Genomic DNA, 109842 nt, shown 5'->3' on the forward strand with positions numbered 1-109842 from the left:
GAGATGGCGACCACCAGTTCAATCTCGTGGTGCAGATTGGTCGTCGCCTGGGGATAGGCCATCACGGTGCCATCAAGGATGATCGCATCCGCCGGCTTGGTGAAGAAGATCGGCGCATCCTTCTTGGGATCGCCACCCATCTCCTTCACATGCTCGGCATAATTACGGCCGATACAGAAGATGCGACGCACTGGAAACTCCCCGCCGCCCGCGACCGGAACCGTGACCTGCTTAGGAGCAGCGATGACATAAGCGCACATGGCGGACTTCCTCTCTTGTCGATCTTCTGTTTCTCGCCCACGCTACCCGGCAGGAACCGATCTTCGCAAGCGAGGCCTCGCCCATGAGCACCCTCTTGTCGCGTCTCGTCCTTTCCAGCCTGGTGTGCCTAAGCCTGTCTCTTGCCAGCCCAGCCGCCCGCGCCTTCGGTGCCGGGGGGCCGCCTGTCGACCTTCTGCTGGTATTGGCGGTCGATGCCTCCGGCTCCATCGATCAGGATGAATTTGATCTGCAGAAGGACGGCATTGCCGACGCGCTGGCGGATCAGAAAGTCCTGGATGCCATCAGATCGGGCCCCTTGCAGCGGATCGCCGTTGCCTATGTCGAATGGGGCGGGCCTGGAACGGCAACCACGGTTGTCGGCTGGCAGGCCATCGAAAACCTGGGCGATGCGCAGCGGTTCGGCACCACGCTTCGGGCAGCGCCGCGCTCCTCCCAAAGCTTCAATGCCATCGGGGATGCCCTGATGCATTCGATGGACGAGATCAAGGCCGCGCCCTTCGAAGGAATGCGCGCGGTGATTGATCTGTCGGGCGACAATGGCGACAGCCGCTCCGCCACCCCGGCACCGCGCGCCCGCGATATCGTGACCGGCGAGGGCATCGTCATCAACGCGCTCGCCATTCTGGACGGGCGCGGACCCTGGTTAGAGGAAACCTACCGCCGCAGCGTGATCGGCGGCGGCGGCAGTTTCGTCAAAACCGCCAAAGACCGCGCCGACTTCGCGCGGGCCCTGCTGGAAAAGCTGGTACTGGAGATCGCGGAGGCGCCTTAGGACTTAAAGGAACTCGTCATCCCGCACTTGATGCGGGATCTCGTTCAAGCGGTCATGGCACAGAGAGATCCCGGCTCTACGGCCGGGATGACGATTTTTAAGAAGCGCGGTTTTGAGTTAAACCGGCCGCACCGGCAGGCCCGCCGCCAGCATATGGGCTTTGGCCTGCTGCACCGTGAAGGTACCGAAGTGGAAGATCGAGGCGGCCAGCACGGCGGAGGCGCCACCGATCTTGATGCCATCGACGAGGTGATCCAGCGTCCCAACGCCGCCCGACGCGATGACCGGCACCGGCACTGCGTCCGATACCCGGCGCACGAGGTCGAGGTCGAAACCAGCCTTGGTGCCGTCGCGGTCCATGGAGGTCAGCAGCACTTCACCGGCCCCTAGGCTCGCGAGGCGCTTGGCCCATTCCACCGCGTCCAGGCCAGTATTGTTGCGGCCACCGTGGGTAAAAACTTCCCACTTCTCGTCGCCGGTCTTCTTGGCGTCGATGGCGACGACCACGCACTGGCTGCCGAACTTTTCCGCCGCTTCCTGCACGAACTCCGGACGGCTGACGGCGGCGGTGTTGATCGAGACCTTGTCGGCCCCGGCCAGCAGCAGCTTGCGCACGTCTTCGACCACCCGCACGCCGCCGCCGACCGTGACCGGCATGAAGCATTGCTGCGCGGTGCGGCGCACCACGTCGTAGATCGTCTCGCGATTATCAGAGGAGGCAGTGATATCGAGGAAGGTCAGCTCGTCGGCGCCTGCCGCGTCATAGAAACGCGCCTGCTCCACCGGGTCGCCCGCATCGACCAGATCGACGAAATTGACGCCCTTCACCACGCGACCGTCTTTCACGTCAAGGCAGGGGATCAGGCGCACTTTGAGCATTTGCTAGTCCTTCAGCGCCTTGAGAGCAGCCTGCAGATCGACCCGCCCGTCATAGAGCGCACGGCCGCAGATGGCGCCCACCACGCGGGGCTCGTTCGCGGCCTTGATCGCCAGCAGATCGTCCAGCGATCCGACACCGCCCGAGGCGATGACCGGGATCGGCACCGCACGGGCCAGGGCCACGGTCGCCTCGACATTGGTGCCGGTCAGGGTGCCGTCGCGCTCGATATCCGTATAGATGATCGCGGCGACCCCGGCATCGGCAAAGGCATTGCCTAGGTCTTCGGCCTTCATGCTGCTGGTTTCGGCCCAGCCTTCAACAGCGACATAGCCGTCCTTGGCATCGATGCCGACACAGACCCGGCCGGGGAATTTTTTGGCGGCTTCGCGCACCAGCGCCGGGTTCTTCACGGCGACAGTACCCAGGATCACGCGGTTGATGCCAGCCGCCAGCCAGCCTTCGATGGTCGCGATATCGCGGATACCGCCGCCCAGCTGCACCGGCACCGGGCAGGCCTTCAGGATCGCTTCGACCGCGCTGCGATTCTCAGGCTTGCCGGAGAAAGCGCCGTCCAGATCGACCACATGCAGCCATTCGGTCCCGGCGGCGACAAACTGCGCCGCCTGATCGCCCGGGCTGTCGTTGAAGACCGTCGCCTGGTCCATGGCGCCCTTATAGAGGCGTACGCACTGGCCACCTTTCAGATCGATGGCGGGAAACAGGATCATTGGGGATCTTCCACAAGCGTCTTCGTGTAATAGAAACCGGGCACATAGGTGCCGGACACCAGGGCGTAACGCGGATGGGTCGCCCATTTTTCGTAGCCGAGGCCTTCGTACATCTGGATCGCGGCGGCCTGGGTTGCCCGGACATCGAGGTTCAGCACCCGGATGCCCATTTCGCGCGCCACCTGCTCCAACCGGCGGGTGAGGCCACGGCCGACACCATGCCCACGTGCCCAGGGCGCAACGAAGGACCCGGCAATCTGGCCGACATGGGCCTGCGCCTCATTGTTCTTCGAGGGACGCACCAGAGTCGCGGCGCCGGCGATCACACCATCCAGACGACCGATCAGCAGCTTGCGCTCCGGCACCAGCAGGACGCCCTTCCAATACCGTTCGAACACATCACGCGAGGGGGGCTGCAGCCAGCCGAAACCGCCGCCGTCGGCAATGGCAGCCACCGCCGCCTGGCACAGTTCGTCCAGATCGCGGGACGAAAGTTCGGTCGGCTGTTCGATGGAAACGGTGGCGGTTTGCGCGGTCATGGCGTCCATTCCAGGAAGTTGCCCAGCAATTTCAGGCCGGTCGCCTGGCTCTTTTCCACATGGAACTGCGTGCCGACCAGATTATCCCGGCCGACGATAGCCACCACCGGTCGCCCATAATCGCTGGTCGCGAGGATCTGCGCCGCTGGCACATCGGTCAGGTGATAGGAGTGCACAAAATAGACGTGCTCACCGGTGGCTACATCCCGCATCACCGGATGTCCATCCTGGGTTACCGTCAGTTCGTTCCAGCCCATGTGCGGGATCTTGAACTGCGGGGGCAGATCGAACTTTTCACATTTGCCCTGGATCCAGCCGAAGCCCGGATGGGTGCCGAATTCCAGCCCCGCCTCGCACATCAACTGCATGCCGACGCAGATGCCGAAGAAAGGCCTTGCCTTGGTGATGGCCACATCCTGGACGGCATCGAACAACCCCGGCACGGCCAGCAAGCCCGCGCGGCAATCGGCAAAGGCCCCCTGGCCCGGCACCACCAGCCGGTCAGCCGAGCCTACGATCTTGGCATCGCCGGAGACGATCACGTCCGCAGCCACGCCCCGCTCCAGCGCCGCCCGCTCAACCGCTTTCGCGGCCGAGGTCAGATTGCCCGAGCCGTAATCGACGACAACAACCTTCATGGCCTAGAGACTTCCGCCCAGAACGCCCTTGGTCGAGGGAACCGCATTGCTGGCGCGCGGATCGATCTCGGTCGCCTGCCGCAGGGCGCGAGCCAGCGCCTTGAAGCAGCTTTCGACGATATGGTGGTTATTCTCGCCGTAGAGATTCTCGACATGCAGGGTCAGCCCGGCAGCCTGGGCGAAGGCCTGGAACCATTCCTTGAACAGTTCGGTATCCATATCGCCCAGCTTGTCGCGGGTGAAATTGACCTTCCAGATCAGATACGGCCGGTTCGAGCAATCGAGCGCGACACGGGTCAGCGTCTCATCCATCGGGATATGGGCCGAACCATAGCGCACGATGCCCTTGCGGTCGCCGAGCGCGATGGCAAAGGCTTCGCCCAGCGCGATGCCGGTATCTTCGGTCGTGTGGTGGAAGTCGATATGCAGGTCGCCTTCGGCGCGCACATGGATGTCGAAAAGCCCATGGCGCGACAGCTGTTCCAGCATGTGGTCGAGGAAGCCGATGCCGGTCTTGACGTCGTAGCGTCCCTGACCGTCCAGATCGACCTTGACCGCGATCTTCGTTTCTTTCGTCTCGCGACGAACTTCACCAACACGCATGTCCTGCTCCTAAGCCCCGCAGATAACGCGGGCGGGGAGACTTTTAGCAGCCCCCCCGCCTCGCGGAAAGCATCGGATTCGCTTGGCGCCCTTTCTCTTTGCGAAGGGCGCCGGAGCCCGCGCGGCGCTTGAGCGACCTATGCCGCCCGCACCCGTTCGATAACAGCGCATAAATCGCGCTCCATCGCCTGGGACTGGCGCTCAAGCTCCCCCGCCGCCGAAGATACACGGGTCGCCGCCCCATGAACCGCATCGGCCGATTGTGCCAGCACGCCGACACTTTCGACGGCCCGGCGGGTGCCGATCTGCGCCTGATCCACCTCGCGCCCGATATCGCGCGTCGCCGCCGTCTGCCCGGCAACCGCATGGGTCACTTCGGTGGTGATGGCTTCCAGACCGGCAATGGTCCGGCTGATCCCATCGATGGCCTGCACGGCCTGATCGGTTCCGGCCTGAACGGCGGCAACCTGGGTCGTGATCTCCTCGGTCGCCTGGGCCGTCTGATTGGCGAGGTTCTTCACTTCGGACGCGACAACGGCAAAACCCTTACCTGCCTCGCCAGCCCGCGCTGCCTCAATGGTCGCATTCAGCGCCAGCAGGTTCGTCTGGGCGGCGATATCGGTGATGAGCTTCACCACTTCCCCAATCCGCCCCACATTGGCCGCCAGCGCTCGGATCGCCTCCTCGGATCGGGTCGTGGCTTCAGCAGCGCCCTGGGCAGCCAAGGAAGCATCATGCATCCGCCGGTCGACGGTCGCGATGGAGGCACTCAACACATCGGCTGCCGCAACCGCTGCGGCGACAGAGGAGGCCGACTGGTTAGAGGCGCTGCCGACACCCGCCGCTTCCTGGTTGGTGCTGTCCGCCGTCCGGATCAGCGACCCCGCCTCGTCCCGCATGACGGACGATGCCGTGGCGACAGCGCTGGCAGACTGGCGCACGGTTGCTTCCAAACTATCGGCCAGGGCGGTCAGCGCCGCTTTCTTTTCCTCAGCAGCCTTTTTGCGCTGGGCCGTCGCTTCGGCATCAAGCTCGCGCATCTGGTCGATATTCACCCGGAAGACCTGCACCGCCCGCGCCATATTGCCGAACTGATCGCGGCGTTTGACGTAGGGAACCTCCTGGCGCGTGTCGCCCTTGGCAATCCGCTCCATCGCGGCGCGCAGACGTTCGACAGGCTTCAGCATCAATATCGAGATCAGCAGAGTCAGCAGGAAAACGGCAAAACCCACCGCCGCGCCCGCCAGGATCATGCCATTCTCCACCTTATTGACCGAAGTGAAGAAATCATCCGCCGGAACCCCGACATAGAGGATGCCGATCACCTCGCCCGACGCATTCTTGATCGGGTCATAGCCAGTAAAGAAATTCCGCCCGAGGATATCGAGACGGCCCCGGTAGGCTTTCTTCTGAGTGAAAATCGCCTCATAGGCCGCATTACGGGCCAGCTTGGTGCCGACTGCCCGCTTGCCGTCCGGGGTCATGACATTGGTTGTCACGCGCTCGTCCATCTTGAAGATGGTTACGGTCCCGCCGACCAGCGCCTTGATCCGGTCGACAGGGGCAAAATTGCCGTCCATCACCGTCTGATCGAGCATCAGTTTGCCGTCCTTGATCGCGAAGTTTTTGCCCATGAGGCCCAGAATTTCCCAGGCAACCCGCATATTGGCCTCCTGGCGTTCGATTGCGCGCTCCTCGGCATCCGCCTCCAGCAGACGCCCGCTGACATAGAGGCTGGCCGACAAGGTGAGAGCAATCGCCATAAGATTTGTCAGAATCAATTGGACGCGAAAATGCCCAAGACGGGCTGAAATGATTTTTAATCGGCTCAAGATCCGACCCTCTCCCTAGAAAATGACGACATCTGTATTTTGATGTCGGGTTAGATGAAAATTAATGACAAATTTCAGTCAAGTAATAGCTGTAAATACTTCGGATATAGTAATCAAAAAATCTTTCTTTACTTTACGGAAAAAATATGCACGCGCGGTGCATCACTAACTGCGGAAGCCGCCGCCGACACCCGGCCCTTGTGGTGAGACGGTGTGGATGCGAAAAGGATCGGCCCATTTTCGAGCAGAAGGAAAATCCCGATGATCAATCGCATTCAGCCCGGTAAGCGCATGAGCCAGGCCGTGACCCACAATGGCATCGCCTATCTGGCCGGTCAGGTCGCCGATACTCCCAGCGCCTCGCTGCAGGACCAGACCCGCGAAGTTCTGAAGAAGATCGATGGTCTCCTGGCTGCCGCCGGTACGAGCAAGTCCAAGCTGCTGACCATCCAGGTTCTGCTGTCGAACATCGCCGATTTCGCCGCCATGAACGAAGTCTATGATGCCTGGATCGACCCGGCCAACCCCGCCACCCGCGCCTGCTATGAAGCGCGTCTGGCCGATCCGAACCTGCGTGTCGAGATCATCGCGGTTGCGGCGATCTGATTCGACAACTGAGGTCAGGTCTTTTTAGACTCATAGAGCTAAATTTTTACCACCCTCATTCGTCCGGTGGTAAAGATAGCTGACCTGACCTCAATTATCGGTAGCATAATGAAATTATGGCTTAAGCTTGCGACTAGCTTACTTATTCTTTCAGGTTGTGCCCAAACGAAAATACCCTTCGACGAAACCGATAATACTAAAGTTGGATATATTGTCGGAACAATTGGGGAATATGATCCCTTAAAAATTGCCGGAAGCTATTGGATCACGTTTTGTGAACGAGGCACTACGCGAGAGTTTAACGCTTTTTTCGTGCCGCGCGGCTTATTCGATGATCGCAAGATCGTCATTCTACAAGATGAACGCTTCACAGGCAGTGCCTTTGCTTTAAAGGTCCCCGCTGGAACGTACGATATCTGCGACACTACGGTTGCACGCGGCACAGCTTACGTGACTGCCAAAGCAAGGTTCATACAGCCGATAACCGTGGAGCCTGGCAAGGCCAACTATGTCGGACGCTTTCTTGCCATCCCGACAGCAAGAGACGGTATGCTGGGGTCTAAACACCTCAACAGCTTTCAGTGGCAAGTCAGTAACCGCCAACGGGACGACCTGATGGAGTTGACAAAAATCAACCCGGAAGCCGCAGCCTTGCCTGTCGTATCGACTGTTCCCCCTGCCACCAGTCTAATTGCACCCTTCTTCATTCGCGAAGCTCCATAAAGCGTAAGTCATGCGCTTGCTCCCTTGATCGCGCGTCCCATCCACCCCCACATAGGGGTTCCGGCAGCGCCTATCGGAGGGTTGCCCAGGTCTAGGTCTTAGACCTTTGAATGGATGGAAGATGGATCATTCGAATCCCAACACCTGGTACGGCACCACGGTCCTGTCGGTGCGCAAAGGGAACCAGGTGGTTATCGCGGCCGATGGTCAGGTGACCCTCGGCAATACGGTTCTCAAGAATAACGCACGGAAGGTCCGCCGGCTTGCCGGTGGTGCGGTTCTGGCCGGGTTCGCCGGGGCAACCGCCGATGCCTTCACGCTGTTTGAGCGCCTGGAAGCCAAGCTTGAACAATATCCCAAGCAACTGACCCGAGCCTGCGTCGAGCTGGCCAAGGATTGGCGCACCGACCGCTACCTGCGGCGTCTGGAAGCCATGATGGCGGTCGCGGATAGCGAGGTTTCGCTGATCCTGTCCGGCAATGGCGACGTGCTGGAGCCTGAAGAGGGCGTCATCGGCATCGGCTCCGGCGGGCCCTATGCCCTGTCGGCCGCCCGCGCGCTGGTGGATATCGAAGGGCTGGACGCGGAAGCGATCGCCCGCAAGGCGATGCGGATCGCCGGTGATATCTGCATCTACACCAACCAGAATGTGACGCTGGAACGGCTATGACCAATTTTTCTCCGCGCGAGATCGTCTCCGAACTCGACCGCTATATCGTCGGCCAGAACGACGCCAAGCGCGCCGTCGCCATCGCCCTGCGCAACCGCTGGCGCCGCCAGCAGCTGCCTGAAGGTCTGAAAGAAGAGGTTCTGCCCAAGAACATCCTGATGATCGGACCGACCGGCGTCGGCAAGACCGAGATTGCCCGCCGTCTGGCGCGCCTCGCCAACGCGCCCTTCATCAAGATCGAAGCCACCAAATTCACCGAAGTCGGCTACGTCGGCCGCGATGTCGAGCAGATCGTGCGCGACCTGCTGGAAATTTCGATCGCACTGACCCGCGAGACGATGCGCAAGGAAGTAGAAACCAAGGCCGAGGCACGCGCCGAGGACCGGGTGATCGACGCCCTCGTCGGATCGACCGCGACCCCAGAAACCAAGCAGAAGTTCCGCAAGATGCTCCGCGAAGGCCAGTTGGCCGACAAGGAGATCGAGATCCAGGTCGAGGATACCGGCGGCATGCAAATGCCGAACTTCGAGATCCCCGGTATGCCCGGCGCCAATGTCGGCATGATCAACCTGCAGGATATGTTCGGCAAAGCCTTCGCCGGTCGCACCAAGGCCCGCAAGATGACGGTGGCAGAAAGCCACAAGATCCTGCTGGCCGAGGAAAGCGACAAGCTCCTGGATCAAGAAAAAGTCACCCGCGCGGCTATCGAAGCGGTCGAGCAGAATGGCATCGTCTTCCTGGACGAGATCGACAAGATCTGCGCGCGGTCCGAGCGGGGCGGGGCGGATGTCAGCCGCGAAGGCGTGCAACGCGATCTGCTGCCGCTGATCGAAGGCACGACAGTTTCGACCAAACACGGGCCGGTGAAGACGGACCATGTGCTCTTCATCGCCTCGGGCGCCTTCCATGTCGCCAAGCCGTCGGACCTGCTGCCCGAACTCCAGGGCCGCCTGCCGATCCGGGTCGAGCTGTCGGCCCTGACCCGCGAAGATCTGAAGCGCATCCTGACCGAACCGGAAGCCAGCCTGATCCGCCAGTATCGCGCCCTCATGCTGACCGAAGGCGTGACCTTGGAGGTGACCGAGGATGCCATCGACGCGATGGCCGACCTAGCGGCCGAGATCAACGCTTCGGTGGAAAACATCGGCGCCCGGCGTCTGCATACGGTACTGGAACGGCTGCTCGACGAGATCAGCTTCACCGCGCCGGACCGGGGCGGCGAAACCATCGTCGTGAATGCCGACAGCGTCCGCGAACGCGTGGCTCCGCTCGCCAAGAACGCCGATCTGTCGAAGTTCATTCTTTAAAATAGAGCCTGTCATCCCGGACCTGATCCGGGATCTTGTGTTGCAGAACCGCGTAGAAATAGCGGTTGAGTCTGTCCACTCGAGATCCCGGCTCTTCGGCCGGGATGACAGTTCTTGTTTGATGCCGCTTAAGACCTGCTGTATCCAGCAAATATGGCCCAGGTTTTTCTCGGCGTTGGTCTCTATTCGGTCAATCAAGCCGCCCAGTTGCTCAAACGCGAGCCCTCCCGTCTCCGGCGATGGCTGGTCGGTCGGCGCTATCGCGCGGCGGACGGGTCGGAAAAATGGTCGGCGCCGCTGCTGTCCAGCCAGATCGGCATTATCGACGGTCAGCTGGTCTTAAGCTTCCGCGACCTCATGGAACTGCGCGCACTTGATCGGTTCCTTGCGGCCGGGCTTTCTGTGCGGCTGCTACGCAAAGCCATGGTGATGGCGCGCGAGGCTTTTCAGGATGGCCGCCCCCTGTCGAACCGCCGCTTCGGCACCGATGGCCGTACGCTGTTCGCGGGTGGCGACGGCATGATGCTCGACCTTGTGTCCGGCCAATATGCGCCTGTCCCGCTGATCGCCCCGAGCCTTGCCAGCGATTGCGAATTCGATGCGGCCTCAATGCCCCTGCGCTGGTGGCCGCTGGGCCGGGCGAGCGGAATCGTCCTCGATCCCGGCCGCGCCTTCGGGCAACCCCTGCTGGATAGGCTGGGCGTGCCGGTTTCGGTCCTGACGGCGGCTGCAGGTGATTGCTTCGGGGCAACGCCTGACGAGCTGCACGCTGCCCGCGACTTCGAAACTTGGCTCGCCGCATGAAACTGCTGGTCGCGCCATCCCTGCCGCCGATCCTGGCCGATGCCCTCGCCTTGCTGCTCGCGCCCGAAGGCATCGAGGTCGTGCATCACTCCCGCCGCTTCCCGACCGACACCAGCGATCAGCATTGGATCCTGACCCTGTCGGCCGAGGATGCGGGCTGGGTGGTGTTGACGGCCGATCCTGCCCTGATCGCCAGCCCTGCCGGGCGTCTGTGCTGGCGGCAGAGCGGTCTGATCGGCCTCGTTCTCTCTCCCGCCTATCGGAACCTGCGACCGGCAGAGATAGCCTCGCGCCTACTCGCCCTCTGGCCGCGTCTGAAAGACTGGGCGGCCGGGGCCAAGGGAGGGCAAGCCGCTATCGTTCCTTCCGCCCGCATTGTCCGCAGCCTCAAGATCCTCTGATCGTCAGGATCCGGTGTCTATATGACGGCGGCGCAGAGTTTCCAACCGCCCGTCTATCTGCATCTTGTCCAGCAGTTCATCGATGACCTCTTTCAACCGGGCGCCTGTCGCTGTGGGCTGGATCAACATATGGAACCGGGTCGGAGGGGTTTCCGGTAGTGGGCCATTGCTGATCTCGGCATGTTGCAACCAGCTTTTTCCGATCAGCTCAAAACCAGCCATGATCTCCTGCTTTTCGACAAAGAGATCGCAATGGCCAAATGCCAGCTTCAGCATCACCTGCCGATGGTCGCGCGCCTCGTAATCGATCCGACGGGCCACATTCTGCAGATGAGCGTAGTTGAAGCCGTTGAGGCCGCAGAGACTATACTCCCGCAGCTCCTCAAGCTTGGTGAGGCGCAACCCGTTCGGAAAGCGGCTCTTGCTGAAATAATAATGGTCGTGAGCGGAGAAATAGGCTTGGCTGAACAGATAACGTTTGGCCCTATCCGCATTCCAAGTCGCATTGAGAGCCAGATGCTGGCGGCCTGCCTCTACTTCGGCCTGGCATCGCGCCCACGGCATCAGCGTGAACCTTGTTTCAATACCCAGATCGGCGGCGATTTCCTGAATAATCGCGACCGAATATCCCGTTACACGTTCTGTTGGTTGTGCAGTTCCATCTCGCATCCGATAGGTCAATGGCGGAACTTCAAGTTCATCTTCGCATACTAATATTTGTGAGGGCACGGTTTCGTCTGCTTTCGCGGAGACAATAGAAACCGCAGTCAATAATGCTAACCAGAGGCCTAGGCGCGCAACCATTTTGGTTTTCCATTTATTAATGGACGCGTAACAAATCCCAAGTAGGTATCGATGAATATAACTATAGATTTATAACATACCGTTAAAACGGTTTGAGCTATTCGCTGATCACAGACGTAGTCGCCATCCATTGGCTATACTCTTCCCGCAGATAGCTCAGCATCGCCTCGACACGGGCTGCGCGACCGGTTTCCGCATGGCTGACCAGGATGACCGGAAGGGTGGGACGTTCCCAATCAACGGCCAGCCGCACAAGATCCGGTACAACTTCGCGCGCATAGTCAGACAGCAGAGCGATCCCCAAGCCCGCACGGCATGCCGCCACCAGCGCCGCCGACGAATTGGTCTGGATCGCGACCCGTTCAGGCTTATCCGCAAGCGCCGTCCAACCGGCCCAGAGACCGTCGCGGGGGTAATAATCATGCAGCACCAACCGATGCCCATCCGCCATTTCGCCAAGCGTCTTCGGAGTGCCATAGTTAGCCAGATAGTTCGGTGACGCATAGAAGCTGAAGGGCATGGCGCCCAGAACCTCGACACGGCTGTTGGCTTCGTTTGTATGGCCCAGCCGCAGGACAATGTCGGCCTCCAGCCGGTCCAGCCGGGGATCGGTTTCCGAACAATGTAACTGGACCTGGATATCTGGGTAACTCAACCCGAAACGTGGCAACCGGGGCGTGATCCAGAACACACCGAAACCATCGGTCGAGCCGATACGGACCGGTCCCGCCAGTCTGCTGTCGCCGGCGATTACCTGTTGGCGCACCTCGAACAGGATCTGCTCCATCCGCTCGGCCTGGCGCCGCAGGGCAATGCCGTCGTCGGTCAGCAGCACGCCCTGGGCGGTCCGAACCGCCAGCAGGCTCCCTAACCGATGTTCAAGCAAGGCTACACGTCGACTAATGGTACTCTGGTGAGTATTCAAAGCATTGGCAGCCCGGGAAAAACTGCCGTTCCGCGCGACCTCCAAAAAGTAGCGCAAGTCATTCCAGTCAAGATCGTTCGTGTTCGGCTCGTTTTGCTCGGATCTAGTCATAGGGCATCATTCCGCTCATTTTCAGCCGACGCAACAAGGAAGTCTCGGTTCCTTGGGCTATGCATGTATGCATGACAGATTGTATTTTTACTTATCTTCCGAGCCGATGCGATGCACCGCTAGACTGTCCCCGTACCCGCTTATGATCGACTACCGAAGGGGCTTCCAGATGTCCGAAGGTATCCGTATTAAAGTCGCCGGGACAGCCGAAGATCGTGAAATGGCCTTCATGATACGATCTGCGGTATTCATTGGCGAACAAAAGTGTCCTTATTTCGAAGAGTTTGACGGCAACGACTATAGTGCGACGCACCTCATCGGCTTTTGTAATGATGAACCTGCAGCAACAGCCCGCCTAAGATATTTCTCTGATTGTATAAAACTTGAGCGCTTTGCGGTGCGGAGTGAATTCAGAGGAACTGAGATAACCACTTGCTTGATCGATTTCGCATTCGCTTTTTGTCAGCAGAAGGGATACACCCGAGTCTATGGGCATGCACAAAAGCGATTACTCCGTTTCTGGCGCAAGCATGGATTTAGGCTGATGAATAAGCCGCCGTTTCACTTCTCGGATGCCGAGTATGTGGCAATGGTGGCCGATATCGATCCCAAGTCCAGCGCGTTGGGAATGATGAGCGACGATACTGTGCTATTGAGGCCCGAAGGCAACTGGGATCGCCCCGGTATTCTGGAGCGGTCCATGATGCGTCCGGCACGCGACGTGCCAAGGGATCGAGGCCATGGAGCCGGTGAATTGAGCGCGTCTTAGGATGTGCTCGCCCCGGAGGTCAAGATCCCGGACGTAAACGGGAGAGGGTGATGACGACGAGGGGAACCAGCGGTCTGCTCGATCAGGCAATGGCCCGGATGGCGCAGACCACCGACCGCGCCGTGCCGCAACTGCGCAACATCGTAGTGCGGGGACGTCGGACGTCGATCCGCCTGCCCGGCGATATGTGGGATGCGCTCGAGGAAATCGCCAAGCGCGAAGACCTTACCATGGAAGAACTGGCCGATGCTGCCGAAGCTATGCGCCCGGATGGGACCACCACTTTCACCGCGGCAATGCGCCTGCTGATCCTCAACTACTGGCGTCATGCTGCCCTGAATCCCTTGCCTGAGCGTAACTTCGCGGTCGCCTGATCCGGGGTGAACAGCACAAAAGAAAAGGCCGGACAATGTCCGGCCTTTTTTCTTAGTCGCAGATTTTCAGAACTACTCTTTTGGATTCCGTCGCCCACGGTGCCAGAGGATAGCAACGCTCCAAAGCGCTTCCTCCAAGGGTCGCACGCCTTTTACTTTGGCGATTCGTGCCAACAGAGCCACCAGGGGCAAGCCCTCATTCCGGGCAATATCGGTAAGCGCCGCCCAGAGTGCGGCCGGTAGGCTGACTTCGGTGACAGCATCGCTCAACGTAAAGCGTCGAGACTGATTATTTCCCGATTCATCCTTGGACGTCGGGTCCAACGGCTCTTGCATCCCTAGTCCCTGACTAATCTTCGGGGTCGGCGGATTTGCGTACTATACAATCAAAAGTTGGTTCGTCTACCTGTCAATCATCGAGCATACGTGACAAAATAGAGGCTTAAGCTTCTGGAAGTCCCATCAAGGATCGCGCAAAAGCAGTCGCAGAGAAAGGCCGCAAATCATCAGCCTTTTCTCCCACACCAATGGCATGCACCGGCAGGCCCGTCTGGTCCGCAAGCGCTACGACAACGCCGCCTTTAGCCGTGCCATCAAGCTTAGTCATGACTAATCCTGTGACATCAACAATTTCGCGGAAAACGCTAACCTGCGAATGGGCATTTTGGCCCACCGTGGAATCGAGCACGAGAAGGCATGCGTGGGGCGCAGTGGTATCTACCTTGCGCATGACACGAACGATTTTCGCCAATTCCTGCATCAGGTCGGTCTTGTTCTGCAGGCGCCCGGCGGTATCGATCAGAAGCAGATCAGCCTTGTTCTCACGGGCTTCCAGAACCGCATCATAAGCCAGAGCCGCAGCATCGGCGCCTTCGGTGCGCGCTATCACAGGGCAGCCAGTGCGGGCGCCCCAGATCTTCAGTTGCTCGACCGCCGCCGCGCGGAAGGTATCCCCCGCCGCCAGCATCACATTCAGGCCCTGTTCGCGATGATATTGCGCCAGCTTACCGATGGTAGTGGTTTTGCCTGAGCCATTGACGCCAACCACCAGCACCACATGCGGCCGGTTCGCGGGATCGATTTCCAGGGGCTTTGCCACCGGGGTCAGGATCTCGGCGATATCCTCGGCCAGGGCCGTGCGGACTTCCTCGTCGCTGACATCCTTGCCGAAGCGGGTTTTGCGCAGATTGCCGGTCAGCTTGGCGGCCGTCTTCACCCCAAGATCCGAAGCGATCAACAGCTCTTCCAGTTCCTCGATCGCCTCATCATCAAGGCGCCGCTTGGTGAAAATCGCTGCGATCCCGCCGGTGAGCTTGTCCGAGGATTTGGCGAGCCCCTGGGTAAGCCGTTTGAACCAACCGACCTTCTGCTCGCTCACACCAATTCTCCGACCAAAAATTCACCCGTCCGGCTACGCACGGTCACATCGGCAAAGCGACCGGCAACCAGCCCCGCCGCCTTCACCGGCGCAAACTGGCTGGAACGGCCAGTGCCGTCTTCTTCGGCCAGCACCCGGAAGGTCCGGCCGATCTGGGTATCCAGGAAGCCTTGTAGCGCGGCATCGCCCTTGGCACGCAGGCGGGCAGCGCGTTCCTTGATCAGCGGCCCTGCCAGCTGCGGCATACGCGCTGCGGGCGTGCCGGGGCGGGGGGAATAGGGGAAGACGTGCAGGTAGGTCAGCCGAGCCTCATCCACGATCCGCAGGCTATCCTCGAAATGCTCGTCGGTCTCGGTCGGAAAACCAGCGATGATATCGCAGCCAAAGACCGTATCGGGCCGCAGGCTCAAAGCACGCTCGGCAACCTTGATGGCATCGCTGCGCAGATGGCGGCGCTTCATGCGCTTCAGGATCAGATCCGCACCGGCCTGGAGCGACAGATGGAGATGCGGCATCAACCGTTCTTCTTCGGCCAAGGCGCGCCACAGATCCTCGTCGATCTCCACCGGATCGAGGGAGGAGAGACGCAGGCGCGGTAACTCCGGCACCAGCTTCAGGATGCGTCGGACCAGATTACCGAGGCTCGGCTTGCCCGGCAGGTCGGCACCGTAGGAGGTGACATCCACCCCGGTCAGCACGATCTCGGAATAGCCATTCTCGACCAGCGTGCGGACCTGCTGCACCACTTCGCCTGCGGGGACCGAGCGCGAATTACCCCGGCCATAGGGGATGATGCAGAAGGTGCAGCGGTGATCGCAGCCCTGCTGGACCTGTACAAAGGCCCGCGCCCGACCGTCGAACCCCTGGATCAGATGGTTGGCGGTTTCCTTGACGGCCATGATGTCATTGACCGACACCCGGATAGCCGACATGCCGTCGCCATAGCTTTCGGCCTTCATCTTGGCGTCATTGCCGATCACCCGATCCACCTCGGGCATCTCGGCGAAGCGGCCAGGGTTCACCTGGGCAGCGCAGCCGGTAACAATGATGCGGGCATTCGGGTTTTCACGGCGCGCGCGGCGGATCGCCTGCCGGGCCTGGCGTTCAGCCTCGTTGGTGACGGCGCAGGTATTGAAGATGATCGCGTTATTCTCGCCAGCATCGGACGCCAGCGTGCGCATCACCTCGGATTCATAGGCATTGAGGCGGCAGCCGAATGTCACGACGCGCGGCTCACCGGCGGCGCCGATCACCATCGCGCCGCTGCCCTCTTCCCGTGCTTCAGTCAAGCGACCAGCTCCGGCGCCAATATGCCCGTGTAGGAGGTGGCAATCGGCCCGGTCATCAGGACGTGGCCGTCGCTTTCCCGCCATTCGATGGTCAGCGGTCCGCCATCCATCATGACCTCGGCCTTGCGGTCGACCAGCCCCCGGCGCACGGATGCTACCAGCGCCGCGCAGGCACCCGAGCCACAGGCCCGCGTGATCCCCGCGCCGCGCTCCCACACCCGGAAGCGGATGTGCTGGCGATCCTTCACCGAGACAAAACCGATATTGGCGCGATTGGGGAAAAAAGCGTGGCGTTCCAGCAGCGGACCGACATGGGCCAGATCGACGGCATCGGCATCCGGCACAAAAAAGGTCGCATGGGGATTGCCCATATTGGTGCCGACCGGATCGCTATAGCCCTCGACACTGACCGGCATATGCAGCGTGTCGCATTCGGCTGCCACAGGGATCTCCTGCCAGCCCAGGCGCGCCGCCCCCATATCCACCGTGATCAATTCACCGGCGCGATTGGCAGGCAGCAGGCCGGAGACTGTTTCGAGCACGGCCTTGTCACCGCCGCTCTCACCCATCAACAGCCAGGCGACACAGCGCGAGGCATTGCCGCAGGCCCCAGCTTCGGAGCCATCGGGATTATAAATCCGCATGAATGCTGTCGCATCCGGGGTAGCCGTTGGCTCGATCACGATCAGCTGATCGAAGCCCACGCCGGTCTTGCGATCGCCAATGGCACGAATAGACGCCTCGGTCAGAGCCAAGGGTCCCGAGCGGCCATCGATCACGACAAAATCGTTTCCGAGGCCATGCATCTTGCGAAAAGACAGCGCCATGGGTTCTAAGTAATCCGAAAGGTGCCATCCGACAAGTTGGTGCTTCGCAACCCAGCCGCCAAAAAAGCATGAACCTCGTTTATGGAAATAAGCCGCGACGGCTGTTCCTGCTGGTCGATCCCACGGATCCGGCCGTGCGGACCCATATCGGCTTGCAAGGTGCAATCGAGGTTCTGCCGACCGTTCCGGCATCAACCGGCTATCATAATGCCCTGAATGCCGACGCGTCGACCGAGGATATGATCGAGCGGTTCCGAGTTACCAATGCCGCGATCTATCCGCCGCGCAGCCGGGCGATCTTCGCCTTCGACCGGATCGATGACGCCTGGGGCTATGCCGATACACTCCCCGCCAAGACTGCCAAGCGGATCCTGAAGATCGCCGAGACCGAGGGTACCTATCTGCTGTCCCTGCACGATGCCAGCTGGGTCAATCTCCTGCGGGGTCATCGCGCGATCCCGAGCGAGCTGGTGCAGATGGCTTGCGAAAGCTATTGGCGCGGCGAGACGCTGCTCTCCAAGGCCTCCCAGCTGGGCCAGCATGGCGGACGCCGGGTGCCGGTGCTGCAGGCGCTGTTCTTCGGACGGCTGGTCTTCCCGAACCGAGTATTCGACAAAGCCGACGTCGCAAGACCGACTGGACGCAGACCACTCCCGGCCGAAGCCGAAGAGACACCGGTGGATGATTAGGTTTCTCTGATCTCAGAATAAATCTCGTCATGCCCCGGTTTATCCAGGGCATCTCCCCTGAAGGCGCTTCCATACGGGCTTGAAACAACCGGACAAGCTCCCGGAGGGGATCCCCCGAACAAGTCGGGGGATGACGAAAAATAGGGAAAAACGCCCTACCAGCTTGCGCAAAGAAAAAGGCGCGGAGCATCAACCCGCGCCTTCTTTGCATCGCTGACCGCGTCGGTCAGGTGTTCATGGCTTCGAAGAAGTCGGCGTTGTTCTTCGACTGCTTCAGCTTTTCGGTCAGGAATTCCATGCCGTCGACGGTACCCATCTGCATGAGCACACGGCGCAGAACCCACATTTTGTTCAGCTGACCGCGTTCGACCAGCAGCTCTTCCTTACGGGTACCCGACTTGGTGACGTCGATGGCCGGGAAGGTGCGCTTGTCCGACAGCTTGCGATCCATGACGATTTCGGAGTTACCGGTGCCTTTGAACTCTTCGAAGATGACTTCGTCCATGCGGCTGCCGGTATCGATCAGGGCAGTGCCGATGATGGTCAGCGAGCCGCCTTCTTCGATGTTACGCGCGGCGCCGAAGAAGCGCTTGGGGCGCTGCAGGGCGTTGGCGTCGACACCACCGGTCAGCACCTTGCCGGAGGACGGCACAACGGTGTTATAGGCACGGGCCAGACGGGTGATCGAGTCGAGCAGGATCACTACATCGCGCTTGTGTTCCACCAGACGCTTGGCCTTCTCCAGGACCATTTCGGTCACCTGGACGTGGCGCGAGGCCGGTTCGTCGAAGGTCGAGGAAACGACATCGCCCTTCACGGTGCGCGCCATGTCCGTCACTTCTTCCGGGCGCTCGTCGATCAGCAGAACGATCAGATAGCATTCCGGGTGATTCTTGGAGATCGCATGCGCGATATTCTGCAGCATCACGGTCTTGCCGGTGCGCGGCGGAGCGACGACCAGGGCGCGCTGGCCCTTGCCGAGCGGTGCCACCAGATCCAGTACGCGGGTCGTGAGGTCCTTGCGGGTGGGATCGTCGATTTCGAGGCGCAGACGCTCTTCCGGGTAAAGCGGCGTCAGATTGTCGAAGTTGATACGATGGCGGACTTTTTCCGGCGCATCGAAATTGATGGTGTTGACCTGGAGCATGGCGAAATACCGCTCGCCATCCTTGGGCGCGCGGATCTGGCCTTCCACGGTGTCGCCGGTCCGCAGGCCGAAGCGGCGGATCTGGCTGGGGCTGATGTAGATATCGTCGGGACCCGGAAGATAATTGGCTTCCGTCGAGCGCAAGAAAGCAAAGCCATCGGGCAGCAGTTCCAGGACGCCGGACCCGAAGATCGGCTGGTCGTTATCGGCCAGGGTCTTCAGAATCGCGAACATCATGTCCTGCTTGCGCAGGGTCGAGGCATTCTCGATCTGCAACTCCTCGGCAAACGCCAGGAGATCAGCCGGAGTCTTGCGCTTCAGTTCTTCAAGATGCATAGGGGCGGATTACTTCGGAAAAGTAGGTTGCTCGCTGAGATGCGCTCAAAATGGCCTTCGGGCCAACATGAAGACGCTATCGAATCGTCAAAGCAGATCCGAGGCAGCGAAGGAAGGGAGAGGCAGCTTTATCGATGGGGCCTTGGGATTGGCCCGGCTGCTGGCCTAATATCTAATGGAATGGCGGGGGTTCTGTCAAAGGACAAGTCATCGCGTTATTAATCAAGACGCGAGAATTGCCTCGACGATCAATTGCACATCCAAAGCTTCGCGCAAGGTCGCAAGCGGATGGGGCCGTCCCCCCGCCGCTTCAATCAAGGCATCCAGCTGACGCTTGACCGAGATCGGCCGCATCTTTTCGACCGGCATGCTGGGCGCCGCGATCCAGTCTTCACCCTCGACCCGATAGTCGGCATGGGACCAGTTACGCAGCCGCATCTCGCCTTTGGTTCCGATCAGGCGCCATTGATTACTGTCATCGAGATCGGTCTTGCCGACACTGCCGGTAAAGCGGACCGGCAGGCCACCGGCGCGGATATCCGCCGCGATCCCGACTTCGGACCCGTCAGCCGGATAGTCTACGCTGCTGGACAGCAGGGACAGCGGCCCCAAAAGACGACGGCTCAGAAACAGGAAGTGCGAACCGACTTCGCGGGTGAAGCCACCTTCAGCACGCCCGGTCAACCAGCCCGCCGCATCCTTCTGCCAGGACCGCGGCCAGGTGGCGAACGCCAGATCGATCTCCAGACGCTCGGGAATGCCGATCTTCCCCGCGCGCAGCCACTCGCCCAGCGCTTCCACCCCTTGCGAGGTCGCGAAGGGGAAATTGACGGCAGCCCGCAGCTTCTGGGCTTCAGAGCGGTCGACAAGCCGGGTTGCGGCCTCGGTATCCACGGCCAGCGGCTTCTCGCAGAAGACAGCAAGACCGGCGGCAAAAGCAGCCTCTATCGCCGGGATATGCGCCTTGGGCGGTGCCGCGATATAGAGGCAGTCGCTATCTTCGAGGAGCGTTTCGAAACTGCCCTTGATCGGTACCTTCGGAAACTCTGCTGACAGACGCTCGATAGCCGCCGGGCTTGGATCCCAGACCCCGCTGATGATCACGCCAGGATGGTCGACGGCACCGCGCAGCAACCGTTCGCCCATCACGCCAAAGCCTGAGATCACAAGCCGCATCAGAAGGGTTTCACCACGACAAGAATGACGATCAGGATCATGAGAACCGTCGGGATCTCATTCATCTGGCGATAGAAACGCGCCGACCGCTTGTTTCGGTCCGCCGCAAAATCCTTACGCCAGCGGGATAGGAAACCGTGAAAGCCAGCCATGACCAGCACCAGGGTCAGCTTGCCATGGACCCAGCCGTCATGTTTCCAGTCGATCAGCCCCGGCACCGCCAGCAGCAACCCACCGAAGATGAAGGTCGCGATCATCGCCGGATTGATGATGAAACGCAGCAGCTTGCGTTCCATCACCTTGAAGGTTTCCGACTGGGCCGACCCTACCGGCGCATCCACGTGATAGACGTAAAGCCGCGGCAGATAGAACATCCCGGCCATCCAGGAGATGACCGAAATGATGTGCAGCGCCTTGATCCAGGGATAGGCGGCAGTCAGAAAATCCATTGTTACCTTCCGAAGGCGGTTCTTTCGCGCACCCGTTTCACCAGGTGACTGACATGCTCGGGATTGGTTTCCTGCAGAATGCCATGGCCGAGGTTGAAGATGAATGGTTTACCGGCCAGCGCATCGCAGATCCGGTCGATGGCACTATCCAGCGCCGCCCCGCCGGCCACCAGCGCCAGGGGATCGAGATTACCCTGAACGCAGGCTTTTGGTTGCAAGGTCCGCGCCGCCCATTCCACCGGTACCGTGGTATCGAGGCCAACCCCATCGGGCTCGACGATGGCCAGGAACTCTTCGTACATCAGGCCTGCACCCCGGGGGAAACAGATCACCGGCACTCCCGGATGCAACTCCCGCAAAGCCTTTACGATCCGTCGGTTTGGCTCGATCACCCACCGACGGAAATCGTCGGAAGAAAGCGCCCCAGCCCAACTATCGAAAAGCTGAACGACCTCGACACCCGATCGGATCTGAGTCGAGAGATAATGGATCGTCGCTTCCGTAATCCGGTCGATCAGGGTCTGGAAGCCTTCGGGTTCTGAATAGAACCACTTCTTGGCATTCGCATAATCCTTCGACCCTGCCCCCTCCACCATATAGGTCGCTACGGTCCAGGGAGCCCCTGCAAAGCCGATGAAGGTCACTTCAGGCGGCAGAGCAGCCTTGATGCGTTCTACAGCCTCGTAAACGGCTTCTGCGGCTTTATCGAACTTTGCCGGATCGAAATCAGGAATGGCGGAACGCTGGCGGATTGGATCGAGTCTTGGGCCTTCACCTGCTTCGAAAGCTACCTTCTGCCCCAGTGCATGGGGGACGATCAGGATATCCGAGAAGAGGATCGAACCATCAAACCCGTACCGACGTATTGGCTGCAGAGTGACCTCTGTTGCCTTCGCCGGATTGAAGCAGAGATTAAGGAAGCCGCCAGCTTCTGCCCGAACCTCACGGTATTCCGGCAGATAACGTCCAGCCTGACGCATCAGCCAGATTGGGGCGGGGGCGGAGGGGTCGCCTTTTAGGGCGCGCAGCAGCGGCTTTGTCATGGGTTCTCCCTACAACGTTATAGAAAAAAAAAGAAGAGTAGGGTGGTGGTGGTTGGTAGGTCCTGTGGATAGAGGGGATTAGACTCTACGCACCGGTTTTCCACAATTTGCGCGGCGATTTAAGGGTCGGATCAAGCTCTGTGGACAAACTGACGCAGACTCTCGCATCTCTTTGAAAGATAAGGCGATCTAATAAGTAGAATCGCGTGGATAAAGTGATCTGATTTTGCGGCTTTTAGACTCCATCCCCCGGATTCTCGTACCGCCTGCCGAGTTGTTAGCCTGGGTGGCATATCGCCTGAGCCTTTGGGAGAGCGGGGGGCGAATTGTCGCCTCTGTCGAAAAGATCGGGCTTATCCCCGTTTCCCTGAACTTATCCCCAGGCCAATCTGGATCTTTCGGGCGCATCGCGGCATGGTAGGCGCCATGACGCCAGCACCCCGCAAGACCATCCCAATCCATCTTGTCTCCGATTCCACCGGCGATACCGTGCATGCGGTTGCCCGGGCCTGCCTTGTGCAGTTCGAGGGGATCGAGCCGGAATTCCACACCTGGTCCCTGGTACGCAGCCAGACGCATTTACAGAAGCTGATCGCTGGCATTACTGCCCGCCCTGGTCCGGTGCTGTTCACCATGGTCGACGACCGGCTGCTGATTGCGCTTCAAGAGGGATGCCGGGCACTACAGGTGCCGCTGATCCCGATCCTGGATCCGGTTATCGGCGCGCTGGGTTCCTACCTGGGCATGACGTCAGGCCATCAGCCGGGCAAGCAGCATGTGCTGGATAGTGACTATTTCCGCCGTATCGATGCCATGACCTATACCCAGAATCATGATGACGGGCAGGCGAACTGGAACCTCGAAGAAGCAGACGTCGTGCTGGTCGGCGTGTCGCGCACCTCGAAATCCCCGACCTGCATGTATCTGGCGAACCGCGGGGTGAAGGCGGCGAACGTGCCGTTGGTCCCCGGCATCCCGCCCTCCGACACCTTGCTTAAGGCAACCAAACCGCTGATCGTCGGGCTGGTGAAGGATCCCAACCGTCTGGTGCAGATCCGGCGCAATCGTCTGCGGCAACTCGACCAGGACGAAGAAACCTCCTACACCGATATCGAAAAGGTGCGCTCGGAGATGACCCAGGCCCGCCGCCTGTTCGAAGAACGCGGTTGGCCGACCATCGATGTCACTCGGCGCTCGATCGAGGAAACGGCGGCGGCGGTGCTCAATCTGTTGGCCGAGCGGCGTGTTGGTGGGAAGGAAGCAGAGTAAGTGTCTCGCGTGATCGTTCTGGCGTCGGGCAGCAAGACCCGGCGCGATATGCTGGAGCGGGCTGGGATCGCCTGCGAAACCGATATTCCGGCCGTCGATGAGGATGAGGTCAAACAGGCGCTGCGCTCCGAAGGTGCCCGTCCCGATGACGTGGCGGCGACTTTGGCCGAACTGAAGGCGCAGCGGGTCTCGCGCCGCTGGCAGGGGGTCTTCGCCATCGGTGCCGATCAGATGCTGGAGTGCGAAGGCCAATGGCTCGACAAGCCTGTGGATCGCGCGGGAGCCGCCGCCAGTCTGCGCCTGCTGTCGGGCAAGACCCATCGGCTGATTTCGGCGGTCTCGGTCGTCTGCGACAATCGCCAGCTTTGGCATCATATCGATAGCGCCAAGCTGACGGTGCGGCCCCTGAGCGATGCCTTCATCGACAGCTACCTCGATCAGATGGGCGATGCGGCTTTCAGCAGTGTCGGCGCCTATCAGCTCGAGGGGCTGGGCGCGCAGCTCTTCACCAAGATCGAGGGCGACTATTTCACCATCCTCGGCATGCCGCTGCTGCCGCTGCTCGGTTTTCTGCGCACCCATTCGGTGGTCCCGGCATGAGTTCCCATACGGGGAAGACCCGCGTTGCCGGTGTCATGGGCTGGCCGATCAGCCATTCGCGCTCGCCGATCCTGCATGGCTTCTGGCTCGCCGAGCATAAGATCGACGGCGCCTATATCCCGCTGCCGGTGAGGCCGGACGATTTCGCGGCTGCCCTCAAGGGGCTCGCTGCCCTGGGTTTCGCCGGAGCCAATGTGACCGTTCCCCATAAGGAAGCAGCCTTCGCCCTGGTCGACCAACGGGACGAGGCAGCGACTAAGATCGGCGCGGTGAATACCATTGTCGTCTTGCCGGATGGACGTCTGGAGGGCCGCAATACCGACGCCTACGGCTTCATTGCCAATCTTCAGCATAACGCGCCGCAGTGGCGGGCCGATGCCGGTCCGGCTGTGGTGCTGGGGGCGGGAGGCGCCGCCCGCGCGGTGGTCCATGCCCTGCTGAAAGCCGGGGCGCCTGAGGTGCGGATTGTCAATCGTAGCCTGGATAAGGCCGAAGCTTTGGCCCGCACCATCGGGGGTAGCGCCCATAGCTGGGATGAACTGCCGAATTTGCTGACCGACGCTGGTCTGCTGGTCAATACCACCAGCCTCGGCATGAACGGCTATCCGCCGCTGGAGGTCGACCTGGCGCCCCTGCCGTCCCATGCTCTGGTCAGCGATATTGTCTACGCCCCGCTGGTGACGAAGCTCCTGAGCGACGCCAAAGCGCGCGGGCTGGCCACCGTCGATGGCATCGGCATGCTGCTGTGGCAGGCGCAACCGGCCTTCGAGGCTTTCTTTGGCGTGCGGCCGACCGTCAGTGTGGCCTTGCAGGAACGGGTGCTGGCCGGATGAAGCCGCGCCGCCGTGCCGGTCTGCCCGGTCCCCGGATCATCGGTCTCACCGGATCCATCGGGATGGGTAAATCGACGGCGGCGAAGATCCTGCGTTCCTGGCGTCTGCCGGTCCATGACAGCGACGCCACGGTGCATCGCCTGATGGAAAGGGGTGGGGCGGCGGTGGCGGCCATCGCAGCGGCTTTCCCCGCCTCCGTCGAGAATGGCGTCGTCAATCGCCGGACTTTGGGGGCGGCGGTCTTTGGCCATCCGGAGGCCCTGCGACGGTTGGAGCGGATTCTGCACCCCCTGGTGCGGGCCAGCGAGCGTCGCTTCCTGAAACGGCACGTACGGGCGGCGGTGGTCGTGCTGGATATCCCGCTGCTGTTCGAGACCAAGGCCGAAGGGCGTTGCGATGAGGTCTGGGTGGTTTCCGCCCCGCCCGCCATTCAGCAGCAGCGCGTGTTGCGGCGACCGGGCATGACCACAGAAAAGTTCCAGGCCATCCTGCGTCAGCAAACCCCAGATGAACTCAAGCGCCGCCGGGCCGACCGTGTGATCCCGACGGGGCTGGGCAAGGCGATCATGATACGCGCTCTTGCGGCTGGCTTAAGGGTCGGCCACAATCCCTTGTATGCGCGAAATCGTTCTAGATACTGAAACCACCGGCTTCGATCCCAATGCTGGCCACCGTCTGGTGGAGCTTGCCTGTATCGAGCTGATCAACGGCGTGCCGTCCAAGCGGCCTCCCTTGCACCGCTACGTCAATCCCAAGCGCGAGGTGCCGGAAGACGCCTTCCGCGTCCATGGGCTGTCGACCGAGTTCCTGGCGAACCATCCGCCGTTCGAGCAGATCGTCGACGAATTCCTGGAGTTCATCGGCGAAGATTCCCGGCTGGTGATCCATAACGCCGACTTCGATATGCGCTTCCTGAATGCCGAGCTGAAGTGGGCGTCCAAGCCCCTGATTGCCATGGACCGCGCCCATTGCACCATGATCATGGCGCGCAAGAAATTCCCCGGCGCCCCGGCCAGCCTCGATGCGCTCTGCAAAAGATTCGGCATCGACAACAGCCATCGTACTTACCACGGCGCGCTGCTGGATACCGAACTGCTGGCCGATGTCTATATCGAGCTCACTGGCGGACGTCAGGCAGGCTTCAACCTGGCCGCCAATGCGGCCTCTGCTGCTGCGGCTGCCAGTGCGGCATCGGGCGCGATCACGGTCGAACGCACCTTCCGCCCGGCCCGGCCCCATGCGGCATCCGAGGCTGAAGCGGCCGCCCATGCTGAGTTCCTGAAGAAGCTCAAGAACCCGATCTGGCTGGCTGAGTAGCAGGCGTCTCAAAAATGACCTCGTCATCCCAGGGCTTGACCCTGGGATCTTGTGTGGCCACACCGAGTAGAGATAGCGGCGGAAGGAGATCCCAGGGTCAAGCCCTGGGATGACGACTTCCTATAGTGCCTACGGAATCAGCACCGTCGAGCCGACTGTCTTGCGGCTGGCGAGATCGATTTGGGCCTGGGCCACATCCTTCAGGGCATAGCGCTGACCGATATGCGGCTTGACCTTGCCCGAGGCGATGACGCTGAAAAGTTCGGCCGCATTAGCCTGAAGGGCCTCGGGCGTCGAGACATAATGGCCGAGTGTCGGGCGGGTCAGGAACAGCGAGCCCTTCTGGCTGAGCAGCAGCGGCTCGATGGCCGGGACAGCGCCCGAGGCATTGCCGAAGCTGACCATCATGCCGCGCTGAGCAACGCTGTTGATCGACGCTTCCCAGGTATCCTTGCCGACGCTGTCATAGACGACCGGCACACCCTTGCCGCCGGTGATCTCGCGCACCTTGGCCGCGATATCGCCATCGCTATAAAGCAGCACGTGATCGCAGCCGTTCTGTTTCGCCAGTTCGGCCTTTTCCTTGGTGGAAACCGTCCCGATAACAATGGCGCCCAGGGCCTTCAGCCACTGCGTCGCGATCAGCCCGACACCACCGACAGCGGCATGGAACAGCACGGTATCGCCCGGCTTTACGACATAGGTTTCGCGCAGAAGGTAGCGGGTGGTCATCCCGCCCAGCAGGACTGCGGCAGCGACCTCATCCGAGATCGCGTCGGGAATCTTCACCAGCCGCTCAGCCGGGAAGAGACGCTTTTCCGAATAGGCACCCGCCGAATATCCGGCATAGCCGACCCGCTCGCCGACCTTATAACCCGTGACACCCGCGCCGATAGCCTCGATAACGCCCGCGCCTTCCTGACCCAGGACGATCGGCAGCTGCACCTTGTAGAGGCCGCTGCGCTGATAGATTTCGATGAAGTTCAGGCCGATGGCGGTATGGCGCAGCAGAACTTCGCCAGGACCGGGATCGCCCACTTCCACCTGTTCCCAGCGCAGGACTTCGGGGCCGCCGTGTTCATGAATGCGGACGGCGTTGACGGTTTGCGGCATGGCGATCTTTATCCTATGTGCTTCTGGAAGAAGGCGCGGGTGCGGTCATTGGCAAGCGTGGCGGCAGGCGCATCGAAATGTTCCCCGCCGACACGGGCGAAGGCGTGATTGACGCCGGGATAGACATGAACCTCTGCCGTCGGGACTTTCGCCATACCGGAGGTCACGGTATCGCGCGCCTCGGGTGTCGAGAATTTATCCTCTGCAGCGATATGCATCAGCAGCGGTTGGCGGATCTTAGGCGTTTCGCCCAGAAGCTCATGGAGCCCGACACCATAATAGCTGACGTTGCAATCGAGGTCGGACCGGGTGGCCATCAGGAAGGCCAGCTTGCCCCCCAGGCAATAGCCGACCGAGCCGACTTTTTTCCCGGCCAGCGAGCGTCGCAGGGCTCCGGCGGTGGCTTTCAGATCGGCGACACCGAGATCGATGTCGAAGCCCCCGAACAGGGCAAAAGCCTTCTGCCATTCGGCTTCGGTTCGGTCGGTGATATCGACGCCGGGTTCCTGGCGCCAGAAAAGATCCGGGCAGAGGACGCGATAGCCAAGACCGGCATAGGCATCGGCCAGATCACGCATGACCTGATTGACGCCGAAGATCTCCTGGATCAGAAGAATGCCGCCTTTGGGGGCACTGGATGGTTCTGCCTTATAGGCGCCGAAATGGCCGCCATCATCGGCCGAAATCTCGACTCGCTCTCCCATCGCGTCCTCCTCTTTGTCGGGCTGGTTGCAGGGTGCATTGCGCAGCCCCATTTGGGCCGATAGTGTCGATAAGAATCAAGTCTCTACCATCATAGATCGAGTTTGCTTGCAGTTTGACAAGCCCCGTCAGCGGAGTTCTTACGCCCCATGCCTACCTTGCCGACCGATCCGGCGCCGTTTTATCAGGCCCACGTCTTCGTCTGTACCAACCGCCGCATGGACGGCCATCCCCGCGGCTGCTGTGCGTCGAAGGGATCGGAGAAGCTGCGCGACTATATGAAGGCACGCGCCAAGGAGCTGGGGATCAAGGGGATCCGGGTGAATTCGGCCGGATGTCTTGACCGCTGCGAATTTGGCCCGGCCGTCGTGATCTATCCCGAAGGCGTCTGGTACAAGGTCAATACACGCGAAGAGGTGGACGAGATCCTGCATCGTCACCTGATCGAAGGCGGCCGGGTTGAAAACCTGATGCTGCAGCCGACCGACCTGCCGCCCAAGAAGTGAGTGGCGATACCATCTATGCGCTGGCAACGGCGCGCGGCGTTGGCGGTGTCGCCGTTATCCGGATCTCCGGGCCGAGCGCTGCCGCTTGCCTGAATGCCCTCGCGGGGCATGTGCCGCCGCCGCGTTACGCCCGGCTGTTGTCCCTGCATGATCCGTTCGATGGCGGTCTGCTCGACCGGGCGCTGGTTCTCTGGTTTCCCAATCCGGGCAGCTTCACCGGCGAGGACGTGGTGGAGCTGCATCTCCATGGCGGTCGGGCAGTGGTCAATTCCGTGCTGTCTGCCTTGAGCCGGGTCACGGGGTGTCGCCCTGCGGAGGCGGGGGAGTTCACCCGCCGTGCCTTTGCCAATGGCAAGCTGGACTTGACCGCCGTCGAAGGTCTGGGCGATCTGATCGCGGCGGAGACGGAGGCGCAGCGCCGCCAGGCGATCCGGCAGATGGATGGCGCGCTCGGTCGACTTTATGACGGCTGGAGCCACCGGCTGATCGACCTGCTGGCCCGCATTGAGGCCGAGATTGATTTTGTCGATGAGGAAGATGTTCCCGATAGTCTGATCCAATCGGCGCGAAAAGATCTGACGGATCTGGCTGACAAGCTGGCAAACCATCTGCGCGACGGTCGGCGAGGGGAGCGACTGCGCGATGGTCTGTCGGTCGCGATCCTCGGCGCACCGAACGCTGGTAAATCGAGTCTGCTGAATGCGCTGGCCGGGCGCGAGGCAGCCATCGTGTCGGAGCGTGCGGGCACCACCCGCGATATTATCGAGCTGCATCTGGACTTGGCCGGATATCCCGTCGTACTGGCGGATACCGCTGGGCTGCGGATCACCGATGATCCTATCGAGCAGGAAGGCATTCGACGAGCCGAAGCGCGGGCGGGGGCAGCCGACCTGACCCTGCTGCTGGTTGATCGCGGTGATTGGCCGTCGGTTCCTGCCGCTATCCAAGCGCGCTTGAGCGACGCCCGGGTGCTGGCCCTGATCAGCAAATGCGACGATGGCTTTGAAGCGCCCGACCCCTGGATTGCAATCTCCGCAGCTAGTGGGTTCGGCCTTGATCGATTGATTGCTGCCATCGCCGGGGTGGCTGAAGATAGCCTCGGCGGAGAGGCCTTGGTGCCAACCCGCGAGCGTCATCGGGCAGCGGTTCAGGCGGCGGAAGCTTCCTTGCGGCGGGCGGTGTCGGCGCCCTTGCCGGAGTTGCTGGCCGAGGATGTGCGGCTGGCGGTTCGGGAATTGGGACGCATCACCGGCCGGGTTGATGTCGAAGACATTCTCGACCGGATTTTCAGCGCTTTCTGCATCGGCAAGTGACTTGAGTGTTTCACGTGAAACACTCAAGTCACACGACCAAAACGCGGACTCACTTTGACCTGCCTTCGGGCATGGGTTAGGGTCGCGCCATCATGAAGTTCGATGTCATCATTGTCGGCGGCGGTCACGCCGGTACCGAGGCTGCGGCAGCTTCCGCGCGCATGGGCGCACGCACCGCCTTGCTCACCCATCGTCGCGATACGGTCGGCGCCATGTCCTGCAACCCGGCCATCGGTGGTCTGGGTAAGGGACATCTGGTCCGCGAGATCGATGCGCTCGACGGCGTCATGGGTCGTGCCATCGACCGGGGCGGCATCCAGTTCCGCGTCCTTAACCGCTCCAAAGGCCCCGCTGTCCGTGGCCCGCGCGCGCAGGCCGACCGCAAGCTCTATGCGGCGGCGGTTCAGGACATCCTGTCGGAATATGCCGCGCTGGAGATTGTCGAAGGCGGTGCTGTCGATCTGCTGGTGAGCGATGGTGTCTGCACCGGGGTGAAGCTTGCGGATGGGCGCGAGCTGTCGGCGAAGTCCGTGGTCCTGACGACCGGGACTTTCCTGAATGGCCTGATCCATATCGGTGAAGTGAAGATTCCGGCGGGTCGTGTTGGCGAAGCTCCGGCCTTGGGTCTGAGTGATCGTCTGCGCGATCTTCAGTTTGCAGTTGGCCGTCTCAAGACAGGCACGCCCGCGCGCCTCGATGGCAAGACCATCGATTGGGCGTCGCTGGAGATGCAGGGGGCGGACGATGTGCCGGAGCCCTTCAGCATGCTGACCGACAAGATCGCGACCCCCCAGATCGCCTGCGGCATCACCCGCACGACGACGGCGACCCATGACATCATCCGCGCCAACCTGCATCGCGCCCCGATGTATAGCGGCGAAATCAGCAGCGTCGGCCCGCGCTATTGCCCCTCGATTGAAGACAAGGTGGTGCGGTTTGCGGATCGGGAGGGGCATCAGATCTTCCTGGAGCCCGAAGGCCTGGATGACGATACCGTTTATCCCAACGGCATTTCGACTTCGCTGCCCGAGGATGTTCAGCGTGCGATGATCGCGACCATTCCGGGGTTGGAGAATGTCCGGATCGTCCGTCCCGGTTATGCCATCGAATATGACTATATCGATCCGCGTGAGCTGCTGCCGACGCTGGAAACGCGCCGTCTGCCGGGTCTGTTCCTGGCGGGGCAGATCAACGGCACGACGGGTTACGAGGAAGCGGGTGCACAAGGCATTCTGGCCGGTATCAATGCTGCCCGCCGCGCGGGCGATACGGACGGCGTTACCTTTGACCGGGCGGAAGCCTATATCGGCGTGATGGTCGATGATCTGGTCACGCGCGGCACGTCAGAACCCTATCGGCTTTTCACCAGCCGGGCGGAATATCGCCTGACCCTGCGCGCCGATAATGCCGATCAGCGACTGACCGGGCGCGGCATCGCCATCGGTGTGGTGGGCGCGCGCCGGGCGGAGTTCCATGGTCAGAAGCTGGCAGCGCTGGAAGAGGCGCGGGCCCGGTTTGAATCCTGCCGCGCTTCCCCCAATGAACTCGCTAAGCGTGGCATCGCCGTCAATCAGGATGGCGTGGTGCGCTCTGCTTTCGAGCTGCTGCGCTTTCCCGATGTGACGGTGGAGAAGCTGGCGGCGATCTGGCCGGAGCTTGATGGCGTCCGTGCCGATGTGCTGGAGCAGGTTATCATCGATGCAACCTACGCCGGATACCTGGACCGGCAGGACGCCGACATCCGTGCCTTCCGGAAGGAGGAGGGCATGGCCCTCGCGCCGGATCTCGATTATGCGGCGATGGCGGGTCTGTCTGCCGAGCTGCGGTTGAAGCTATCGGCCGCCAAGCCCACGACCCTCGGCGCTGCCGGTCGCATTCCCGGCATGACCCCGGCTGCTTTGATCGCCCTGTTGCGCTACGTCAAGAAGCAGGACATCGCCGCGTGAGCATGGTTCTGCCCGTGGGGCCGGAGGCCGTTCTGGCCGTCGCGCCCGGTGTTTCACGTGAAACACTCGACCGCCTGACACTCTACGCCGAGTTGCTGGAGAAGTGGCAGAAGACGGTCAACCTAGTCGGACCAAAGACATTGCCGGAGGTCTGGCAGCGCCATATGGCCGATTCCGCCCAGCTGCTACCGCTTGTTCCAGCGAATGCCCAACGCCTGGCTGACTTCGGATCGGGGGCGGGCTTTCCAGGTCTGGTTCTGGCAATCATGACCGGCATCGAGACAGTGCTGGTGGAAAGCGATGTGCGTAAATCGGCTTTCCTGCGCGAAGTTGCCCGGCAGACCGGGACCAAGGCAACGGTACAGAATGTCCGGATCGAAGCCGCGAGGTCCATCGGCGCGGATGTTATCAGCGCCCGTGCCCTCGCGCCCCTCGAGGATCTGCTGAAATATGCCCGTCTGCATCTGAATCCTGGCGGCGTGGGATTGTTCCCGAAGGGCGAGTCCTGGCAAGATGAAATCGCCGTTGCTGCAAAGCACCATCGGTTCACCCACTCGGTTCAGCCCAGCCGGACGGCACCAGGGGCGGTGATATTGACTGTAAAGGATATCGAGCATGAGTGAATCGGTCGAAGGGGGCGTCAAGGTCATTGCCGTCGCCAATCAGAAGGGCGGAGTGGGCAAGACGACGACCACCGTCAATCTGGCGACGGCTCTGGCGGCCATCGACAAGCGGGTGCTCGTGCTGGATCTCGACCCGCAGGGCAATGCGTCGACCGGCTTCGGTATCGACCGCCGTTATCGCACGATCGGTTCCTATAACGTGCTGATGGATGGCCGCAATCTCGAGGAATCGGCGGTTTCGACCGAGGTACCGCGCCTTGATATCGTGACCTCGTCCCAGGATCTGTCTGGTGCCGAAGTGGAACTGGTTGACGAGGAGGGACGCGAGTTCCGCCTGCGCAACGCCATTCGCGGTCGCCCGATCCCCTATGATTTTGTCCTGATCGATTGCCCGCCGGCCCTTGGTCTGCTGACGGTCAATGCGCTGGCCGCAGCCGATTCCGTGCTTGTCCCGCTGCAGACGGAGTTCTACGCCCTCGAAGGCCTTAGCCATCTGCTGCGCACCATCGAAAGAGTTCAGAAAGGTCTCAACCCGACCCTGGAACTCCAGGGCATCGTGCTGACCATGTATGATAAGCGCAATAATCTCTCCGAACTGGTCGCGGCCGACGTGCGCGAGCATATGGGCGACAAGGTCTATAATACGGTCATTCCGCGGAACGTCCGTGTTTCCGAGGCACCCAGCCATGGCCAGCCGGTCTTGATTTACGATCTGAAATCGCCGGGTGCGCAGGCCTATGCGCAATTGGCCAAGGAACTGGTCGCGCGGGAGGGCATCGTCGTGCCGCCGCTTAATCCAGTCGCTGTTTAAGAAGAGGGTAGGTTGGTGGCGGACAATAAGAAGCGGCTGGGTAAAGGTCTTTCGGCTCTGTTCGGTGAAGCGGCGGGCGAGCCTGTCGTTGCGCAAGGTCCAGGGGCAGCAACGCCCGCGACCTCGACGCCAGCGCCCCGCACGTTGCCGATTGCCAGCCTTCAGCCCGGCAAGTTCCAGCCGCGCCGTCGCTTCGATGAAGAGGCGTTGCAGGCCCTGATCGGCTCGATCCGCGAGCAGGGCGTGGTTCAGCCGCTGCTGGTGCGCCCTATCGAGGGTGGCAAATACGAGATCGTCGCCGGTGAACGCCGCTGGCGTGCTGCCCAGGCCATCCCGCTGCATGAAGTTCCGGTTGTTATCCGTGAACTGGATGACCGGGCGGCCCTGGAAATCGGCCTTGTCGAAAACATCCAGCGCGCCGATCTGACGCCCTTGGAAGAAGCGGAAGCCTACCGCCGCCTGATCGAGGAATTTGGCCATACCCAGGAAGCGCTATCGCAAGCCGTGGGCAAGAGCCGCAGCCATATTGCCAATACGCTGCGCCTGCTGTATCTGCCCGGTGGTGTGAAGGCGCTTGTGGAGGATGGCAAGCTGACGGCGGGGCACGCGCGCGCCGTGCTGACATCTCCCGATCCGGAAGCCCTGGCGACCAAGGCCGTCAATGAAGGTCTTTCGGTGCGCGAAGTCGAACGGCTAGCTCAGTCGGCCAAGGCCCCGGCGAATGGAAAAGGCTCCACGGGGGCAAAGCCGCGCCCGGTTGCCAAGATCGCTGGCGGTGCCAAGGATCCCGATACGCTGAACCTTGAAAAGCATCTCTCGGAGATTCTGGGGCTGGCCGTCGATATCCAGTTCGATGGCAAGGGCGGCTCGCTGACCATTGCCTATGACAATCTTGAGCAGCTGGACGATCTGACCCATCGGCTGCAGAACTTGGCGATTTCCGCCTGAAAAACCGGGACTGGCCCTATAGGGCCAGATCCCAATTTTCTCCGATCAGATCGTGGCCGAAGCTATGGTGCTGCTCTGATTTGGTCAGGGTAAAGCCCAGCCGGTCATAGATCTTCCGGGCTGCCGTGAGGTTGCCGTTTGTCCAGAGGGTGAGGGTGCGATAACCCTTCGCCCGGGCGAAGGTGATGCATTCCTCGACAAGGCGCTGGCCTAGGCCAGACCCACGGGCGGCGGGTTCGACATAGAGCATGCGAAGTTTTGCGATTTCCTCGCTCTGTTTCACGACAAACACCGATCCCAGGATCGTGCCTGTGCGCTCGGCGATCCAGCAGCGCTCCCAATCCGGCTGGAACTCTTCGATGAACTTGCCGCAGATCTGAGCGATCAGGGCCTCGAACTCCCCGTTCCAGGCGTATTCCTCGGCATAAAGCCGGGCCTGACGATGGACAATCCAGCCCATGTCGCCTGGTCGGTGGTCCCGCAGGGTAATGGGGGCGGAGCTTTGCTCCCGGCCCAGTAGCACGCGAATCTCGGCCATGGAGAGCAGTAAACGCGCCTGATCGCTGGTTGTCATGGCGCTGAGGACCGCAGCGGTTTCAGCAGCGGAATCCTTATCCAGGATCGCAAAAGCCTCGTTCCCCGCCTGCGTCAGATAGAGCAAGGTCTGGCGCCCATCCTGGGGCGACGGCTTTCCGGCGATCAGCCCTTGGTCGCGCAGGTTTTTCAGCAGGCGGCTGAGATAACCAGCGTCGAGCGCGAGATCACGAACCAGGTCGGTCGCAGCCAGCTCCTGCTTTTCAGCCAATTCATAAAGAACCCGGCACTCGGTCAGGGAGTAGGGGCTACGCAGCAGCCCCTCGTTCAGGACACCGATCTGCCGAGTGTAGAAGCGATTGAAAAGCCGGACAGCCGACACTCGAGCGTCCAGATTTTCACGATTGATGCTGGTGTCCAAACTCACCTCCTGCCGCAGATCTCGCCTCAAGCAAGCGGCAGAAACTTGCCTTTGTCAAATATCCCCTCAAAAAGAAAGGGCCGAAAGCTTTCACTTCCGGCCCCATCTGGTCGATTTTGCCTGTTATCAGGAGGCGTAATCGTACTTGCCGTCTTTCCAGATGTAGATGCGGTAATCCGGCTGCTTCAGGTCGCCCTTGGCATCGAATTCCATCTTACCCAGCACGGTCTGGAAGGTCTGGGCGCGCAGGGCGGCCAGGACGTCTTCCGTCTTCAGGGACTTGGCGGCGGTGAAAGCCTGGGCATAGACCTGGGCGGTGGCGTAACCGGCGAGCACGAAACCTTCCGGCTCGGTGCCGCCCTTACGCAGGGCTGCGACCGCATCGGCGGCTTCCGGCATCTTGCGGCCATCGGGCGGGAAGGTGAACAGCAGGCCTTCGGCGCCCTGGCCAGCGATGGACCAGAGTTCGGTCGAGGACATGGCTTCACCGGACACGAACTGGCCCTTGTAGCCGAAATCGGCCGCCTGGCGCAGCATCAGGCCCAGTTCAGGATGATAACCGCCGAAGTAGACGACATCGATCTTCTCGTTCTTCAGGCGCGTAATAAGGGCGCTGAAGTCCTTTTCACCGGCATTGATCGAGGCTTCGAGGCTGGGCTTCAGGCCTGCGGCACCCATTGCCTTCACGGCCTCGTCCACCAGACCCTTGCCATAGGCCTGCTTGTCGTGGATGACGGCGACCTTCTTGTCCTTGAACTTATCGGCGATGAACTTGCCCGCGATGGCGCCCTGCTGATCGTCGCGGCCGCAGGCGCGGAAGATGCCCTTGAAGCCCTTCTCGGTCAGCGACGGGTTGGTTGCCGTCGGGGTGATCATCACGAGGCCTTCCTCGTTATAGACGTCCGAGGCAGCGATGGTCGCGCCCGAGCAGACGTGGCCGATCACGAACTGGGCCTTCTTGTTGACCAGCTTGTTGGCGACCGACACCGCCTGCTTGGGATCGCAGGCGTCGTCTTCGACCTCAACGACAATCTTTTCACCCTTGATGCCGCCCTTGGCGTTGATTTCGGCAATCGCGGCTTCGACGCCCTTGCGGACCTGATCGCCAAAGGCCGCGACCGGACCAGTGGTCGGGGTGGCGAGATGAAGCTTCACATCGGCCAGAGCGGTGCCTGCCAGCAGCATCGCTGCGCCGCCGATCACGCTGCTCAAAAAGATATGACGCATGGTAAATCCTCCAAAAATTCTGCCCTGCGCCATCATGTGTGGTCGCATGGGTGGGCAGGCATCCTGGCGGGTGCAACACGCGGTTTCAATCGCGTATTGCTCATAATCTCATCAAGATTTCTGATAGTTGCTTAAAATTGTCTCAGAGACAAAAGCGGCGTGTCATTCGCTAACGGTGCTGTCGACCTTATCGAGGCCGCCGTTGAAATCATCCAGTAGATCAGCGATCCGGATGCTATCGACCTGATCCATGATCCGGCGCGCGCGCATGCCGGCTTCGGACAGCGACATGGCGCGGATGCGCTGTTTCACGCGGGACAGCTTCGGGGCAGCCATCGACAGTTCCCGCACGCCCAGGCCCAGCAACAGGGCGGTGAAGCGCGGGTCACCGGCGATTTCCCCGCAGATGCTGACCGGCACGCGATAGCGCATCCCGGCTTCGACCGTGAACTGAATCAAACGCAGGACTGCCGGATGCAGTGGGTTATAGAGCGGGGCAACCCGCTCGTCGCCGCGATCGATGGCCAGGGTGTACATGGTCAGATCGTTGGTGCCGATGGCGAAGAAGTCGGCCACCTGCGCCAGGGCATCGGCCGATAGGGCGGCGCCGGGGATCTCGATCATCACGCCCAGGGGCGGCAGCTGCTCCGGTACCGGCAGTTTGCGACGCTTCAGACGCTTATAGACCCGCTCCACAGCCTCGCGGGCGGCCAGTACCTCGCCAGGGGTGGCGATCATCGGCAGCAGCAGGCGCACCGGCCCATGGGCGGCGGCGCGCAGGATGGCGGCCAGCTGGGTCTCGAACAGCTTCGGATGGGCTAGCGACAGGCGCACGCCACGCACACCCAAGGCCGGGTTCGGGGCTTCCGAGGTCGGCTCGCCGATCTGCTCACGCAAAGAGGGGGCCAGCTTGTCGCCGCCGACATCGATGGTGCGGATGGTGACAGGGCGGCCGTTCATCCCTTCGACGATATCGCGCAGCAGGGCGTATTGCTCGTCCTCGTCCGGCGCGTGATCGCGGCTCATGAACAGAAATTCGGTGCGCAGCAGGCCGACACCACGGGCGCCATGGCGCAGGGCGACCTCCACATCGCGCGGCAGTTCCAGGTTGGCCTGCAGCGAAATCTCCGCGCCGTCACGCGTGACCGACGGCAGGGCGCTCAGGGTCGCGAGACGGCGGGTCTCCTCGGCCAGCTCGACGCTCATGGCCTCATAATGGGCCAGAGTTTCCGGCGTCGGATCGACGATGACCTTGCCCGCGCTGCCGTCGATGATGACGGGCGCATTATGCGGCACGCCCGCCAGCAGGGCAGAGACGCCCAGGACGGCGGGAAGACCCAGCGAGCGGGCCATGATGGCCGTATGGCTCTCCGCCCCACCCAGCACCGTTGCAAAGCCCGCCACGCGCGATGGATCCAGCAGGGCGGTATCGCCGGGAGTCAGGTCATCGGCAATAAGTACCGATCCCGCCGGAACATGCTGCAGGGCTTGATAGGGGGTCTTGAGCAGCGTGCGGATCAGGCGTTCGCCTACCTCGCGTATATCGTCCGACCGGGCTGACAGATAGCTGTCGCCCATCTGGGCAAAACCTTCGACGATCTCGGCGATGGTGACGCGTACAGCGGCTTCGGCATTGAGATGGAGCTCGGCGACCAGCTTCTCGACCCCGCGCACCAGGCGTGATCCGGCCAGCATCTGCAGGCGGGCATCGATAAGATAGCCCAATTCCTCGGCAGCGGCGGGCGGCAGGGACTGGGCCTTGGTCTTCAGCTTCTTGAGCTGCTTGGAGGCAACGGCAACCGCTTCGGCAAAGCGCTTATGCTCGGCCGGGACCTCTTCTTCGGAAATCAGATATTCCGGGGTCGGCAAGCTGTCTTCGGTGACGATCCAGGCCGTACCGATGGCGACGCCGGGGGCGACGGCCAGCCCGACTAGAACCCGTTCTTCGCGCTCGAGCCCATCATTCTTCATGGAACTTCTCGGCTACCAGCTTGGCGAGCGCTTCCAGGGCGGCGTGCGCTTCGATGCCGTCGGCGGCGATATCCAGCTCGGTCCCCGGCGAGGCGGCGAGCATCATCAGGCCCATGATCGACCGGCCGGAAACCAGCTCGCCCGAGCCTTCTTCTTCGTCGCGGCGGGCCACATGGACTTCCGCATCGAACATTTCGGCGGTCTTGACGAATTTAGCGGCGGCACGGGCGTGCAGGCCGCGCTTATTCGTGATCAGAACCGTGCATTTCATCGCCATGGATCAAGCCTCACCGGCCAGCAGCCGCGAGGCGACGGCGATATATTTCCGACCCGCTTCCTGGCTTTTCGCCACGGCGTCGGCCAGGCTCTCGGTCTCGCGCAATCCGGCGAGCTTGATCAGCATCGGCAGATTCATACCCGCGATCACTTCGACATTCGCCTTATCCATGATCGAGATGGCGAGGTTCGACGGGGTGCCGCCGAACATATCGGTCAGAACGGCAACGCCGTCGCCTTCATCCACCTGAGCCACGCTATCGAGGATATCCTGACGCCGACGCTCCATATCGTCTTCAGGACCGATGCAGACGGCGAGGCAGTTGCGTTGCGGACCGGTGACATGCTCCAGCGCGGAAATGAACTCCGCTGCGAGCCGGCCATGGGTTACCAGCACCATTCCAATCATGACGCATCCTCTTGGGGGCCCCGCGTACCGCTGGCGGTGCCAGGAGTACCGGGGGAAAGGGACATAGGTTTCCGCGATGCTTCAACATCGCGATGTTGCAGACCGGCAGGCCAGCCCTGTTCGGCAAGCCACTTGGTCAGGCGCTCGGCCAGATAGACGGAGCGGTGTTTGCCGCCCGTGCAGCCGAAAGCGATGGTGAGATAACTTTTCCCCTCGGCCTTATAGCGCGGCAGCAGGGGCTTCAGCAGGGCGGTCAGGCCCTGGAAGAAGCCGGGGAAGTCGGGGTCGTTCTGCACATACTCGCCCACCGGCGCGTCCCGCCCGTCGAGCGGCCGCAGGGTGCGGTCATAGAAGGGATTGCGCAGGAAACGCACGTCGAACACCAGATCGGCTTCACGCGGCAGGCCCCGGCGGAAGGAGAAGCTGGTGACGGTAATGGTCAGGCTGGCCTCGGAGCCTTCGCCCGCCAGCGCCTGGACCAGACGCTTCAGTTCGCCCGGCGGCAGGACAGAGGTGTCGATGACATCGTCCGCATGGTCGCGCAGACGGCCGATGGCCCCGCGTTCAATGGCGATACCGTCGGCGACGGTGCGGTCGGCGGCCAGCGGATGGCGGCGGCGGGTTTCGGTAAAACGCCGTACCAGGACGTCATCGTCGCAGTCCAGGAAGATCAGACGGGTCTGGCGGCCGGTGCGGGCGGCGATCTTCTCGATGCCCTTCAGCACCGCCTCGACCGCGAACCCGCGCGAGCGGACATCGACGCCGATCGCCAGCGGCCGGTCGATGGATTTCGAGAGTCGCGCCACCATCGGCAAAACGCGCAAAGGTAGATTGTCGACGGCCTCATAGCCGATATCTTCAAGGGCATGCAGGGCGGTCGAACGTCCGGCACCCGACATGCCGGTGACGAGAAGAATAGGCTTCGCCTCCGCTGTCGTCTGGTCTTCGCCCTGACTTATCCGATCCGCCACGCCGTCAACGCTCCACGAGTTCAAAAAAGCTACCGACTATCGCCAGCAAGGCGTCCGGCCGCAAGCCGAACCTTGGCCGGGGCAGAAGCTTCGAAGGCATTCAAACGTATCGAGGGGACCCGGACGCCTTGGATTTCCTCATACTGAGGGTCCGGCAGCCGCTCGATCTGATCCCCACCCAAATGCACGACCAATTGTATAACAACAATCGGTCTATGGGGGATTGTCAGGATGCCCAGGCCCCGCACTTCGAGTTGACCGGCGATATTGTGATGCGGATTGGCGGTCAAAAGCCCGTCGCCGCCCATCACCATCACCTGGTCATCGCCCACCAGTTCGGCACCGCCGTCGATGAGGCGCAGGGCCAGGTCGGACTTGCCACTGCCCGAGGGGCCACGCAGCAGCACGCCCACATCCCCGAGCGCAACACAGGTCGCATGAAGGCGAAAAGGCTCACTCACTCGGCAGCGTTTTCTGGAGCAGCGTTTTCTTGGGCAGCAGCGGCCTCGGCAGCCTTGGCGGCTTCGATCTCAGCTGCTTTGCGTTCGATCATCCCGGCCAGATGTTCGACGATATCTTCATCCGCCAGCTTGTGATGGGGAACGCCCGCCACATAGACCTGATGCTGGCCGCCGCCGGTCAGGCCGAAGTCGGTTTCGCGCGCCTCGCCGGGCCCATTCACGACGCAACCGATGACCGACACGGTCATGGGGGTCTGGATATGGGCGATGCGTTCTTCGAGCTTGCCGACGGTCGAAATGACGTCGAACCGCTGTCGGGCGCAGGAGGGGCAGGAGATCACGGTGACGCCGCGACGGCGCAGGCCCAGGCTTTTCAGCATCTCGAACCCGACGCGGACCTCTTCGACCGGATCGGCCGACAGCGAGACGCGGATGGTATCGCCGATGCCCGACCACAGCAGCATGCCCATGCCGATGGAGGATTTGACAGTTCCCGCCCGCAGGCCGCCCGCTTCGGTAATGCCCACATGCAGGGGATAATCGCAGGCATCCGCCAGCCCCTGATAAGCGGCAACGGCCAGGAAGATGTCGGAGGCTTTGACGCTGATCTTCGTTTCGAAGAAGTCGTTGTCTTCCAGCAGCTTGATATGGTCGAGGGCGCTTTCCACCATCGCTTCCGGGCAAGGCTCGCCGTATTTTTCCAGCAGATCCTTTTCCAGCGACCCGGCATTGACGCCGATGCGGATGGAACAGCCATAGTCCTTGGCAGCCTTCACCACTTCGCGAACCCGCTCGGCCGAGCCGATATTGCCGGGGTTGATGCGCAGGCAGGCAGCACCTGCCTGCGCCGCCTCGATGGCGCGCTTATAGTGGAAGTGGATATCGGCGACGATGGGGATCTTGGACGCTTTGACGATGGCCGACAGCGCCGCCGTGCTTTCCTCGTCCGGGCAGGAAACGCGGACGATATCGGCGCCCGCTTCCTCGATCCGGCGGATCTGCTCAATGGTCGCCGCCGCATCCGAGGTCGGCGTATTGGTCATCGTCTGCACCGTGATGGGCGCGTCGCCCCCGACCAGAACCGATCCGACACGGATCTGGCGGGATTTCCGGCGATGGATATCGCGATAGGGGCGAACGCTCATAACAGGCTTAGTCCTTGCGGGTCTTATCAGTCTGGATCAGTTCGACCTTATAGCCGTCCGGATCCTCGATGAAGGCAATATGGGTGGTGCCGTGTTTCATGGGGCCGGGTGCCCTGGTGATATTGGCACCCGCAGCGGCCAGTTGTTCGCAGGCCTTGTAGATGTCCGGCAGACCCAGCGCGATATGGCCATATCCGGTGCCGATCGCATAGGGTTCATGATCCCAATTGTGGGTCAGCTCGATAACCGCCGTCTCGCTTTCTTCGCCATAGCCGATGAAAGCCAGGGTGAATTTGCCGTCCGGATAATCCTTGCGGCGCAGCAGGCGCATGCCCAGCAGGCGGGTGTAGAAGTCGATGGATTTATCGAGGTCGTAAACCCGCAGCATGGTGTGCAGCAGACGCGCGCCTGTCAGTGCGCCTTCGGTAGATCCGTCCATGGGGAAGCCCTTCCTTATTGTTCGCCCTTGTAGATGGGCGCTTAGGTCCTGATCGTCGAGGTCCGGCGCCAGGCCGGTAACTTGCCGCGAGCGGTCGCCGCCGTTTCCTGGCTTACCAGCCAACGCCGGACAAAATAATGGCGGATGCGTCGCATCAAGCCGGTTTCAAATCCGACAAACGGATTGAAGGGATTGCCCCGGCTATAGGCCCAGATCTCGATCCGCGTAATCTCGCCCGTGGCATGGCCGCGCGCATGGAAGCCATGGGTATCGGCAACCACCAGCGTATTGGCCGGTACCGCCATCGACTGGCCACCAGCAATGCCCAGGGCTTCCATATCGCCCTTTTCGGGCAGGACCCGCAGCGAACCTTTGAGCGAGTAGCCGTCCTTGAAGCCGGCCGCCATTTCCGCGACGCGCTTATTTTCCCAATCCAGCCGTCGCTTTGTCAGCGCATGGGTGCCGGGGGCGTAGCTGAAAGGTCCGGTCTCCGGCGTCACTTCGCGGATGAAGAACCAGGCCTTCATCGTCGGGTGGAAGGTGTCGGAATGCAGCACTTTCTGCGGATCGTCGGGTCGGTCGGCCAAGACATGATTATGGATGCGCTGGATATAGAAGAGCGGCATCTCGTTTTTACCGCCGGTCCATTTCATCAGACCGCGAAAAGCGGGTGCATCGAGCATCTGCTTGATGGCGGGAAGCTTGGCCAGCGCCGTCTCGTCCAGCAGCAGGCGGTGGGTGATGGTGTCGCCCTGGTGGCACTCCCACCCCTCGGCCTCATAATCCATGACTTCTGCCGCGACCTTGGGGAACAGGTCGGGCGCAAGATAGTCGCGCTTCAGGATGAAGCCGTCGCGACGGAACGCGGCGCGATCCTCCGTCGGAACCAGATGGGCAAGACAGGCCTGACGGAACTTGAAGATCCAATCGGCCAGGGTCACGCGGAAGCTGTGCAAGCCCAGGCGATTGAGCGTCGGCGATCCGATAATCGGGTTATCGCGGAAGTTCTTCGCGGTCGTGAAGATCGACGGTACAGCGGCGAGGGTCTTGATCAGGCTGGCCATCTAAGAATCACACAGGTTTGTGAGCTGTCAGAAGGTAGTTCACCGACGGATCGGCAATCTCCGAGAAATCGCCCGATACGGGATCGTACCCTACGCCCGTCAGCGCATCGAGAATCAGGCCTGACTGGCGCAACGCCCCGGCCAGTTCCGATGGTTTGACGAATTTCTTCCAGGAATGGGTCCCAGCCGGTACCCAGCGCAGCAGATACTCGGCCGCGACGATGCCCAGGGCAAAGCTCTTGGGCGTGCGGCTGAGGGTTGCGAAGGCAACAAAGCCACCAGGCTTCGCCAGGGAAGCGCAGGTGGCGACAAAAGCGGCGGGATCCGCAACATGCTCGATGACTTCCAGTGCCAGCACGATATCGAAGCGCTTGCCTTCGGCTAGGATCTCCTCAGCGGTGGTCGCGCGGTAATCGATGGCAAGACCGACATTGGCAGCATGACGTTTGGCCGCTTCGATCCCTTCGGCGGCGGCATCGACGCCGGTGACGGTAGCGCCCAGGCGCGCCATAGGCTCGCTGACAAGTCCGCCGCCGCAGCCGATATCGATCAGGCTCATACCCGTCAGCGGCTTCAGGCTATCGGGCGATAGCTTGAAATGCTCCACCAGTCGGCGGCGCAGGAAGCCGATCCGGACCGGCGAAAGCTTGTGCAGCGGCCGGAAGGGACCGTCCGGATTCCACCAGCTGTCGGCGAGGGCGGCGAAGCGGTCGACTTCACCTTTATCGATGGAGGATGTAGTTGCGTTCATGCCCGGAATATGCGCCCCTCCCGCCGACCGGGCAAGGTCTCGTGGGGGGGAAACATGTCGCATATGCCTTTGATCCGCTTGATGGTCGCGATCAGTCTTGATGGTTTCATCGCTGACGAGGCTGGCGGAGTTGATTGGCTGCACCCTTACGAAGATGTCGATTGGGGTTTTGCAGACTTCTTTTCCAGCATCGGGACGATCCTGAGTGGCCGTAAAACCTATGATAAAGCGCGCAGCTTCGATGCCTGGCCCTATGGCGATAAACGGATGGTGGTTCTGACGCGCCGCCCGCTGGATGACGGGGCGCCCGATCGGGTTGAGGCCTATACCGGCGACCTTGCGGCTTTGATCGCGGATCTGAAGCGTATAAGTGCGGGCGATATCTGGGTTTTGGGCGGGGCGGAGGTCGCACGGGAGATAATGCGCCTGGGCCTAATGGACCGGATAGAGCTGGGGATCATTCCTGTCCTGCTGGGGCGCGGTATTCCGCTTTTTGGCGATACCGGCCAGCAGAGCCTGCGGCTTCTCAGTCAGCGTGGCCTGTCAAACGGTATCCTGCTGGCAAGTTATGCGACGACCGGAAAGCAATAACGGGCGGGTAATTGCGTTGCAGCCGCGACCATGCCAAAACCTTTGCGCGCCCCCGAGGATGTGGGGGCGTTAGCGTAAAAGGCGTAGGGCAGGCATGGGGATCGAACAGGCGTTTTCATTGCAGGCAAATCATTGGCGCCGTTGGTTTACGCACCGTCCAGCGGGCGGACTTGCGCTGTTTGCCGTCTATTGCCTTGCATTCCTGCTGCTCCGCCTTTGGGCATCGCCCAACATGGGCACCGATGATGTTGAACAGGCGATGCTCGCGCAAGGTTGGGCCTGGGGATACAACCCGGCGCAGCCGCCGCTCTATACCTGGCTTCTGTTGGGTCTCTACAAGATATTCGGGGTGGGTGGCCTCGCCCATCTGGTCCTCAAATACAGCCTGCTTTTTGCGGTCTATTCGGGGCTGCATCTCCTGGCTTTCCGCTGGATCAGTCCGGAGAACCGGCTGCTAGGGTCGGCTAGTCTGCTGCTGCTCTATCCCTTCGCCTGGGGAGTTCACGCCGGTTACACCCATTCGCTGCTGATGGCGGCGCTGGTTCCCTGGGTCATCTGGGCCTTTGACCGGGCATTCAGCGAGCGTCGCTGGGTCGACACCATCCTGTTGGGTGTGTTGCTGGGTATCGCGCTGCAGAGCAAGTTCAACTTCGTCATTCTGGCTGCGGCCCTGGTTGCCTCCATCGCGTTCGAAGAGCGGTATCGTGGCTTCCTGGTCAGCGAGAAGATGGCGGTCGCGGTCGGTATCGCGGGTCTATTGCTGATGCCGCAGATCATCTGGTTGCTGGGTGGCCAACACGAGCCGGGACGCCTGATGGCCAAGATAACCATGGCTCCTACCGGCAATCCCTTGGTGCGCATGGCGCTGAGCACGGGCAAGTTTGCGCAATCGGCCCTGCTGGCGCTGATTCCCTTCTGGGTGATCGCCCTATCGCTGCTCTGGCCCGCTCTGCGCCGTCCGACGCGTCCCTCGTCACCCTGGCCCGCGATTGTCGCGCGGGCGGTGCTGATCAGCATGCTGATCGTCCTGCTGGTGGTGGTTGCGGCCGGGGTCAGCATTGCCAAGGAGCGGTATCTGCTGCCGCTGATCATGATGCTGCCGCTGGTGACCGTGGCGGCAATCGACCGCATCGCCCTAAGCCCGTGGCGTCGCTTCACCTATATCGGCGCGGTTCCATTGGCGGCTGTTCTGGGTTTCGGTTTTCTGCTGGTCCAGGGGCTGTTCGAAGCGGAGCATTCGCGGAGAACCAGCCGTTTGGCGGCCCCGATTCCGGAACTGGCGGCCAGGATCAAGGCGGCAGGATTTTCGGGTGGAAATATTCTGGCAGCCGACGAACATCTGGGCGCCAACCTGCGCTTTGCCTTTCCAGACGCCTTCGTGATGATCCCGGATTACGCCGCCTATATTCCGGTTCGGCCGCGTCTGGAGGGCAAGTGTCTGATTGTCTGGGCGGGCAAAGGTATTGATGGAGCCCCGGCGCCTCTGCAGGATCTTGCCCGGCGTCTCGGTCTGCGCAGCGAAGGGCTGACGCCGGTTCAGAAACTGGATCTACCGTTGATGCGCTATCCGAAGCGGACCGAGTCCTATGGCTTCGTCATAACCGACTGCAAGCCCTAGGGGCTTATTCGGCGGGCAGCGTTCCGGTCTTCAAGCGATCCGCATCCAGCGGGACGGCGCGGCGGACCATGCCGATCGGGCCTAGCGCGGGGGCTGTCTGGCCATCTACGGAAACTTCCAAAGCACCGGCATTGCCGGTCATCAGCACCAGACCCTGGCGGTTCGGCACACGATAGGTGTCGCCGGAGCGCAGAACGCGGGTCATCACGGGTTGATTGTCCGCGTCGCGGACCTGGACCCAGCTGTCACCCTTGGACTTGATCACGATCCGGACCGGATCGTTCACCGCGCCGAAAACACGGCCATCGACCGGCGGAGCGGGCGGCGGCGGGGCGGCGGGTTCTGCCGATGTCGCAGGGGCATTTGCCGTATCCTCGGGACCACTGGGCGCGGGCGGCACTTCATCTTCGCCGCCACTCCGATCAGCCGGAGCGGCTGCAGGCGGCGGCACCGGGATCGGGGCGAGGCGACGCGCGGGCTCAACCGGCTGCGGCGGAGTCGGCGGCGGCTGGACCGCAGCAACGACAGGGGGCGGCGCAGGCGGTGTGGGTGCCGTGGCGTGTGGCGGGGTTGCTGCTGCAGGCGGCGGCAAGGTGATCGTCTGACCGACCGTCGGCGCATTCGTCGGGGCCGGGGTCGGTGCAGGGACAGGTGCAGCTGCCTGTGGCGGCGGCGCAACCGGAGCTGCGGCGGGCGGCGGGGAGGCTGGCGGGGGCGGCGCCACAATCGCCGTCCCGGCAGTGTTGGCAGGAGGCGTCGAAACCGGCGCAGGTGCTGTCTCGGGTGCGCCCGACTGAGGGGCTGGGGCGGGGTTGAGCGCGGCCATCAGCCGTTCGGGCACGTCTGGAACCTGACCGAACAGCGACCGAGCCTCGTCGCGCCACAGATACCAGGCACCGGCAAGACCGGCGGCGACGATCAGGGCGATCAGCAGCGGCGTGGTTCCCGGAACCCGGCCGCGGGGAGCGGGCGAGGGGAAGGTCAGGGTCGTGCGCCGCGACAGGCCACCGGCCGCTTCATGTTTGAAGCGCCGCACCACCTCGGCCCCATCGAAGCCCAGATAGTCGCCATAGGTCCGAACGAAGCCGATAGCGTAGGCAGCCCCCGGAAGATCGCTGTAGCGTCCTTCTTCGAGGGCGGCCAGATAGGACGCTTTGATGCGCAGAGTGCTGGCGGCGTAAAGCAACTCGATACCGTGCTGCTCCCGGCGGGCGCGCAGCTCCGGGCCGATAGGGGGAAGGCCGTTGAGGGCCTCGTCGTCTTGGGTCGATCTGTGTTTAGGGCTCATGGCTCAAAGATGTATCAGGGGGAACGCTCATCCTGCAATCAGATGACGACGCCGTGATCGCGGGCATAGCCTTTCAGCAGGGTTCGCAAAGATCGATTCGGGCTTTGTGAATGATGGTCGAGGAATGTGGTCAAACGGTGCGCATCCAGGCTGCGCGCCATAGCTTTGACCGGTCCGATGGACCCGGCGGACATGGAAAGCGAGCGCAGCCCCAGGCCGATCAGGGCCATGGCTTCCAGCGGCCTGCCTGCCATCTCGCCGCAGACCGTCACGGTGCAGCCGCTTTCGGCTGTGCTGCGGGACAGGTCGCGGAAGAAGTTCATGACGGCGGGTGACAGCGTGTCATAGCGGTCAGACAGGCGCGGACTGCCGCGGTCGCAGGCGAACAGGAACTGCAGCAGATCGTTCGAGCCGACGGATAGGAAGTCGATCCGGCTGATCAGGGCAGGCAGCTGCCACATCAGGGCCGGAACCTCCAGCATCGTGCCGACATCCAGCCGGTTCGGCAGGGTCTGGCCGCGATCTTGCGCCAGCTGCATCTCGTCATCCAGGATCCGGCGGGCATCCACCAACTCGGCCACTTCGGCGATCATGGGGAACATGATGCGCAGGTGCCGGTCGCCCGCCGCCAGGATCATGGCGCGCAGCTGCTGACGCAGCATGGCGGGCCGGTCTAGGCCGATGCGGATGGCGCGCCAGCCCATGGCCGGGTTCTCGTCCACGCCGCCGTCGAAATAGGGCAGGGTCTTGTCGCCGCCGATATCCAGGGTCCGGAAGGTCACCGGCTTGTCGTCCGCGATCTCCAGCACCCGGCGATAGATCTCCGCCTGGGTCGGTACATCCGGATAGGCCGAGCGCACCATGAAGGGGATTTCGGTGCGGTAGAGGCCGATGCCATCCGCCCCCGTCTCGGCCATATTGCCCAGATCGATCAGCAGACCGGCGTTCAGCTGCAGCTTCACCGACTGGCCATCCAGGGTCTGGGCGGGCAGGTGGCGCAGGGCGGCATATTGGGCGCGCAGCAGCGCCCTGGCCTCGATGGAGGCACGCGCGCCGTCCAGCACATCGGCACCGGGACGCAGGAACAGCTGGCCGTTATCACCGTCGACCACGACCGTATCGCCATTGTCGACGCGATCCAGAACGCCGGGAATGCGGCCCAGCACCGGGATATCGAGGGCGCGGGCGACGATGGCCACATGGCTGGTCGCCGACCCTTCCTCCATCACCAGGGCTTTGAGTTTCCGGCGATCATAGTCCAGCAGCTCGGCAGGGCCCATGGCGCGGGCCACCAGGATGGCCTCCTCCGGCATCTCCATCTGCTGACCGAAGCCGCCCTGCAGATGCATCAGCAGGCGGGCCGTCAGATCTTCGAGATCCAGCAGCCGTTCTTTCAGATAGGGGTCGGTCACCTCGCGCATGCGGGCGCGCATATCGTTCTGCACGCGCTGCACGGCGGCTTCGGCGGTCAGGCCGCTGTTGATCGCCTCGCGAATACGGCCGATCCAGCCGCGATCCTGGGCGAACAGGCGATAGGTTTCCATCACATCCGCCAGCTCGCCGCCGCCAGCGCCCAGGTCATGGGCGGCGATCAGATCGTCCAGCTGGGCATGCATGGCCGCGATGGCCTCGCGCAGGCGTTCCTCTTCCTCGGCCGGGTTTTCGGCCACCATGCGGGTGATGACGATGCGCTGCTGATGCAGATGCACCTTGCCGATGGCGAGGCCTGGATTGAGGCGCACGCCTTCCATGCGGCGGGGCACGATGGCGTTGGTATCGCCCGCGATGCTTTCACCCGGATCGACCAGATCGCCGGAGGTGACGAGTTCCGCTAGCACCATGGCGACGGTTTCCAGCGTTTCGACCTCTTCCTCGGCGTAAGCGCGCTCGGCCTTGTTCTGCACGGCCAGCACGCCGATGACGCGCCCACCCTTCAGGATCGGCACGCCCAGCAGCGAGCGATAGATGTCTTCGCCCGTTTCCGGCTTGTAGGAGAAGTTCGGATGGCTCCAGGCGTCGGAGACCGCCAGCGGCCGGGCATGGGCGGCGATATCGCCGATCAGGCCTTCGCCGACCCGCATGCGGGTATTATGGATCGCCTCGGGGTTAAGACCCTCGGTCGCGAACAGCTCCAGCAGTTCGCCAGCGCGCATGATGTAGGCCGAACAGACTTCGGCGACCATTTCACCGGCAATGACCCGGACAGTCTGGGCCAGACGCTCTTCGGCCGAGCCTTGACCGGCCATGACATCCCGAAGCCGCCTCAGCAGCAGGCGCGCACCGCTCCACGCTGGCGCCTGTGCCATGGGATCATCCTTCCCGCCGGCTGGCCCGCCGGCTGTCGAGGGCGGCGTTGGCCTGACCCACAAGTTCGCTCAGGATCGCAGCGCAAGGCTCCTCGCGGCTGACCAGCCCGACCGACTGGCCCGCCATCAGCGATCCCGCCTCGACATCGCCATCGACCACGGCCTTGCGCAAGGCACCGGCCCAGAAATGTTCGATTTCCAGCTGTGCCGACTTCAGGTCCAGATCGCCAGCCTCGTATTTGCCGATGACTTCGCGCTGGCGGGCCATGAAGTCCTTGGACGCCTGATTGACCAGCGCCCGTACCGGAATGACCGGGAAGCGGGCATCGAGCTGGACCGACGGCTGGGCATCGCGGGCAGCGGCGCGGATGAAGGCAGTTTTGAATTTCTCATGCGCCACGCTTTCGGACGCGCAGACGAAGCGGGTGCCAAGCTGGACACCCGCAGCTCCCATCTCCAGGAAGGATGCGATGGCTTCGCCGCGTCCGATGCCCCCCGCGATGAAGACCGGCACATCGCGCACGACCGGCAGGATCTCCTGGGCCAGGACGGCGGTGGAGACGGCGCCGATATGGCCGCCTGCTTCCATGCCTTCGATCACCAGGGCATCGACGCCATTGCGGATCAGCTTTTTGGCCATGGCGACAATGGGGGCAAAAGCCACCACACGCGCGCCACCGTCTTTGAGCAGCTTGATGGTCGCGGCGGGCGGGGTGCCGCCTGCCAGAACCACGATGCCGACCTTTTCGTCGATGCAGACCTGGGCCAGCTCGTCCAGCTTGGGGTGCATGACGATCAGGTTCACGCCGAAGGGTTTGGTGGTCAGCTTCCTGGTCGCCTGAATCTCGGCGCGCAGGATCTCAGGCGGCATGGAACCGGACGCAAGTACCCCGAAGCCGCCCCCATTGGAGATGGCGGCAACCAGATTGCGCTCGGACACCCAGGTCATGGCGCCGCCCAGGATGGCCAGGCGGCTGCCCAGAAAGTCACGGCCCCGTTGCCACAGCGCATCGAGCGCTGGGCTGGGCGTGACTGTCTGAAGGGTGGGCGTGACCGCCGCCAATGCCATCGATTAGACCGCCGCGTCCAGGCCGAAGGCGCTGTGCAGGGCGCGCAGGGCAAGCTCGGTATATTCTTCGGCGATCAGCACCGACACCTTGATCTCGGAGGTCGAGATGACACCGATGTTGATGCCCTTGGCAGCCAGGGTTTCGAACATGGTCAGCGCGACACCGGCATGGCTGCGCATGCCGACGCCGATCACCGACACCTTGGCGACGGCGGCATCGGGGATGATCTGTTCGTACTGAATCTCGCCCTTTGCTTCGTCCAGCACCTTCAGCGCGCGTTCCAGGTCGGTGCGCGAAAGGGTGAAGGTCAGATCGGTCGACTTGCCGTCCGGCGCCACGTTCTGAACGATCATGTCCACATTGATCGCGGCATTGGCCAGCGGGCCGAAGATCGAAGCAGCAACACCTGGGCGGTCGGCGACCTTCAAAAGCGTGATTTTCGCTTCATCCCGGCTGTAGGCAATACCGCTGACCAAATGCTGTTCCAAGATCTCATCCTCATCGACCACAAGGGTTCCGGGCAAAATTTGCGTGCTGTCGGGCGGTGCGTCGAAGCTGGAGAGCACCTGAACGCGCACCCGATGTTTCATCGCCATTTCGACCGACCGCGGCTGCAAGACCTTGGCCCCCAGCGACGCCAGCTCGAACATCTCCTCATAGGTGATGCGGTCCAGCTTGCGTGCCCGTGTCACAATACGCGGGTCGGTGGTGTAAACGCCATCGACATCGGTATAGATGTCACAGCGTTCGGCGCTGACGGCAGCGGCAAGGGCTACCGCAGAGGTATCGGACCCACCACGCCCCAGCGTCGTGATGCGGCCATCCTCGGTCACGCCCTGGAAACCGGCGATGACGGCGACTTCGCCTTTTTTGAAACCGGCTTCCAGCGCTTCGGTCGGGATGCGCTGAATACGGGCTTTGGAATGGGTCTCGTCGGTGATGATGGGGATCTGCCAACCCAACCACGAGCGGGCTTTGATGCCGATCTGCTGCAGGGCCAGGGCGGTCAGGCCTGCGGTCACCTGTTCGCCCGAAGCAACGACGGCGTCATATTCCCGCTCGTCGAAGAATTTCGAGATCCCATTGACCCAGGCCACCAGCTGATTGGTGGTCCCCGACATGGCGGAGACGACGACAGCTACCTCGTTCCCAGCGTCGACTTCGCGCTTCACGCGCGCCGCCACGTTGCGGATACGGTCCAGATCGGCGACGGACGTGCCGCCGAATTTCATAACGATGCGCGCCATGACCCCTCGTATCGCCTAAAAATCAGTCCGCTAGCCGCCTTTTGGCTAAGCAATCTCGCGGCCCGGAACGGCCGGGCGGCTATTCATAGCCTCTTAGGTCCCAGGCGCAAAGCCTTGATCTGTGGGGACCTGTTCCCGCAGGAACGCATGTATTGCACTCAAGACCGCTTCCCGTGCTTCGCGGTGTGGTTGATGGGCACAGTCGCTTAGCAGCAAGGGGCGTGCCGTCGCGCCGATCCCACGGCAGATGGCGTCTACCTGAGCGGCGGTGCCGTACTCGTCGCCTTCGCCCTGAATGACAAGGGTGGGGCAGGCGATCTGGGGCAGGATCGCCTCGATATTCCAGTCGCGGTACCAGGGGGCGAGCCAGGATTTCGACCAGGCGGCGAAAACCCAGTCGGTATTGCCGCCGTGATATTTCTCGAGGCGGCTACGCAGACCGTCGTCATAGGCCGTAACGGCAGCGCGGATACCGGCCAGGGTTTCCTCTTCGACGAAGACATGGGCGGCCATGGTGACGACAGCCAACGGCTTGCCTGGGAAGCGGGCAGCATAATGGAGCGCGATGGTGCCGCCATCCGAATGGCCCACCAGCACCGGGCGGGTGATCCCGGCGAGCGACAGCAGGCGCGGAAGGATCTCTTCGCCCTCATAGGCTAAATAGGCCGCGTCGCGGGCCTGGAGGGGCTGTTCGCTCGATCCATGGCCATGGCGTTCGTAGGTCAGGACCGGCAGGCCGGTTGCGTCAGCCAGCGCTTGCGGGAAATCGCGCCAGAGGGCGATGGTGCCCAAGGCTTCGTGCAAAAGGACGATGGCAACGCCGTCGGATCGCGTCGGGCCGGTCAGCGTCCAGTTGAGGGCGCGGCCACCCACCAGATCACGGTTCATACGATTTCTCTTTTCGGGGCAAGGCGGACAGCGAAGAGGGCGGCGGCGGCACCAGCCGCAAAGACGATCATGGCGCTCCAGAATAGTCCGCGATAATCGCCGGTGGTGGCAAACCAGGTCGAAAAAGCCCACCCGCCCAGACCCTGGGCGGCGGCAAAAACGACCGTCAGTGTGCGCCAGGCGCCCATGTGGCCCTCGACCCCGGCGAAGACCAGTGCTGTGCCAGAGGCGACGACAGCAATTCCGGGGGTGAGGGCGCCGGTGACGAGGGCGGAAATTAACAGGACCGGCATGCTGTTGCTGGTCAGAATCATGCCGACCGAGATGCCTTTCAGGACCAGGACGGCGGCAAAGCTGGCGGGGAAGCCGAAACGATCCGCCATCAGGCCCGCCAGCAGCGGCCCCATCATGGCGCCGATCCCGAAGGCAACCCAGACCGTTCCGCCCTGGCCAAGCCCCAACCCGAGGCCACGCGCGACATAATCGACCAGAAACACGGTGTGGGGAACGAAGCCGATGGCATCGGCGGCATAGCCAAAAGCCACCAGCAGCAGCGCCAGACTCCAGCGGATCTTCGGCGGGGCGGCGGTGGCGCGGTCGGGCCAGTTCCCCCAGGCCAGCGGCAGGGCGACGGCGACCAGGGCTGCGAGCGACAGCCATGCCGTGACCGGCCCATAGCTCGCGACCAGCGGCACCAGAGTTCCCGACAGCATGGTGCCGGTGCCGATCCCGGCGAACATGACACCGGCGACCTTGCCGCGTATCGCGGGCGGGCTACGCGCCAGGGTGGCCGATGCCGCCAGAATGATGATGAAAGCACCCGAAATACCGGCGCCGATACGCCAGGGTAACCAGAACCAGAAGCCCAGCGGCAGGGCGCCTGCCGCCGTTCCGACCAGAACCAGCAGCAGCGCAAAGCGGATCACCGGGGCAGGGCCGAAGCGTCGGGCCGCCCAGAGGACACTGATGGCGCCGATGAAATATCCGGCAAGGCCGGCAGCGCCCAGGAAGGCGGCCTCGCCGGGGCTGGCCCACCCTGCCTGGACCAGGGTCGGAATAAGCGGGGTAAAGGCGAAACGCCCGACGCCGTGGCCGATCAGGAGTGCAAGCAGGCCGGGCAGGGCAAGGGAGAAGATCTGTCGCATGGCTCATCGACAGGACACCAAGGCGCCCGATCAGGCAAGCGAAAGAACCCGGCGGCTCAGAACCCCGAACCGCCGGGATTATCAAGTATCTTCAAGGCTTCTTAGGCGGCCGCGTCGAGTTTTTCCAGGAAACGGCTGGCTCGTGTCAGGGCTTCCTGCAGGTGAACGGTGCGGACCGGGGCGGCCACGGTGCATTTGATATGCATAAGAAGATAGCCGAGTTGATGCTTAAGCATATCGGCGTCCTCTAACTGACGGCCAAGGCCCAGTAGGAAGTCGTTCAGTTCGGGATCATTGTGTTTTTCGGAAAAGACGGCGGTCTTTTCATAATGGGTCTGCAACGCCTTGGACATGACTCTCTCCTTCTCAAAGTCTTTGAGGGTCGAGGTCGGCCGGGCGGTTGCCGATCTGGTTCAAAATTGTTGCTGCAATGCCGCCTTCCACGCAAGGTTTTTTGCTGCATTGCACGACAAGATCCTATTCGGCGGTAAAGGCGATTTTATGGCGCGCTATCTGATCCTCCCCGGCCTCGGCAATTCTGGGCCTGAGCATTGGCAAAGCATCTGGGAGGCAAGCGGCCCGGAATTCGTGCGCGTGCAGCAGAGCGACTGGGAGAATCCCAAGCGCGCCGACTGGATCGCCGCCATTGCCGATGCCGTGCGGGTGAACCCTGGTGCAATTCTGATCTGTCACAGCCTTGCCTGCGCAGCCCTTGCCCATACCTTGGCGGTTCACCCGGATTTGCCGGTGAAGGCCGCTTTGTTGGTCGCACCCGCCGACTGCGACGATCCGAATTTCACACCGGACGAAGTACGCGATTTTGCGCCCATGCCGCTTGCCCGGTTGCCCTTTCCGGTGCTGGTTGTCGCCAGTATCGACGATACCTACGTCAGCCTCGCCCGCGCCAAATTCTTTGCCAAAGCCTGGGGTGGCACCTGCATCGATATCGGCCCGCGCGGCCACATCAATAGCGCCTCCAATCTGGGCGACTGGCTCCAGGGGCGGGAGTTGCTGGCAAGGATTGAGGGAGTTCGGGTGGCCGACCTCGAAGCGCCCCGTCAAGTCGTCAGCCAGATCTATTGGCCGGACAGCAATTTTCTCGAGCTCTCAATGGATCACGAGACATTGCGGCTGAAGATTCAGGATACGAACAAAAAACCTTACGTCCTCGAATGCTGGGGCTATATCGGTTATCAGGCGGCCGGAGTTTGGGAAGAAGGAGTTATCGAATCCGTCCACCTGTCGCAGGAAGACACGTTTCTCCTGGACTGCATCTCAAGGCTTGGTCGCCCGCATAACACCGATAGTGACTATCGTAATCGTCGAGAGTTTTTCTGCCTGATCATCAATCTCATTGATGGCAGCCAATTCAAGTTTGTTCAGAACAGCATTGTTCTCGTCGAAGGATGAGCCCGGATAGCTGATCTAGTTAAAACCACTTCAGGAGTTTCCATGCATCCCGCCGATATTGCCGTCAGCTATGCCGGACGCACCAATCTGACTGTCCGCAGTTTCGGTCACGATCACGACGATCCCCAGGTTCTGCTGGAGGGCGACAAGACCACGCTGCTGATGCTGGCCGATCTGATCCGGGCGGTAGCGGAAGGCAAGGCCGACAATTTCGGAATCTCTCCGACCGGCGCGGGTAGTGTGCACTTCGGACGTGGTGCGCAGATGGGGCTTTACATCAGCCGCCGGGGGTAGATTGCTCTTGTCACCCTTTGCCTCCATCTCCACATCTGACGTGTCGAAAAAGGCGGACAGGTTTGGTTAGCCCTGTCGCTTCCTGGTACGGCCTCAAGTAGGGCGAAGCCCGGTAGGCCTTCATATCCAGGAAGTTCTGTCTGGCATTTGCCAATGACCCGCGGCCTTGAACGCTCCGCATTCCGTGGCGCGAAGCAAAGGACGTTGTGTTATGCAACAGCAGATCTCCATTATCACCCTAGGTATTCAGGATCTCATCGGTTCCAAGCGTTTCTATGTCGATGGTTTCGGCTGGAAGCCTGTCTTCGAGAATGAGGAAATCGTCTTCTATCAGATGAACGGCTTCATGTTCGGCACCTGGTACGGCCATAAGCTTGAGGGTGATATGCAGCGCCAGAATCAGGGTCCCGGCCCTTTCTCGCTGGCTCACAATGTATCCTCCAAGGACGCAGTGGAGACGGCGATGGAGCGGCTTTTAAGCCACGGCGGCAGCCTCCTGCGACCTGCCGATGCACCGATCTATGGTGGCTTTCGAGGCTATGTCGCCGACCCTGACGGCCATGCCTGGGAGATCGCCTGGAATCCGGCCTGGTCCATTGATGCCCTGGGGCATGTGAGGTTCGGCCTCTAAGTCCCTGCGATAGGCGGTTCGGTCGAGGCGTAGGCATGACCTTCGCTCCGGCCGAGCCGCAGCCCCGTTGATTGCTGGCCTTGAGTTGAGAGGCGCGAGGGCTTATTGCAGACCTATGGTGAAGTTAGCGCGCGACCTGCATCTGGCCGTCATCTTCCTCACCCGGATCCCGCTGCCGCCCCTGGCAAACCTGGATCCGGGGGCGATGACCCGCGCGCTGCGGCTGTTTCCCCTGGTCGGCGCTGCCATCGGGGCAGGCATCGGCCTGCTCTATTGGGGGCTGAGCCATCTGGGTGTCCCCGCTACCCCAGCCGCCTGGATCGCCATCGCGGGCGGACTCGCCATTACAGGCGTCCTGCATGAGGATGGGCTGGCTGATACATCGGATGGCTTCGGCGGTGGCCGGGACCGCGAGGCCAAGCTGGCGATCCTGCGCGACAGTCGTATCGGCGCCTATGGGGCGGCGGCCCTGGTGGTTGCGCTTGGCCTCAAGGCCGCGCTGCTTGCCGGGTTCGATGGGCGCTCGGCAGTGGCATTTCTGGCTCTGAGCGAAGGCGCCAGCCGCGCTGCGATGCCCTGGATGATGCGCCTGCTGCCCCCAGCCCGGCGTGATGGGGTTGCCGCCAGCCTCGATCCTATCGGCCTCGCTATCCTGATCCCGGCATCCGCGACAGCTGCCGTCCTGATCCTGTGGCTCGCCCCATGGAAGGCCTGGTTGCTGGTTACGGTATTCATCGTCGCTATTGGCTTCATGTGCGCCTTGGCCAAGCGTCAGATCGGCGGGTTCACCGGCGATATCCTCGGCGCGACCCAACAGCTCGCCATGCTGGCAATGCTGACCGTCCTGGCGATCCCGGCATGAACGTGACCCGCTTCTGGTGGCTGCGTCATGGGGTGGTCGATGGGCCGCGCGGCTGCATCCACGGACCCGACGCGCCCATCCTGAAGCCGGAGGCGTGGCAGATCTCTGGCTTGAAGCGCCTGCTACCTGCCCAGGCCCTCTGGCTCACCAGCCCGGCCGAGCGCGCGCGCCAGACCGTCAAGTCTTTGACCCATACCCGCCCGATGCCGCAGCCCGCCCTGATGGAACAGGATTTTGGGAACTGGACCGGCCGGACGCACCGGGATCTGGAGGCTGAAGATCCACAAGGTCATCGCGCCTTCTGGCAGGATGCCGCCAGCAATATTCCACCGGGCGGCGAAAGCTTCGCCAATCAGTGCCAACGGGTTGCGGCCAATGTCGATGCCCTGGCCACCGAACATGTCGGGATCGACCTGATCGCCGTTGCCCATTCCGGCACGATCCGGGCGGCCCTGGTTCACGCCCTGGGTCTTGCCCCGGCGGCTGGTTTGAGTTTTGTCATCGATCCGCTGTCGCTCACCCGCCTGGACTTGACGCCGGGCGGCTGGCGGGTGGTCTGCGTCAATGTCACGGTCCAGCTGCCCGGACTATAAATATTGACAAGGCCCTCGGAATCGCGCTACTTCGCCGCCGTTGCCGCTTTAGCTCAGTTGGTAGAGCACGTCATTCGTAATGATGGGGTCAGGTGTTCGAGTCACCTAAGCGGCACCATTTTCCCTCCCAAATTTGACTTGGACTATTGACTGGTCCAAAATCTGTCTTTCCTGCAAGAAGGAGAGGCGGGATGCATATTTCTGTTAGCGACGCCAAAGCCCATCTGACGGATCTCGTTAAACGCGCTGAGGCTGGAGAAGAGGTGATTTTAACCCGTCATGGCCAACCAGCCGTGCGGCTGGTTTCCGCCCGTGCTGCCGTGACCCCCGAAGAGAAGGGTCGGGTTATCGAAAGGATTCAAGCCGAGGTTGCCGCCAAAAAAGCGGCAGGGTTGATTCCAGATGGCCCCAGCGCAGCACGTAGCCAGGACTTTCTATACGGCGAGGATGGGTTGCCGGAGTGATCGCGCTCGATACCTCGGCCTTGTTGGCCATCCTGCAGCAGGAAACCTCTCCTCAGAATGCGGCGCTCTCCTAAGATCGGAGACACGCATCCTTTTGTCAGCAGGCACTATGGCTGAAGCGATGATCGTCGCTGGGCAACGTAACCTTGGCGCGCCACTCCTAGCGCTAATCGAGGAAACTGGCGTCGAGGTCGTCCCCGTGACAGGGGGGAGTGCGGCGCGTATCGCCGAAATCTACGCCCGCTGGGGCAAGGGAAACCATCCGGCCCGGCTGAATCTAGGCGATTGTTTTGCCTATGACGTGGCCAAGCAGCATAATTGCCCACTGCTCTATGTTGGGGAAGATTTTGCGCAGACGGATATCGTCGGCGCCCTCTAATCCTCGATCTTCTTCCCCAGCCGCCCGGCAAGATCCTGCACGAACTGCCATGCGGTTCGACCCGAACGGGCGCCGCGGGTGACGGACCATTCGACGGCTTCGCTGTGCAGCTGCTCGACCGGAATATCCAGGCCGTAACGCGCCGCATAGCCTTCGATCATCGCGAAATAGGTGTCCTGGTCGCAGGCGTGGAAGCCCAGCCACAGGCCGAAGCGATCCGACAACGAGACCTTCTCCTCAACCGCCTCGCCCGGATTGATCGCCGTGGAGCGTTCGTTTTCGATCATCTCCCGCGCCATCAGGTGACGGCGGTTTGAGGTCGCATAGAGCAGCGCATTGGCAGGCCGCCCTTCGATGCCGCCCTCAAGGATCGCTTTGAGCGACTTATAGGTATTATCGCCGCTATCGAAGGAGAGATCGTCGCAGAACAGCACCGCCCGCCGCTCGCTGCCCCTTAAGACCGACAGCAGGCGCGGCAGGCTGGGGATATCCTCGCGGTGAATTTCGATCAGCGCCAGGGAGCCCGGCTTTTCCGCGTTGATCTTGCCGTGAATGGCTTTGACCAGGGACGATTTGCCCATCCCGCGTGAGCCCCAGAGCAGGGCGTTATTGGCAGGCAGCCCGGCGGTAAAGCGCTCGGTATTTTCCAGCAGAATATCGCGTACCCGCTCGATCCCGCGCAGCAGGCTAAAATCGACGCGGGAGACCTTTGGGACCGGCTCCAACCAATCGCCTTCCGCATGCCACACGAAAGCATCGGCGGCCCCCAGGTCATTAACCTTGGCTGCTGGCGGCGCAAGGCGCTCCAGCGCATCGGCGATACGGGAAAGCAGCGGCTGCAGCGGATGGGTCTCGGTCATCAATCGTCGTCCTGGAAAAGGTGGGGCGCCATGCAAGCATCCGAGGAGCGGATGGGCAAGGGCCTCCTTTAGCGGGGGAACACGTTGGTGCGCACCCGATAGCCATTGATCATCAGATCCTGCCATTCGGAGGGGACGGTCTCCACCGATGTGACATCCCGCGTATCTCCGACGGTGCCGACCAGCGTTCCGGTAACCATCCAGCGCTTGGCACCCTTGGCATTTCCCCAAATCGTGCGCGCCGTGAGATTGATGATCTCCGCCGAACCGTCGCCATCGAGATCCTGCATCAGAACGGTGCAGCCGCTGGCCAGATAGCAGGTCCGCCCGATGGCAGTGCGCGCCTCTTCAGGTAACTGCGCCCCAGGCGGCCAGACCAGCGCGACGGTTCCGGTGACTGGTGTCTCTGGTCGTGCCGGAAAAGAACCCCACCGTGGAACTTCCAGGATCCCCACCAGAGCGATGATCGGCAACGCCGCCGTCACGATACCCTCCGGCAACCAGAGACGGGGCAGGAAGCGCGCAACCCAGGCCCGCACAGCCGCCAGGGTGACACCGACCAGGATCAGGGAGACATGCAGGTAAGCGGGCTTCCAGCCCTCCAGGCGGCTCATCCGGACCAACAGAAACGCCGCCAGCAAGGCTAGCGGCAGCGCAGCTAGGCGCGCCATAGTGCTCAGCAGCCCCGGATCTCTTTTTGTCCCAGCGGCAAACAACAGTCCTGCCGCCAGCAGTGTGAACAGGACAACCGTCCCGAACAGGCCATTGAACCGATCCGAGCCCAGCCACAGAACGGCGACCGACAACAGCAGACTGATCGCCAGCAGGACCGGCAGGAACAGGCTCCAGAACCGGCGCACGAGCGGTTCGGTCCATTCCTCCCAGGCCAGCATCAGGGCGAGGGTCGCACAGATGCCGATCACAACTCCGGCCACCGTTTCAAAGCCGACGAAACGGAAATCTCTCAACAGGCTGGAAAGCAGCGCCGATGCCGCCCACAGCACCCCAAGCGTGATAAGTCCCGCCCCAAGACCGGCCAAGCCGCGCAGCAGGCCGACGCGCAGAACCTCGCCCAGTTGCTCGATCCATCCGTGCCAGCCCGGGCGTCCCCGCGCCGCCACCAGCAAGGGCAAGGCAAGCACCGCGGCACAGATCACCGGCACCCCATAAAACCCGCTCCGGCTGACCAGCAGGGCTAGCCCGACCGTTCCCAGAATGAAACCCAGCAAACCGGCCAGCAGAACCAGGGTCTCGCGGATCGAGCCGGGACTGACCAACAGGCCGAACCAGATCGCCAGGATGCCCGCGACGATCCGCAGGCTGTCCCAGAAATGCGCGGTGACACTTTCCGCGTCGTTCCTGAAGACCGAATCCCAGGGCAGAAACAGTGTCGCCAGACTGGCATAGAGCGGCAGCAGCAGAATGACGGCCCGATAGAAGCGGGCGCGGGCGGAAGTGTCGATCTCTGCAGGGAGTGTCATGCGTCAGACGGTTCCGTCCATGGCTTTCACGGGCCAGGGTAAAGCGTCGAGCACGGCGCGGATCGTACCGTCGGCATCCGTCCCCTCCGGATAGCTGAAGCGGATCTTCACGACCCAGGGGCTGGCATCATTGCAGAAGAGATAGGCTCGCGATCCCATGGCGCCTGCCTGAAAGCTACCTTTGTATTCGGCAAAGCGCCCTTGAATGGTCCAACCGCTTTTAAGGACCGCCGTTTCTCGATCACCGATGAACCGCAGAGATGGGTTACCGATGGGAACCTGAGTCTTGACGCTGGTAAAATGCTCGTCACAGCGCCGGGATGCGTCGCTTCCCGGTTTCGCACCCTGCAGGGCCGGGTAGACATAGACGCTCAACAGCGGCAGCTGTCCCGGACCCGAGCGATAATTGGCAGAAATATCTAGGCCCGAGGGATCGTAGCTTATGACGGCTGACCGTCGATATCCCGGCAGCGCTTCGGGAAAGATCATGCCGGACGCAGCTTGGCGATAGTCGCCCGTCGCCTCGACGATCACGGGTCGCCCCGCAGCGGTGGTTGTCGTGATTGGCCTAGCCGGTTCGGTTGCCGTATCGGTCTGACAGGCGGCCAACCCCATCATAAGGGGGAGAGCCATAATCCAACGCTGCATCCGCATCTATCTCTGTCCAGGCCTGCCCATCATAGGCGGACAGCTTGCAACCGATAGTCGCGGCCCGTCAATCGACTAAAACCGCCCTACACCCGTCGTTCCTTGAAGCTGGGGGCGATCGGCGCGGCGGTCCAGGCGGAGACGATCCAACCCGGTACTGGCTGTCCCCGGTTGGTCCGGGTCGAAGCGGCATCGACCGTGATCTTTTGGAAGCTGGCCGCCTGCAGGGACGCCCGCAGCGCATCACCGCCATGGGCGTAGCGGTGACCTTGGTGCAGCTCGTAGGGGACGGCGGGGTCCTGTGTCGCCTCGGTCGTGAAAAGCAGCAGCCCGCCTGGTCGCAGCGACCGCATCGCCGCCGCAAGGAAGGGGCCTAGATCGCCGAGATAGACCAGCACGTCTGCCGCGAAGATCAGGTCGGCGCCGCGCGGCCCCTGGGCCTGCATCCAGGCCACGGCCTCATCCACCGCCAGCGCATCATATTGCCCGCGCGCGCGGGCCTGTTCGACCATCTTAGGCGACAGATCCACGCCGATCAGCCGATGGGCGAGGGGGCGGAAGAAGGGCGCCGCCAGCCCGGTGCCGCAGCCGATGTCATAGGCGCTGTCGAACTTGCGGTCCGGTGCCACCGTCTGCGCCAGCTTGGCCAGCAGGGCCGGGCCTTTGTAATCGAGGTATTTCGTCAGTTCGGTGTCGAAGCGCCCGGCATAATCGTCGAACAGCTGCGCGACGTAGGCTTCAGGTGGCGCGGGCGGCGCGGGATCGGCGCCGGAAAGTGCCAGGGCCAAGGTCGCCCCATGTTTGTCATCCGGGTCGAGTTCCAGGCAGCGGTCATAGGCATCGATAGCATCATCGAACTTGCCCGCTGCGCGTAAGGCCTCGCCCAGGGCATACCAGAGGCGGGTGTCGTCATCGATGACCTCCACCGCTTCTTGTAGCAGCTCCACCGGATCTTCCCCAGCCTTCACCATGGCAGCGGCCAGATCCAGGACCAGCTGCGGATCCTCGGGCTGTTCGTCCAGCAGCCCGTCGAGAATATCGGCAGCCTCGCTGCCGCGCCCTGCCGCCGTCAGTCCGAGGGCGAGGTTGCGCCGGTACTGCACCGCTGCCGGTTCCAGCTCCACCGCTTTCTGGAGGTACGGCAGCGCCTTCTCAGGCTCCCCCGACTCCATCAGGGCAACCCCGGCATTGGACCAGAGCGAGGCACGATCCGGCGCCAGAACGGTCGCCTTCTCGAAGATCCGTGCGGCGGCTTCTGCCCGTCCGGCCTGACGCAGGGCAACCCCGAGCGCGGAAAGAACACCTGGATTCTCCGGGTCCAGCTCCGCCAATTCGCCCAGCACCAGCAGGGCATCGCTCATATTACCCGCGTCGAGATGCGCGGTGCCGAGCGCATGCAGCGCTTCGCCATAGCCCGGCGCCAGCCGCACGGCATTCTCATATTCTGTGATCGCCATGGCGATGGCGCCGCCCATGCGATAGGCCCGGCCAAGCGCCATGCGCAGCGCCGGATTATCGGCTCCCACCGCCAGCGCCTGCTTAAGGCTTTCGATGGCCTTGCGCGGCTCGTCCTTTTCGATCAGCACGAGGCCCAGCAGATAATGCGCCCCCGACAGGCGCTTGTCGGCGCGGATCAGCGACCGGCATTCGCTATAGACGACGTCCAGTTGACCGGCGGCATAATCGTCGAAGGCCTTTTTCAGGCGCTGGGCAAGCTCGGCGGACATATCAGCCTTTAGCGTGTTTCACGAGGCGCTCGATCGCCTGATCCAGCATCCCATCGGATTTGCAGAAGCAGAAGCGGATCAGGTTCGTCGGTGGCGCGCTGTCATAGAAGGCGCTGACCGGAATGGCAACCACGCCCGCCGTCTCGATCTGCTTCAGGCAGAATTCAGAATCACTCAGGCCGATGCCCGGCTCCAACTCGCAGATCAGGAAGTAGGTGCCGTCACCCGGCAGAACCTTGAAGCCCGCCGCTGTGAGCCCCCTAGCCAGCCGCTCGCGCTTGGCGGCCATATCGGAGCCCAGTGTCTCGAAATAAGCCGCGTCCTTCTCAAGGCCGTAGGCCACCGCATGCTGCAGATTGGGCGGGGTGGTGAAGGTCAGCAGCTGATGCGCCTTGCCGATGGTCGCCGTCAGCTGCGGCGGGCAGGTCAGATAACCTACCTTCCAACCGGTGAGCGAGAAGGTCTTGCCCGCGGACCCGATGCGGATCGTGCGCTCGGCCATGCCCGGCAGGCTCATCAAAGGCACATGCTGCTTGCCCGCGAAGGTCAGATGTTCATAGACCTCGTCACAGATGGCGTAGGTATCATGGGCCTGCACCAGATCGGCAATCAGCTGCAGCTCGGCCCGGCTGAAGACCTTGCCGGTCGGATTCATCGGGGTATTCAGCAGGATCGCCTTGGTCTTGGGGCCAAAGGCAGCGCGCAGCTTATCTTCCGGGATTGCCCAGTCCGGTGCTTCCAGGCGCACGAAGCGCGGCGTTCCGCCCGCTTGTCGCACCACCGGCGCGTAGGTGTCATAAAGCGGCTCGAACAGGATCACCTCGTCACCCGGTGCGACCAGCGCGAAGATGGAGGCCGCCAGCGCCTCGGTTGCGCCCGACGTGACCACAACTTGAGTCTGCCAATCGACGTCGATGCCGTAGAAGCGCTTGTTATGAGCGGCCACCGCCTGCCGCAGCTCCGGTACCCCCAACATGGGGGGGTATTGGTTGGCGCGGTCGGCTAGTGTCACCTGTGCCCGGGCCACCACATCCTCGGGTCCATTGCCGTCCGGAAAGCCTTGGCCAAGATTGAGAGCGCCGGTCTCACGCGCAAGTCGAGACATCACTTCGAAAATCGTGGTGCCCGAAACATTCAGCAAAGGGTTGGTCGATTTCACGCTTTATGGCCTTTCTGCCCGAATGTTGCCACGCCACTGCCGCAATGCGTTGCAGCGATGTGACTCTACTGCGGCTTTTTCGGCCGGGCGCTTAGAAAAGCTGGACGCTCTTGGTCCTTCAAGCTAATTGTGCCGATGTGCCGTTTTGACCGTCAACTTCAAGGTAGGCGGTTTATGTAATGGATCAACGGATAACAATAGGGTGAAAACCATGAGTGCAAAACTGACCGTTGCCGCCTTGGCCCTGGCCCTCAGCGCCTCTGTCTCCGCCTATGCCCAGTCCGGCGTGTCGTTCGACAAGCTGCATGAAGGCGCCCAGAGCTCGGGCGTTTGCATCGCTCCGCTGAACGCCGCTGCTGAAGACAAGGTTGGTCTGATCGCCGCCAAGGCCGCGACCCCGACCTGGGGCGTTGGCGATGTGCTGACCCGCGAGAACGACGTCCGCGGTGCTGCTCGCGTGCAGGCTTACTCGCTGGGTTGCAAGGCCGTGCCGGTCGTTGCCGCCGTGAAGTACTACGACGACAACGCCAAGTAATCTTCCCCCGTGCTTTTGCGCGGGCGGTAAGTGATTGAAACGCGGCCCTTTGCAAAAAGGTGCCGCGTTTTTTTCGAGATGGCCGCAGGTTTGATCTGAAGCCCCTTTTCAGAGTCTCGTCACCCCGCACTTGATGCGGGGTCTATTCGAAGCGGTGCAGATCGAGCGAGATCCCGCATCAGGTGCGGGATGACGGTTTCAATAAATCGGAGATGATCTTGGATGCGATGATCTGGCTGGCAGCCCTGATGGGCCTTGTCGAAGGCTTGACCGAGTTTCTGCCCGTCTCCTCGACCGGCCATCTCATTCTTCTGGGTGATCTTCTGGGCTTCCAGGGCCCGCCGGGCAAGGTGTTCGAGATCGTGATCCAACTGGGCGCGATCCTGGCGATCCTGGTGCTCTATTGGAAGAAGCTGTTCGGCGTGCTGGTCGCCGCGCCCAAGGATGAGAGCGCCCGTCGCTTCATCATCGCCATCCTGGTCGCCTTTCTACCCGCTGCCGTTATCGGCGCCGCCCTCAATAGCTTTATCAAGAGCGTGCTATTTTCCCCCTGGGTCGTTGCCGTGGCCTTGATCGTGGGCGGCATCGCCATCCTGATTATCGAGCGCTTGTCCCATAAACCGCGTTTCTTCCGGGTCGAGGATCTGCCCGCCTCGATGGCGCTCAAGATCGGCTTTGTGCAATGCCTCGCCATGATCCCCGGCGTGTCGCGGTCCGGTGCCACCATCCTTGGCGCCCTGATGATGGGCGTGGAGCGCAAGACGGCGGCGGAATTCTCCTTTTTCCTGGCGATCCCGACCATGCTTGGGGCGGCCGTCTACAGCCTCTATAAATCCAGGAATGAGCTGGCGTTCGAGGGCGTGACGCTGGTGGCCGTCGGCTTCGTGGTCGCCTTCCTGACGGCATTGGCCGTCGTGAAACTGGCTGTGGGCTTTATTGCACGCCATGGATTTGGCCCATTCGCCTGGTACCGTATCCTTCTGGGTGCCCTTATCCTGGGGATCCTGGTGGCCCGATGAGAGAGGAAATCTCGGAGATCCGTCATCCCGTGGCTCGACCACGGGATCTCCTCCGAGAGCCTATCCAACTGACTAAGACCGCCTGAAAACACCCCGGAGGAGATCCCGGGATCAAATCCCGGGATGACGGGGTCTTTTTTGGAGGTAATCAACTCCACGGGTGCCTTGATCAGCCCCGGGAACGATGCCATGTAGGAAGGGACGGTCGAAATGCCGATATCGGGTTTCGACCAGGGCTTTATCCGCTCGCCCAGCTCTACCCGCTCGCTTCGTGCAAGGAGACGGTTTTCAAGATGACGCGCCTGACACTAGCCAACTCGCCACTGCTTCTGGGGTTCGATCACATCGAGCGGACGCTCGACCGGATCGCTAAATCCGCCAGCGAAGGCTACCCTCCCTATAATATCGAGCAGGTTGGCGAGGACCGGCTCCGCATCACGCTGGCTGTCGCCGGCTTCTCCCGCGACGATCTGGTGATCCAGCTGGAAAACAACCAGCTTGTGATCCGGGGCAAGCAGCAGGACGATCCTAACAGGGTTTACCTGCATCGGGGCATCGCCGCCCGTCAGTTCCAGCGCTCGTTTGTGCTGGCCGAAGGGGTGGAGGTCACCGGCGCCGAACTTGATAACGGCCTCTTGCATGTAGACCTGCGCCTTCCGTTGCCCGATGCTCGGGTACGGACGATAGAAATCAAGGCGCCCGTCAAATCGGCCAAGACCACCAAGACGGTGGATTTGGACGATGGTCGTTAACCGCCAGGAAGGAGAGGCAGCTATGATCCAGATCGACCGACAAGCACAATTGTCGTCCCAGGATTTCGCCGGACTCGGATTAAACGTCCTGGCCTATGTCAAACCCGTCGAGCATGAAGGTCAGGACGCCTATGCCGTCCATACCGCTGACGGTCAGCCGGTGGCGATTACCAGTACCCGGGCACTCGCCCTGGCGCTGATTCGCCAGCACGACCTGGAACCCGTCGACGCTCACTAAGACGAATGGTTTGAAAGATCCGCGCCGTCGATATCAGGCGGCGCGGACATTATACAGGAAGTCCTTGATCGCGCTGGTCAGCGCCTCGGACTGTTCGTTCAGCGCGGAGGCACTGCCCATGACCTGCGTGGCCGAGGCCCCGGTATTCCCGGCGCCATCCCGCACGGTCTGCATGCGCATCGTCACATCTTCGGTACCCTGAGCTGCCTGCGACGTATTGCGGACGATCTCTTCCGTCGCGGCGCCCTGTTCATCCATCGCGATGGCGATGGCATTTGAATTCTCGTTGATCTCGGTGATGGTCTGGGCGATGCCCTGAATGGCGTCGATCGCATCCGACGTGGCGCTCTGCACTGCCGTGACCTGCGCCGTGATCTCTTCCGTCGCCTTGGCAGTCTGGCTGGCTAGGCTTTTCACCTCGCCAGCAACCACGGCAAAGCCTTTCCCAGCTTCACCGGCCCGCGCCGCCTCGATGGTCGCATTCAGCGCCAGCAGATTGGTCTGGGCCGCGATATCGGCGATCAAATGCACGATCTCGTTGATACGTTCCGTTGTGGTCGACAGGGTGCGCACCGCCACATCCGTCCGCTTTGCTTCACTGACGGCGCGCGTTGCAACGTCAGAAGATTGCGACACCCGGCGACCGATATCGATAATCGATCCGGACAGCTGTTCTGCCGCCGCCGCGACGGTACGGACATTGGAAGCCGCCTGGGTGATGGCTGCGGCCACGGCCGTCGATTCGGCTGCCGTTTCTTCTGCCGTCCGGGTCAGGCTCTGCGCCGACTGGCTCATCTGGGTTCCCGCCGCGCTGACTTCCTGAAGCCGTTGTTCGCTGACCCGGTCGAAGTTCTGGACCAGTTCCTCGATCCGGCGTGACCGGACTTCCCGCGCGGCCTGCTCCTCGCGCTGGGCGTTCTCAAGCTCCTGGTTCTTCAGCATGCCGTCCTTGAAGATCTGCATGGCATCGGCCATGGCGCCGATCTCGTCCCCGCGTCCCTGGCCGGGGATGGCAACGCTCAGATCCCCGCCGGACAGATGCCGCATGGCTTTGGTCATGCCCCGTACCGGCCCTGCAATGCCACGTGTCAGCAGCACCCCAAGAATAAGCGAGGTGGTCAGCATCAAAGCGCCGCCGACGATATTCATGATCACCGCGCCGTTGAAGGCAGAATCGAGATGAGCGCGGCTCGCCAGGACCACCGCCTGATTATCGGCGACCAGCTTGTCCACGATCTGGCGCATCGGTTCGGTGAATTTCTTGCCCGCCCCCTGGGCCGCAAGCTTCAACGCTTCCTCGATCCCAGCCTTGCCACCGGTTTCGGCCAGGGTGATTTCCTTGTCGAGCAGTGCCTGCCAATCCAGGGCCAGCGTGCGGAACCGATCGAGGTCGCCGGTGTGAGCCTCGGTCACCAAGGCCCGCAGCCGGTCGAGTTCCTTCATCATGTGCGAGCGGTCATAGGCAATACGGCCCTTGAAAACGTCGCTCGGCAGTTGGGCATCGATAGCGACCAGCAGACCGCGGACATTCGTCTCCTGGTCCAGCATAGCGATGGTCAGGCGATTGGTTGCGCGGATGGCTTCGTAGGTTTTGGAGGCCTGGGTTTCGTCGGCGCGGATATTGACCAGATCCCACAGGATCACAGCGCCGGAAATCCCAACAATGGTGATCAGACTACCAAAGGCCAACAATATCTTGGTTGCGATCTTTGTATTAGTCAACCAAGCCATCTAAACCTCCACGCATTATCTGCCACATCTGGCATGTATATTTATTGCGCGTAAGTTATCAAATATTTTATCGATTTCTTCATGTAAGAATTAACAGGTTTACGGAATATAGAAACAAAAACGGGGCCGACTATAGTCGGCCCCGTCTATGGTTATTGTGGTCACTTCACAGTTATTTGGTTAACGCTCTCAGCGCCCGTTCAACCACGCTGACCCGGGCCAGGGTGGCCGGTCCATTGGCAAGATCGACGGTCAGACCGTCGATGGCCTTCACGGTATCCTGATTGTCGCTGACCAGCCCGTCGAGACCGCCGGGATGGCGGATCGCCTGGACCGCCAGGGCCTGCTGGCCACTGGCCAGATCGTCGAGCAATCCGGAAACCGCCTGCCGACCCCAGCCGTCGCTGGCGGGCAGGGAGGTTGCCACATTGCGCACCGTCTCAAATCCGAAGCGCAGGCCCACCTGACCATAGATCGCCCCGGCTTCTTCGACTGGAACGCCTGCGGCTTCGGCAAGGCCCAGCACGTTCAGCGTGCTGACCAGACGGACAAAGCGCATCACGCCATTGGCGAGATCCGCCGAGACGCCCGTGGGGGCTTCACTCGGTACATCCGTGCGGGCAATGCCTGCCTGAAGACGCTCGATCGGACCCTTCATGGCATCGATTGCCTGGGTGATATCCGATGGCAGCTTCTGGGCCACCAGCCAGCGGATCGCGCTGGCAAGGCCCTTCTGGATCGCGACATAGAGATCCAGCTGAACCTTGGCTTCGACCTTACCGTCCAAGGCTTCGATCCCGGCCCAGAGGGTCGGCAGACCGAAGATCTCACGCGCCAGCACATAGGCACGGGCCAGACGCGGCGGCGCCATGCCGGTATCGGCCGCAAGCTCGGTGATCAGCCCCATCCCGCCCCGGTTCAGTATCTCGTTGGTCAGCGAGGTCGCGATGATTTCGCGCTTTAGGCCATGGCGGTTGATGGTATCCGCATAGCCGGTCTGCAGCGGGCCGGGGAAATAGGCCGCCAGATCCTGCTTCAGCACGGCGTCGTCCGGCACGTCGGACGGCAGCAGGCTGTTGTAGAGCGCGATCTTGGCCCAGGCGATCAGCACCGCCAGTTCCGGGCGGTACATCGGCAGGTTCGATGCCCGCCGCTGATCGAGATCCACGTTGGTCGGCAGGCTTTCCAGCACGCGATCCAGCAGGACTTCCTTTTCGAGGCGCACCATCATGCGGCGCGCCGTCTCCACGAACTCATGCCCTTCATGCTGGGCCGAAGACATGGCGAAGGTCTGGAGGTAATTGTCCCGCAGCACCAGATGGCAGACTTCATCTGCCATCGACGCCAGCAGCTTGTCGCGGCTGGGGATATCGAGGTCACCCTTCTGCACCGGCTCGGACAGCAGGATCTTGATATTGACCTCGTGATCCGAGCAGTCGACGCCCGCCGAATTATCGATGGCGTCGGTATTGATCCGGCCGCCATTGCTGGCGACTTCCAGGCGGCCCTTCTGGGTGACGCCGAGGTTTGCGCCTTCGCCGATCACCTTGGCGCGGATCTCGCGACCATCGACGCGCAGGGCGTCGTTGGCGCGGTCACCCGCCTGCAGATGGCTTTCCTCGGCCGACTTGATATAGGTGCCGATGCCGCCGAACCAGATGAGGTCCACCTGGGCCTTCAGCATCGCCTGGATCAGTTCGCTCGGCGGAACCGTATCGCGGGCAAGGCCGTACAGCTCCTGCACCTGCGGCGACAGTTTCACCGTCTTGGCCGACCGGTCGTAGATCGTACCGCCTTCGGAGATCAGCGACTTGTCGTAGTCCATCCAGGTGCTGCCCGGCGTCGTGAAGAGGCGCTTGCGCTCCACGAACGACTTGGCCGCATCCGGGTTGGGATCGACAAAGATATGCATATGGTTGAAGGCGCCGACGAGGCGCAGGTTCGGCGAATGGATCAGGCCATTGCCGAAGACGTCGCCCGCCATATCGCCGATGCCGACGACGCTGATCTGATCCTTGGACAGATCGATCCCGGCTTCGCGCAAGTGCCGTTCGACAGCGATCCAGGCGCCGCGGGCGGTGATGCCCAGGGCCTTATGGTCATAACCGGCCGAACCGCCCGACGCGAAGGCATCGTCCAGCCAGAAGCCATAGTCGCGGCTGATGCCGTTGGCGATGTCGGAGAAGGTCGCCGTGCCCTTATCGGCCGCGACCACCAGATAGGGATCGTCGGCGTCATGGCGAACCACGTTCGGTGGCGGCACGATGTCGCCTTCGACACGGTTGTCGGTGACATCCAGCAGGCCGCGCATCAGGGTCTTGTAGCATTCGATGCCATGGGCCTGGAACGCGGCCCGGCCCGCTTCGGGAGCGGGCGGACGCTTCACGACGAAGCCACCCTTGGAGCCGACCGGCACGATGACCGCGTTCTTGACCGTCTGCGCCTTCATCAGGCCCAGGATTTCGGTGCGGAAGTCTTCGCGACGATCCGACCAGCGGATACCACCACGGGCGACCTTGCCGCCGCGCAGATGGATCGCTTCCACTTCCACCGAATAGACCCAGATCTCATAGAGTGGCCGGGGCTTGGGCAGCTCGTCGACCGCGCCCGATTCCAGCTTGAAGCTGATATAGGACTTCGGCCCGCCGTCTGGGGTGGTCTGATAGAAGTTCGTGCGCAGGGTCGACTGCATCACATTGATATAGCGCCGCAGGATCCGATCCTCATCGAGGATGGAGACGGCATCCAGCGCATGTTCGATCTCCACCAGGGCACCGCGCGCCTTGGTGTCGTCGTTAATCTTCGGATCGAAACGCAGATGGAACAGCTTCACCAGCAAGGCGGCAATGCCCGAATGCTTGGCGAGCGTCTGTTCGATCAGCGCCTGGCTATAGGTGAAGCCGATCTGCTTCAGATACTTGCCATAGGCCCGCAGCATGGCGACTTCGCGCCAGTCGAGACCGGCCGCCAGGATCAGCTTGTTGAAGCCATCGTCTTCGGCAGCACTGCTCCAGGTGGCGGCAAAGCTGGCGTGGAAGCGCTCGCGCGCCTTTTCCACATTGATCGCCGAGCCATCGACTGAAATCAGATCGAAGTCATGAACCCAGACCGCTTCAGATTCGCCCTGGGGACGGATCTTGAACGGCACTTCGGTGAGGACTCGCAGGCCCCGGTTTTCCAGCATCGGCAGCACGTCGGACAGGGCAATCGCCCCGCCGGTGTGGAAGATCTTGAAGCTGAGTTCGGACTCGCTCTGCCCCGGACGGCGGTAGAACCAGAAGACGGTCTCGCCCTTCAGCGCCCGTTCCACCCGTTCGATATCCTGCACGCCCTCGGCGCCGGTATGGCGCTCGCGGTAGGCAGCGGGATAGGCATTGCGATAGCGGCGCAGCCAGCCGCTGCCCGGCAGCTTTGCCGTCAGCAGCGCTGTCTGGACTGCCTCGGCCCAACCGGCGCCGGCCTCGATCAGCTTCTGCTCCAGCGCCGCGACATCCACCTCATGGGTATCTTCACGCTTGGTGCCGAGGATGATGTGCAGACGCGCCAGCGGCGTTTCGTTCAGCAGAATGTAGGAATTGGAGACACGGCCGCCGTAAGCCTCGGCCAGCAGCTCGTGGAAGCGTTCGCGCAGATTGCTGTCATAGCGGTCGGCAGGAACATAGACGAGGCAGGAGACGAAACGACGGAACGGATCGCGCCAGACGAACAGCGCGATGCGCTTGCGGTCTTGCAGCTGCAGAATGCCCTGGACCTGTTCGTAAAGCTCCTCGGCCGGGATCTGGAACAGCTCGTTGCGCGGATAGGTCTCGAGGATCTGGACCAGCGCCTTGCCGTTATGGCTGGAGGGCGAATAACCCGCCTTCTCGAAGACATAACGGATCTTGCCCGCGACCATCGGAATATCGGTCGGGCTCTGGTTATAGACGCTGGAGGTGAAGAGACCGACGAAGCGGCGTTCGGCAATCACCCGGCCTTCGGCGTCCAGCTTCTTGATGCCGATGACGTCGAGATGAACGGTGCGATGCACGGTTGAGCGTCGGTTGGCCTTGGTGACCATCAGCAGCTGCGGCGCCTGCAGGAAGGCCGCCACTTCGACCGGCAGTTCGGCCAGGGTGCGCACGCCGTCGAAAATGCTGAAAGCCTTGTCGCGCAGAATACCCAGGCCCGCACCGTCGTCGACCTTCATGACGGTCTGGCCGCCATTCTGGTCATAGACATATTCGCGGAAGCCCAGGAACGTGAAATGATCGTCAGCTAGCCAGCGCAGGAAATCCTTGGCGCCTGCGATCTCCGCCGCGCCAACGGGGGTGCGGGTCAGGATCGGGTCGTCCAGCTCGGCCGAAATCACCGACAGCTTATGCAGCATCGCCCGCCAGTCGACCACCGCCGCACGCACGTCGGAGAGCACGTCTTTCAGGGTCTGGACGATATTGGGTAGCTCGGCATCGTCGATGGCGCCGCTGGCCGTGATCTGCATCACCGACTCAGGAGTGCCTTCATCTACCGAGGTACGCTTGCCCGAGGCATCGCGCGTCACTTTGACGATCGGATGGATCAGGAGTTCCAGATTGAGGTCGTACCGATCCAGGGCCGAGCTGACCGAATCCACCAGGAACGGCATATCGTCATTGACGATTTCCACCACCAGCGGCGATGCCGCCCAATCCCCCTTGGGACGGAACACCCGGACCTTGGGTTCGCCCGGTTTGCGTTCAGCCGCAAGATCCCAGACGCTCTTCACCCCCTCCAGCAGGGCCTCCGGCGACCGTGCCGCCAGGTCGGCCACCGCCAACCCGCTATAGAAGAGCTTGGCAAAGGTGCCAAGGTCGCCTTTCGCGCGCTGTTCGAGGTCGAGGAGGATTTGCGTCTTTCGCTGATCCGCGAAGTGACCCATCGCGATCTCCCTATGGTCGGCGCCAATGCCGACGCTGTGCCACGTTTCGTAATCGGGCGGTCGAGACTACACGCCGCCCGTTGGTCGGAGGCTTATAGCCGATATTCTTCCGCTTCGTCGCTGGCTTTCATCACAGCCGGGAGCATGATGCAGAAAAAGCAAAAGCGCCGGGAGATTTAATCTCGACCGGCGCTTTTGTTTTTGAAATCTGGAGCGGGAAACGAGATTCGAACTCGCGACCCTCACGTTGGCAACGTGATGCTCTACCACTGAGCTATTCCCGCAACGTCCGGCGAACCGGGCGTGGCGGGAATATACTCAGGCAAAATTTCGATGCAAGCAGTTTTTCGATTCTTTTTTCGAGGGTTGGGGGAAGTTCTCCGCCCACTCTCTGAAACTCGTCATCCCGGGACCTGATCCCGGGATCTCCTCCGTGGGCGTTTCCAACCCTGTCCCGGCAGACTTAGACAGGCTCCCGGAGGAGATCCCGTGGTCAAGCCACGGGATGACAGTCCGCTTACTATTCCCCCCGCAGATGCTCCTCCAGCGAGACGATCTTGCGGCCCGCCAGCTTTTCCGCATCACCCGAGACCAGGTTCATCTCGCCTGCAGCCCCTGCCGCATGAATGCCCAGCAGCGCCTTCACCAGGAAGTCCGGCAGCCCGAAGCCCGAGAGCATGGCCCCATACTGCTGAGGATCGGCATCCACCGCCTCGACCTTCCGGCCGGTGGTTTCGGTCAGGATTGCCGCGATTTCGAACAGGTCGTAAGCCTTGGGGCCGGTGATCTCATAGACCTTGCCCTCATGGCCCGTACCCAGGATGGCGCCGACCAGGGCGGCGGCCACATCGGCACGGCGCAGGTAGGCAACCTTGCCGGTCGCGCCCGGCTGGGCCAGCACGCCTGCGTCCTTGGCATGGGCGATGCCGGAATTCAGGTTCTCGATATATTGATTGTTGCGCAGCACCGTGTAGGCGAGGCCGGATTTCTTCAGATAAGCCTCGGTATCGGTATGGCTCTTGGCGAAATCGAACAGGCTGTCATAGGTCGCATTGGTGAAGCTGGTATAGACGATGCGCTTTACACCGGCGGCCTTGGCGGCATCGATGGCGCGGTAATGCTGGGGCGTGCGCACCTCGTTCGGGGCGTCGCCCGACAGGATCAGCACGACATCGGCCCCCTGATAGGCGGCTGCCAGGCTGGCAGCATCATCGAAATCTGCCCGCGCGGTCTTGAAGCCCAGGGCGGCGATCTTGGACGGATCGCGGCTGGCCAGCGTCACGCCATCGACCACACCCCGGCTTTTGAGTTCCTGGGCCACCAGCTGACCCAACTGACCGCCTGCACCGCTGATGACAATCTTACCGCTCATGATCCGCTCCTTGGTTTTAAATGATAAGTCGGTTACTATTCGTAACTGAGTTCGATTTACGCATGCCCTTCGCGGACCACAAGAAGGGAGCGGAAGATAACCCGGTTACGGTGCAGTAACCGGGGGCCAAAGGAAACTTACCCATGACCAAGACAGCCATGACCCGCGATCCAAACTGCCCCATCCGCGGGATCCTCGACCGGATCGGCGACCGCTGGAGTCTGCTGGTGCTGGACAGTCTGGTCGATGGCCGTCAGCGCTTTACGGAGATCAAACGCGAGATCGGCGATATCTCGCAGCGCATGCTGGCCCAGACCCTGCGGCACCTGGAGCAGGACGGGTTTGTGTCGCGAACCGTCTATCCGACCATTCCACCGCGCGTGGATTACGAACTGACGCCGCTGGGCGAATCGCTGATGGAGCCCGTCGGCGCCCTGGTCGAATGGGCTGCGGCCAATCGCACCGCTGTCAGGACCGCGCGGGAAAACTACGTCCCGCCGCCCGCCCAGGTGGCTTTGTAAAGGAGTTTGCTAATATTTCTCCGTCATCCCCCGCTTCATGCGGGGGATCTCCTCCGGGTGCTTGTCCAATTTGAACTGAGGCAGTGTGGCGTCTCCCCCGGAGGAGATGCCCCGGACAAGCCGTGGCATGACGGGAAGGTAAAGTAAGGAGTGCCAACCCAAACCTTGCCACCGCGCGATGTGCCTGCCACATAAGAAGCCAATCGCTTTTCACTGATGTCGGAACGAACCGCCATGTCGCTTTTTTCCTCCTCCTCCCCCGCTCCGGCCGCAGGACCCGCTTCGGAGGTCAAGGAAGTCACCGCCGCCACCTTCATGCAGGAGGTGATCGAGGCCAGCCGCGACGCTGCCATCGTTGTCGACTTCTGGGCGCCCTGGTGCGGCCCCTGCAAGACGCTTGGCCCGATCCTGGAGAAGACGGTCGCCGAGACCAAGGGCGCCGTCCGCATGGTGAAGATCAATATCGACGAGCCTGCCAATCAGCAGCTCGCGGCCCAGCTGCGCATCCAGTCGATCCCGACCGTCTATGCCTTCCTGGATGGCCGCCCGGTCGACATGTTCCAGGGTGCCCTGCCCGAAAGCCAAGTGAAGCAGTGGATCAAGCGGATCGCCGATGCCGTCGGCCCGACCGATGCCTCGCTGGTGGAGCTGCTGGCTGAAGCCAAGACCGCCCTGGGCGGCAATGACTTCGAAACCGCCGCTTCGCTCTATGCTGCCGCCCTGCAGTCGGACCCGACCAATGTCGAGGCGCTGGTCGGCCTGGGGCGTTGCCTGCTGAATGTCGGCGATATCGAGCAGGCCCGTGCGGTCCTGGCCCAGATCCCCGCCGATCAGGCCAAGACTCCCGACGTCGTCGCCCTCAAGACCGCCCTCGACCTTGCTGAACAGACGGCGGGTGCCAGCGGTGAGACGGCGGCCCTGCAGGCCAAGCTGGCCCAGAATCCCAACGATCATCAGGCCCGCTTCGATCTTGCCATGGCGCTCTATGGCGCGGGCGACAAGGAGGGGGCGATCAATCAGCTGCTGGATCTGTTCAAGCGCGACCGCAATTGGAACGACAGCGCCGCCCGCAAGCAGCTGGTGCAGTTCTTCGAAGCGCTGGGCTTCACCGACCCCTTGAGTGTCGCCGGGCGGAAAAGCCTGTCGACCCTGATGTTCTCTTGAGCGGGCGCGGCTTCACCCTCGACGATCTGCCGGAAGAAATTCCGGTCTTCCCGCTGGCGGGCGCCCTGCTGCTGCCGCGTGGACGCCTGCCGCTGAATATCTTCGAGCCGCGTTATCTGGCGATGGTGGAGGATGCCCTGCGCACGCCCCACCGCCTGATCGGCATGATTCAGCCGCTGGACCCGGCCGATCCCGCGCGGGAACCCGATCTCTATCGTATCGGCTGCGCGGGCCGGATCATTCAGTTCGAAGAGACGAGCGACAGCCGCTATCTCATCACCCTGGCCGGTGTCTCGCGCTTCGAAGTGCGGGAGGAGATGCCCCAGCGTCGCGGCTATCGTCCGGCGCTCGTCAAATGGGACACGTTTGCCGCCGATCTGCGCGCCGACCCGCCCACCGGCTTCGACCGCGCCCGGCTGCTGAAAGGGCTAAAGGTTTTCCTGAGCGAGCAGGGGGTCAGCGCCGACTGGCCCTCTATCGAGAAGGCGCCGGACGAGCCGCTGATCACCACGCTCGCCATGGTTTGTCCTTTCCCGCCCAGCGAGAAGCAGACTCTGCTGGAAGCCGCCAACAACGATGATCGCGCTTCTACCATGACCGCGCTGATCGAAATGGCGCTGGCCGATCCCGATGATTATGGCGAACCTAACCGGCTACACTAAGATCCGGCCTCAAATAGCGCAAACCAGCCTCAAGTAGCGCAAAGCGCGGTAGGCAAACAAAAACCAGCCTCAAGTAGGGCGAAGCCCGGTAGGCAAACATAAAGAGAGTTCCTATGACCGAGAGCTTGCCCGTCCCCTCCGCCGCCGCCCTGGGTGTCGACCCGAAGCTCCTGGAAATCCTGGTCTGCCCGGTCACGAAATCGACCCTGCGCTTCGATGCTGCCAAGGCCGAACTGATCTCGGACGCCGCCGGTCTGGCCTTCCCGATCCGCGATGGCATTCCGATCATGCTGGTCGACGAAGCCCGCCGCCTGGACGATTGATCCATGTCCGCGACCCCCTGGCCGACCGACATCTATTGGACCGCCGAGAACGGCATTCTCCACGTCACGTTCGACGATGGAAAACACTTCCATCTGTCCGGCGAATATCTGCGGGTTGAGAGCCCCTCTGCCGAGGTTCAGGGCCACACGCCCGACCAGAAAAAGCTCGTCACCGGCAAGTCCAAGGTGGGTCTCAAGGCCATCGAGCCTATCGGCAATTACGCGGTGAAGCTGATCTTTGACGATGGCCACGATACCGGCCTCTATTCCTGGGCCTATCTCTACGAACTGGGCCGCGATAAAGCGACCCGCTGGCAAGCCTATCTCGATGCGGTCGAGAAGGCGGGGGCGAAGAGGTAGTGGCTTGATGTTCGCGCTATGTTCTCATAGAATGCGGACATGTCCCAGCCCGAAGACATGCCGGATCGCGCCCGCAAGGGCCGTGGCGCCGTGAGCAATCGCGGCTCCCGTTTTCTTGCGCAAACCCGGCATCTGGTCGACGACGGCTGGGGCTCGGCGGAAGAAGAGTGGGAACAGGCGCCGCAGACGGAAATCACCTACGACACCGCCCGCAGCGCGATTACCTATAACAAGTCACCGGACCTGCCTTTCGATCGCTCGCTCAATCCCTACAAGGGCTGCGAGCATGGCTGCGTCTATTGTTTTGCCCGGCCGGGCCATGCCTGGCTGGGGCTGTCGCCGGGTCTCGATTTCGAGACCAAGCTTTCTGTGAAGCCCAATATCGCACAAAGCCTGATCGACGATCTGCGCGCCAAGACCTACAAGCCTGCGCCCATCGCGCTTGGCACCGCCACCGACCCCTATCAGCCGATCGAGCGGGAATTCGGCCTGACACGTCAGGCGCTTGAGGTACTGGCCGCTGCCAACCATCCGGTCGCCATCACCACCAAGTCGCCGCTGGTGACCCGCGATATCGACATCCTGCGCGACATGGCGAAGAAGGGCCTTGCCCGCGTTGCCATGAGTGTCACGACCCTCGACCGTACGCTCGCCCGCCATCTGGAGCCGCGCGCCGCCACCCCGGACAAGCGCCTCGCTGCCATTGCCGAACTGACCGAGGCGGGGATTCCGACCAATATCTCCTTCTCGCCCGTCATTCCGGCCCTGACAGACAATGAGATCGAAACGGTTCTGAAGGCGGGCCGCGAGGCAGGCGCCACCAGCGCCTCCATGCTGCTGATCCGCCTGCCGCTGGAGATCAAGGATCTGTTCCGCGAATGGCTGGACCAGCATTACCCGGACCGGGCCGACCGGGTGGAAAGCCTGATCCGGCAGTGCCGCGACGGCAAACTCTATCAGGCCGACTTCGGCACCCGCTTCAAAGGCACCGGCGCCTATGCCGATCTGATCAATCAACGCTTCAAACTGACCAAACAGCGCCTGGGCTTCGAGAAGCGCGAATGGGTCTTCGACCTATCCCTGTTCCGCCCGCCGGTGAAGGCCGGGGATCAGCTGTCGTTCTTTTGAGACTCATGAGTCAGATAGATCATTTGTTTACGATTGATCTATCTGACTCATGAGTCGAGACGTGGACCCGGCTAATCATTCCCCATCAGACCGGACCATAGCTTGGCCGGAAGGTCACCGCCGGTGACCTTGTCCATCGGGCTGGCGTTGTCATTGCCGAGCCACACGCCGCCGACGTTTTCAGAATTGTAGCCGATGAACCAGGCGTCGCGATAATCGGAGGTGGTGCCGGTCTTGCCTGCCACCTGGCTGCCGCCGCCCAAGGCCGCCTTGCCCGTGCCGCGCCGCACGACTTCCTGCAGCATCAGGTCCATCTCGGCCATCTTGGAAGGCTCGACGATGATCTCTGGCCGGATCGGCGGGGGTTTCTGCCACAGGACGACGCCCGCGCGATTGCGGATTTCGAGAATACCGTAAGGCTCGATGGCGCCACCACCGGCGGCGACCATGGCATAGGCGCCGGTCAGTTCCAGCAGCGATACCTCGCCCGCGCCAAGAGACGTTGCGAGGTTCGCGGGCAAGGGGGAGGAGAGGCCGAGGCGGCGGGCCAGCGCGATGACGTTCCTGATCCCGACGTCCTGGGCCAGCCGCACGGTGGCGGTATTCAGCGATTCCGCCAGCGCATCGGCCAGGGTGACCTCGCCATGGTAGCGGCGGGTATAGTTTTCCGGCGTCCAGGTGCCGATGCGGATCGGGGCGTCGAGCACCAGACTGGACGGGCTCATGCCTCGTTCCAATGCCGCGAGAAACACCAGCGGCTTGAAGGCGCTGCCGGGCTGGCGCAGGGCGGTCGTGCGGTTGAACTGGCTGCTGGCGTAGGAGCGGCCGCCGACCATGGCGAGAATACCGCCGCTGCGGTCCAGGATGACGGCGGCGCCTTCGCTGACCTTGCGTTTGCTGCCCTCGGAGGCCAGCAGAAATTCCACCCGGTCTTCGGATCGGCGCTGGAGCGTGCCGTCCAGGGTGGTGACGACGACCAGATCCTGATCCGGGCTGACCAGGGTGGAGATCCGCTCGGCCACCCAATCGGCGAAATGGCGACCCGGGCGGGAGACGGCGACGCGGTTCAGGCTCAGTTCCTCCCGCGCGGCGCTCTGGGCGGTGGCTTCATCGATGAAATCGCCGGCGACCATGGCGCGCAAAACGATGCGGGCGCGGGTGGCGGCGGCTTCGGGCGAGCGCACGGGGTTGAGGCGAGTAGGGGCCTGAACGAGACCCGCGATCACGGCGCTTTCATAAAGCGACAGCCGGGTCGCAGGCTTGCCGAAATAGCGCTGGGACGCGGCATCGATGCCATAGGTTCCGGCGCCCATATAGACGCGGTTCAGATAGATCCCGAGGATCTGATCCTTGGTGAACTTGCGCTCCAGCCATAGGGCCAGCAGGGCTTCCTGCACCTTGCGCTTCAAGGATTTCTCGGGCGTCAGGAAGACGTTCTTGGCGACCTGCTGGGTGATGGTCGATCCGCCCTGAGCCGACCGCCCCTGGATGAGATTGACGAAGACCGCGCGGCCAAGCCCGATGACGTCTAGGCCGAAATGGCCATAGAAGCGCCGGTCCTCGATGGCCAGGATCGCATCGCGGGTATGGGGCTGCAGCTGGGAGACGGTGAAGGGCGTGCCGTAGAAATCGCCCGCATTGGCAAAGACCTTGCCGTCGCGGGTCAGCAGGGTGACGCCGGGCTTGCGGTCTTCGGCCAGTAGATCGTCGATCGGCGGCAGCTGCAGGGCAAAAAAGGCGACGACAGCCAGGACGGCGATGGTCGACCAGATGCCGACCACCAGCGTCCATTTCGCGATGAACTTCAGAACCCGGGACTTTGTCACCGGCGACGGCCTTATTTTTAGACGGCGGTTTCCTCGACCACACGATAGCGCTTGGTGGCGGTATCGACGCTTGCCCAGGCAGCCTTCTGCCAGGCGGCATGCGCATCTTCATAAGTCTCGAACGGGCCGATACGTTCCTCGGCCGCACCCGCGACCAGCTGGCGGAAGCCGGTGTCGACATATTCGCCGCCGATCACCCAGTAACGCTTGGGCTTCTTGGGGCCGGGTTCCTCGACGATGCGATAGCGGCGGGTCGCGGTATCGACCGTCGACCAGGCCTTCTTCTGCCAGACGTCCTTGGCTTCTTCATAGCTGGAGAAGGGGCCGATATGCTCTTCCTCGGTGCCCGCCACGACGTTGGTGAAAGCGGTGTCGGTATATTCGCCCCCGACGACCCAATAACGGCTTGGCATGACGGTTCCCTTTCTTTTGACCCGGATACGCTGCTTGGTGCGCACGATGCCGCTGGCATTATCTGCCGTCAACCGCGCTATAGTTCCAGAAGCCATTCAAGAGAGGCGTAATTAAGAAAAGAGGTTGTCATGCTGGAGCCGATTATCGCCCTTGTGGTCCTGGTCGTCATCTTCGTGTTCATGGGGATCAAGGCCGTGCCGCAGGGGCAGGAATATACGGTCGAACGTTTCGGTCGTTACACAACGACCCTGAAGCCGGGGCTGACGCTGATCATCCCGCTCATCGACCGTATCGGCGCCAAGATCGACATGCGCGAGACCGTGCTGGACGTACCCAGCCAGGAGGTCATCACCAAGGATAACGCCATGGTGACCGCCGATGGCGTCGTCTTCTATCAGGTTCTGGATGCTGCCAAGGCGGCCTATGAGGTGCGCAATCTCCAGCAGGCGATCCTCAACCTCGTCATGACCAACCTGCGTACGGTGATGGGCGCCCTCGACCTCGACGAGCTGCTGTCCCAGCGCGACCGGATCAACGACCGGCTGCTGACCGTCGTCGATGCCGCGACCAGCCCCTGGGGCATCAAAATCACCCGTATCGAGATCAAGGACATCCAGCCGCCCCAGGATCTGATCGACAGCATGGGCCGCCAGATGAAGGCCGAGCGTGAACGCCGCGCCCTGATCCTGGAAGCCGAAGGCGTGCGGGCGGCAGCGATCCTGAAAGCCGAGGGCGAGAAGCAGGCGTCGATCCTGCAGGCCGAAGGGCGCCGCGAATCCGCCTTCCGCGATGCCGAAGCGCGCGAGCGTGAGGCCGAGGCCGAAGGCAAGGCGATCCGCATGGTGGCCGAGGCTTCGTCCGGTCAGGGCGTGTCCGCGATCAATTATTTCATCGGCCAGAAGTATGTCGAAAGCCTCACGGCCTTTGCCCAAAGCTCGAACCAGAAGACCATCTTCATGCCGATGGAGGTTTCCGGCGTGTTGGGCAGCCTTGGCGGTCTGACCGAACTGCTGAAGCAGAGTGGCGCCGCCCAGGCCAGTCAGGCAGGTAAGGGACCCTGGGCGTGAGCCTGATGGGAGAAATCCTCGAAGGTCTGGCGACGGCACTCCTCAAACCGGTGGTAAAAGGGGGAATCATGCTTATCAGCGATGCTGTTATACCGGCCTGGGCATGGCTCGCGGCCGGGATTCTGGTGATGGCGGCCGAGATGCTGCTGCCGGGGGTCTATCTGCTGTGGATCGGTCTGGCAGGGGTGGCGACCGGCTTTGTCGCCTATCTGCTGCCTGGGCTGGATCTGGTGGCCGAGCTGGCTGTGTTTGCCGTCTTCACGGTTGGCGCCGTCATCCTGGCCCGCTTTATCGGTAAAACCCAAAGCCCGGCGACGCCCCTCAATGAACGGGGTGCGACCCTGGTCGGCCGGATTCTGGTCCTGTCCGAACCTATCGTCGGCGGTGTCGGCCGGGCAAAAGAGGGCGACGGATCCTGGCGTGTCCTGGGCCCCGATCTTCCTGCCGGTTCCTCCGTCAAGGTCGTCGCCGTCGAAGGCGGCAGCCTGCGGGTCGAAAACAGCTAAACGAACGGATGCTCATGGACGCCCTGGTGATCATCGACTTCCAGCGCAACATCGCCGACGCCCCCGCTGCCCGCTTGGCGGAGTGTCGCGATCTGCTGACCCGTGCCGCCTTCCATGCCCGTGCGAAGAAGATGCCGGTCATTTTCATCCAGCACGAAGGCGAGGATGAAGCCTGGGAGAAAGGATCGGAGGGGTGGAAGTTCTTCGACGAACTCTCGCCCCAGCCGGGCGACAAGGTGATCGCGAAACGATCCTGCGACAGCTTTCGTGAAACCACCTTGAAATCCACCCTGGATGGGCTGGGCGTCAAAGGCATCGTCGTCGGCGGCTATGCCACCGATTATTGCGTGGATGCGACCGTCAAGACGGCGGCCTCACAAATGGGGCTGAGGACCACGGTCCTGCGCGATGCCCATACCTGCCCGGATCGGCGGCATTTGCCCGCTGCCAGCATTGTGCTGCACCACAATATCGTCTGGGGCGGCTGGGATAATCCCGGCAATCCGATTCAGCTAATATCGACGGCGGAGTTTTTGGGTCGGTAGGGGGTGTTTAGTCTCAAACTCCGTCATCCCGTGGCTTGACCACGGGATCTCCTCCGGGAGCCTGTCCCCACTCTCGCTGTCATCCCGGCCTCCGAGCCGGGATCCGGCCGCCAGCATGGCCAGTCTATAGCGTCAGAGGTATGCAACTGCCTTCGGCCGGATCCCGGATCAAGTCCGGGATGACAAGGTTTTTGTTTGTTTGAAGTGACCCCGGAGGAGACCCCGGGATCAAGTCCCGGGGTGACGAGTTCTGTTGTAAGGCGGTTATCCAGGCCCCCTAAAACACCAGCTTCACCGTCGGCCCGCTGCGGTCGATCAGCCCTTCGCCATCGCAGGCTTTCAGCTTGCGGCGCAGGCGATAGAGGTGGGTTTCGACCGTGTGTGTCTCCAGGTCCGGGCGCCAGCCCCAGACTTCGGTCAGCAGGCTTTCGCGGCTAAGTCCCTCGCTGCCAGCCGCTGCCAGCCGGTCCAGCAGGCGGGTTTCGGTTTCAGTCAGGCGCACGCTGCGGCCGTCCGGATGACTGAGCACGCGCAAGGCGGGGGCGAATTGAAAGATACCGAGGTTGCGGGGCAGCCGCTCTGCCTTGGCCAGCAACTTCTGCACGGCTTCCAGCAAGGCCGGTATGCGCACCGGCTTTTCAAGAGCCGCCGCCGCATCGGGCGGGCAGAGTTCACCCGCGCTCAAGATCAGCAAGGTTGGTGGCCCATCGGGAGTGACGGCCCGCGACAGGCTGGTGATCAGCATATCCGTGCGCTCGTCCGGGGCGTGCAGCACCTCGTGTCCCGCCGCCCGCAGTGCATCGGCCAGGACAGTGGCGATGGCAAGATCGGCTTCGACGAGGGCAAGACGGGCCATTATCCCGCGTCCGATGGGGCGATGACGGGAGGGCGGGCGCCGAAGATTGCGCTGCCGACCCGCACATGGGTCGCGCCGAACCGGATGCCGGCCTCGTAATCCCCGCTCATGCCCATGGAGAGGATGTCGAGGCCGCAGCGGCCGGCGATCTCGCGCAGCAGGGCGAAATGCAGGGCCGGTTCCTCGTCGACGGGGGGGATGCACATCAGGCCGACCACCGGCAGACCATGGACCTCGCGGGCGCGCTTTACGAAGGCCTCTGCCTCGCGCGGCGGGATGCCTGCCTTCTGGTCTTCCTCGCCCGTATTCACCTGAACCAGGATCTTCGGCTTGCGGTCACTTTTGGCGAGTTCCTTTGCCAGCGCCTCGGCCAGGCTTTCGCGATCCAGGCTTTCGATGACATCGAACAGGGCCAAGGCCTGCTTGACCTTGTTGGACTGCAGGGGGCCGATCAGGTGCAATTCCAGGTCGGGATACTCGGCCTTTAGGTCGGGGAATTTACCCTGGGCTTCCTGGACGCGGTTTTCGCCAAAAATGCGCTGACCGGCCTGAAGCGCCACACGCACGGCATCGGCGTCATGGGTCTTGGAGACGGCGACCAGGGAAACCTGATCGACCGGACGGCCAGCTTCCTCGGCGGCAGTCGCGATGCGGCGGCGCACGTCGGCAAGGGAGGTGGCGATATCGGTCATGGGAGTTTCTTCCGGCTAAACAGGGTGCCGGTTGTTATGGCGTGCGCGCGAAATGCGGGCAAGCCTTCCCTAGCGCCAGAGCATGCCTGAGGCCGCTTCGATGACCAGAAAGCCAAGCGGAACGCCCAGCACAGTGGTCAGAGCCAGCAGGCACAGCACCTCTGTCATGGACAGGGTAGGGCGCTGATTCCGGATGCTGTTCCGTTCCCGCTGCATGATGGCGCTTCCTCTTGTTCAGAGAAGGGATAACGCCACAAGCGCCGAAAGGTTGGGGCGTGCGCTAAAAGATCCCGCCGGAAGGTCCGAACCGCCCGTCGTCCATCCAGCTCATGCTGAAGCGCGGCAGGGCCCGGTGCAGATCGCAGAAACGCTCGATCACGCTGGCGCGCTCGGTCAGCATGCGGGCGGCGGCGGCCTCCAGGCGGGCGATGTTGCGGGGATGGGCATTATCGAGGCGCATTTCTTCCTCCACCGCCATCTCGCCATCGGGGTGCAGCGGGATCTGCAGGCGGAAATAGGTATCGCCGACGATCTCCGCCGCCTGATAATCGACGGTGGCCGATACTGCGTCCAGAATGACGTCGCTGATCGGGCGCGCCCAGCCCATGAGTCCCCAGTGGCGCGCCTTCTCATAGGAGATCGGGTCCTGGCGCTGCCCGGTGCCGATGGAGAGGACCAGCAGCCCGTTGGCGCCGGGGAACAGGCGGTGGGCCGAGGCGATGGCGCACATGGTGGGGTTCGCCGCCACGACCGATCCGTCGATAAGGGCATGGGGCGTCGCGGCCCGGTTCTCGATCAGCGCCGGTTCAAAATAGGTCGGGGCGGCGCAGGTCGCGCGGCAGATGTCCTTCAGCAGGAAATCATAGCTTTCGACCGGCGGGCCGCCGCCGCCGATACCGCGCCCGCGTGCCCGCCAGCTTTTGAAGAAAACCGGGGCGCGGGCCTCGATATCATAGGCGGTGATCAGCAGTTCGGCAGGACCGGATTCGGATAGGCGGGTCTGCCCGAAACAATCCTCCATGACGCTTTCCAGGACGGCGGCGTCGTATTTTTCGTCGATCGCACCGCCCGCCGTGCGGACAGTCTTCCAGAACGACCGGTCGAAGATGCGGGGGCCGTCCTTGCGATAGAACTCCAGCATTTCAGCTGACGTCATCGGGGTGCCGGGGCGGGTCAGGCCTGCGGCAATGATGCCGCCGGTGGAGGTTCCGACCACCAGATCGAAGCCGGAGGCGATTGGCGCCCCCAGACGTTCCTCAAGCGCAACCAGAGCGCTGGCGGGGATGACCCCCCGAATACCGCCGCCGTCGATGCACAGCAGCCGTGCGTAACCACCCATACCAACTCCCTCCTGTGCCGCAAGCTTAGCGGCAAAAGAGGGAGTCGGATAAGCCCGTCATCGCCGGGTGATGCGGAAAACCATCAGGGCAAAGAGCAGGGCGCCGGTGATCATGCTCAGCGAACCGCCGATCAGGAACGGATCGGCCGCTTCATGACCATAGAGACCCATGACGGTCAGGCCGGTGAACATGCCCAGCGCGCCGATATGGGCACAGAAAGTCTGGATCATCGGCAGCGGACCGTCGAGATAAGGGTCGAGGCGCAGGACCAGCCCGTAGAGCGTGATGGACACCCAGCCCAGGAGGTTCAGATGGACATGCGCGGACATCAGCGTGAAGTTCTGATTAATGCCCATGTAAATTCCAAGGGCCATGCCCACGATGGCGTAAAGGCTGGCGAGCCGCAGATGAAAGGCGGCGTAACGATTCATGATCTCGAACCCTCGTGTCTTTTTAAATTTTGCCCCCCCGAAGGGTCAGGCATCTTTTCCAGGGCTTTATAGAAAAGCAAGAAGAACTGTAATTAAATTATTTAAGATTTAATTAAACTCAGATAATGTCTTTGGAGGGCTAAGATTGTCTCAGCGATGAGTGATGTAGTGAGGCGAGACAAGCGCCTTTCGTCGCCCTAAGATGCGGTTCTGATCTAAGAATTTTCGAGGGCTTGGTGGGGAGTTGCAATCTAGTCGATGCTGTTCTGGCCGTTCTGGGCCGGGAAGCCAGGGAGCCGCTCCCGGCCGATGCAAGGGCGGATCGCATCCTGATCGAGAAAAGCCGCCATCGCCTGACCCTGTTCTGGCAGGGGGCGGAGGTGCGCAGCTATTCTGTCTCGGTCGGCCGTGGTGGATTGGAGCCCAAACGACGCGAAGGCGACAAGCTGACGCCGGAGGGCCGCTATTTCATCGAAAGCCGGAATGCGGCCAGCGACTATCACCTTGCCCTGAAGGTTTCCTACCCTACCGAGCTGCAGGTGGCTGAAGCCTCTGCCCAGGGCTGGTCGGCAGGGAGCGAGATCATGATCCATGGTCTTCGCAACGGCTTTGGCTGGATCGGTACCTGGCATCGCAGACGGGACTGGACCTTGGGCTGTATCGCCGTCACTGACCCCGAAATAGAAGAAATCTGGCGCGTCGTTGCGGACGGCACGCCGGTCGAGATTCTCCCCTGACCCTTTTTCCTTCAGGCGCTCTCCGATGAAACACGCTTTTGCCCTGGTTCTGCTGCTGCTGATTGCTTCCAATGCCTTGGCCGCCGATACCAATAAATCGCCAGCCTATCCAAAGCCGATTGCCCAAAAGGTGACGCGGGATCTGGATCTGAAACTCTTCAAAATCCGGGTCGAGGCAGATGGCCGGCTGACCAGCAAACGCAAACTATCGGCAGCCGAAGAGGAATATCTGACCGGCATGCGCGAGGCGACCTTCGGCGATTATGTCTTCGACGTGAAGCCGGGTGGCATCAGCGGTGTAAGCTTTGCTCTCTTCTGCGATGCGGGCGCCAGCGCCGATCCTTCCTGCATGCTGGCGACCCCCGGCAATCCTGAAAAATCCACCAGCATCCCTGGCTTGCGCTTTGCCATTCCAGGCGATGGCTGCCTCTATGCCAGCGGCCATGCCAACAGCTATTTTGCGGAACGTCGCAAATATTGCCTGACCCCGGCGGGGGCCTTGGCCGAGGTATCGCAGCCTGCGCTGTATGTCGGGCTGAAAAGCAAGGCGTTGAAGCCGGTGACGCTCTATGCCGGTCGCAACCTTCAGACGGCTGTCACGACCATCGCGGCCAAGGAGTCGCTGGAAGTGCTGCTGCTGCAGGACGACCTCTATCTGGTCCGCGACGGTTTTGGCCTCGTTGGTTGGGCCAAGCTTGAAGCCGAACAGACGGCGGTGGATGTCGACGGGCTGTTCTTCGCGGGTGACTAACGCATCAGGGTTGGCAGGGCTTTCAGAAAGTCGTCGCGGACCTTCGGCCCCATACCGTCCCTGGGCTCCAGCCCCCGCTCGAACCGGGCAAAGGTGATGCGACGGCCATTGCGCTCGGCCCAGCCGATGAACCAGCCCTGGGGGCGGTCCGACCGCACCTTGCCCGATGGCTCGCGATACCAGCCGGTGCCGGTCTTGCCGCGCACCTGCCAGTCGCCTGCCTGGAAGGTCGGCAGGATCGCCACCGACAGGCTATAGGCCCTGTCGGATAGCCCGAGGGCGCGGCTGTCGATCCGCCGCAGGAACGCAACCTGTTCGTCCGGGGAAATCGCCAGGGACGACCGCAGCCAGGCGTGGGTCAGGCCATTCTTCTTGCCTGCATCGCCCGAGACGTCCCGGTTGCCATAACCCATCTGGGTGACATAGGCGGCAAAGCGCTCTGTCCCCAGCCGTCTGGTGACTTCCCGCGAATACCAGAGGATCGACTCATGCTGCCAGCGGGTAGGGTCGGTGCTCTGCTTGTCCTTGGTCGTCCCGCCGTATTCGGCCCGATAGGGCCAGTTGGGCGTCTGGGCGTCACCTAGGATACCCGCATCGTAGCCCATCAAAGCCAGGGGTAGCTTGAAAGTCGAAAAAGGGCTGAACCGCTGGTCGCAGGCACCTTGTCGAACCAGTTGCTCCCCTGTCGAGGCATCGACGATCAGCGTGCATTCGACATCCGGCTTTGCGGCGGCGGAGACGGTGAACGACAGTCCGAGAGCGAAGAGGGCAGTTTTCAACCAGAACGACATGCGACGCCTCAATTTTTCCCCACTCGCCTGTGTATAGCTCAAGCGGGGCGCGAAAGGGGAATGCACGTATGCGTGTCATAGGGTTGTTGCTGGTTATAGCGGTTGGTCTACTTGCGCTCGCCACGCTGCTGGCGATCTTGGAGCCTGCCCATTGGGTTCCCGCCCTGATCGTGCATTTTAGGTGGCAATTGGCCGCCGCCGCGCTGGGGCTGACGCTCGCAAGCTGGATCTGTCAGCGTCGGCTGGTTTTGGTGCCCGCAGTGGTCTGCCTCATTGCAAACACGGTCCCTCTCGTGCCTTATCTAAGAACGGTCGAGCCTGTCATGGGAACGGGTCCGATGGTGCGCATTCTGTCGCTCAATCTGCGCGATGACTGGACGGATCCGGTAAAATTCCAGGCCCTGATCGACCGGGAGCAACCCGATGTGGTGCTGCTGACGGAATTGCGGGGCGATATGGCGCCGCTGACGGCGGCCTTCAAAGACCACTATCCCCATCGGCTGGTCGCGCCGCGTCTCTCTCCTCTCGATGTCGCGCTCTACAGTCGCTGGCCGATCAGCAAGGGCGAGATTGATCGACAGGTCGGGACCTGGCTGCCCGTGCTGAAAGCGGAGGTCTGCCCACCGCAGGCCTGCCTGACTGTGGTCGGTGTCCATGCCGCATTGCCGTTCGGCGACTTCAAGAGTCTGCAGGACAGGCAACTGGCATTGGCGAAGGAAAAAGCCTGGAGTGGCTCTCATGGCCCTGTGGTCCTGATCGGTGATCTGAACACGACGCCCTGGTCGGAGAATTTTGCCCGCTTGACCCGGCCCGAAGAGTATTTCCTGTCCGATGGATCTCGCGGCCACGGTCCGCAGACGACGTTTCTCTCGCGTTTCCCGCTGTTTGGTTTGCCGATAGACCATGTGCTGGTGGCAAATGCGGGGGTGATTGACCGCCGGATTGGGCCGGACGTCGGGTCGGATCATTTGCCTGTGACGGTCGATGTTCAGTTATCCCGGTAATAAGAGGGCAAGTTATTTTGATATAAAACCCAGGGTTGCTGTATAGAGCAGTAACACTGTTGCAACGATACTGCCTGACCTGGGATTTATTGACCCATGATTGCCCATGTGAAGACCTGCGCGTTCCAGGGCATCGATGTCGTCGATGTCGACGTGCAGGTCTCGATCACCGGCGGGCTTCCGGCCTTTACCATCGTCGGGCTGCCGGATAAGGCGGTCGGAGAAAGCCGGGAGCGGGTGCGGGCGGCGCTCGCCGCCATGGGGCTGGCATTGCCTGCCAAGCGGATCATCATCAATCTGGCGCCTGCCGATCTGTTAAAGGAAGGCAGCCATTTCGACCTCGCCATCGCCTGCGGCCTGCTGATGGCGATGGAGGTTCTGCCACCCGATGACATCGATGGTTTCCTGGTGCTGGGCGAACTGGCGCTCGATGGGGCCATTACGCCGGTGGCAGGCATCCTGGCAGCGGCTTTTGGGGCGGCAGAGCGTGATCTCGGCCTGATCTGCCCGGCGGCCTGTGGGGGTGAGGCAGCCTGGGCGCGACCCCGCGCGGTGCTGGCACCACCGACGCTGCTGTCGCTGATCAATCATTTCAAGGGCGGTTCAGTCCTCGGCCAGCCGACACCGGAACTGGCGACGGAGGAGGCGAGGCTGCTGGATCTGGCCGATGTGCGCGGACAGGAGACGGCCAAACGCGCCCTCGAAGTGGCCGCAGCGGGCAATCACAATCTGTTGAGATTGTAGTCAATAGTCCGTGCTGAGTTCAGCAGAGCCAGAACCCTAGAAGTTCTGCGGCTTTCAGGGGTAAGGGAACGCCGTTTAGCCCCAGGTTTGCTCTGCATCTCTGGGGCATTTGTGACGTCCTGGACGCCAGCTCGATCCCAGATCGCGTCCCGCAGCAGGAAGCGCCAGCTGTTGGTGTGATCGGTCCTCTTGGCATGCTCGGTTACGACCGCGTGCGGGATCAAAGCCGCTTTGAGCACCCGATAGCTTTCATCGAAGAGTACGACATGCCCGACTATGGAAGCGGTCGTCACTGATCTGCCGACGGCTCTGAGGTCGGTCGCGAAGCCCCGTCTATACTGGAACCGGCGCTACGTTCATACAGTAGCCGTGCATCAGGCATAGGGATTAGTCTTCGCCCTCGCCTCTTACCAAAGACACCCGCGTTCCTTTTTCCGATAACGATGCGAGTCGTCGTCCGAAGGCCTTATAGAATTTTGCAGGATCGTCCGCGCCAAACAAGCCATCACTGGTAACGTCTGAGAAGGCCTTTTGCCCGGCGGATTTTTCAAGCAGATAGAAGCGACCCGACGGGTGCTTCCTAACCTTGAGTTCGACAGAGGGTGCTTCGGTTATGCCAAGAAAGCTGGCAGCAAAGGCTTGCTTTTCCAGCGGCAGCAGCTGAAGCACGCCGAGATGCAGATGCTCGTCCAGCATGGTCCAAGTAGGAAGGCCGCGGCTCTGTGGATTCCCGATTGGACTGTCATTGTTACCATTCCAACGAAAGGCGATGCGGGGCCGATCTTTCCAAAGGCCTAACGCATAGGCTGCTTGGTCTTCGCCACGATCCAGCAGGACCTGAACTAACGTCCAAGAATCTTTGGGCGATATGACTAAATCAGGTGATATGTATGGCACTATTATGCCTCCAATAGTGGTATGTTTCGTTAACCCATACGTATGGAGCTTCTAACTCCCATTCAAGAGACGATACAAAAAATCTAGCCCTTCGCGCTCATAGGCGGCGAAAGGGTGACCACGGTTTACCCCTGAGGTTGCATCGAGACTGAAACCAACGGAGGGACGTCAATGGGCAAGGTGCGCGTTGGAATTTTCGTGAGCTTTGGTTTGATCCTGTGCTCACCACTGTTCGGCAAGGAAATGCTTTCCGATGCGCAAGTCCGCCAGCGGATCATCCGAGGTCGCTCTCCAGCTACGCGGGCATAACCCAGCGATGCCAACAGTGACGCTGTCTAGTTCGTGAGGGAGCCTATCAGCGGACTGTTTGCTGGGGGGGCGGCAAGGATGTCTTGGACCACCGACCCGTCCTCATGTTCGATCAGAACGTATTCGCGGTCCCAGATGCCCCAACTTAGCGGCAACGCGACTTGAGCTCTGGGGTTATGGACGTATGAAATTGGTCGCACTTTCCGGCTCATGTTCCCGAGGCCAACGCTGGACCAGATGACGCCGGAGACATGGGAGAAGTTATCTACGAGAAAAGCGGTGCGTGGGATTTCCCCTTGGCCCCGTTCAATGACGGGCGAATGATGGAAGCCCTGGTTGACAACTTCTCCTGATAGCCGGTTAACCGTGATGTAGGCATCACCGACCGGGAACAGGACGTTGAGAATCGGAGGGAGAGGAACCTCGAAGACGACTCCGCCCAATCGGCTTCCGCTGATAGCGATAATGCGAGGTTCGTCGGGAGCGATGACACCCTGCTGGAGGTAGCGGGCGAGCTTTTGTGCCTTGGTAAAGAAGGCGCTCGATAGGCGCAGCTGTGTTTGGCGAGTCGGCGCGGTGAAGACGCCGTTCATCGGTTGGACGACTTGATCGGGCCCGGGGTCACCACCGCCGGGGGCGATGGCTTCGATCCAGATGCGCCGTTCACCCTCTAGAACACAGAGGTCTGGTTGGCCGCCAGCGCGTTGGCGTTGGTTGGCGGGCAGTAATGTCCGTCCGGCCTCCAGCAGTGTACAGCCAAGATACATTTCCCAGAAACGTGCATCCACATCCTGGGCAAAGCCTTGTGCGAACCCCGGGTCAGCATAGGACTCATAGACGGGCCACATTTGCTCGATGACTTCGCGGATTTCGCGAGTGCCAGGGTGGTCTGCAGCCCTGATGTTGACGTAAGCGCGATCCAGTTGCGGGCCGTCGATATCGAAAAGGCCCGGCATGATCATTCTTCCGTGCTGGGGATGGTTGAGTTGAGGCGATGTCTATGTGAATTAGCCCATAGCCCCGCGCGTCGTCCAGCATGTGCAGAGTGATGTCGACGGGCGTTGTTCGGCCGCGGCCCCGGCTTGGAGAAAGGGGAAACCTCGGCGAAGAGTTCGAAGATGCAACCCGCTAGCAGTGTACCGGCGGCGGCAGCCTTGATCAGGAAATAGAAGATTTTGGCCTCCTGCTCTTTTACGAGCTGGCTCAAAAATCCTTCATTGTGAAAGGACGCCATGAAGGAGCGTCCGTTCATTTCGCTCAGTCTCGCTTCTTGCAATCTGTTGCTGGCGTAGCAGGCGCGCGCGGTTTCCGGGCTGAGGGGCGTTATCGACAGACAGATGTCCGATCCGAAGATATTCGAGAACTGAATTTTGCCATCCAGCCCTTCAGAAGTGTTTCGTAGGCTAAAGCCGGCAGCGTTGTTCTCAAAGATCGCCATCTGGCTGGCGAAGGCCCAGTCTTCTTCCAGCGATCGCGTGTAGATATTCGGACTGGTCACCTGGTCAAAGGTCAGCGAATGGTCGAGGAGCGTAATGGCTGCCCAGACCAGGAAGGCTGCTTTGACCTTTCTCATTGGCCGCGTCTCGATGGCCGAAAACAAGAGAAGTATGGCCGTGATGGGCAGTGCCCAAACGACCATGCCGTCGGGATTGAAAAGCAGGTCGGGCTCGGTGAAGTCCCGGAGCGCGCTGAGCGTCTGTGCCACCACGAAAATGGCGATGAACAGGATGGCGAGAGAAACCAGCCACCGACGCCCTTTAAGGCTGACGGGATGAGAGGTCGAGCGCCGCAGCAGTTGGTCGATGTATCGGATCATGTTGCTCCTCGTTAGCTAGCTGCACCACCGCACGCGGCCATTTTTCAGCCAGAAGTGTGCCCGACACCCCGTCGCGCGCCAGACCGAGGGATGCAAGGAGGGTCGACCATCCTCGATCGTCAAATCCCAGCGGGGGCGGGTGTTTTTGATTAACATTAGTTCGATCACATCGCCGCAGCCGCAGGGGCACAACATACCGACGCTCCAGTCCTCGCCGTCCTCTCGTGCAAGAACGAGATTTCGGGCGGGCATGGTTGTGGGCATCATGTCGCCTTCGATAATTTCCAGTTTTCGAGCGGGCCCCCGCTGCTCCCGTACCGTCCGGTACCAGCGGCGGAGGTCTTCCCACCAAGCCTTAAGTGTCGCCGGGATCATGGGTGTTTCTTCTTCGGCGGGCCGAACTTCGGCATCCCCAGCAGAGGTTCGGCGGCGCCCTGGCCGACGATCGGATTGGGCGTGATGGCGAAATCGCTGTCGGCCCATTGTTCACGCTCGCGAGCCGCCAGTGTGAACTTCGTACGGGCGCAAAGGCGATTTTCATCGTGCCGGAAAGGATAGGCGCGGGCGATGAACTCGAGCACGCATTCGCCGGCGGCGATGGTATTAAGGGCGATGACTGACGGCGCCTCCACGGCGGCGCCGCGGATATACCCCTCCTTGAGCCGCCGGTCATACTCTTCCGGGTTGTTCAGGCGTAGCTCTTCGGCAGCCAGGCTCTCGGGAGTATAGAGGCCACGGTCGGCCAGGGTAGAGCCGCCCGGCTTAACATAATCGATACGGCCGGCGACCTCAGCGATCCGCATTCCTTCGGGCCGCTGCATGACGGGGATAACGACACCGACATCGAAGAGGGGGATGAGGAACGCGGCGGCGATCCGGTCGGCAATCATCCGGGCCTCCAGGGTGTCGACACAGCAGAACATCACGTCTGCCTGGCTGGCCGCGAGGATCCCCTCGCGAGATGCTATGCTGGCGGCAACCGGAACGGCGACGCCGGGGCCCCGATAGGATGCGATGGCCGCAGCCATCATGTCGACCTTGGGGCGGTTGGTCCTGGCGTCATCAAGGGTGGAGTTCAGGATCCGGTTCAGGTTCTTGGCCTCCATCTGATCGAAGTCGATCAAAATGGTCTGTCCGAAGCCGAGGCGTGCGACCTGTTCCGCAACGATGGAGCCGGTGCCCGACACGCCGATGATGGCGGCGCGCAGGCGACCAAGTTCCGGTGCCATTTCGCCGAAAGCCATGGGCCGGTGCCGGGGAGCATCCCATCGGGCGTTGCCGTCCCAGAATTGCAGGTCGTCACCGATGACGGAAACTAGATCGACCGTCCGACGGTTCATATCGGGCGTGTAAAGCCGAGCCTTCACAGCGCCGTCCGGGGTCATGATGGCCGTCCCGTGCAGGTCACCATAGTCGGCGAACAGCGTCGGCAGGACCACCTGATCGCTGTGGTCATCAGCTGACGAGAAGGAGAAAAGGCCACCGGGATGGGAATGGATCAGGATGAGGGTTCGTTCATCTTCTTCACCAACCTCCACAGCCTTTGCCAGCCATCGGCCGGGCCAGGTAAGCCGGTCGGGCTCCCGCCGGCTGCATTCGGCGTGGGGAACCAAAAGCACTTCCTGGACCAGCAGCCGAAGCCGGGGGCCGAGGGTACGGGTGCAGATCAGGACGGCTGCGGCTTCACAGCCGTCCCCCGGGTAGAGGTGTTCCCTCACGCGAACATGGTCGTGGCCGGTGAAGGTCAGCGTGGTTTCCGCCATCATTGGCCGACCTCCTTCGCGATCGAAGCGTCCACCAGTGCCAAGTGGGTGACGACGTTATCGATGGCCGGATTCCAGAGGGATCCTGCACCGCGATGGCGAGACCAGCGACCATAGGTGAGTCCCCCGATGACCATTGAGGCTTCGGTAGCGGGGATTCCCACGCCGTTGGAACGGGCCAACCTCGGGTAGGTATAAAACATATCGATCTGAGAGGCCGGATAGGTGCCGGGGATTTCCAGGGCCAGAGCCACGTTCGTGACGGTGTAACCGTCGGGAACGGCATAGCCGTGAATGAGGAGCCATCGATGACCACCTTCATTGATGGTTTCCCAGCGGCTACCGAGGTGATCCAGGTACTTCACATCGACTGGCAGGAGGTCGAAGTCCCGGCGAGGCGCGGGGAGCGCCTCGCCGTTGTTTACATCCCGCGGTTTGGCAGTGATTTTCTCGATGCCCTCGCCCCGGAGGTCGACCATGGTATCGAGAGTGATCTCTGTAACCGGACTGCCGGCCATCTTCAGATAGACGTGCCAGCTCTGGGTCAGGTCAAGGCCCGCGAGTGCAAGGGCGTCGCGAGCTTTAACTTCGGGGGTGCTGAAGGTGAGCAGGATACCCTGCACCTTCACCTGCCAGGTCGGCTTCTTGCGCGATTTGAACGATTCCACCCCGGGTTCGTCGAGGTCGACCATCTTGTTTGCTTCGATGCGCTGATCGGCAACATCTTCGCGCTCGAGATAGAGGTCCTTCTCAGCCGGGATGGAGCCGAGTTTGCGGATCGTGGCACCCGTGATGATGTTACAGGGCCACGGGAAGCGCTGACCATCGATGGTCAGCAGATATTGCCGGTCGGACTCGACGATGATGAATCGGCCTTCGTTGTGCTTGAGGTCAACCGTCTCCTCGGGCCGGATATCTTCCAGCAGGCCATTCTCGAGAAACTGCAGCACGACGGCGTTCTGTGCCGGCTTAAACCCGGCTGCAGCAGCAAGCTGCGCGCCGGTGGGGGTGAGGTCGTCGATGCGAACCGATCGGAAGGTCAGATTTTTATCAGCGACTTCGATCTGGTGGCGGGACTGACCGTTGTCGATAGCGGGGGCGTTAACGCTAGTCATCGCTGCTTTCTCCTGGGTACGGCACCTTGCCGTGCGTCAGCTCGTTGCTGACGTTTTGATAAATACATGCGGCAATTTAAGTTTGTCAAGCGCAAGCGAGCAAAGTTTATCAAGCAATTTTCGGTTTGCATGCTTGACCCACTTAACGGTCCGGCATAGAGAATAGCGACCCGGATCCAGATACACCGGTGGGGAGAGCTATGATGAACGATGGACGCGGTGCCCCTGAGGGCAGACCGGCCAACTTGGGCCAAGTCATCAGGAAGGCGCGAATGGACTTGCAGCTGTCTCAGCGGCAAGTCGAGGAGAAGACGGGCAAAGAAGTCTCCAACGCGTACCTGAGTCAATTAGAGAGCGGGAAGATCTCGAAGCCGTCGCCGCAGATTCTCTATGCCCTGGCTGGTGCGCTCGAAGTCTCTTACGAAGGGCTAATGGAGAGAGCAGGGTATGTTGCTCCATCGAGCCAACGAGCCGATGAAAATAAGCACGGTCGTGCTGCAACGTTCGCGGTGGAAAATCTCACCGCAGAGGAAGAAAACGCTCTGTTGGACTATCTGGCTTATCTGCGTTCGAAGAAGGTTTGATAATGGAGAGACCGGACGACTGTAGCCTCACGCCAACACAGTACGTCCGGATACGAAAGGAGGCGGAGCGCGCCTTACGCGACTCAGGCACCTTTGGTGTCTTTCCGACGCCGATAAGTCAGATCATGGATGTGGCCCAGGTCGTCGAAGTAGAAAGCGAAATCCTTAGCCCATCTTTCATCGATAGGATGCGAGCTTCGGTCGGCGCCGCGGCAGAGACGTTGAAGCGAGCCGTTGGGAAGGTCCTCGGGCTTTTTCATGCGTCCGAAGGTTTGATCTTCATTGACAGGACGCTGCTCGCTGTTAAGCAGCGCTTCATTCGCCTGCATGAATGTGGCCATGGGTTTTTGCCCTGGCAGCGGCCGATGTATAAGTTGGTCGAGGACTGCGACAAGTCACTCGATCCTGATACGGCTGAGCTTTTTGACCGAGAGGCGAACGTCTTCGCTGCGGAGGTGCTGTTTCACCTCGATCTGTTCCGCGACATGGCCGAATCGGAGGAGTTCAGCATATGGACGCCCGTGCGCTTGGCGAAAAAGTTCGACGCGTCGATCTATGCGTCCATCCGTCAATACATATCGAAAAACCATCGGGCGTGTGCAGTCGTAGTGCTTGATATGCCAGAGTTCGTACCCGGAGAGGGTCTGCGCGCGAATTTACGTCGGAAAGTTCAGTCGGCATCCTTCACGGAAATGTTTGGTGCTTATGGATGGAAGCAGACCTACACGTCTTCCGACGATATAGGCGCAATGATTCCTGTAGGGAAACGCCGATCGTCAAACAAACGAGCGCTGATATTGACGGATAAGAACGGCATCCAGCACGAATGCATTGCAGAGGCTTTTACCCAGACTCATCAGGTTTTTATTCTTGTACATGCAGTCAAGACACTGACTAGGCCGCATTTCATCTCCACAGGGTCTCTTTTCGGCGCAATTTGACCCGCGAGCGGCTTGCCTTGAGCTAAGCCGTCTGCTTAAACTTCTGGTTGTGTGAACATTCTCATGGCGCTTTGAGCGCCTTCTCTTGCGTCAGAGAACTTAATGCCAAGTGCAGCGGATGTTGGTGCCCGGCTTTATGACTGGGCGAAGGATAATGGCTACCTGCTTACCGATGATAACGAATCACCGTCCGTTCGTAAGCCGCTTTCCAGGGTGTTTAATGAACGCCTGACCCAGGACATGGTGGCTGAGCCGGAGCCGCTTATTGGTCGGCTGCAGGTTGTTGGGGTTTTTCACGACGAACAGGCGGAAAAGGTCTTTGTCTGTACCAAAGGCGCCATTCCTGCGGTGAGGCATAAGACGCTGCCTGAGCGTTTGGATGGCATTTTCGTAGAGTGGATTGGCTCCTGTAACCTACACCAAACTCCGCCTTCCAACCCGGCCCCTCCGACTAGTTCGTCGCGTGCATATCGCGTTGGCGGCCGCGTTGCGTGCGGAAGTTCAATTTCGCCGGCGAATGTGCATGGAGCCGGGACGATGGGGTGCCTAGTCACGGACGAAAACGGCACCATATATGGTTTATCGAATAACCATGTGACGGGTGGCTGCAACCACATGGAAATCGGGATGCCGATCTTGGCGCCAGCGCCTTACGACGCTAGTCCAGATCAGACTCAACCTCTGCCTTTAAGTATTGGTCGGCACCACCGGTACATCCCGCTGCAAAGTGGCGATCCTCGGGTGGTTCCTCCGCAACAGCATGATGCGGCAACGTTCAAGATCATTGATCAGGCGCTTGTCACGTCAATGCAAGGCGACTCAGCGTATGATACCCCGGCAAAAACTGCCGTACCAAAAGGCGGCATGCGGGTAAAAAAAGTAGGTCGAACGACCGGACTTAGTATGGGGACGATTATTGGAGTGATGTCCAATCCGCTCCCGGTTCCCTATGCCGCAGATAAATTCAGGGCGCATGTCTACCTTGAGGGCGGCTTTGCCGTTCGAGGCGATAACGATCAGCCATTCTCGTCCGCTGGAGACAGCGGCTCATTGGTCGTGACAGCTGATGGGGAACATGCGGTTGGCTTAATTGTTGCTGGTATGGGACTCGTAACAATCATGATGCCGATACAGCGGACGCTCGATGAATTGAATTTGAGGCTGCTGACCGGCCATTGATGGGATGGCACCATGTCAACCAAGCGAAACATTGGGACAGAGCTGTTGGATTTTCTCGGCCTCAGTCCGCTTCAGGCTGCGGTCATGCAGGATCGAGCTACGAAACCGAAACATCTGAGGGTTTTCATTTTTGACCCGGCAGTCGACCCTGCCCGGCTCAAGTCGCTGGATGGATGGGGAAAAATCCCGGTCACATTTGAACGAACGGAACAGCCCTCGCTGTATTAGATATTCAATGCTGGAGAAGCCGTACCGGTGGTGACTTCCCTAGTACGGCCTCAATGCGGCGTCAGACAGACGTTTGAAGCGCCGTATCGAGTCCGTCGAGAAATAGCGGTGAGCGAGCGCTACGGCGAAGCAGAGGCCGAACAGGACAAGCCATGAGAGCGTCCAGCCCCTGGTACTCGGTCTCCACAGTACGTCGGCGCTGGCACCCAACACGGAAGCAAAAATGCCGCCGGTTGTCAGGACTGAGATCTGCACCGCCTCACCGCGACATGGCGACTTCAGCCGGGAGATTAATCCTGCAGGCGGCGAACCCGGCTCACCTGCCAGCTCTCCGCTCTAGCAGCACATGGGTGTGCCTGAAGCCATAGCCGCACCCGGACAGGGGCAACCTCCTTGATCCGCTGGCGCAAGGGGTCCCTGACCGTTTTGGGTCGGCCGGTAGCGGCGAGCGGCGGCAGAATCGCAGCATAGCCTCGGCGCTCGCGGATCCGGTGCGATCCTGCTGTCACCAACCCAGGAGCCTCTTCACTTCATCTGGCGTCTCTGTGACCGGCACCCGTAGACCTCCCATGATGATGAGAGTTTTGTAGTCAGGATATTCGATGGGAGCGACAGGAAGGACGTCGCTGACTGCGCTGATTCTGACTGCGACCAGTGTTTCGTCACCGGGCATATTAAAGGGCTTCCGGGTAAAGCGGGCGATCTTGAGCGCGGGTAGATTGGGTGAGTCCTCCCAACGATCGACGATATCGCTGGTCGATTCGTCCACGAGGACTTCCAGCCCCGACTTAACGATGCGAGTCAGCAATTTCGCACGATAGACTTTGTCGTAGATATCATCGTCGCGGGTTGTCTGATGAATGAGGGCGATGTTTGTTTTTTGTATCTCTACGGGATCATTCGGCAGCGCAGCGCCGAAATTGAATGGAACGACGGTGATCTGAGTGGTCATAGCGAACCTCAACGATTTGTAGGGGAACGACACGCACCGGAACGCATTAGCGGTTCGGCGGCATTACGGGTTCTTTGGCTGTTGCATCAGGACGCTAGCGGGGCAATGGTCGGATAAATACTCCCGGAGATAGCGCCCCTCCTCGTCTGATCGAGGCTGTTCGTCGAAGACCATCTGATAGAAGGTATATGGCCGCAGCAGCTTGGCGGCTTGCCCATCGAGTACGATGTGATCGATGAATTGGGCATAGTAGGCTCCCCAGCAGTGTGAACGCTGGCCAGCGGTGGTCCTGACAAGGTCGGGAGCTGCACTGAGCATCTCTTTCCAGACCTCGTCGTCACTGACAAGGTATGTCCCGTTTCCCTGGGGCGCGATGTCCTCGAATTCCCGGTTGAAGTCGCCGAGAACGATGAAGGGCTTGTTGGCCTCGTGCTGCTCTTTGAGCCAGGCTTTGAGGACGGGAACCTGCTTGGCGAAGTCAGGGCAATGATCATTGGCCGTGCTGACGGGTTCTCTTGCACATCGGGATTTTAGGTGAACGGCCAACATTTCGATCGACAGGCCGCCGAACTGCACGGTCATCTGCAGCGCTTGCCGGAGGGAACGCTGCGTAGGCGGTGTGTCCGGTGTACCCAGGACGTCGAACAAGGGCAGGCTGGTCGGGTTCTTCTGATGCACGACGCCGTGACGTACAGCAAAGCCGACGCGCTGGTGGTCTTGTTCGTTGGTTAAGAAGATTTCGTATTTGGTGGGATCGAAGACGAGGCGGGCGACCGCTTCGTTCTCGACTTCCTCGATTGCAATGATGTCGGCGTCCAGACGCTCGGCATAGCGGGCGAGACGAGCAAAATGTTCGGGGGAACGCCGGACAGCGACCGGGCCGTTAAAGTCGGCATTGACCTGGTCCGGTTGCTCCGTCAGGAAACCCAGGTTCCAAGTGGCGATCCGCAAGGTTTGCGCGGTTGCACTGAGAGGCAACGCGCTCAGCAAGGCCCCGGCGAGGGTTGTCAAAGCAAACCGCATCACGAACCTCCTCTAGGTGTTTAAGACAAAGCGTCGGAGCCATTCTCACGGACCGGCAAAGCGGGGCGTGTTTGAGCGGCGATCAGAGTGGTGAAGGTTTCTTGGGAAAGCCTGGCGGGTTCCGGCCGTTTGGCTACCCCGGCACGGGTAGGAAAGAACTGGTTGTCCGGGCCGCACAGCCAGACAGCGGAGGTATAGGCGACTGGTATGCTCAGGAACCGGATGCTGTAGTTAACGGCAGCGGCTTCTGCGTGGCTGAGGGCCGCTTCGATAGCGGCTTTGAGAGCTGTAGCGACCTCCGTGCCGCGAATCATATATCCAGGACCGCCATCATCGTCGTCGGCCTGATCGACACACGCGATCGGCTCATCGCCGGCAAGCACTAACAGACGCCAGCCGATACGCTCGATTGACGTATCTAGGATTGGGGTTGTGAAGTTACCGGGATCTGCGCCGTAGAGGGGCAGGGCATAGATCGATAGAGCATCGCCGAAGCCATTGATCCCTAACGTGGGGAGTGCGTGTGCGAGTCGCTCCACGAGGTGCTTGTCGGCCGAAAAGCTTTGAAGCTCGGAGGTGTCGATCACGGCTGCCTCCCCGCTTTAGTCCGGAAGCTCTCGTTCCAGCCACCGCCCTGACCTTGGTAGTTCCCATATAGAGTTTTTCGACTACAGATGCCGTCGTCATACATTGGATCGGAGACGTAATAGGAAGCGTCCAAACCATCGCCGGAGATTGCGACGATGACAGCGTAGTGTCCCTTGGAGTCACGCCATCCGATGCGGATGCCGACGGGATTGCCTTGTTCGATGTCCTTGCGCACTGAGCCCACAGGCAGGGCGTACTTCGTGGGCCATTCAGCGAGCATCCCCATTTTCTTCAGGACGTTTTCCAAGTGACGAACCTTGTCGCACGTCCCTCCGGTTTGGCTGTGCTGGCAATCATCACGGTCGAGTTCAAGGTTGGCGACTGTTTCCTGGGTCCAGGGAGTATTGGGGTCATAATATTTGGCGAGGCTGGTCGCGACGGCCGCCCAGCACCAATTGTCCTGTCGTTGGTCCTCGACCACGAGTTCACGCGGCAACGTGGTCCACATCGGCGCTGTTATGGCGGCTGAATTTATCTCGGTCATCGGTAGCGCATGGGACGGCAGCATGGAAAGTAGCGACATAACCGGCCTCCATTCAGAGCTTTTGTGATGGATTTGGGCGAGGTATCCATTCGGGTAGTGCGACCGCAGATCCCTTTGAGATGTACTCAGACCTTCCTTCTTGAGATTGACTGCAGAAGTCGTTGCGGTTGGTGCTATGGGCGAACGTAGGGGTTTGAATTCCCCTGCTCCTGCTCAATGCGGCGATTGCGCTCGATTTCCCAATCATCGACAGGGTCGTCGGCGCTCCAGCGCTGAAACAGAGTCTCCTGTTCAGGGGTGAACATCACGCCGTAGGTGTCGCGCATGTAGAGACTTATGCGGGCGACATCGCCCTGGATGGTCTTGGGAGGCTCTGCGACATCGGTGTCGTAGTCGATCTGGAAGGTGCAGGACCCGAACTGCGGCGCGTCGCCGGCGACTTCGCCGTACGAGCGTTCGCCGCGTCGGGCGTTCAGACCTTCGACCGCCGGTATAAGGTTATGGAGGTCGACCTGGATGCGAGCAAATTCCGGATCGATCTTCGTGCAGCATTCACGGTTGCTGAGGCGATCGCCGTTGCCTGCAAAGCAGCGCGCGTCACCGGCCCAACACGCACGCCATTGGCCGAGTGCCTTGGCGGGGACGACATGTTCCCATTCCATGTCCTCGGTGCCGGCTCGGCTCCGTTTATAGCCACAGGAACTGAGATCGAGAAAGCCTCCACTCCGGCCTCTGGGCAGGAAGGTGCAGCCGCAGTATTGCTCGACGTAGTGGTCTGAGTAGATCTTGTTACGGGCAATGGTCTTGGCGTGATCGAAGTTTCGCATCGGCCGGGTTGGCGGGTCTGCCCAGACAGGGCCCGCAACGATTGCGATCAGAAAACAGATGGTCAATGCAGACAGCTTCGTCAGCATGGCTCGGCCCCGCGCTCGATTGACACTCGCGTATGATACTACCTTTAGCTGTGCTGTATAGTGCGCTTGAGCGGCTGGGTTTTCACATGAAGTTTCAGCGACTCGGGTGGGCAAGAGCATCTGCCGCGATGGCTTGGTCTGGCCTTTGAGTGCTTCAGGCCAATTCGGTGAAGTCGATGCGGTGTCCGCCGATAAACTCGATCGCGGTGGCATTGGGACTGACGTGCGCCGTCGTGAATACCGCTGGATCCCGGAGTGGCTCAAGAGCCGGACGCATTCCGATCAGCTTCTCCACGTCGATGACCTGCACACGCTGGTCAGACCACAGGACGATCACGTCAGGGTAGGTGTACGCGCGAACGTCGATGATCGTTTCCACAGCTTGATCCAGTTGAGAAGCTTAAGCGAAAGATTGACGGCTTTTTATCTTTCGGGTTGCATCGTGTCCAGGACGTGCGGAGGTTGGGCAATGGGCAAGATGCGTATTGGTATTCTCGTGGGCGTCGGTTTGATCCTGAGTATGCCAGCGATCGGCAAGGAAGCGCTGACCGACGCTCAGGTCCGACAACAGATTATTCGAGAGTCGCTGTCGAGCTATCCCGGCAATTGCGCCTGCCCGTATTCAACGATGAGCAATGGCCGATCTTGCGGAGGGCGCAGTGCTTACAGCAAGCCGGGCGGCCGGTCGCCGATCTGCTACGACCGCGACATCAACGATGCCCAGGTGCAGGCTTTCCGAAAGCGGTTAGGTGGCTGACGTGGGCGAGGCACGGCAGAAGAGCCGACGGCGGGGCGAGATCCTCAACGAGGAGACGCGCTGCATCTATTGCGAGGCGGCGCCGGATACGATCGAGCATATGCCGCCGACGACCTTCTTCGAGAACCGGCACCGGCTCAGTGGGTTCGAGTTCGCAAGTTGTCAGGCCTGCAACAATGGGACGAAGGCAGCAGACGTTGTCGCCAGCTTCTTGCTCCGGCTGAATCCCAATGGTCCGTCTGATCTGGAAGCGCGGGAAGGCAAGGCGCTGCTGGGATCCGCCGAGGATCTTGCCCCGGGCTTCTGTCGAGAAATTACGCGGCTTCAGAGATTACGTCCGCATGTCTGGGGGCGGCGGCCGTCAGGTGTACTTGAGCGCAGAGTGGAGATTGCGCTCGATGGCCCGATCCTGCGGCGCCACATGGAAGTCTTCTCAGCGAAGCTCGGCATGGCGCTGTATCGGGAGTATGTCAAAGCTCCTTTGCCTCCGGAAGGCGGGGTCTTTACGCACTGGCTCTCAGGCATACCCCAGAATGTGGCAGACGCGCACTTCAGGATCCTGCCTAACTTCGACCAGTTGAGGCAGGGCAAACAGGTTTCGGGTGATCAGTTTCGTCTTCGCTATAACACTGACGAGCGAACGATCGTCGGCGCTATGGTCGGGTTTCGGTCGAACCTGCATATCTCGCTATTTGCTGTGGCGTCTCCTGAACTTTACGCTCCGACCTTTAAGGCGATGCCCTATGATCTGATGCGGCTTGGTCAGTTGCGCCAGCGCCTGCTGGCGGCCGAGGATCTATAGTCGAGGCGGGGTTCCCTAAGTTGCTATTTAACGCCATGGTTCGGGCGAAGTAACAGCGGTATCCATGCCGCAGCACAAGCTAGTCCGGCGCAGACCATGAAGCCCTGTCTAAGATCGAGAGACACCTGGTTGCCGGTTGTGCCAAGAGCGGTCACCAGCGCGGCCCCCATGGTGCCGCCGAGCGTTCGGGAGACGCTGAGGAAGCCAGCTGCTGAACCGGCTTGATGGCCCGGACTGGCGCTTAGAACCAGCATCTGGAGGGTCACCACGGCAATGCCCTGTCCGACCCCGAAAAAGGCTGGACCGGCCAGAAGGAACCAGGATGCCGGCGCACATAGGAAGAGTATACCTCCGGCTAGAGAAGCCAGCGCCGCCAAGACCAACTGGCGCTTCGGGGACCAACCCGCAAGGTGATGGCTGGCGACCGAACCCGCGATCGCCGTAGCCCCCAGCATCAGGAGAAGGCTGTGGGTCAATCCGGCTGGCGAGGCAAAGTTGCTTTGCGGGATCAGCGGCAGCAGCGTCCAGACGCCGAAGGCTAGGGCTCCATGCAGGAGGGCAAGCAGTCCACCGATCCAGACGGCGGATCGGCGCAGCAGCCGGAAGTCGATGATTGGGTGCCGGCTTTGGGCCTCAAGTAAGGTCCAGAACAAACCGAATCCCAGGGATGTTCCGAGGACTGCGAGTTGGAGGAATGATCCCCATCCCCAGGCAGACGCTTCTGTGATCGAAAGCAGAAGGGGGACGCATGTGAGTGCCAGCAAGCCGGCTGACAGCCAATTGATTTGCCCACCTGTGCCGTTGGAGTCCGACCGAGCGCAAGTGGCCACCAGCGTAGCAGCTATAAGATGAAGGGCGGTTCCCAGCCAGAATAGTCCCGGCCATCCCAGCCATGATAGGATCGGAGCTACTGCGATCAAACCAACAGCGCCGCCGATTGGAACGACGATGGTCAGGCGGCCGACAGTATGCCGGTCAGCGGTAGCTTGTTCATGGGCCAAGCTGAGAGCCAACGGCAATACGGCGCCCCCAACTCCTTGAAAGAGCCGGCCCAGCAGAAGGATCTCGTGGCTTGTGGCCAGGGCCGATATCAAGCAACCGACCGCGACGATGGTCAGGGTCCACGTTAAAGTTCGCGCTTTGCCATAGACATCGCCGAACCTGGTGATGAGGGGAGTTGTCGCAGTGGCCGAGAGGAGCCACGAAATCAAAACCCAGGCTGTTTGGCCGGAGGTCAGAAGGAGGGAGTGCTGCAGGGTCGGGAGCGCGGCTGGCAATTGAAATTGCAGACAAGCGAAGGCAGCTGTCGCGATTGAGAGCGCCACAGTCAGAAGATTCATTGAGGGCCTGTTCAAACTGAAGGGTGGTCACCGACGCCGGTGGTTCGCCTTCAATTTTCTTTTCCCTTTTCGGTATTTAGGCACGCGATCTGCGTTGAGCACCGCTTGGTTTGTGAACTAAAGGACTGTCTACGAAACTAAAGGCTATTCATTAGCCAGACTTTATGAGCACGACATCGGTTTTCTGATATCGGCTACGATCCAAAAAAGTCGCCGCGGTTTTGTTTTAGCCGCCTATTTTTTTTCTTTGTGAAATTGTTTGCGAAAGCCGATAGGGCCCTGTGCGTCGGTGATTTCTGTATAATTATTCTTGAATCCATATAATATTAAATCTCCTTTATTGTAATTAAATATATCAATTCTGTTAAAAATAAGATTTATATCTGTGGTTTCTGCGGATTTAACGGGTCTTTGCGTGCAGTTATAGTTTTGTATTTCACGATAAAATTGACAAAATAACAAATTAATAGAATTTTTGTCTGATATTTGAAGTGGATAAGATCCTCTATTCCATTCGTATCCATTGTAATGAATGTGAATGCTGTAAAATACAATTAATTCAACTGCATATATAAATGGAGTAATCATTAAGCTTATCAGTATTTTTCTTCGAACTTCTTTAAAAAATATCTTTAGTATAATAAACATCAATGATGTGAGCGTGGTGAATATCACGGTTGTTGTGATCCAAAATACCAACAGCTTATCTCCCAGAGGTAAACGCCACAGGCGTTTAGGGGTTTTCGATAATCGGGCGCTTAGCAATGCCTGAAATGTCGAGGCTACATAGGTTGCCACTCTTCTTCAGCCCGTGGCAGCCAATCCGGTAGTGGCTGGCTCTGAGTGAGCGGCACCTGGTCCAGGGTTTCCGGCACGAAGGCCGCCATGGCTTCGATCAGCAGGGCTGCCTGTTGTTCGACGCTGATGGTCGGGCCATCTTGATGATGGATGGTAACGTCGCCCGCCTTGGTGGTGGAGCCATCCTCGAAGGTTACCTCCGTCTCGCGATGGAGAGCGCCGCCGTCGATCTTGCTGTCGATCCGAGGCGCCTCCAGCCCGATGCTGCTGATGCCGTGCTCGGCCAGGGTCTTGATCTCCTCCGCCTGGCTGATGCCGTCCTGGTTGAGATCCTGCCAGACCTTGAAGTCGGCGAACTTTTCGTCCCCCGCATCCAGCTTGCCGTTTTTGTTGCTGTCATAGGCGAGGCGCACGCCGTCCATATCTGTCTGGGCATCGGGATGGTCGTTTGCGAAGATGATGTCCTCGGACTGGGCCTTGCCGTCGCCGTTGCGGTCCAGCATCAAGAAGCCGTCGCCCTGGTCGACCCAGGCGGTTTTGCTGGCCTTGCCGTCACCGTTCCAGTCGAAGGTGACGCCAGACTTTTCTGCATTGGCGATTATCTCGCCGTCCTTATCGAGATCGAGGATGATTGGGGGAGTGCCGCCGTCATAGCCATGGTCATCACCCGAGCCGGTATCGGCAATGGGTGGGTTCCCCTCATTCTTGAAAGTCAGGGTCGTATAGGCGAACTCGCCATTTTCATCGGTCACTTTGATCTTGTAAGTCGCCGTCCCGACGAAGACGAAAGTCCCCTGTTCATAGCTGCTGTCACCGCCTTCATGCCAGGAGTGCATATGGCTGGCAGCCCAGGTGAAGCCGCCGCTGCCACTGATCGCCAAAGGCGGCTGCGCGTAGCTCCAGCTCGAAATGCCGGTGACTGGATTATTCGTCCCTTTCCAGTACCACTGACCGGACTCGGTCGTGCTCACGACCTGATAGCTGTAGTCGCCGCCATCGACATCGCTGACCGGTACGGTCCCCTTCAGGGTCTGCCCGTCTTCGCCGTTGTAGCTCTTGGAGCTATTGGTCGGACCGTCATCGACCCCCGCCAGCGCGACCACGACCGTGGACCAGGTGAAGCCGCCGTTGCCGTCGGAGACGCGATACTGGAAGCTGGCGTTGCCGTCGTAATCCTTGTCCGGGGTCATCACCACATAGCCGCCGCTGATGACGACGGTATCGACGCCGGTACCCGCCTTGACCGAGGCGATGGTCAGGCTGTCGCCGTCGACGTCACTATCGTTGCTGAGCAGGCTGGAGAGCTTGACCTTATAGACGGTGTCCTCCACCCCGGCCAGCAGCTCGCCCTTCACCGTGGGAGCATCATTCACCGCCGCGACGTTGAGAGTGACCTTGGCCGTATCCGTGCCGCCCTTGCCGTCGCTGACCGTATAGGTGAAGCCAGCGGCACTGCCGTTGTAATTCTGGTCGAGCGTGAAGGTGACGGTGCCCGCACCCTTATCCATCACCACGCTGCCCTTGGTGGCGCCCGACACCGCCGTGATCGTCAGCGCATCGCCCTCTACATCGACGTCATTGCCGAGCAGCTGCTTGAAGGTCATGACCACCTTGGTGTCTTCGGTGGCAGCGATGGTCTCGTTCGCGGCGACCGGGGCGTCATTGACGGCCGTCAAGGTGAAGCTGGCCTGCGCCGTGCTCTGGGCGCCCAGTTTATCCTCGACCAGATAGTTGAACTTCACCACCCCGTTATAGTTGGGCAGCGGCGTGATCTTCACGCCGGTATCGGTCAGCTCGACATTCGCCCCCTCGACCGCCTGCACGCCGACAATAGAGAGCGCATGTTCCTCGAAGTCTGTGTCGTTCTTCAGAAGATCGGCAAAGCTGATGGTGCGGACGGCGTCCTCGGCGCTGCCGGTCAGGGTTTCGCCGACAGCCGTCGGAGCGGTGTTTTTCTGGACCTCGAATGCCACCGTGGCCTTGGTCGTGCCGCCGTTGCCGTCATCGACGGTATAGGTGAAGCCGGCCTGACCGGTGAAGTCGGGGGTGGGGGTGAAGATCACCTTGCCGCCGTCCAGCGTGACCGTGCCGCCCACGGGAGTCCCAACCGCGCTGATCGTCAGCGTATCGCCATCCACATCGCTGTCGTTGGCCAGCAGATCGGCCACCGGCACCTCGAAAGCGCCGGTGCCCTGATAATGGGTACCATAGATCTCGCCGGTCACGGTCGGCGCGTCATTCACCGCCGCGATATCGATCGTGGCCGTCGCCTCGCTCTGTCGGCCGCTCGGATCCTCGACGATATAGGTGATGCTGGCCGCCCCTTTGCCGTTGAGGTTGGCGGTGGGGGTAAAGGTGATATCGCCATCGGCATTCAGGCTGGCCTTGCCGCCGGTCGATCCGGCGATACCGACGATCTTCAGGCTGTCGCCATCCACATCGATATCATTGGCCAGCAGGGTGGCGGCCGAGATGA

General features: G+C 61.3%; 119 protein-coding genes and 2 tRNA genes (2 of these 121 only partly in view). 53 read left to right on the forward strand and 68 right to left on the reverse strand.

What is annotated here, in order from left to right; translation table 11 throughout:
• Window positions 1-260, reverse strand: the 5' end (the start) of a protein-coding gene (locus ACFSM5_RS20530; protein WP_379878505.1) for a fumarylacetoacetate hydrolase family protein. It extends 427 nt beyond the left edge of the window; the window shows 260 of its 687 coding nt (coding positions 1-260); it begins with the start codon at window positions 258-260; its stop codon lies off the left edge, out of view.
• 83 nt (window positions 261-343) lie between these two features.
• Here ACFSM5_RS20530 and ACFSM5_RS20535 point away from each other — a divergent pair, with 83 nt between their 5' ends.
• Window positions 344-1054: a DUF1194 domain-containing protein gene (locus ACFSM5_RS20535; RefSeq protein ID WP_379878507.1), complete on the forward strand. Its 711-nt coding sequence runs from the start codon at window positions 344-346 to the stop codon at window positions 1052-1054.
• A 117-nt stretch (window positions 1055-1171) separates the two neighbouring features.
• Here ACFSM5_RS20535 and hisF read toward each other — a convergent pair whose 3' ends face one another.
• The 6 genes from hisF to ACFSM5_RS20565 all read right to left on the reverse strand — a co-directional run bounded on the left by hisF (window position 1172) and on the right by ACFSM5_RS20565 (window position 6205).
• Window positions 1172-1933, reverse strand: coding sequence for an imidazole glycerol phosphate synthase subunit HisF (gene hisF, locus ACFSM5_RS20540; protein ID WP_379878509.1), 762 nt, complete (start codon window positions 1931-1933; stop codon window positions 1172-1174).
• Window positions 1934-1936: 3 nt separating this feature from the next.
• Window positions 1937-2662, reverse strand: coding sequence for a 1-(5-phosphoribosyl)-5-[(5-phosphoribosylamino)methylideneamino]imidazole-4-carboxamide isomerase (gene hisA / locus ACFSM5_RS20545; RefSeq protein WP_379878511.1), 726 nt, complete (start codon window positions 2660-2662; stop codon window positions 1937-1939).
• Window positions 2659-3201: a GNAT family N-acetyltransferase gene (locus ACFSM5_RS20550; protein WP_379878513.1), complete on the reverse strand. Its 543-nt coding sequence runs from the start codon at window positions 3199-3201 to the stop codon at window positions 2659-2661. The genes hisA and ACFSM5_RS20550 overlap by 4 nt, the downstream gene beginning before the upstream one ends.
• Window positions 3198-3839: an imidazole glycerol phosphate synthase subunit HisH gene (gene hisH / locus ACFSM5_RS20555; RefSeq protein WP_379878515.1), complete on the reverse strand. Its 642-nt coding sequence runs from the start codon at window positions 3837-3839 to the stop codon at window positions 3198-3200. The genes ACFSM5_RS20550 and hisH overlap by 4 nt, the downstream gene beginning before the upstream one ends.
• A 3-nt stretch (window positions 3840-3842) precedes the next feature.
• On the reverse strand, window positions 3843-4442 hold the full coding sequence (gene hisB / locus ACFSM5_RS20560) for an imidazoleglycerol-phosphate dehydratase HisB (protein WP_379878517.1): 600 nt from the start codon (window positions 4440-4442) through the stop codon (window positions 3843-3845).
• 137 nt (window positions 4443-4579) lie between these two features.
• Window positions 4580-6205: a methyl-accepting chemotaxis protein gene (locus tag ACFSM5_RS20565; protein WP_379878519.1), complete on the reverse strand. Its 1626-nt coding sequence runs from the start codon at window positions 6203-6205 to the stop codon at window positions 4580-4582.
• 330 nt (window positions 6206-6535) lie between these two features.
• Here ACFSM5_RS20565 and ACFSM5_RS20570 point away from each other — a divergent pair, with 330 nt between their 5' ends.
• The 6 genes from ACFSM5_RS20570 (at window position 6536) to ACFSM5_RS20595 (ending at window position 10785) form a co-directional block, all read left to right on the forward strand.
• The gene (locus ACFSM5_RS20570; protein ID WP_379878521.1) at window positions 6536-6880 is read left to right on the forward strand and encodes a RidA family protein; all 345 of its coding nucleotides are present in this window, start codon (window positions 6536-6538) and stop codon (window positions 6878-6880) included.
• A 108-nt stretch (window positions 6881-6988) separates the two neighbouring features.
• The gene (locus tag ACFSM5_RS20575) at window positions 6989-7603 is read left to right on the forward strand and encodes a hypothetical protein (RefSeq protein WP_379878523.1); all 615 of its coding nucleotides are present in this window, start codon (window positions 6989-6991) and stop codon (window positions 7601-7603) included.
• A gap of 121 nt (window positions 7604-7724) precedes the next feature.
• Window positions 7725-8273: an ATP-dependent protease subunit HslV gene (gene hslV, locus ACFSM5_RS20580; RefSeq protein WP_379878525.1), complete on the forward strand. Its 549-nt coding sequence runs from the start codon at window positions 7725-7727 to the stop codon at window positions 8271-8273.
• Window positions 8270-9580, forward strand: a complete 1311-nt coding sequence (hslU, locus tag ACFSM5_RS20585; RefSeq protein WP_379878527.1) for an ATP-dependent protease ATPase subunit HslU — start codon at window positions 8270-8272, stop codon at window positions 9578-9580. Before hslV ends, hslU begins: the two co-directional genes overlap by 4 nt.
• Window positions 9581-9733: 153 nt before the next feature.
• Window positions 9734-10384 (forward strand): hypothetical protein, encoded by a 651-nt coding sequence (locus tag ACFSM5_RS20590; RefSeq protein WP_379878529.1) that lies wholly within the window; start codon window positions 9734-9736, stop codon window positions 10382-10384.
• Window positions 10381-10785 (forward strand): PIN-like domain-containing protein, encoded by a 405-nt coding sequence (locus ACFSM5_RS20595; RefSeq protein WP_379878531.1) that lies wholly within the window; start codon window positions 10381-10383, stop codon window positions 10783-10785. Before ACFSM5_RS20590 ends, ACFSM5_RS20595 begins: the two co-directional genes overlap by 4 nt.
• Before the next feature lie 3 nt (window positions 10786-10788).
• Here ACFSM5_RS20595 and ACFSM5_RS20600 read toward each other — a convergent pair whose 3' ends face one another.
• Both ACFSM5_RS20600 and ACFSM5_RS20605 read right to left on the reverse strand, forming a co-directional pair.
• On the reverse strand, window positions 10789-11589 hold the full coding sequence (locus ACFSM5_RS20600) for a substrate-binding periplasmic protein (protein WP_379878533.1): 801 nt from the start codon (window positions 11587-11589) through the stop codon (window positions 10789-10791).
• 97 nt (window positions 11590-11686) lie between these two features.
• The gene (locus ACFSM5_RS20605; RefSeq protein ID WP_379878535.1) at window positions 11687-12625 is read right to left on the reverse strand and encodes a LysR family transcriptional regulator; all 939 of its coding nucleotides are present in this window, start codon (window positions 12623-12625) and stop codon (window positions 11687-11689) included.
• Window positions 12626-12794: 169 nt separating this feature from the next.
• Between ACFSM5_RS20605 and ACFSM5_RS20610 the strand changes: the two genes are divergently transcribed.
• Window positions 12795-13394 carry a GNAT family N-acetyltransferase gene (locus ACFSM5_RS20610; protein ID WP_379878537.1) on the forward strand — a complete coding sequence of 200 codons (600 nt, stop codon included), beginning with the start codon at window positions 12795-12797 and terminating at the stop codon, window positions 13392-13394.
• A 50-nt stretch (window positions 13395-13444) separates the two neighbouring features.
• Window positions 13445-13768, forward strand: coding sequence for a ribbon-helix-helix domain-containing protein (locus ACFSM5_RS20615; protein ID WP_379878539.1), 324 nt, complete (start codon window positions 13445-13447; stop codon window positions 13766-13768).
• A gap of 72 nt (window positions 13769-13840) precedes the next feature.
• On the opposite strand, the gene ACFSM5_RS20620 is transcribed toward ACFSM5_RS20615, so the two are convergent.
• The 4 genes from ACFSM5_RS20620 to dapF all read right to left on the reverse strand — a co-directional run bounded on the left by ACFSM5_RS20620 (window position 13841) and on the right by dapF (window position 17262).
• The gene (locus ACFSM5_RS20620) at window positions 13841-14104 is read right to left on the reverse strand and encodes a ribbon-helix-helix domain-containing protein (protein WP_379878540.1); all 264 of its coding nucleotides are present in this window, start codon (window positions 14102-14104) and stop codon (window positions 13841-13843) included.
• Window positions 14105-14210: 106 nt separating this feature from the next.
• A complete protein-coding gene (gene ftsY / locus ACFSM5_RS20625) occupies window positions 14211-15146 on the reverse strand; it encodes a signal recognition particle-docking protein FtsY (RefSeq protein WP_379878541.1) in 936 nt (311 codons plus the stop codon).
• Window positions 15143-16402, reverse strand: coding sequence for a tRNA (N(6)-L-threonylcarbamoyladenosine(37)-C(2))-methylthiotransferase MtaB (gene mtaB, locus ACFSM5_RS20630; RefSeq protein ID WP_379879089.1), 1260 nt, complete (start codon window positions 16400-16402; stop codon window positions 15143-15145). Before mtaB ends, ftsY begins: the two co-directional genes overlap by 4 nt.
• Window positions 16403-16431: 29 nt before the next feature.
• Window positions 16432-17262: a diaminopimelate epimerase gene (gene dapF / locus ACFSM5_RS20635; RefSeq protein WP_379878543.1), complete on the reverse strand. Its 831-nt coding sequence runs from the start codon at window positions 17260-17262 to the stop codon at window positions 16432-16434.
• Window positions 17263-17330: 68 nt separating this feature from the next.
• Here dapF and ACFSM5_RS20640 point away from each other — a divergent pair, with 68 nt between their 5' ends.
• Window positions 17331-17951 carry a hypothetical protein gene (locus ACFSM5_RS20640; RefSeq protein ID WP_379878545.1) on the forward strand — a complete coding sequence of 207 codons (621 nt, stop codon included), beginning with the start codon at window positions 17331-17333 and terminating at the stop codon, window positions 17949-17951.
• 226 nt (window positions 17952-18177) lie between these two features.
• On the opposite strand, the gene rho is transcribed toward ACFSM5_RS20640, so the two are convergent.
• The 4 genes from rho to hemE form a co-directional block, all read right to left on the reverse strand.
• On the reverse strand, window positions 18178-19434 hold the full coding sequence (gene rho / locus ACFSM5_RS20645; protein ID WP_379878547.1) for a transcription termination factor Rho: 1257 nt from the start codon (window positions 19432-19434) through the stop codon (window positions 18178-18180).
• Between the two features lie 222 nt (window positions 19435-19656).
• The gene (locus ACFSM5_RS20650; RefSeq protein WP_379878549.1) at window positions 19657-20610 is read right to left on the reverse strand and encodes a Gfo/Idh/MocA family protein; all 954 of its coding nucleotides are present in this window, start codon (window positions 20608-20610) and stop codon (window positions 19657-19659) included.
• Entirely contained in the window at window positions 20610-21059 is a 450-nt protein-coding gene (gene hemJ / locus ACFSM5_RS20655) for a protoporphyrinogen oxidase HemJ (protein WP_379878551.1), read from the reverse strand. Before hemJ ends, ACFSM5_RS20650 begins: the two co-directional genes overlap by 1 nt.
• 2 nt (window positions 21060-21061) lie before the next feature.
• A complete protein-coding gene (gene hemE / locus ACFSM5_RS20660; protein WP_379878553.1) occupies window positions 21062-22102 on the reverse strand; it encodes a uroporphyrinogen decarboxylase in 1041 nt (346 codons plus the stop codon).
• Window positions 22103-22528: 426 nt separating this feature from the next.
• Here hemE and ACFSM5_RS20665 point away from each other — a divergent pair, with 426 nt between their 5' ends.
• Genes ACFSM5_RS20665 through dnaQ form a run of 5 tightly spaced genes read left to right on the forward strand, consistent with a single transcriptional unit; the run spans window position 22529 to window position 26121 of the window.
• A complete protein-coding gene (locus ACFSM5_RS20665) occupies window positions 22529-23371 on the forward strand; it encodes a pyruvate, water dikinase regulatory protein (RefSeq protein ID WP_379878555.1) in 843 nt (280 codons plus the stop codon).
• 48 nt (window positions 23372-23419) lie between these two features.
• The gene (locus tag ACFSM5_RS20670; RefSeq protein WP_379879091.1) at window positions 23420-23971 is read left to right on the forward strand and encodes a Maf family protein; all 552 of its coding nucleotides are present in this window, start codon (window positions 23420-23422) and stop codon (window positions 23969-23971) included.
• Window positions 23968-24804, forward strand: a complete 837-nt coding sequence (locus ACFSM5_RS20675; protein ID WP_379878557.1) for a shikimate dehydrogenase — start codon at window positions 23968-23970, stop codon at window positions 24802-24804. Before ACFSM5_RS20670 ends, ACFSM5_RS20675 begins: the two co-directional genes overlap by 4 nt.
• Entirely contained in the window at window positions 24801-25445 is a 645-nt protein-coding gene (coaE, locus tag ACFSM5_RS20680; protein ID WP_379878559.1) for a dephospho-CoA kinase, read from the forward strand. The genes ACFSM5_RS20675 and coaE overlap by 4 nt, the downstream gene beginning before the upstream one ends.
• Window positions 25420-26121, forward strand: a complete 702-nt coding sequence (gene dnaQ / locus ACFSM5_RS20685; protein ID WP_379878561.1) for a DNA polymerase III subunit epsilon — start codon at window positions 25420-25422, stop codon at window positions 26119-26121. Before coaE ends, dnaQ begins: the two co-directional genes overlap by 26 nt.
• Before the next feature lie 129 nt (window positions 26122-26250).
• On the opposite strand, the gene ACFSM5_RS20690 is transcribed toward dnaQ, so the two are convergent.
• Window positions 26251-27234, reverse strand: a complete 984-nt coding sequence (locus ACFSM5_RS20690) for a quinone oxidoreductase family protein (protein ID WP_379878563.1) — start codon at window positions 27232-27234, stop codon at window positions 26251-26253.
• 8 nt (window positions 27235-27242) lie between these two features.
• Window positions 27243-27938: a dienelactone hydrolase family protein gene (locus ACFSM5_RS20695; RefSeq protein ID WP_379878565.1), complete on the reverse strand. Its 696-nt coding sequence runs from the start codon at window positions 27936-27938 to the stop codon at window positions 27243-27245.
• A 147-nt stretch (window positions 27939-28085) separates the two neighbouring features.
• Here ACFSM5_RS20695 and ACFSM5_RS20700 point away from each other — a divergent pair, with 147 nt between their 5' ends.
• The 6 genes from ACFSM5_RS20700 (at window position 28086) to ACFSM5_RS20725 (ending at window position 34083) form a co-directional block, all read left to right on the forward strand.
• On the forward strand, window positions 28086-28442 hold the full coding sequence (locus ACFSM5_RS20700) for a (2Fe-2S) ferredoxin domain-containing protein (RefSeq protein WP_379878567.1): 357 nt from the start codon (window positions 28086-28088) through the stop codon (window positions 28440-28442).
• Window positions 28439-29755, forward strand: a complete 1317-nt coding sequence (gene mnmE / locus ACFSM5_RS20705) for a tRNA uridine-5-carboxymethylaminomethyl(34) synthesis GTPase MnmE (RefSeq protein ID WP_379878569.1) — start codon at window positions 28439-28441, stop codon at window positions 29753-29755. Before ACFSM5_RS20700 ends, mnmE begins: the two co-directional genes overlap by 4 nt.
• 92 nt (window positions 29756-29847) lie before the next feature.
• A complete protein-coding gene (gene mnmG / locus ACFSM5_RS20710) occupies window positions 29848-31701 on the forward strand; it encodes a tRNA uridine-5-carboxymethylaminomethyl(34) synthesis enzyme MnmG (RefSeq protein ID WP_379878571.1) in 1854 nt (617 codons plus the stop codon).
• A gap of 2 nt (window positions 31702-31703) precedes the next feature.
• Window positions 31704-32324: a 16S rRNA (guanine(527)-N(7))-methyltransferase RsmG gene (rsmG, locus tag ACFSM5_RS20715; protein WP_379879093.1), complete on the forward strand. Its 621-nt coding sequence runs from the start codon at window positions 31704-31706 to the stop codon at window positions 32322-32324.
• Complete coding sequence (locus ACFSM5_RS20720) at window positions 32317-33135, forward strand: ParA family protein (RefSeq protein WP_379878573.1); 819 nt, start codon at window positions 32317-32319, stop codon at window positions 33133-33135. Before rsmG ends, ACFSM5_RS20720 begins: the two co-directional genes overlap by 8 nt.
• A 15-nt stretch (window positions 33136-33150) precedes the next feature.
• Complete coding sequence (locus tag ACFSM5_RS20725; protein WP_379878576.1) at window positions 33151-34083, forward strand: ParB/RepB/Spo0J family partition protein; 933 nt, start codon at window positions 33151-33153, stop codon at window positions 34081-34083.
• 16 nt (window positions 34084-34099) lie between these two features.
• Here the strand turns inward: ACFSM5_RS20725 and ACFSM5_RS20730 are convergent, their stop codons facing one another.
• The 11 genes from ACFSM5_RS20730 to ubiG all read right to left on the reverse strand — a co-directional run bounded on the left by ACFSM5_RS20730 (window position 34100) and on the right by ubiG (window position 43752).
• Entirely contained in the window at window positions 34100-35038 is a 939-nt protein-coding gene (locus tag ACFSM5_RS20730; RefSeq protein ID WP_379878578.1) for a bifunctional helix-turn-helix transcriptional regulator/GNAT family N-acetyltransferase, read from the reverse strand.
• Between the two features lie 126 nt (window positions 35039-35164).
• Window positions 35165-36265 (reverse strand): ABC transporter substrate-binding protein, encoded by a 1101-nt coding sequence (locus ACFSM5_RS20735; RefSeq protein ID WP_379878580.1) that lies wholly within the window; start codon window positions 36263-36265, stop codon window positions 35165-35167.
• A 162-nt stretch (window positions 36266-36427) separates the two neighbouring features.
• Window positions 36428-38236, reverse strand: coding sequence for a phosphoenolpyruvate--protein phosphotransferase (ptsP, locus tag ACFSM5_RS20740; RefSeq protein ID WP_379878582.1), 1809 nt, complete (start codon window positions 38234-38236; stop codon window positions 36428-36430).
• The gene (locus tag ACFSM5_RS20745) at window positions 38226-38513 is read right to left on the reverse strand and encodes an HPr family phosphocarrier protein (RefSeq protein ID WP_379878584.1); all 288 of its coding nucleotides are present in this window, start codon (window positions 38511-38513) and stop codon (window positions 38226-38228) included. The genes ptsP (ACFSM5_RS20740) and ACFSM5_RS20745 overlap by 11 nt, the downstream gene beginning before the upstream one ends.
• 3 nt (window positions 38514-38516) lie before the next feature.
• Complete coding sequence (locus tag ACFSM5_RS20750; protein ID WP_379878586.1) at window positions 38517-38921, reverse strand: PTS sugar transporter subunit IIA; 405 nt, start codon at window positions 38919-38921, stop codon at window positions 38517-38519.
• Window positions 38918-39892, reverse strand: coding sequence for an RNase adapter RapZ (rapZ, locus tag ACFSM5_RS20755; protein WP_379878589.1), 975 nt, complete (start codon window positions 39890-39892; stop codon window positions 38918-38920). Before rapZ ends, ACFSM5_RS20750 begins: the two co-directional genes overlap by 4 nt.
• 29 nt (window positions 39893-39921) lie before the next feature.
• Entirely contained in the window at window positions 39922-40353 is a 432-nt protein-coding gene (locus ACFSM5_RS20760; protein WP_379878592.1) for an HPr kinase/phosphorylase, read from the reverse strand.
• Window positions 40350-41498, reverse strand: coding sequence for a flavodoxin-dependent (E)-4-hydroxy-3-methylbut-2-enyl-diphosphate synthase (ispG, locus tag ACFSM5_RS20765; RefSeq protein ID WP_379878594.1), 1149 nt, complete (start codon window positions 41496-41498; stop codon window positions 40350-40352). The genes ACFSM5_RS20760 and ispG overlap by 4 nt, the downstream gene beginning before the upstream one ends.
• Before the next feature lie 7 nt (window positions 41499-41505).
• Window positions 41506-41937 carry a lactoylglutathione lyase gene (gene gloA, locus ACFSM5_RS20770; RefSeq protein WP_379878596.1) on the reverse strand — a complete coding sequence of 144 codons (432 nt, stop codon included), beginning with the start codon at window positions 41935-41937 and terminating at the stop codon, window positions 41506-41508.
• 41 nt (window positions 41938-41978) lie between these two features.
• Window positions 41979-43001: a phytanoyl-CoA dioxygenase family protein gene (locus ACFSM5_RS20775; protein WP_379878599.1), complete on the reverse strand. Its 1023-nt coding sequence runs from the start codon at window positions 42999-43001 to the stop codon at window positions 41979-41981.
• Window positions 43002-43008: 7 nt separating this feature from the next.
• The gene (gene ubiG / locus ACFSM5_RS20780) at window positions 43009-43752 is read right to left on the reverse strand and encodes a bifunctional 2-polyprenyl-6-hydroxyphenol methylase/3-demethylubiquinol 3-O-methyltransferase UbiG (protein ID WP_379878601.1); all 744 of its coding nucleotides are present in this window, start codon (window positions 43750-43752) and stop codon (window positions 43009-43011) included.
• A gap of 63 nt (window positions 43753-43815) precedes the next feature.
• On the opposite strand from ubiG, the gene ACFSM5_RS20785 reads away from it, so the two are divergent.
• Together ACFSM5_RS20785 and ACFSM5_RS20790 are read left to right on the forward strand one after the other, a co-directional pair.
• Window positions 43816-44343 (forward strand): dihydrofolate reductase family protein, encoded by a 528-nt coding sequence (locus ACFSM5_RS20785; protein WP_379878603.1) that lies wholly within the window; start codon window positions 43816-43818, stop codon window positions 44341-44343.
• A gap of 94 nt (window positions 44344-44437) precedes the next feature.
• Window positions 44438-45961 (forward strand): ArnT family glycosyltransferase, encoded by a 1524-nt coding sequence (locus ACFSM5_RS20790; protein WP_379878605.1) that lies wholly within the window; start codon window positions 44438-44440, stop codon window positions 45959-45961.
• 4 nt (window positions 45962-45965) lie between these two features.
• Here the strand turns inward: ACFSM5_RS20790 and ACFSM5_RS20795 are convergent, their stop codons facing one another.
• The 7 genes from ACFSM5_RS20795 to ACFSM5_RS20825 all read right to left on the reverse strand — a co-directional run bounded on the left by ACFSM5_RS20795 (window position 45966) and on the right by ACFSM5_RS20825 (window position 54258).
• The gene (locus tag ACFSM5_RS20795; RefSeq protein WP_379878608.1) at window positions 45966-47249 is read right to left on the reverse strand and encodes a helix-turn-helix domain-containing protein; all 1284 of its coding nucleotides are present in this window, start codon (window positions 47247-47249) and stop codon (window positions 45966-45968) included.
• Between the two features lie 38 nt (window positions 47250-47287).
• Window positions 47288-49555, reverse strand: coding sequence for a phosphoenolpyruvate--protein phosphotransferase (gene ptsP, locus ACFSM5_RS20800; protein WP_379878610.1), 2268 nt, complete (start codon window positions 49553-49555; stop codon window positions 47288-47290).
• Window positions 49556-49559: 4 nt separating this feature from the next.
• Window positions 49560-50624 carry an NAD(P)H-dependent flavin oxidoreductase gene (locus ACFSM5_RS20805; RefSeq protein ID WP_379878612.1) on the reverse strand — a complete coding sequence of 355 codons (1065 nt, stop codon included), beginning with the start codon at window positions 50622-50624 and terminating at the stop codon, window positions 49560-49562.
• 3 nt (window positions 50625-50627) lie between these two features.
• Entirely contained in the window at window positions 50628-51872 is a 1245-nt protein-coding gene (locus tag ACFSM5_RS20810) for an aspartate kinase (RefSeq protein WP_379878614.1), read from the reverse strand.
• A gap of 93 nt (window positions 51873-51965) precedes the next feature.
• Window positions 51966-52760, reverse strand: a complete 795-nt coding sequence (locus tag ACFSM5_RS20815) for an alpha/beta fold hydrolase (RefSeq protein ID WP_379878616.1) — start codon at window positions 52758-52760, stop codon at window positions 51966-51968.
• Window positions 52757-53905 (reverse strand): YbfB/YjiJ family MFS transporter, encoded by a 1149-nt coding sequence (locus ACFSM5_RS20820; RefSeq protein ID WP_379878618.1) that lies wholly within the window; start codon window positions 53903-53905, stop codon window positions 52757-52759. The genes ACFSM5_RS20815 and ACFSM5_RS20820 overlap by 4 nt, the downstream gene beginning before the upstream one ends.
• Window positions 53906-54006: 101 nt before the next feature.
• Window positions 54007-54258 (reverse strand): hypothetical protein, encoded by a 252-nt coding sequence (locus tag ACFSM5_RS20825; protein ID WP_379878620.1) that lies wholly within the window; start codon window positions 54256-54258, stop codon window positions 54007-54009.
• A gap of 109 nt (window positions 54259-54367) precedes the next feature.
• On the opposite strand from ACFSM5_RS20825, the gene ACFSM5_RS20830 reads away from it, so the two are divergent.
• The 8 genes from ACFSM5_RS20830 (at window position 54368) to ACFSM5_RS20865 (ending at window position 58538) form a co-directional block, all read left to right on the forward strand.
• A complete protein-coding gene (locus ACFSM5_RS20830) occupies window positions 54368-55315 on the forward strand; it encodes an RBBP9/YdeN family alpha/beta hydrolase (RefSeq protein ID WP_379878622.1) in 948 nt (315 codons plus the stop codon).
• Window positions 55316-55357: 42 nt separating this feature from the next.
• A complete protein-coding gene (locus tag ACFSM5_RS20835) occupies window positions 55358-55609 on the forward strand; it encodes a hypothetical protein (RefSeq protein ID WP_379878624.1) in 252 nt (83 codons plus the stop codon).
• A gap of 211 nt (window positions 55610-55820) precedes the next feature.
• Window positions 55821-56240: a VOC family protein gene (locus tag ACFSM5_RS20840; protein ID WP_379878626.1), complete on the forward strand. Its 420-nt coding sequence runs from the start codon at window positions 55821-55823 to the stop codon at window positions 56238-56240.
• A gap of 115 nt (window positions 56241-56355) precedes the next feature.
• Window positions 56356-57102: an adenosylcobinamide-GDP ribazoletransferase gene (gene cobS, locus ACFSM5_RS20845; protein WP_379878628.1), complete on the forward strand. Its 747-nt coding sequence runs from the start codon at window positions 56356-56358 to the stop codon at window positions 57100-57102.
• Window positions 57099-57695, forward strand: coding sequence for a histidine phosphatase family protein (locus tag ACFSM5_RS20850; protein ID WP_379878630.1), 597 nt, complete (start codon window positions 57099-57101; stop codon window positions 57693-57695). Before cobS ends, ACFSM5_RS20850 begins: the two co-directional genes overlap by 4 nt.
• Before the next feature lie 42 nt (window positions 57696-57737).
• Window positions 57738-57813: transfer RNA gene (locus ACFSM5_RS20855), tRNA-Thr, on the forward strand.
• A 73-nt stretch (window positions 57814-57886) separates the two neighbouring features.
• Window positions 57887-58159, forward strand: a complete 273-nt coding sequence (locus ACFSM5_RS20860; RefSeq protein ID WP_379878632.1) for a type II toxin-antitoxin system Phd/YefM family antitoxin — start codon at window positions 57887-57889, stop codon at window positions 58157-58159.
• The gene (locus ACFSM5_RS20865) at window positions 58143-58538 is read left to right on the forward strand and encodes a type II toxin-antitoxin system VapC family toxin (protein ID WP_465261264.1); all 396 of its coding nucleotides are present in this window, start codon (window positions 58143-58145) and stop codon (window positions 58536-58538) included. The genes ACFSM5_RS20860 and ACFSM5_RS20865 overlap by 17 nt, the downstream gene beginning before the upstream one ends.
• Here the strand turns inward: ACFSM5_RS20865 and ACFSM5_RS20870 are convergent.
• The 5 genes from ACFSM5_RS20870 to ACFSM5_RS20890 all read right to left on the reverse strand — a co-directional run bounded on the left by ACFSM5_RS20870 (window position 58535) and on the right by ACFSM5_RS20890 (window position 64413).
• Window positions 58535-59398, reverse strand: a complete 864-nt coding sequence (locus tag ACFSM5_RS20870) for an ATP-binding protein (RefSeq protein WP_379878636.1) — start codon at window positions 59396-59398, stop codon at window positions 58535-58537. The genes ACFSM5_RS20865 and ACFSM5_RS20870 overlap by 4 nt on opposite strands.
• Window positions 59399-59466: 68 nt before the next feature.
• Window positions 59467-60879, reverse strand: a complete 1413-nt coding sequence (locus ACFSM5_RS20875; protein WP_379878638.1) for a hypothetical protein — start codon at window positions 60877-60879, stop codon at window positions 59467-59469.
• Between the two features lie 3 nt (window positions 60880-60882).
• A complete protein-coding gene (locus ACFSM5_RS20880) occupies window positions 60883-61527 on the reverse strand; it encodes a hypothetical protein (protein ID WP_379878640.1) in 645 nt (214 codons plus the stop codon).
• A gap of 86 nt (window positions 61528-61613) precedes the next feature.
• Complete coding sequence (locus tag ACFSM5_RS20885; protein WP_379878642.1) at window positions 61614-63254, reverse strand: tetratricopeptide repeat protein; 1641 nt, start codon at window positions 63252-63254, stop codon at window positions 61614-61616.
• A gap of 1 nt (window position 63255) precedes the next feature.
• Window positions 63256-64413, reverse strand: a complete 1158-nt coding sequence (locus tag ACFSM5_RS20890) for an aminotransferase (RefSeq protein ID WP_379878645.1) — start codon at window positions 64411-64413, stop codon at window positions 63256-63258.
• A 211-nt stretch (window positions 64414-64624) separates the two neighbouring features.
• On the opposite strand from ACFSM5_RS20890, the gene ACFSM5_RS20895 reads away from it, so the two are divergent.
• The 4 genes from ACFSM5_RS20895 (at window position 64625) to ACFSM5_RS20910 (ending at window position 66957) form a co-directional block, all read left to right on the forward strand.
• Window positions 64625-64948: a hypothetical protein gene (locus ACFSM5_RS20895; RefSeq protein WP_379878647.1), complete on the forward strand. Its 324-nt coding sequence runs from the start codon at window positions 64625-64627 to the stop codon at window positions 64946-64948.
• A gap of 212 nt (window positions 64949-65160) precedes the next feature.
• A complete protein-coding gene (locus ACFSM5_RS20900) occupies window positions 65161-65967 on the forward strand; it encodes an undecaprenyl-diphosphate phosphatase (RefSeq protein ID WP_379878649.1) in 807 nt (268 codons plus the stop codon).
• 293 nt (window positions 65968-66260) lie between these two features.
• Window positions 66261-66719, forward strand: coding sequence for an Hsp20 family protein (locus tag ACFSM5_RS20905; RefSeq protein ID WP_379878651.1), 459 nt, complete (start codon window positions 66261-66263; stop codon window positions 66717-66719).
• A 22-nt stretch (window positions 66720-66741) separates the two neighbouring features.
• Window positions 66742-66957: a DUF1150 family protein gene (locus tag ACFSM5_RS20910; protein ID WP_379878653.1), complete on the forward strand. Its 216-nt coding sequence runs from the start codon at window positions 66742-66744 to the stop codon at window positions 66955-66957.
• Window positions 66958-66990: 33 nt separating this feature from the next.
• Here ACFSM5_RS20910 and ACFSM5_RS20915 read toward each other — a convergent pair whose 3' ends face one another.
• The 4 genes from ACFSM5_RS20915 to ACFSM5_RS20930 all read right to left on the reverse strand — a co-directional run bounded on the left by ACFSM5_RS20915 (window position 66991) and on the right by ACFSM5_RS20930 (window position 74954).
• The gene (locus ACFSM5_RS20915) at window positions 66991-68688 is read right to left on the reverse strand and encodes a methyl-accepting chemotaxis protein (protein WP_379878655.1); all 1698 of its coding nucleotides are present in this window, start codon (window positions 68686-68688) and stop codon (window positions 66991-66993) included.
• A gap of 172 nt (window positions 68689-68860) precedes the next feature.
• Window positions 68861-73582 carry an NAD-glutamate dehydrogenase gene (locus ACFSM5_RS20920; RefSeq protein ID WP_379878657.1) on the reverse strand — a complete coding sequence of 1574 codons (4722 nt, stop codon included), beginning with the start codon at window positions 73580-73582 and terminating at the stop codon, window positions 68861-68863.
• A gap of 209 nt (window positions 73583-73791) precedes the next feature.
• Window positions 73792-73866, reverse strand: a tRNA-Gly gene (locus ACFSM5_RS20925).
• A 236-nt stretch (window positions 73867-74102) separates the two neighbouring features.
• Window positions 74103-74954, reverse strand: a complete 852-nt coding sequence (locus ACFSM5_RS20930) for an SDR family oxidoreductase (RefSeq protein WP_379878659.1) — start codon at window positions 74952-74954, stop codon at window positions 74103-74105.
• A gap of 143 nt (window positions 74955-75097) precedes the next feature.
• Between ACFSM5_RS20930 and ACFSM5_RS20935 the strand changes: the two genes are divergently transcribed.
• From ACFSM5_RS20935 to ACFSM5_RS20960, 6 genes are all read left to right on the forward strand, one after another.
• A complete protein-coding gene (locus ACFSM5_RS20935) occupies window positions 75098-75475 on the forward strand; it encodes a winged helix-turn-helix transcriptional regulator (RefSeq protein WP_379878661.1) in 378 nt (125 codons plus the stop codon).
• Between the two features lie 234 nt (window positions 75476-75709).
• Window positions 75710-76639 carry a thioredoxin gene (gene trxA, locus ACFSM5_RS20940; protein ID WP_379878663.1) on the forward strand — a complete coding sequence of 310 codons (930 nt, stop codon included), beginning with the start codon at window positions 75710-75712 and terminating at the stop codon, window positions 76637-76639.
• Window positions 76636-77301, forward strand: coding sequence for an LON peptidase substrate-binding domain-containing protein (locus tag ACFSM5_RS20945; protein ID WP_379878665.1), 666 nt, complete (start codon window positions 76636-76638; stop codon window positions 77299-77301). Before trxA ends, ACFSM5_RS20945 begins: the two co-directional genes overlap by 4 nt.
• A gap of 113 nt (window positions 77302-77414) precedes the next feature.
• Window positions 77415-77624 carry a Trm112 family protein gene (locus ACFSM5_RS20950; RefSeq protein WP_379878667.1) on the forward strand — a complete coding sequence of 70 codons (210 nt, stop codon included), beginning with the start codon at window positions 77415-77417 and terminating at the stop codon, window positions 77622-77624.
• A 3-nt stretch (window positions 77625-77627) separates the two neighbouring features.
• Window positions 77628-77984, forward strand: a complete 357-nt coding sequence (locus ACFSM5_RS20955) for a gamma-butyrobetaine hydroxylase family protein (RefSeq protein ID WP_379878669.1) — start codon at window positions 77628-77630, stop codon at window positions 77982-77984.
• A 39-nt stretch (window positions 77985-78023) separates the two neighbouring features.
• Window positions 78024-79112 (forward strand): PA0069 family radical SAM protein, encoded by a 1089-nt coding sequence (locus tag ACFSM5_RS20960; RefSeq protein WP_379878671.1) that lies wholly within the window; start codon window positions 78024-78026, stop codon window positions 79110-79112.
• Between the two features lie 71 nt (window positions 79113-79183).
• Here the strand turns inward: ACFSM5_RS20960 and ACFSM5_RS20965 are convergent, their stop codons facing one another.
• The gene (locus ACFSM5_RS20965) at window positions 79184-80938 is read right to left on the reverse strand and encodes a transglycosylase domain-containing protein (RefSeq protein ID WP_379878673.1); all 1755 of its coding nucleotides are present in this window, start codon (window positions 80936-80938) and stop codon (window positions 79184-79186) included.
• Window positions 80939-80955: 17 nt separating this feature from the next.
• Window positions 80956-81423, reverse strand: coding sequence for a DUF4170 domain-containing protein (locus ACFSM5_RS20970; protein WP_379878676.1), 468 nt, complete (start codon window positions 81421-81423; stop codon window positions 80956-80958).
• Between the two features lie 57 nt (window positions 81424-81480).
• Here ACFSM5_RS20970 and ACFSM5_RS20975 point away from each other — a divergent pair, with 57 nt between their 5' ends.
• The 3 genes from ACFSM5_RS20975 (at window position 81481) to ACFSM5_RS20985 (ending at window position 83470) form a co-directional block, all read left to right on the forward strand.
• Complete coding sequence (locus ACFSM5_RS20975) at window positions 81481-82419, forward strand: SPFH domain-containing protein (protein ID WP_379878678.1); 939 nt, start codon at window positions 81481-81483, stop codon at window positions 82417-82419.
• Between the two features lie 68 nt (window positions 82420-82487).
• On the forward strand, window positions 82488-82925 hold the full coding sequence (locus tag ACFSM5_RS20980; RefSeq protein WP_379878680.1) for an NfeD family protein: 438 nt from the start codon (window positions 82488-82490) through the stop codon (window positions 82923-82925).
• A 14-nt stretch (window positions 82926-82939) separates the two neighbouring features.
• A complete protein-coding gene (locus tag ACFSM5_RS20985; RefSeq protein ID WP_379878682.1) occupies window positions 82940-83470 on the forward strand; it encodes an isochorismatase family protein in 531 nt (176 codons plus the stop codon).
• A 277-nt stretch (window positions 83471-83747) separates the two neighbouring features.
• Here ACFSM5_RS20985 and ACFSM5_RS20990 read toward each other — a convergent pair whose 3' ends face one another.
• The 5 genes from ACFSM5_RS20990 to ACFSM5_RS21010 all read right to left on the reverse strand — a co-directional run bounded on the left by ACFSM5_RS20990 (window position 83748) and on the right by ACFSM5_RS21010 (window position 86789).
• A complete protein-coding gene (locus tag ACFSM5_RS20990) occupies window positions 83748-84326 on the reverse strand; it encodes a response regulator transcription factor (RefSeq protein WP_379878684.1) in 579 nt (192 codons plus the stop codon).
• On the reverse strand, window positions 84326-85018 hold the full coding sequence (locus tag ACFSM5_RS20995; RefSeq protein ID WP_379878686.1) for a YggS family pyridoxal phosphate-dependent enzyme: 693 nt from the start codon (window positions 85016-85018) through the stop codon (window positions 84326-84328). The genes ACFSM5_RS20990 and ACFSM5_RS20995 overlap by 1 nt, the downstream gene beginning before the upstream one ends.
• 69 nt (window positions 85019-85087) lie before the next feature.
• Entirely contained in the window at window positions 85088-85234 is a 147-nt protein-coding gene (locus ACFSM5_RS21000; RefSeq protein ID WP_379878688.1) for a hypothetical protein, read from the reverse strand.
• A 64-nt stretch (window positions 85235-85298) separates the two neighbouring features.
• The gene (locus ACFSM5_RS21005; RefSeq protein WP_379878691.1) at window positions 85299-86357 is read right to left on the reverse strand and encodes a patatin-like phospholipase family protein; all 1059 of its coding nucleotides are present in this window, start codon (window positions 86355-86357) and stop codon (window positions 85299-85301) included.
• Window positions 86358-86414: 57 nt separating this feature from the next.
• Entirely contained in the window at window positions 86415-86789 is a 375-nt protein-coding gene (locus ACFSM5_RS21010) for a hypothetical protein (RefSeq protein ID WP_379878693.1), read from the reverse strand.
• Between the two features lie 236 nt (window positions 86790-87025).
• Here ACFSM5_RS21010 and ACFSM5_RS21015 point away from each other — a divergent pair, with 236 nt between their 5' ends.
• Both ACFSM5_RS21015 and ACFSM5_RS21020 read left to right on the forward strand, forming a co-directional pair.
• A complete protein-coding gene (locus ACFSM5_RS21015; protein WP_379878695.1) occupies window positions 87026-87526 on the forward strand; it encodes a L,D-transpeptidase family protein in 501 nt (166 codons plus the stop codon).
• Window positions 87527-87551: 25 nt separating this feature from the next.
• Window positions 87552-88277, forward strand: a complete 726-nt coding sequence (locus tag ACFSM5_RS21020; RefSeq protein WP_379878697.1) for a hypothetical protein — start codon at window positions 87552-87554, stop codon at window positions 88275-88277.
• Here ACFSM5_RS21020 and blaOXA read toward each other — a convergent pair.
• Window positions 88274-89068, reverse strand: a complete 795-nt coding sequence (blaOXA, locus tag ACFSM5_RS21025; protein WP_379878699.1) for a class D beta-lactamase — start codon at window positions 89066-89068, stop codon at window positions 88274-88276. The genes ACFSM5_RS21020 and blaOXA overlap by 4 nt on opposite strands.
• A gap of 68 nt (window positions 89069-89136) precedes the next feature.
• Here blaOXA and ACFSM5_RS21030 point away from each other — a divergent pair, with 68 nt between their 5' ends.
• Together ACFSM5_RS21030 and ACFSM5_RS21035 are read left to right on the forward strand one after the other, a co-directional pair.
• A complete protein-coding gene (locus ACFSM5_RS21030) occupies window positions 89137-90072 on the forward strand; it encodes an endonuclease/exonuclease/phosphatase family protein (RefSeq protein ID WP_379878701.1) in 936 nt (311 codons plus the stop codon).
• 96 nt (window positions 90073-90168) lie between these two features.
• The gene (locus ACFSM5_RS21035) at window positions 90169-90816 is read left to right on the forward strand and encodes a magnesium chelatase domain-containing protein (RefSeq protein ID WP_379878703.1); all 648 of its coding nucleotides are present in this window, start codon (window positions 90169-90171) and stop codon (window positions 90814-90816) included.
• Between the two features lie 387 nt (window positions 90817-91203).
• On the opposite strand, the gene ACFSM5_RS21040 is transcribed toward ACFSM5_RS21035, so the two are convergent.
• The 6 genes from ACFSM5_RS21040 to ACFSM5_RS21065 all read right to left on the reverse strand — a co-directional run bounded on the left by ACFSM5_RS21040 (window position 91204) and on the right by ACFSM5_RS21065 (window position 96716).
• The gene (locus ACFSM5_RS21040; RefSeq protein ID WP_379878705.1) at window positions 91204-91713 is read right to left on the reverse strand and encodes a hypothetical protein; all 510 of its coding nucleotides are present in this window, start codon (window positions 91711-91713) and stop codon (window positions 91204-91206) included.
• 335 nt (window positions 91714-92048) lie between these two features.
• On the reverse strand, window positions 92049-92978 hold the full coding sequence (locus ACFSM5_RS21045) for a hypothetical protein (RefSeq protein WP_379878707.1): 930 nt from the start codon (window positions 92976-92978) through the stop codon (window positions 92049-92051).
• A 2-nt stretch (window positions 92979-92980) separates the two neighbouring features.
• A complete protein-coding gene (locus ACFSM5_RS21050; RefSeq protein ID WP_379878709.1) occupies window positions 92981-93838 on the reverse strand; it encodes a hypothetical protein in 858 nt (285 codons plus the stop codon).
• Window positions 93839-93853: 15 nt separating this feature from the next.
• Window positions 93854-94321, reverse strand: a complete 468-nt coding sequence (locus tag ACFSM5_RS21055) for a ubiquitination-like system serine protease family protein (protein ID WP_379878711.1) — start codon at window positions 94319-94321, stop codon at window positions 93854-93856.
• Window positions 94210-95601: a ThiF family adenylyltransferase gene (locus ACFSM5_RS21060; RefSeq protein ID WP_379878714.1), complete on the reverse strand. Its 1392-nt coding sequence runs from the start codon at window positions 95599-95601 to the stop codon at window positions 94210-94212. The genes ACFSM5_RS21055 and ACFSM5_RS21060 overlap by 112 nt, the downstream gene beginning before the upstream one ends.
• Window positions 95601-96716 (reverse strand): multiubiquitin domain-containing protein, encoded by a 1116-nt coding sequence (locus ACFSM5_RS21065; protein ID WP_379878716.1) that lies wholly within the window; start codon window positions 96714-96716, stop codon window positions 95601-95603. The genes ACFSM5_RS21060 and ACFSM5_RS21065 overlap by 1 nt, the downstream gene beginning before the upstream one ends.
• A 203-nt stretch (window positions 96717-96919) precedes the next feature.
• Here ACFSM5_RS21065 and ACFSM5_RS21070 point away from each other — a divergent pair, with 203 nt between their 5' ends.
• From ACFSM5_RS21070 to ACFSM5_RS21080, 3 genes are all read left to right on the forward strand, one after another.
• Entirely contained in the window at window positions 96920-97300 is a 381-nt protein-coding gene (locus ACFSM5_RS21070; RefSeq protein WP_379878718.1) for a helix-turn-helix domain-containing protein, read from the forward strand.
• Window positions 97301-97425: 125 nt separating this feature from the next.
• Window positions 97426-98241, forward strand: coding sequence for an ImmA/IrrE family metallo-endopeptidase (locus ACFSM5_RS21075; RefSeq protein ID WP_379878720.1), 816 nt, complete (start codon window positions 97426-97428; stop codon window positions 98239-98241).
• Between the two features lie 102 nt (window positions 98242-98343).
• Window positions 98344-99420 carry a Nal1-like putative serine protease gene (locus tag ACFSM5_RS21080; protein WP_379878722.1) on the forward strand — a complete coding sequence of 359 codons (1077 nt, stop codon included), beginning with the start codon at window positions 98344-98346 and terminating at the stop codon, window positions 99418-99420.
• Window positions 99421-100153: 733 nt separating this feature from the next.
• Here ACFSM5_RS21080 and ACFSM5_RS21085 read toward each other — a convergent pair.
• The 6 genes from ACFSM5_RS21085 to ACFSM5_RS21110 form a co-directional block, all read right to left on the reverse strand.
• Window positions 100154-100600 (reverse strand): hypothetical protein, encoded by a 447-nt coding sequence (locus ACFSM5_RS21085; RefSeq protein ID WP_379878724.1) that lies wholly within the window; start codon window positions 100598-100600, stop codon window positions 100154-100156.
• Window positions 100601-100663: 63 nt separating this feature from the next.
• Window positions 100664-101623 carry an endonuclease/exonuclease/phosphatase family protein gene (locus ACFSM5_RS21090; protein ID WP_379878726.1) on the reverse strand — a complete coding sequence of 320 codons (960 nt, stop codon included), beginning with the start codon at window positions 101621-101623 and terminating at the stop codon, window positions 100664-100666.
• Window positions 101624-101643: 20 nt separating this feature from the next.
• Window positions 101644-102210 carry a hypothetical protein gene (locus ACFSM5_RS21095; protein WP_379878728.1) on the reverse strand — a complete coding sequence of 189 codons (567 nt, stop codon included), beginning with the start codon at window positions 102208-102210 and terminating at the stop codon, window positions 101644-101646.
• Window positions 102207-102794 (reverse strand): papain-like cysteine protease family protein, encoded by a 588-nt coding sequence (locus ACFSM5_RS21100; RefSeq protein ID WP_379878730.1) that lies wholly within the window; start codon window positions 102792-102794, stop codon window positions 102207-102209. Before ACFSM5_RS21100 ends, ACFSM5_RS21095 begins: the two co-directional genes overlap by 4 nt.
• A 134-nt stretch (window positions 102795-102928) precedes the next feature.
• Window positions 102929-103669 (reverse strand): endonuclease, encoded by a 741-nt coding sequence (locus ACFSM5_RS21105; RefSeq protein ID WP_379878732.1) that lies wholly within the window; start codon window positions 103667-103669, stop codon window positions 102929-102931.
• 154 nt (window positions 103670-103823) lie between these two features.
• Window positions 103824-104048: a hypothetical protein gene (locus ACFSM5_RS21110; protein ID WP_379878735.1), complete on the reverse strand. Its 225-nt coding sequence runs from the start codon at window positions 104046-104048 to the stop codon at window positions 103824-103826.
• A gap of 90 nt (window positions 104049-104138) precedes the next feature.
• Here ACFSM5_RS21110 and ACFSM5_RS21115 point away from each other — a divergent pair, with 90 nt between their 5' ends.
• Together ACFSM5_RS21115 and ACFSM5_RS21120 are read left to right on the forward strand one after the other, a co-directional pair.
• Complete coding sequence (locus ACFSM5_RS21115) at window positions 104139-104426, forward strand: hypothetical protein (RefSeq protein WP_379878737.1); 288 nt, start codon at window positions 104139-104141, stop codon at window positions 104424-104426.
• 1 nt (window position 104427) lies between these two features.
• The gene (locus ACFSM5_RS21120; protein WP_379878739.1) at window positions 104428-105228 is read left to right on the forward strand and encodes a hypothetical protein; all 801 of its coding nucleotides are present in this window, start codon (window positions 104428-104430) and stop codon (window positions 105226-105228) included.
• Between the two features lie 23 nt (window positions 105229-105251).
• Here ACFSM5_RS21120 and ACFSM5_RS21125 read toward each other — a convergent pair whose 3' ends face one another.
• Complete coding sequence (locus ACFSM5_RS21125) at window positions 105252-106568, reverse strand: MFS transporter (protein ID WP_379878741.1); 1317 nt, start codon at window positions 106566-106568, stop codon at window positions 105252-105254.
• 782 nt (window positions 106569-107350) lie between these two features.
• Window positions 107351-109842, reverse strand: partial view of a cadherin-like domain-containing protein gene (locus tag ACFSM5_RS21130; protein ID WP_379878743.1) — the 3' portion only. The gene runs 1681 nt beyond the window's last position; 2492 of the gene's 4173 nt are visible here — the last part of the coding sequence; the start codon falls outside the window, past its right edge — the gene reads right to left on this strand; its stop codon occupies window positions 107351-107353.

The organism is Lacibacterium aquatile (genome assembly GCF_042683105.1).
Lineage (GTDB): Bacteria > Pseudomonadota > Alphaproteobacteria > Elsterales > Elsteraceae > Lacibacterium > Lacibacterium aquatile.

Excerpts from the sequence above, each read along its gene's own strand:
- ACFSM5_RS20535 (WP_379878507.1), top strand. The coding sequence starts at position 344 with ATGAGCACCCTCTTGTCGCGTCTCGTCCTTTCCAGCCTGGTGTGCCTA.
- ACFSM5_RS21050 (WP_379878709.1), bottom strand. The coding sequence starts at position 93,838 with ATGATCCGATACATCGACCAACTGCTGCGGCGCTCGACCTCTCATCCC.
- rsmG (WP_379879093.1), top strand. The coding sequence starts at position 31,704 with ATGGTTCTGCCCGTGGGGCCGGAGGCCGTTCTGGCCGTCGCGCCCGGT.
- blaOXA (WP_379878699.1), bottom strand. The coding sequence starts at position 89,068 with ATGTCGTTCTGGTTGAAAACTGCCCTCTTCGCTCTCGGACTGTCGTTC.
- ACFSM5_RS21075 (WP_379878720.1), top strand. The coding sequence starts at position 97,426 with ATGGATGTGGCCCAGGTCGTCGAAGTAGAAAGCGAAATCCTTAGCCCA.
- hisF (WP_379878509.1), bottom strand. The coding sequence starts at position 1,933 with ATGCTCAAAGTGCGCCTGATCCCCTGCCTTGACGTGAAAGACGGTCGC.
- ACFSM5_RS20935 (WP_379878661.1), top strand. The coding sequence starts at position 75,098 with ATGACCAAGACAGCCATGACCCGCGATCCAAACTGCCCCATCCGCGGG.
- ACFSM5_RS20605 (WP_379878535.1), bottom strand. The coding sequence starts at position 12,625 with ATGACTAGATCCGAGCAAAACGAGCCGAACACGAACGATCTTGACTGG.
- ACFSM5_RS20885 (WP_379878642.1), bottom strand. The coding sequence starts at position 63,254 with ATGTCCGCCGAGCTTGCCCAGCGCCTGAAAAAGGCCTTCGACGATTAT.
- ACFSM5_RS20615 (WP_379878539.1), top strand. The coding sequence starts at position 13,445 with ATGACGACGAGGGGAACCAGCGGTCTGCTCGATCAGGCAATGGCCCGG.
- ACFSM5_RS20695 (WP_379878565.1), bottom strand. The coding sequence starts at position 27,938 with ATGGGAGAGCGAGTCGAGATTTCGGCCGATGATGGCGGCCATTTCGGC.
- ACFSM5_RS20825 (WP_379878620.1), bottom strand. The coding sequence starts at position 54,258 with ATGTCCAAGGCGTTGCAGACCCATTATGAAAAGACCGCCGTCTTTTCC.
- ACFSM5_RS20590 (WP_379878529.1), top strand. The coding sequence starts at position 9,734 with ATGGCCCAGGTTTTTCTCGGCGTTGGTCTCTATTCGGTCAATCAAGCC.
- ACFSM5_RS20665 (WP_379878555.1), top strand. The coding sequence starts at position 22,529 with ATGACGCCAGCACCCCGCAAGACCATCCCAATCCATCTTGTCTCCGAT.
- ACFSM5_RS21000 (WP_379878688.1), bottom strand. The coding sequence starts at position 85,234 with ATGCAGCGGGAACGGAACAGCATCCGGAATCAGCGCCCTACCCTGTCC.
- ACFSM5_RS20975 (WP_379878678.1), top strand. The coding sequence starts at position 81,481 with ATGCTGGAGCCGATTATCGCCCTTGTGGTCCTGGTCGTCATCTTCGTG.
- ACFSM5_RS21065 (WP_379878716.1), bottom strand. The coding sequence starts at position 96,716 with ATGACTAGCGTTAACGCCCCCGCTATCGACAACGGTCAGTCCCGCCAC.
- ACFSM5_RS20920 (WP_379878657.1), bottom strand. The coding sequence starts at position 73,582 with ATGGGTCACTTCGCGGATCAGCGAAAGACGCAAATCCTCCTCGACCTC.
- ACFSM5_RS20950 (WP_379878667.1), top strand. The coding sequence starts at position 77,415 with ATGACCGAGAGCTTGCCCGTCCCCTCCGCCGCCGCCCTGGGTGTCGAC.
- ACFSM5_RS20815 (WP_379878616.1), bottom strand. The coding sequence starts at position 52,760 with ATGAACCGTGATCTGGTGGGTGGCCGCGCCCTCAACTGGACGCTGACC.
- hslU (WP_379878527.1), top strand. The coding sequence starts at position 8,270 with ATGACCAATTTTTCTCCGCGCGAGATCGTCTCCGAACTCGACCGCTAT.
- ACFSM5_RS20600 (WP_379878533.1), bottom strand. The coding sequence starts at position 11,589 with ATGGTTGCGCGCCTAGGCCTCTGGTTAGCATTATTGACTGCGGTTTCT.
- ispG (WP_379878594.1), bottom strand. The coding sequence starts at position 41,498 with ATGAGCGTTCGCCCCTATCGCGATATCCATCGCCGGAAATCCCGCCAG.
- hisB (WP_379878517.1), bottom strand. The coding sequence starts at position 4,442 with ATGCGTGTTGGTGAAGTTCGTCGCGAGACGAAAGAAACGAAGATCGCG.
- ACFSM5_RS20750 (WP_379878586.1), bottom strand. The coding sequence starts at position 38,921 with ATGATTGGAATGGTGCTGGTAACCCATGGCCGGCTCGCAGCGGAGTTC.
- ACFSM5_RS20875 (WP_379878638.1), bottom strand. The coding sequence starts at position 60,879 with ATGACACTCCCTGCAGAGATCGACACTTCCGCCCGCGCCCGCTTCTAT.
- hslV (WP_379878525.1), top strand. The coding sequence starts at position 7,725 with ATGGATCATTCGAATCCCAACACCTGGTACGGCACCACGGTCCTGTCG.
- dapF (WP_379878543.1), bottom strand. The coding sequence starts at position 17,262 with ATGGCGCTGTCTTTTCGCAAGATGCATGGCCTCGGAAACGATTTTGTC.
- ACFSM5_RS20620 (WP_379878540.1), bottom strand. The coding sequence starts at position 14,104 with ATGCAAGAGCCGTTGGACCCGACGTCCAAGGATGAATCGGGAAATAAT.
- ACFSM5_RS21070 (WP_379878718.1), top strand. The coding sequence starts at position 96,920 with ATGAACGATGGACGCGGTGCCCCTGAGGGCAGACCGGCCAACTTGGGC.
- ACFSM5_RS21100 (WP_379878730.1), bottom strand. The coding sequence starts at position 102,794 with ATGTCGCTACTTTCCATGCTGCCGTCCCATGCGCTACCGATGACCGAG.
- hisA (WP_379878511.1), bottom strand. The coding sequence starts at position 2,662 with ATGATCCTGTTTCCCGCCATCGATCTGAAAGGTGGCCAGTGCGTACGC.
- gloA (WP_379878596.1), bottom strand. The coding sequence starts at position 41,937 with ATGGACGGATCTACCGAAGGCGCACTGACAGGCGCGCGTCTGCTGCAC.
- ACFSM5_RS20870 (WP_379878636.1), bottom strand. The coding sequence starts at position 59,398 with ATGACCGAGACCCATCCGCTGCAGCCGCTGCTTTCCCGTATCGCCGAT.
- ACFSM5_RS20910 (WP_379878653.1), top strand. The coding sequence starts at position 66,742 with ATGATCCAGATCGACCGACAAGCACAATTGTCGTCCCAGGATTTCGCC.
- ACFSM5_RS20650 (WP_379878549.1), bottom strand. The coding sequence starts at position 20,610 with ATGCGGCTTGTGATCTCAGGCTTTGGCGTGATGGGCGAACGGTTGCTG.
- ACFSM5_RS20570 (WP_379878521.1), top strand. The coding sequence starts at position 6,536 with ATGATCAATCGCATTCAGCCCGGTAAGCGCATGAGCCAGGCCGTGACC.
- ACFSM5_RS20810 (WP_379878614.1), bottom strand. The coding sequence starts at position 51,872 with ATGGCGCGCATCGTTATGAAATTCGGCGGCACGTCCGTCGCCGATCTG.
- ptsP (WP_379878582.1), bottom strand. The coding sequence starts at position 38,236 with ATGAAGAATGATGGGCTCGAGCGCGAAGAACGGGTTCTAGTCGGGCTG.
- ACFSM5_RS20775 (WP_379878599.1), bottom strand. The coding sequence starts at position 43,001 with ATGGCCAGCCTGATCAAGACCCTCGCCGCTGTACCGTCGATCTTCACG.
- ACFSM5_RS21035 (WP_379878703.1), top strand. The coding sequence starts at position 90,169 with ATGATTGCCCATGTGAAGACCTGCGCGTTCCAGGGCATCGATGTCGTC.
- ACFSM5_RS20745 (WP_379878584.1), bottom strand. The coding sequence starts at position 38,513 with ATGGCGATGAAATGCACGGTTCTGATCACGAATAAGCGCGGCCTGCAC.
- ACFSM5_RS21090 (WP_379878726.1), bottom strand. The coding sequence starts at position 101,623 with ATGCGGTTTGCTTTGACAACCCTCGCCGGGGCCTTGCTGAGCGCGTTG.
- ACFSM5_RS20835 (WP_379878624.1), top strand. The coding sequence starts at position 55,358 with ATGCATCCCGCCGATATTGCCGTCAGCTATGCCGGACGCACCAATCTG.
- ACFSM5_RS21005 (WP_379878691.1), bottom strand. The coding sequence starts at position 86,357 with ATGGGTGGTTACGCACGGCTGCTGTGCATCGACGGCGGCGGTATTCGG.
- ACFSM5_RS20565 (WP_379878519.1), bottom strand. The coding sequence starts at position 6,205 with ATGGCGATTGCTCTCACCTTGTCGGCCAGCCTCTATGTCAGCGGGCGT.
- ACFSM5_RS20930 (WP_379878659.1), bottom strand. The coding sequence starts at position 74,954 with ATGAGCGGTAAGATTGTCATCAGCGGTGCAGGCGGTCAGTTGGGTCAG.
- ACFSM5_RS20840 (WP_379878626.1), top strand. The coding sequence starts at position 55,821 with ATGCAACAGCAGATCTCCATTATCACCCTAGGTATTCAGGATCTCATC.
- ACFSM5_RS21115 (WP_379878737.1), top strand. The coding sequence starts at position 104,139 with ATGGGCAAGATGCGTATTGGTATTCTCGTGGGCGTCGGTTTGATCCTG.
- coaE (WP_379878559.1), top strand. The coding sequence starts at position 24,801 with ATGAAGCCGCGCCGCCGTGCCGGTCTGCCCGGTCCCCGGATCATCGGT.
- ACFSM5_RS20720 (WP_379878573.1), top strand. The coding sequence starts at position 32,317 with ATGAGTGAATCGGTCGAAGGGGGCGTCAAGGTCATTGCCGTCGCCAAT.
- cobS (WP_379878628.1), top strand. The coding sequence starts at position 56,356 with ATGGTGAAGTTAGCGCGCGACCTGCATCTGGCCGTCATCTTCCTCACC.
- ACFSM5_RS21125 (WP_379878741.1), bottom strand. The coding sequence starts at position 106,568 with ATGAATCTTCTGACTGTGGCGCTCTCAATCGCGACAGCTGCCTTCGCT.
- dnaQ (WP_379878561.1), top strand. The coding sequence starts at position 25,420 with ATGCGCGAAATCGTTCTAGATACTGAAACCACCGGCTTCGATCCCAAT.
- ACFSM5_RS20990 (WP_379878684.1), bottom strand. The coding sequence starts at position 84,326 with ATGGCCCGTCTTGCCCTCGTCGAAGCCGATCTTGCCATCGCCACTGTC.
- hemE (WP_379878553.1), bottom strand. The coding sequence starts at position 22,102 with ATGACAAAGCCGCTGCTGCGCGCCCTAAAAGGCGACCCCTCCGCCCCC.
- ACFSM5_RS20805 (WP_379878612.1), bottom strand. The coding sequence starts at position 50,624 with ATGGCATTGGCGGCGGTCACGCCCACCCTTCAGACAGTCACGCCCAGC.
- ACFSM5_RS20610 (WP_379878537.1), top strand. The coding sequence starts at position 12,795 with ATGTCCGAAGGTATCCGTATTAAAGTCGCCGGGACAGCCGAAGATCGT.
- ACFSM5_RS20995 (WP_379878686.1), bottom strand. The coding sequence starts at position 85,018 with ATGACCGATATCGCCACCTCCCTTGCCGACGTGCGCCGCCGCATCGCG.
- ACFSM5_RS20735 (WP_379878580.1), bottom strand. The coding sequence starts at position 36,265 with ATGCGTCATATCTTTTTGAGCAGCGTGATCGGCGGCGCAGCGATGCTG.
- ACFSM5_RS20820 (WP_379878618.1), bottom strand. The coding sequence starts at position 53,905 with ATGCGACAGATCTTCTCCCTTGCCCTGCCCGGCCTGCTTGCACTCCTG.
- ACFSM5_RS20795 (WP_379878608.1), bottom strand. The coding sequence starts at position 47,249 with ATGAGCCCTAAACACAGATCGACCCAAGACGACGAGGCCCTCAACGGC.
- ACFSM5_RS21030 (WP_379878701.1), top strand. The coding sequence starts at position 89,137 with ATGCGTGTCATAGGGTTGTTGCTGGTTATAGCGGTTGGTCTACTTGCG.
- ACFSM5_RS20675 (WP_379878557.1), top strand. The coding sequence starts at position 23,968 with ATGAGTTCCCATACGGGGAAGACCCGCGTTGCCGGTGTCATGGGCTGG.
- ACFSM5_RS21055 (WP_379878711.1), bottom strand. The coding sequence starts at position 94,321 with ATGGGCCGACAGCGATTTCGCCATCACGCCCAATCCGATCGTCGGCCA.
- rho (WP_379878547.1), bottom strand. The coding sequence starts at position 19,434 with ATGCATCTTGAAGAACTGAAGCGCAAGACTCCGGCTGATCTCCTGGCG.
- hemJ (WP_379878551.1), bottom strand. The coding sequence starts at position 21,059 with ATGGATTTTCTGACTGCCGCCTATCCCTGGATCAAGGCGCTGCACATC.
- ACFSM5_RS20790 (WP_379878605.1), top strand. The coding sequence starts at position 44,438 with ATGGGGATCGAACAGGCGTTTTCATTGCAGGCAAATCATTGGCGCCGT.
- ACFSM5_RS20785 (WP_379878603.1), top strand. The coding sequence starts at position 43,816 with ATGCCTTTGATCCGCTTGATGGTCGCGATCAGTCTTGATGGTTTCATC.
- ACFSM5_RS20905 (WP_379878651.1), top strand. The coding sequence starts at position 66,261 with ATGACGCGCCTGACACTAGCCAACTCGCCACTGCTTCTGGGGTTCGAT.
- ACFSM5_RS20865 (WP_465261264.1), top strand. The coding sequence starts at position 58,143 with ATGGGTTGCCGGAGTGATCGCGCTCGATACCTCGGCCTTGTTGGCCAT.
- ACFSM5_RS21080 (WP_379878722.1), top strand. The coding sequence starts at position 98,344 with ATGCCAAGTGCAGCGGATGTTGGTGCCCGGCTTTATGACTGGGCGAAG.
- ACFSM5_RS20915 (WP_379878655.1), bottom strand. The coding sequence starts at position 68,688 with ATGGCTTGGTTGACTAATACAAAGATCGCAACCAAGATATTGTTGGCC.
- ACFSM5_RS20860 (WP_379878632.1), top strand. The coding sequence starts at position 57,887 with ATGCATATTTCTGTTAGCGACGCCAAAGCCCATCTGACGGATCTCGTT.
- ACFSM5_RS21045 (WP_379878707.1), bottom strand. The coding sequence starts at position 92,978 with ATGCCGGGCCTTTTCGATATCGACGGCCCGCAACTGGATCGCGCTTAC.
- mnmG (WP_379878571.1), top strand. The coding sequence starts at position 29,848 with ATGAAGTTCGATGTCATCATTGTCGGCGGCGGTCACGCCGGTACCGAG.
- ACFSM5_RS20850 (WP_379878630.1), top strand. The coding sequence starts at position 57,099 with ATGAACGTGACCCGCTTCTGGTGGCTGCGTCATGGGGTGGTCGATGGG.
- ACFSM5_RS21105 (WP_379878732.1), bottom strand. The coding sequence starts at position 103,669 with ATGCTGACGAAGCTGTCTGCATTGACCATCTGTTTTCTGATCGCAATC.
- trxA (WP_379878663.1), top strand. The coding sequence starts at position 75,710 with ATGTCGCTTTTTTCCTCCTCCTCCCCCGCTCCGGCCGCAGGACCCGCT.
- ACFSM5_RS20900 (WP_379878649.1), top strand. The coding sequence starts at position 65,161 with ATGATCTTGGATGCGATGATCTGGCTGGCAGCCCTGATGGGCCTTGTC.
- ACFSM5_RS20670 (WP_379879091.1), top strand. The coding sequence starts at position 23,420 with ATGCTGGAGCGGGCTGGGATCGCCTGCGAAACCGATATTCCGGCCGTC.
- ACFSM5_RS20960 (WP_379878671.1), top strand. The coding sequence starts at position 78,024 with ATGTCCCAGCCCGAAGACATGCCGGATCGCGCCCGCAAGGGCCGTGGC.
- ACFSM5_RS20575 (WP_379878523.1), top strand. The coding sequence starts at position 6,989 with ATGAAATTATGGCTTAAGCTTGCGACTAGCTTACTTATTCTTTCAGGT.
- ACFSM5_RS21020 (WP_379878697.1), top strand. The coding sequence starts at position 87,552 with ATGAAACACGCTTTTGCCCTGGTTCTGCTGCTGCTGATTGCTTCCAAT.
- ACFSM5_RS20550 (WP_379878513.1), bottom strand. The coding sequence starts at position 3,201 with ATGACCGCGCAAACCGCCACCGTTTCCATCGAACAGCCGACCGAACTT.
- ptsP (WP_379878610.1), bottom strand. The coding sequence starts at position 49,555 with ATGGCACAGGCGCCAGCGTGGAGCGGTGCGCGCCTGCTGCTGAGGCGG.
- ACFSM5_RS20595 (WP_379878531.1), top strand. The coding sequence starts at position 10,381 with ATGAAACTGCTGGTCGCGCCATCCCTGCCGCCGATCCTGGCCGATGCC.
- ACFSM5_RS20955 (WP_379878669.1), top strand. The coding sequence starts at position 77,628 with ATGTCCGCGACCCCCTGGCCGACCGACATCTATTGGACCGCCGAGAAC.
- ACFSM5_RS21010 (WP_379878693.1), bottom strand. The coding sequence starts at position 86,789 with ATGAATCGTTACGCCGCCTTTCATCTGCGGCTCGCCAGCCTTTACGCC.
- hisH (WP_379878515.1), bottom strand. The coding sequence starts at position 3,839 with ATGAAGGTTGTTGTCGTCGATTACGGCTCGGGCAATCTGACCTCGGCC.
- ACFSM5_RS21085 (WP_379878724.1), bottom strand. The coding sequence starts at position 100,600 with ATGACCACTCAGATCACCGTCGTTCCATTCAATTTCGGCGCTGCGCTG.
- ACFSM5_RS20895 (WP_379878647.1), top strand. The coding sequence starts at position 64,625 with ATGAGTGCAAAACTGACCGTTGCCGCCTTGGCCCTGGCCCTCAGCGCC.
- ACFSM5_RS20980 (WP_379878680.1), top strand. The coding sequence starts at position 82,488 with ATGCTTATCAGCGATGCTGTTATACCGGCCTGGGCATGGCTCGCGGCC.
- ACFSM5_RS20880 (WP_379878640.1), bottom strand. The coding sequence starts at position 61,527 with ATGCAGCGTTGGATTATGGCTCTCCCCCTTATGATGGGGTTGGCCGCC.
- ACFSM5_RS21060 (WP_379878714.1), bottom strand. The coding sequence starts at position 95,601 with ATGGCGGAAACCACGCTGACCTTCACCGGCCACGACCATGTTCGCGTG.
- ubiG (WP_379878601.1), bottom strand. The coding sequence starts at position 43,752 with ATGAACGCAACTACATCCTCCATCGATAAAGGTGAAGTCGACCGCTTC.
- ACFSM5_RS20985 (WP_379878682.1), top strand. The coding sequence starts at position 82,940 with ATGGACGCCCTGGTGATCATCGACTTCCAGCGCAACATCGCCGACGCC.
- ACFSM5_RS20640 (WP_379878545.1), top strand. The coding sequence starts at position 17,331 with ATGAACCTCGTTTATGGAAATAAGCCGCGACGGCTGTTCCTGCTGGTC.
- ACFSM5_RS20700 (WP_379878567.1), top strand. The coding sequence starts at position 28,086 with ATGCCTACCTTGCCGACCGATCCGGCGCCGTTTTATCAGGCCCACGTC.
- ACFSM5_RS20690 (WP_379878563.1), bottom strand. The coding sequence starts at position 27,234 with ATGCCGCAAACCGTCAACGCCGTCCGCATTCATGAACACGGCGGCCCC.
- mtaB (WP_379879089.1), bottom strand. The coding sequence starts at position 16,402 with ATGGTGATCGGCGCCGCCGGTGAGCCGCGCGTCGTGACATTCGGCTGC.